105 protein-coding genes and 1 pseudogene (2 of these 106 running past the window's edge) are annotated in these 114083 nt (G+C 61.5%); 43 read left to right on the top strand and 63 right to left on the bottom strand.

Annotated elements, in window-relative coordinates; translation table 11 throughout:
- The 3 genes from mepK to AC1IN8_RS08535 form a co-directional block, all read right to left on the bottom strand.
- Positions 1 to 410, bottom strand: partial view of a peptidoglycan L,D-endopeptidase MepK gene (mepK, locus tag AC1IN8_RS08545; RefSeq protein WP_139436499.1) — the 5' portion only. 136 nt of this gene lie to the left of the window's left edge; the window shows 410 of its 546 coding nt (coding positions 1-410); the start codon lies at positions 408 to 410; its stop codon lies beyond the left edge, outside the window.
- Between the two features lie 148 nt (positions 411 to 558).
- Positions 559 to 2040, bottom strand: a complete 1482-nt coding sequence (locus tag AC1IN8_RS08540; RefSeq protein ID WP_319913176.1) for a L,D-transpeptidase family protein — start codon at positions 2038 to 2040, stop codon at positions 559 to 561.
- Between the two features lie 91 nt (positions 2041 to 2131).
- Complete coding sequence (locus AC1IN8_RS08535; RefSeq protein WP_247627047.1) at positions 2132 to 2899, bottom strand: substrate-binding periplasmic protein; 768 nt, start codon at positions 2897 to 2899, stop codon at positions 2132 to 2134.
- 310 nt (positions 2900 to 3209) lie between these two features.
- Here AC1IN8_RS08535 and AC1IN8_RS08530 point away from each other — a divergent pair, with 310 nt between their 5' ends.
- The 5 genes from AC1IN8_RS08530 to AC1IN8_RS08510 all read left to right on the top strand — a co-directional run bounded on the left by AC1IN8_RS08530 (position 3210) and on the right by AC1IN8_RS08510 (position 8749).
- Positions 3210 to 3755: a hypothetical protein gene (locus tag AC1IN8_RS08530; protein ID WP_025327877.1), complete on the top strand. Its 546-nt coding sequence runs from the start codon at positions 3210 to 3212 to the stop codon at positions 3753 to 3755.
- A 56-nt stretch (positions 3756 to 3811) separates the two neighbouring features.
- Complete coding sequence (locus tag AC1IN8_RS08525; RefSeq protein WP_139436505.1) at positions 3812 to 4849, top strand: glycosyltransferase family 2 protein; 1038 nt, start codon at positions 3812 to 3814, stop codon at positions 4847 to 4849.
- Positions 4846 to 5217, top strand: a complete 372-nt coding sequence (locus tag AC1IN8_RS08520; protein ID WP_005324511.1) for a GtrA family protein — start codon at positions 4846 to 4848, stop codon at positions 5215 to 5217. The genes AC1IN8_RS08525 and AC1IN8_RS08520 overlap by 4 nt, the downstream gene beginning before the upstream one ends.
- Positions 5217 to 6383 carry a hypothetical protein gene (locus tag AC1IN8_RS08515; RefSeq protein ID WP_139436507.1) on the top strand — a complete coding sequence of 389 codons (1167 nt, stop codon included), beginning with the start codon at positions 5217 to 5219 and terminating at the stop codon, positions 6381 to 6383. The genes AC1IN8_RS08520 and AC1IN8_RS08515 overlap by 1 nt, the downstream gene beginning before the upstream one ends.
- 239 nt (positions 6384 to 6622) lie before the next feature.
- Positions 6623 to 8749 carry an alpha-amylase gene (locus tag AC1IN8_RS08510; protein ID WP_479758619.1) on the top strand — a complete coding sequence of 709 codons (2127 nt, stop codon included), beginning with the start codon at positions 6623 to 6625 and terminating at the stop codon, positions 8747 to 8749.
- Positions 8750 to 8822: 73 nt separating this feature from the next.
- Here the strand turns inward: AC1IN8_RS08510 and AC1IN8_RS08505 are convergent, their stop codons facing one another.
- The gene (locus AC1IN8_RS08505; RefSeq protein ID WP_139436510.1) at positions 8823 to 9449 is read right to left on the bottom strand and encodes a glutathione S-transferase; all 627 of its coding nucleotides are present in this window, start codon (positions 9447 to 9449) and stop codon (positions 8823 to 8825) included.
- A 159-nt stretch (positions 9450 to 9608) separates the two neighbouring features.
- On the opposite strand from AC1IN8_RS08505, the gene AC1IN8_RS08500 reads away from it, so the two are divergent.
- From AC1IN8_RS08500 to AC1IN8_RS08485, 4 genes are all read left to right on the top strand, one after another.
- The gene (locus AC1IN8_RS08500) at positions 9609 to 10253 is read left to right on the top strand and encodes a response regulator (RefSeq protein WP_005324525.1); all 645 of its coding nucleotides are present in this window, start codon (positions 9609 to 9611) and stop codon (positions 10251 to 10253) included.
- A 200-nt stretch (positions 10254 to 10453) separates the two neighbouring features.
- On the top strand, positions 10454 to 11035 hold the full coding sequence (locus AC1IN8_RS08495) for a TetR/AcrR family transcriptional regulator (protein WP_139436515.1): 582 nt from the start codon (positions 10454 to 10456) through the stop codon (positions 11033 to 11035).
- Positions 11036 to 11106: 71 nt separating this feature from the next.
- Positions 11107 to 11964 carry an alpha/beta hydrolase gene (locus tag AC1IN8_RS08490; protein ID WP_479758618.1) on the top strand — a complete coding sequence of 286 codons (858 nt, stop codon included), beginning with the start codon at positions 11107 to 11109 and terminating at the stop codon, positions 11962 to 11964.
- A 174-nt stretch (positions 11965 to 12138) separates the two neighbouring features.
- A complete protein-coding gene (locus tag AC1IN8_RS08485; protein ID WP_479758617.1) occupies positions 12139 to 13284 on the top strand; it encodes a patatin-like phospholipase family protein in 1146 nt (381 codons plus the stop codon).
- Positions 13285 to 13349: 65 nt separating this feature from the next.
- Here the strand turns inward: AC1IN8_RS08485 and AC1IN8_RS08480 are convergent, their stop codons facing one another.
- Positions 13350 to 15302: a cation:proton antiporter domain-containing protein gene (locus AC1IN8_RS08480; protein ID WP_479758616.1), complete on the bottom strand. Its 1953-nt coding sequence runs from the start codon at positions 15300 to 15302 to the stop codon at positions 13350 to 13352.
- A 253-nt stretch (positions 15303 to 15555) separates the two neighbouring features.
- On the opposite strand from AC1IN8_RS08480, the gene AC1IN8_RS08475 reads away from it, so the two are divergent.
- Positions 15556 to 16458, top strand: coding sequence for a GGDEF domain-containing protein (locus AC1IN8_RS08475; RefSeq protein ID WP_139436519.1), 903 nt, complete (start codon positions 15556 to 15558; stop codon positions 16456 to 16458).
- Between the two features lie 91 nt (positions 16459 to 16549).
- On the opposite strand, the gene tilS is transcribed toward AC1IN8_RS08475, so the two are convergent.
- Positions 16550 to 17887, bottom strand: a complete 1338-nt coding sequence (gene tilS, locus AC1IN8_RS08470; RefSeq protein ID WP_479758615.1) for a tRNA lysidine(34) synthetase TilS — start codon at positions 17885 to 17887, stop codon at positions 16550 to 16552.
- Between the two features lie 127 nt (positions 17888 to 18014).
- Here tilS and AC1IN8_RS08465 point away from each other — a divergent pair, with 127 nt between their 5' ends.
- From AC1IN8_RS08465 to AC1IN8_RS08450, 4 genes are all read left to right on the top strand, one after another.
- Positions 18015 to 20045: a M13 family metallopeptidase gene (locus AC1IN8_RS08465; protein ID WP_479758614.1), complete on the top strand. Its 2031-nt coding sequence runs from the start codon at positions 18015 to 18017 to the stop codon at positions 20043 to 20045.
- A 114-nt stretch (positions 20046 to 20159) separates the two neighbouring features.
- Positions 20160 to 20597 (top strand): PliI family lysozyme inhibitor of I-type lysozyme, encoded by a 438-nt coding sequence (locus AC1IN8_RS08460; protein ID WP_139436525.1) that lies wholly within the window; start codon positions 20160 to 20162, stop codon positions 20595 to 20597.
- Between the two features lie 365 nt (positions 20598 to 20962).
- Positions 20963 to 22702 carry an ABC-F family ATP-binding cassette domain-containing protein gene (locus AC1IN8_RS08455; RefSeq protein WP_479758613.1) on the top strand — a complete coding sequence of 580 codons (1740 nt, stop codon included), beginning with the start codon at positions 20963 to 20965 and terminating at the stop codon, positions 22700 to 22702.
- Between the two features lie 83 nt (positions 22703 to 22785).
- Positions 22786 to 23322 carry a GNAT family N-acetyltransferase gene (locus tag AC1IN8_RS08450; RefSeq protein ID WP_479758612.1) on the top strand — a complete coding sequence of 179 codons (537 nt, stop codon included), beginning with the start codon at positions 22786 to 22788 and terminating at the stop codon, positions 23320 to 23322.
- Between the two features lie 59 nt (positions 23323 to 23381).
- On the opposite strand, the gene yjeH is transcribed toward AC1IN8_RS08450, so the two are convergent.
- On the bottom strand, positions 23382 to 24659 hold the full coding sequence (gene yjeH, locus AC1IN8_RS08445) for an L-methionine/branched-chain amino acid transporter (RefSeq protein ID WP_479758610.1): 1278 nt from the start codon (positions 24657 to 24659) through the stop codon (positions 23382 to 23384).
- Between the two features lie 135 nt (positions 24660 to 24794).
- Positions 24795 to 26087: an HAAAP family serine/threonine permease gene (locus AC1IN8_RS08440; RefSeq protein WP_247627060.1), complete on the bottom strand. Its 1293-nt coding sequence runs from the start codon at positions 26085 to 26087 to the stop codon at positions 24795 to 24797.
- A gap of 496 nt (positions 26088 to 26583) precedes the next feature.
- Here AC1IN8_RS08440 and AC1IN8_RS08435 point away from each other — a divergent pair, with 496 nt between their 5' ends.
- Complete coding sequence (locus tag AC1IN8_RS08435; RefSeq protein ID WP_139436644.1) at positions 26584 to 27492, top strand: LysR family transcriptional regulator; 909 nt, start codon at positions 26584 to 26586, stop codon at positions 27490 to 27492.
- A gap of 101 nt (positions 27493 to 27593) precedes the next feature.
- Positions 27594 to 29000 carry an MATE family efflux transporter gene (locus AC1IN8_RS08430; protein ID WP_479758608.1) on the top strand — a complete coding sequence of 469 codons (1407 nt, stop codon included), beginning with the start codon at positions 27594 to 27596 and terminating at the stop codon, positions 28998 to 29000.
- Positions 29001 to 29075: 75 nt separating this feature from the next.
- On the opposite strand, the gene accA is transcribed toward AC1IN8_RS08430, so the two are convergent.
- The 17 genes from accA to rpsB all read right to left on the bottom strand — a co-directional run bounded on the left by accA (position 29076) and on the right by rpsB (position 48263).
- Positions 29076 to 30026 (bottom strand): acetyl-CoA carboxylase carboxyl transferase subunit alpha, encoded by a 951-nt coding sequence (accA, locus tag AC1IN8_RS08425; RefSeq protein WP_025327902.1) that lies wholly within the window; start codon positions 30024 to 30026, stop codon positions 29076 to 29078.
- Between the two features lie 16 nt (positions 30027 to 30042).
- The gene (gene dnaE, locus AC1IN8_RS08420; RefSeq protein WP_479758607.1) at positions 30043 to 33522 is read right to left on the bottom strand and encodes a DNA polymerase III subunit alpha; all 3480 of its coding nucleotides are present in this window, start codon (positions 33520 to 33522) and stop codon (positions 30043 to 30045) included.
- Positions 33523 to 34113: a ribonuclease HII gene (gene rnhB, locus AC1IN8_RS08415; RefSeq protein WP_479758606.1), complete on the bottom strand. Its 591-nt coding sequence runs from the start codon at positions 34111 to 34113 to the stop codon at positions 33523 to 33525.
- Positions 34114 to 34193: 80 nt separating this feature from the next.
- On the bottom strand, positions 34194 to 35333 hold the full coding sequence (gene lpxB / locus AC1IN8_RS08410; protein WP_479758604.1) for a lipid-A-disaccharide synthase: 1140 nt from the start codon (positions 35331 to 35333) through the stop codon (positions 34194 to 34196).
- Positions 35326 to 36117, bottom strand: a complete 792-nt coding sequence (lpxA, locus tag AC1IN8_RS08405) for an acyl-ACP--UDP-N-acetylglucosamine O-acyltransferase (protein ID WP_139436541.1) — start codon at positions 36115 to 36117, stop codon at positions 35326 to 35328. Before lpxA ends, lpxB begins: the two co-directional genes overlap by 8 nt.
- Positions 36118 to 36119: 2 nt before the next feature.
- Entirely contained in the window at positions 36120 to 36581 is a 462-nt protein-coding gene (gene fabZ / locus AC1IN8_RS08400; RefSeq protein ID WP_010673414.1) for a 3-hydroxyacyl-ACP dehydratase FabZ, read from the bottom strand.
- 24 nt (positions 36582 to 36605) lie between these two features.
- Positions 36606 to 37625 carry a UDP-3-O-(3-hydroxymyristoyl)glucosamine N-acyltransferase gene (gene lpxD, locus AC1IN8_RS08395; protein WP_139436543.1) on the bottom strand — a complete coding sequence of 340 codons (1020 nt, stop codon included), beginning with the start codon at positions 37623 to 37625 and terminating at the stop codon, positions 36606 to 36608.
- 3 nt (positions 37626 to 37628) lie between these two features.
- Entirely contained in the window at positions 37629 to 38141 is a 513-nt protein-coding gene (locus AC1IN8_RS08390; RefSeq protein WP_139436545.1) for an OmpH/Skp family outer membrane protein, read from the bottom strand.
- Positions 38142 to 38283: 142 nt separating this feature from the next.
- A complete protein-coding gene (bamA, locus tag AC1IN8_RS08385; protein ID WP_139436547.1) occupies positions 38284 to 40707 on the bottom strand; it encodes an outer membrane protein assembly factor BamA in 2424 nt (807 codons plus the stop codon).
- Positions 40708 to 40741: 34 nt separating this feature from the next.
- Positions 40742 to 42094 (bottom strand): sigma E protease regulator RseP, encoded by a 1353-nt coding sequence (rseP, locus tag AC1IN8_RS08380; RefSeq protein ID WP_139436549.1) that lies wholly within the window; start codon positions 42092 to 42094, stop codon positions 40742 to 40744.
- 64 nt (positions 42095 to 42158) lie between these two features.
- Positions 42159 to 43355, bottom strand: coding sequence for a 1-deoxy-D-xylulose-5-phosphate reductoisomerase (gene ispC / locus AC1IN8_RS08375; protein ID WP_479758603.1), 1197 nt, complete (start codon positions 43353 to 43355; stop codon positions 42159 to 42161).
- Complete coding sequence (locus AC1IN8_RS08370) at positions 43355 to 44212, bottom strand: phosphatidate cytidylyltransferase (RefSeq protein WP_041206258.1); 858 nt, start codon at positions 44210 to 44212, stop codon at positions 43355 to 43357. The genes ispC and AC1IN8_RS08370 overlap by 1 nt, the downstream gene beginning before the upstream one ends.
- 27 nt (positions 44213 to 44239) lie before the next feature.
- A complete protein-coding gene (uppS, locus tag AC1IN8_RS08365; RefSeq protein ID WP_139436553.1) occupies positions 44240 to 45016 on the bottom strand; it encodes a polyprenyl diphosphate synthase in 777 nt (258 codons plus the stop codon).
- A gap of 72 nt (positions 45017 to 45088) precedes the next feature.
- Positions 45089 to 45646: a ribosome recycling factor gene (frr, locus tag AC1IN8_RS08360; RefSeq protein ID WP_139436556.1), complete on the bottom strand. Its 558-nt coding sequence runs from the start codon at positions 45644 to 45646 to the stop codon at positions 45089 to 45091.
- A gap of 96 nt (positions 45647 to 45742) precedes the next feature.
- Positions 45743 to 46477 carry a UMP kinase gene (gene pyrH, locus AC1IN8_RS08355; RefSeq protein ID WP_025327915.1) on the bottom strand — a complete coding sequence of 245 codons (735 nt, stop codon included), beginning with the start codon at positions 46475 to 46477 and terminating at the stop codon, positions 45743 to 45745.
- 71 nt (positions 46478 to 46548) lie between these two features.
- Entirely contained in the window at positions 46549 to 47430 is an 882-nt protein-coding gene (tsf, locus tag AC1IN8_RS08350; RefSeq protein ID WP_139436558.1) for a translation elongation factor Ts, read from the bottom strand.
- A 104-nt stretch (positions 47431 to 47534) separates the two neighbouring features.
- Positions 47535 to 48263 carry a 30S ribosomal protein S2 gene (gene rpsB, locus AC1IN8_RS08345; protein WP_025327917.1) on the bottom strand — a complete coding sequence of 243 codons (729 nt, stop codon included), beginning with the start codon at positions 48261 to 48263 and terminating at the stop codon, positions 47535 to 47537.
- 358 nt (positions 48264 to 48621) lie between these two features.
- Between rpsB and map the strand changes: the two genes are divergently transcribed.
- The 4 genes from map to AC1IN8_RS08325 all read left to right on the top strand — a co-directional run bounded on the left by map (position 48622) and on the right by AC1IN8_RS08325 (position 53742).
- Positions 48622 to 49410 (top strand): type I methionyl aminopeptidase, encoded by a 789-nt coding sequence (gene map / locus AC1IN8_RS08340; protein ID WP_139436560.1) that lies wholly within the window; start codon positions 48622 to 48624, stop codon positions 49408 to 49410.
- An 86-nt stretch (positions 49411 to 49496) separates the two neighbouring features.
- Positions 49497 to 52142 (top strand): bifunctional uridylyltransferase/uridylyl-removing protein GlnD, encoded by a 2646-nt coding sequence (gene glnD, locus AC1IN8_RS08335; RefSeq protein WP_139436562.1) that lies wholly within the window; start codon positions 49497 to 49499, stop codon positions 52140 to 52142.
- A gap of 176 nt (positions 52143 to 52318) precedes the next feature.
- Positions 52319 to 53146: a 2,3,4,5-tetrahydropyridine-2,6-dicarboxylate N-succinyltransferase gene (gene dapD, locus AC1IN8_RS08330; protein ID WP_005330795.1), complete on the top strand. Its 828-nt coding sequence runs from the start codon at positions 52319 to 52321 to the stop codon at positions 53144 to 53146.
- 212 nt (positions 53147 to 53358) lie between these two features.
- Complete coding sequence (locus AC1IN8_RS08325; RefSeq protein WP_479758602.1) at positions 53359 to 53742, top strand: DUF3461 family protein; 384 nt, start codon at positions 53359 to 53361, stop codon at positions 53740 to 53742.
- A 175-nt stretch (positions 53743 to 53917) separates the two neighbouring features.
- On the opposite strand, the gene ptsG is transcribed toward AC1IN8_RS08325, so the two are convergent.
- The 3 genes from ptsG to AC1IN8_RS08310 all read right to left on the bottom strand — a co-directional run bounded on the left by ptsG (position 53918) and on the right by AC1IN8_RS08310 (position 58180).
- Positions 53918 to 55348, bottom strand: coding sequence for a PTS glucose transporter subunit IIBC (ptsG, locus tag AC1IN8_RS08320; protein ID WP_139436569.1), 1431 nt, complete (start codon positions 55346 to 55348; stop codon positions 53918 to 53920).
- 429 nt (positions 55349 to 55777) lie between these two features.
- Positions 55778 to 56752 carry a MalM family protein gene (locus tag AC1IN8_RS08315; protein WP_265436257.1) on the bottom strand — a complete coding sequence of 325 codons (975 nt, stop codon included), beginning with the start codon at positions 56750 to 56752 and terminating at the stop codon, positions 55778 to 55780.
- A gap of 90 nt (positions 56753 to 56842) precedes the next feature.
- Positions 56843 to 58180: a maltoporin gene (locus AC1IN8_RS08310; RefSeq protein ID WP_025327924.1), complete on the bottom strand. Its 1338-nt coding sequence runs from the start codon at positions 58178 to 58180 to the stop codon at positions 56843 to 56845.
- Here AC1IN8_RS08310 and AC1IN8_RS08305 point away from each other — a divergent pair.
- Positions 58100 to 58303: a hypothetical protein gene (locus tag AC1IN8_RS08305; protein ID WP_479758766.1), complete on the top strand. Its 204-nt coding sequence runs from the start codon at positions 58100 to 58102 to the stop codon at positions 58301 to 58303. The genes AC1IN8_RS08310 and AC1IN8_RS08305 overlap by 81 nt on opposite strands.
- A 396-nt stretch (positions 58304 to 58699) precedes the next feature.
- Here AC1IN8_RS08305 and AC1IN8_RS08300 read toward each other — a convergent pair whose 3' ends face one another.
- From AC1IN8_RS08300 to AC1IN8_RS08290, 3 genes are all read right to left on the bottom strand, one after another.
- Positions 58700 to 59140: a flavodoxin gene (locus AC1IN8_RS08300; protein WP_139436573.1), complete on the bottom strand. Its 441-nt coding sequence runs from the start codon at positions 59138 to 59140 to the stop codon at positions 58700 to 58702.
- Positions 59141 to 59325: 185 nt separating this feature from the next.
- On the bottom strand, positions 59326 to 60072 hold the full coding sequence (gene truC, locus AC1IN8_RS08295) for a tRNA pseudouridine(65) synthase TruC (RefSeq protein ID WP_139436575.1): 747 nt from the start codon (positions 60070 to 60072) through the stop codon (positions 59326 to 59328).
- Positions 60073 to 60142: 70 nt separating this feature from the next.
- Entirely contained in the window at positions 60143 to 60478 is a 336-nt protein-coding gene (locus tag AC1IN8_RS08290; protein ID WP_139436577.1) for a YqcC family protein, read from the bottom strand.
- Between the two features lie 212 nt (positions 60479 to 60690).
- On the opposite strand from AC1IN8_RS08290, the gene AC1IN8_RS08285 reads away from it, so the two are divergent.
- The 5 genes from AC1IN8_RS08285 (at position 60691) to AC1IN8_RS08265 (ending at position 63675) form a co-directional block, all read left to right on the top strand.
- Positions 60691 to 61719 carry a DUF3549 family protein gene (locus AC1IN8_RS08285; protein WP_247627068.1) on the top strand — a complete coding sequence of 343 codons (1029 nt, stop codon included), beginning with the start codon at positions 60691 to 60693 and terminating at the stop codon, positions 61717 to 61719.
- A gap of 71 nt (positions 61720 to 61790) precedes the next feature.
- Positions 61791 to 62087 carry a DUF3301 domain-containing protein gene (locus AC1IN8_RS08280; protein WP_025327929.1) on the top strand — a complete coding sequence of 99 codons (297 nt, stop codon included), beginning with the start codon at positions 61791 to 61793 and terminating at the stop codon, positions 62085 to 62087.
- A gap of 65 nt (positions 62088 to 62152) precedes the next feature.
- A complete protein-coding gene (locus AC1IN8_RS08275; protein ID WP_025327930.1) occupies positions 62153 to 62389 on the top strand; it encodes a DUF2789 domain-containing protein in 237 nt (78 codons plus the stop codon).
- A gap of 194 nt (positions 62390 to 62583) precedes the next feature.
- Positions 62584 to 62880, top strand: coding sequence for a hypothetical protein (locus AC1IN8_RS08270; protein ID WP_041207059.1), 297 nt, complete (start codon positions 62584 to 62586; stop codon positions 62878 to 62880).
- 9 nt (positions 62881 to 62889) lie between these two features.
- Complete coding sequence (locus AC1IN8_RS08265; protein ID WP_479758600.1) at positions 62890 to 63675, top strand: Zn-ribbon-containing protein; 786 nt, start codon at positions 62890 to 62892, stop codon at positions 63673 to 63675.
- Positions 63676 to 63765: 90 nt separating this feature from the next.
- Here the strand turns inward: AC1IN8_RS08265 and syd are convergent, their stop codons facing one another.
- The gene (syd, locus tag AC1IN8_RS08260; protein ID WP_479758599.1) at positions 63766 to 64314 is read right to left on the bottom strand and encodes a SecY-interacting protein; all 549 of its coding nucleotides are present in this window, start codon (positions 64312 to 64314) and stop codon (positions 63766 to 63768) included.
- Positions 64315 to 64419: 105 nt separating this feature from the next.
- Between syd and queF the strand changes: the two genes are divergently transcribed.
- The 7 genes from queF (at position 64420) to AC1IN8_RS08225 (ending at position 73503) form a co-directional block, all read left to right on the top strand.
- A complete protein-coding gene (queF, locus tag AC1IN8_RS08255) occupies positions 64420 to 65268 on the top strand; it encodes an NADPH-dependent 7-cyano-7-deazaguanine reductase QueF (protein ID WP_479758598.1) in 849 nt (282 codons plus the stop codon).
- 114 nt (positions 65269 to 65382) lie between these two features.
- On the top strand, positions 65383 to 67653 hold the full coding sequence (locus tag AC1IN8_RS08250) for a hypothetical protein (protein ID WP_247627072.1): 2271 nt from the start codon (positions 65383 to 65385) through the stop codon (positions 67651 to 67653).
- Positions 67654 to 67738: 85 nt separating this feature from the next.
- A complete protein-coding gene (locus AC1IN8_RS08245) occupies positions 67739 to 69334 on the top strand; it encodes a GGDEF domain-containing protein (protein WP_479758597.1) in 1596 nt (531 codons plus the stop codon).
- Between the two features lie 158 nt (positions 69335 to 69492).
- Positions 69493 to 70848, top strand: a complete 1356-nt coding sequence (gene ppnN, locus AC1IN8_RS08240; RefSeq protein ID WP_041206266.1) for a nucleotide 5'-monophosphate nucleosidase PpnN — start codon at positions 69493 to 69495, stop codon at positions 70846 to 70848.
- Between the two features lie 132 nt (positions 70849 to 70980).
- Entirely contained in the window at positions 70981 to 71790 is an 810-nt protein-coding gene (gene xni, locus AC1IN8_RS08235; protein WP_479758595.1) for a flap endonuclease Xni, read from the top strand.
- Positions 71791 to 71932: 142 nt separating this feature from the next.
- Positions 71933 to 72940 carry an isocitrate dehydrogenase gene (locus AC1IN8_RS08230; RefSeq protein ID WP_319913156.1) on the top strand — a complete coding sequence of 336 codons (1008 nt, stop codon included), beginning with the start codon at positions 71933 to 71935 and terminating at the stop codon, positions 72938 to 72940.
- Between the two features lie 119 nt (positions 72941 to 73059).
- Positions 73060 to 73503 carry a hypothetical protein gene (locus tag AC1IN8_RS08225; protein ID WP_479758594.1) on the top strand — a complete coding sequence of 148 codons (444 nt, stop codon included), beginning with the start codon at positions 73060 to 73062 and terminating at the stop codon, positions 73501 to 73503.
- Between the two features lie 82 nt (positions 73504 to 73585).
- Here the strand turns inward: AC1IN8_RS08225 and rlmM are convergent, their stop codons facing one another.
- From rlmM to dinB, 6 genes are all read right to left on the bottom strand, one after another.
- On the bottom strand, positions 73586 to 74680 hold the full coding sequence (rlmM, locus tag AC1IN8_RS08220) for a 23S rRNA (cytidine(2498)-2'-O)-methyltransferase RlmM (protein WP_025327941.1): 1095 nt from the start codon (positions 74678 to 74680) through the stop codon (positions 73586 to 73588).
- The gene (locus tag AC1IN8_RS08215) at positions 74673 to 75059 is read right to left on the bottom strand and encodes a DUF423 domain-containing protein (RefSeq protein ID WP_043130931.1); all 387 of its coding nucleotides are present in this window, start codon (positions 75057 to 75059) and stop codon (positions 74673 to 74675) included. The genes rlmM and AC1IN8_RS08215 overlap by 8 nt, the downstream gene beginning before the upstream one ends.
- 34 nt (positions 75060 to 75093) lie before the next feature.
- Entirely contained in the window at positions 75094 to 75732 is a 639-nt protein-coding gene (locus AC1IN8_RS08210) for an alpha/beta family hydrolase (protein WP_404836980.1), read from the bottom strand.
- A gap of 4 nt (positions 75733 to 75736) precedes the next feature.
- Entirely contained in the window at positions 75737 to 76657 is a 921-nt protein-coding gene (locus AC1IN8_RS08205) for a transcriptional regulator GcvA (protein WP_042649544.1), read from the bottom strand.
- 282 nt (positions 76658 to 76939) lie between these two features.
- Positions 76940 to 79075, bottom strand: coding sequence for a methyl-accepting chemotaxis protein (locus AC1IN8_RS08200; protein WP_479758593.1), 2136 nt, complete (start codon positions 79073 to 79075; stop codon positions 76940 to 76942).
- A gap of 66 nt (positions 79076 to 79141) precedes the next feature.
- Complete coding sequence (gene dinB / locus AC1IN8_RS08195; protein ID WP_139436603.1) at positions 79142 to 80194, bottom strand: DNA polymerase IV; 1053 nt, start codon at positions 80192 to 80194, stop codon at positions 79142 to 79144.
- 200 nt (positions 80195 to 80394) lie between these two features.
- Here dinB and AC1IN8_RS08190 point away from each other — a divergent pair, with 200 nt between their 5' ends.
- Entirely contained in the window at positions 80395 to 80607 is a 213-nt protein-coding gene (locus tag AC1IN8_RS08190; protein WP_139436605.1) for a hypothetical protein, read from the top strand.
- A gap of 73 nt (positions 80608 to 80680) precedes the next feature.
- On the opposite strand, the gene nqrM is transcribed toward AC1IN8_RS08190, so the two are convergent.
- The 9 genes from nqrM to AC1IN8_RS08145 form a co-directional block, all read right to left on the bottom strand.
- Complete coding sequence (gene nqrM, locus AC1IN8_RS08185) at positions 80681 to 80905, bottom strand: (Na+)-NQR maturation NqrM (RefSeq protein WP_005330718.1); 225 nt, start codon at positions 80903 to 80905, stop codon at positions 80681 to 80683.
- A gap of 94 nt (positions 80906 to 80999) precedes the next feature.
- Positions 81000 to 82043 (bottom strand): FAD:protein FMN transferase, encoded by a 1044-nt coding sequence (locus AC1IN8_RS08180; RefSeq protein WP_139436607.1) that lies wholly within the window; start codon positions 82041 to 82043, stop codon positions 81000 to 81002.
- Between the two features lie 3 nt (positions 82044 to 82046).
- Positions 82047 to 83270, bottom strand: a complete 1224-nt coding sequence (gene nqrF, locus AC1IN8_RS08175; RefSeq protein ID WP_202046956.1) for an NADH:ubiquinone reductase (Na(+)-transporting) subunit F — start codon at positions 83268 to 83270, stop codon at positions 82047 to 82049.
- A 17-nt stretch (positions 83271 to 83287) separates the two neighbouring features.
- Positions 83288 to 83884, bottom strand: a complete 597-nt coding sequence (gene nqrE, locus AC1IN8_RS08170; RefSeq protein ID WP_005330713.1) for an NADH:ubiquinone reductase (Na(+)-transporting) subunit E — start codon at positions 83882 to 83884, stop codon at positions 83288 to 83290.
- A 3-nt stretch (positions 83885 to 83887) separates the two neighbouring features.
- Positions 83888 to 84520 carry an NADH:ubiquinone reductase (Na(+)-transporting) subunit D gene (locus AC1IN8_RS08165; RefSeq protein ID WP_005303545.1) on the bottom strand — a complete coding sequence of 211 codons (633 nt, stop codon included), beginning with the start codon at positions 84518 to 84520 and terminating at the stop codon, positions 83888 to 83890.
- Positions 84513 to 85301, bottom strand: coding sequence for a Na(+)-translocating NADH-quinone reductase subunit C (locus AC1IN8_RS08160; protein ID WP_202046957.1), 789 nt, complete (start codon positions 85299 to 85301; stop codon positions 84513 to 84515). The genes AC1IN8_RS08165 and AC1IN8_RS08160 overlap by 8 nt, the downstream gene beginning before the upstream one ends.
- Positions 85291 to 86520 (bottom strand): NADH:ubiquinone reductase (Na(+)-transporting) subunit B, encoded by a 1230-nt coding sequence (locus tag AC1IN8_RS08155; protein WP_247627081.1) that lies wholly within the window; start codon positions 86518 to 86520, stop codon positions 85291 to 85293. The genes AC1IN8_RS08160 and AC1IN8_RS08155 overlap by 11 nt, the downstream gene beginning before the upstream one ends.
- A 3-nt stretch (positions 86521 to 86523) precedes the next feature.
- The gene (locus tag AC1IN8_RS08150; RefSeq protein WP_139436612.1) at positions 86524 to 87867 is read right to left on the bottom strand and encodes a Na(+)-translocating NADH-quinone reductase subunit A; all 1344 of its coding nucleotides are present in this window, start codon (positions 87865 to 87867) and stop codon (positions 86524 to 86526) included.
- Positions 87868 to 88305: 438 nt separating this feature from the next.
- Positions 88306 to 88614, bottom strand: a complete 309-nt coding sequence (locus AC1IN8_RS08145) for a BolA family protein (RefSeq protein WP_139436647.1) — start codon at positions 88612 to 88614, stop codon at positions 88306 to 88308.
- Positions 88615 to 88832: 218 nt separating this feature from the next.
- On the opposite strand from AC1IN8_RS08145, the gene AC1IN8_RS08140 reads away from it, so the two are divergent.
- From AC1IN8_RS08140 to AC1IN8_RS08115, 6 genes are all read left to right on the top strand, one after another.
- A complete protein-coding gene (locus AC1IN8_RS08140) occupies positions 88833 to 89966 on the top strand; it encodes a methyltransferase (protein ID WP_479758592.1) in 1134 nt (377 codons plus the stop codon).
- A 29-nt stretch (positions 89967 to 89995) separates the two neighbouring features.
- A complete protein-coding gene (locus tag AC1IN8_RS08135; RefSeq protein WP_139436616.1) occupies positions 89996 to 90568 on the top strand; it encodes a YajG family lipoprotein in 573 nt (190 codons plus the stop codon).
- A gap of 15 nt (positions 90569 to 90583) precedes the next feature.
- The gene (locus tag AC1IN8_RS08130; protein WP_106886050.1) at positions 90584 to 91135 is read left to right on the top strand and encodes a peptidylprolyl isomerase; all 552 of its coding nucleotides are present in this window, start codon (positions 90584 to 90586) and stop codon (positions 91133 to 91135) included.
- Between the two features lie 114 nt (positions 91136 to 91249).
- Positions 91250 to 91579 carry a hypothetical protein gene (locus tag AC1IN8_RS08125; RefSeq protein WP_479758590.1) on the top strand — a complete coding sequence of 110 codons (330 nt, stop codon included), beginning with the start codon at positions 91250 to 91252 and terminating at the stop codon, positions 91577 to 91579.
- 85 nt (positions 91580 to 91664) lie between these two features.
- Positions 91665 to 93068: an AmpG family muropeptide MFS transporter gene (locus tag AC1IN8_RS08120; protein ID WP_139436620.1), complete on the top strand. Its 1404-nt coding sequence runs from the start codon at positions 91665 to 91667 to the stop codon at positions 93066 to 93068.
- A gap of 156 nt (positions 93069 to 93224) precedes the next feature.
- On the top strand, positions 93225 to 94031 hold the full coding sequence (locus AC1IN8_RS08115; RefSeq protein ID WP_005330693.1) for a nucleoside-specific channel-forming Tsx family protein: 807 nt from the start codon (positions 93225 to 93227) through the stop codon (positions 94029 to 94031).
- 103 nt (positions 94032 to 94134) lie between these two features.
- Here the strand turns inward: AC1IN8_RS08115 and AC1IN8_RS08110 are convergent, their stop codons facing one another.
- Positions 94135 to 94617, bottom strand: a complete 483-nt coding sequence (locus AC1IN8_RS08110) for a YajQ family cyclic di-GMP-binding protein (RefSeq protein ID WP_139436622.1) — start codon at positions 94615 to 94617, stop codon at positions 94135 to 94137.
- 214 nt (positions 94618 to 94831) lie between these two features.
- On the opposite strand from AC1IN8_RS08110, the gene AC1IN8_RS08105 reads away from it, so the two are divergent.
- Positions 94832 to 95779: a ketopantoate reductase family protein gene (locus AC1IN8_RS08105; protein WP_247627085.1), complete on the top strand. Its 948-nt coding sequence runs from the start codon at positions 94832 to 94834 to the stop codon at positions 95777 to 95779.
- Between the two features lie 32 nt (positions 95780 to 95811).
- Complete coding sequence (locus AC1IN8_RS08100; RefSeq protein WP_479758589.1) at positions 95812 to 96372, top strand: DJ-1 family glyoxalase III; 561 nt, start codon at positions 95812 to 95814, stop codon at positions 96370 to 96372.
- A gap of 231 nt (positions 96373 to 96603) precedes the next feature.
- Here the strand turns inward: AC1IN8_RS08100 and AC1IN8_RS08095 are convergent, their stop codons facing one another.
- From AC1IN8_RS08095 to AC1IN8_RS08035, 13 genes and pseudogenes are all read right to left on the bottom strand, one after another.
- Positions 96604 to 97302: a DUF2931 family protein gene (locus tag AC1IN8_RS08095; RefSeq protein WP_319917151.1), complete on the bottom strand. Its 699-nt coding sequence runs from the start codon at positions 97300 to 97302 to the stop codon at positions 96604 to 96606.
- Positions 97299 to 99305: a T6SS phospholipase effector Tle1-like catalytic domain-containing protein gene (locus AC1IN8_RS08090; protein WP_479758587.1), complete on the bottom strand. Its 2007-nt coding sequence runs from the start codon at positions 99303 to 99305 to the stop codon at positions 97299 to 97301. The genes AC1IN8_RS08095 and AC1IN8_RS08090 overlap by 4 nt, the downstream gene beginning before the upstream one ends.
- Positions 99305 to 100105 (bottom strand): DUF4123 domain-containing protein, encoded by an 801-nt coding sequence (locus AC1IN8_RS08085; protein ID WP_319917149.1) that lies wholly within the window; start codon positions 100103 to 100105, stop codon positions 99305 to 99307. Before AC1IN8_RS08085 ends, AC1IN8_RS08090 begins: the two co-directional genes overlap by 1 nt.
- Positions 100102 to 100896: an ADP-ribosyltransferase gene (locus AC1IN8_RS08080; RefSeq protein ID WP_319917216.1), complete on the bottom strand. Its 795-nt coding sequence runs from the start codon at positions 100894 to 100896 to the stop codon at positions 100102 to 100104. Before AC1IN8_RS08080 ends, AC1IN8_RS08085 begins: the two co-directional genes overlap by 4 nt.
- A gap of 81 nt (positions 100897 to 100977) precedes the next feature.
- A pseudogene (locus tag AC1IN8_RS08075) lies at positions 100978 to 102888 on the bottom strand (type VI secretion system Vgr family protein); the annotation flags it as partial.
- A 411-nt stretch (positions 102889 to 103299) separates the two neighbouring features.
- Complete coding sequence (gene hcp1, locus AC1IN8_RS08070; RefSeq protein WP_025327970.1) at positions 103300 to 103818, bottom strand: type VI secretion system effector Hcp1; 519 nt, start codon at positions 103816 to 103818, stop codon at positions 103300 to 103302.
- A 231-nt stretch (positions 103819 to 104049) separates the two neighbouring features.
- On the bottom strand, positions 104050 to 104817 hold the full coding sequence (locus AC1IN8_RS08065) for a LuxR family transcriptional regulator (protein ID WP_479758586.1): 768 nt from the start codon (positions 104815 to 104817) through the stop codon (positions 104050 to 104052).
- A gap of 619 nt (positions 104818 to 105436) precedes the next feature.
- Complete coding sequence (gene arsB / locus AC1IN8_RS08060; RefSeq protein WP_479758585.1) at positions 105437 to 106507, bottom strand: ACR3 family arsenite efflux transporter; 1071 nt, start codon at positions 106505 to 106507, stop codon at positions 105437 to 105439.
- Positions 106507 to 107745, bottom strand: a complete 1239-nt coding sequence (gene arsJ / locus AC1IN8_RS08055) for an organoarsenical effux MFS transporter ArsJ (RefSeq protein ID WP_479758584.1) — start codon at positions 107743 to 107745, stop codon at positions 106507 to 106509. The genes arsB and arsJ overlap by 1 nt, the downstream gene beginning before the upstream one ends.
- A 6-nt stretch (positions 107746 to 107751) precedes the next feature.
- A complete protein-coding gene (locus AC1IN8_RS08050; RefSeq protein ID WP_479758583.1) occupies positions 107752 to 108768 on the bottom strand; it encodes an ArsJ-associated glyceraldehyde-3-phosphate dehydrogenase in 1017 nt (338 codons plus the stop codon).
- A 10-nt stretch (positions 108769 to 108778) separates the two neighbouring features.
- On the bottom strand, positions 108779 to 109276 hold the full coding sequence (locus AC1IN8_RS08045) for a phosphatase domain-containing protein (protein WP_479758582.1): 498 nt from the start codon (positions 109274 to 109276) through the stop codon (positions 108779 to 108781).
- Positions 109277 to 109353: 77 nt separating this feature from the next.
- The gene (locus tag AC1IN8_RS08040; protein ID WP_404836998.1) at positions 109354 to 109722 is read right to left on the bottom strand and encodes an ArsR/SmtB family transcription factor; all 369 of its coding nucleotides are present in this window, start codon (positions 109720 to 109722) and stop codon (positions 109354 to 109356) included.
- Between the two features lie 87 nt (positions 109723 to 109809).
- Complete coding sequence (locus tag AC1IN8_RS08035) at positions 109810 to 110106, bottom strand: ArsR/SmtB family transcription factor (protein WP_265435744.1); 297 nt, start codon at positions 110104 to 110106, stop codon at positions 109810 to 109812.
- Positions 110107 to 110213: 107 nt separating this feature from the next.
- On the opposite strand from AC1IN8_RS08035, the gene AC1IN8_RS08030 reads away from it, so the two are divergent.
- Positions 110214 to 111296, top strand: coding sequence for a permease (locus AC1IN8_RS08030; protein ID WP_479758757.1), 1083 nt, complete (start codon positions 110214 to 110216; stop codon positions 111294 to 111296).
- Positions 111297 to 111511: 215 nt separating this feature from the next.
- Here the strand turns inward: AC1IN8_RS08030 and AC1IN8_RS08025 are convergent, their stop codons facing one another.
- Together AC1IN8_RS08025 and AC1IN8_RS08020 are read right to left on the bottom strand one after the other, a co-directional pair.
- The gene (locus AC1IN8_RS08025; RefSeq protein WP_139434217.1) at positions 111512 to 112729 is read right to left on the bottom strand and encodes a beta-barrel domain-containing protein; all 1218 of its coding nucleotides are present in this window, start codon (positions 112727 to 112729) and stop codon (positions 111512 to 111514) included.
- Positions 112719 to 114083 carry the 3' portion of an ATP-binding cassette domain-containing protein gene (locus AC1IN8_RS08020; RefSeq protein WP_479758580.1) on the bottom strand. It continues 618 nt past the right edge of the window, so only the last 1365 of its 1983 coding nucleotides appear in the window; its start codon lies off the right edge, out of view — the gene reads right to left on this strand; the stop codon is at positions 112719 to 112721. The genes AC1IN8_RS08025 and AC1IN8_RS08020 overlap by 11 nt, the downstream gene beginning before the upstream one ends.

The following is a 114083-nucleotide window of genomic DNA, read 5'->3' as shown; positions in this document are numbered from 1 at the left end:
GCCTGCCCCAGGGTGTGGTAGCTGTGCTTGGCGACACCACGGCTGCGCTGGCGCTTCTGGCGATTGGTGGCCGGGGAGCGATACCCAGAGATGAGCTGAATTTCCCCCTTGCGGCCCAGCTTGTGCTGCAGCAGGAACAGCTGATCGAACAGCTTCCTGTCGATGTTGAACACCTCGTTGCGGCGATAGTCGCGGAAGATATGGTTGAGCTCCGCCAGGCCATCGTTCAGATAACGGCCATTCTCCCAATAGCTGGCGTTGACTCGCTCGCCGGTATTGAGGTTGAAGAAGCTGAGTTCACGTCCCGTCGTGCTGCGGCTCGCCACGGCCGGGAACGACAGCAGGCTGGCCCCCATCAGGCAACCGGCCCCCAGCAGCAGACGGCGTCGGCTTATCTCTTGGTCCAGCATCCGTTGTCCGTCCATTCCAGAGTGAAGTAACAGTGGTGAATGAATATGATACAGAGGCCGAAACTACCCGCCCGTAAAAGTCATGTCAAACCGCAAAGGCCCATGAAAAAGCCCGGCAGGAGCCGGGCGCTTCACTCTGTGGCGGGGATCACAGCAAGCGGCTCTGGAAGCTCACTCGATCGAATCCGTAAATGTCATTGCGCAGTTGCTGGCGCCCCTCTTCGTCGATCCAGCTGCTCCAGTAGACGGTGAAGACAGGGATAGGGGTGGTCAACGGCAGCCACTTGGTCTGGGTCTCTTTCAGTATGCTGGCCACCTTGTCCGGCTGATAGCGGGAGTCGGCGAGCAGCAGCTCGGCCAGATCGTCTGCGTGCTCGACCCGGATACAACCGGAGCTGAAGGCTCGCGCCCCCTGCTCGAACAGGGCCTTGCGCGGCGTCGAATGCAGATAGATGGCGTCGTTGTTCGGCAGGTAGAACTTGTAGCGCCCCAGGGCATTGTGATCCCCCGGCTTTTGCCGCAACCGGTAAGGGAAACCCGACGCCAGCGCATGGTGCCAGCCATCCTCGCTGAACTGCACCGGATTGCCCTCGCCGTCGATCACCTCGAACTGCTCGCGGTCCAGATAGGCGGGATCCCGACCCAGCTTGGGCAGAATGTCCTTGCTCAGGATGGAGCGCGGCACGTGCCAGGCGGGGTTGAGCACGATGGAGCGGATCTCGCTCGCGAGGATGGGGGTGGCCCGCTGCTCCTTGCCGACGATGACCCGGCTGGTGAAGACCTCGCTGCCGGACTCCACCACGCTCAGGCGGTAATCCGGGATGTTGACCAGCACGTAGCGACCGGCGAGGTGATCCACCAGATCCCGGCGCCACAGGTTGCGCAGCAGCAGGCTGGCACGCACTTGCGGCCCGGTATTGAGCCAGGAGCGGGTCTGGCGACCTATGATGCCGTCGGCGGTCAGGCCGTGGCGGCGCTGGAACTGCTTGATGGCCTGCTCGGTGTCCGCGTCGTAGAGGCTGTCCTGATGGGTGGGGGCACCGTCTCCCAATTCGTTGAGGATGGAGCGGATCTGCCCAAGCTCGGTGGCGCTCTCCCCGGCCCGCAGGGTCGGCATGTCCAGGGTCGGCCAGTGCTTGGCCATCGGCATGGCCAGCAGCTTGCGCACTTCGTCGCGCACGGCCTCGTATTCGGCGACCTGGGGCCTGAGCTGTTTGACCTGATCCAGCAGGTTGTCACCCAGGGGCTCGTGGGCCAGGGGCTTGGTCAGATCGAGCTTGAGGGTCTGCATCTGCTCGCGGGCGACCAGATCCATGGCACGCCAGGCCTGCTGGAAACGCGCCAGCTTGCCGAAGGCTTCGTCGTAGAGGGCGCCGCGCCTGTCGGCCGGGGTCTTCTGCAACTGCTGCCAGAGCCGGTAGAAATCCGGGTGCAGCTGGGCAAGCACCGCCTCCTGCAGCTGCAGTTCCAGCTCATGGCGCGCCTGCTCTGCGGTGCTGTTCTGATACCAGTCATGCTGGATGCTGGGACTGGCCACCACCATCTGTTCTGCGCTGGCCTGGACCATTCCCGCCGGCCAGCAGCCCAGCCAGATAAGGTTTGCCAATGCCAACCAATACTTCTTACCCATGCTTCTTACCACGCTTACCTCATATCGGTTCACTTCGGCCTGTCAGGCGCCACGGTCAGGTGCCCATGATGCGTGAATGCTGGCGACTTTGCTAGCGGGCGGGCACGTAACGGCGCCAGATGAGCGCATGCTCCCCGCTCTTGCCAACGGCCTCGAGCGCCTGGTTGAAACGCTGCACAAACGCCTCCGACAAGGTCTTCTTGCTCAGCATGAAGAAGGTCGGCGTCTCATAGACCCCCATGATATGGGGGACTATCTCCTCTGCCAGTCCCTCTCTCTTCAGACCCCAGGGGGTGGCCAGAATATCCCCAAGAAATCCGTCTATCCGTCCCAGTTGCAGCTTGCGATAGTTTTGCACGTCATTGACCTCGCTCACCTGGGCACGGTAGCGCTGCAGCAGACGGGCTATCTCGGGGCCATAGTTGTAGTCCCTGGTCACCCCCAGCCTGTTGCCCCTGGCCAGCCAGCTCGCCAGATCCTGCTCCCCCTTGTCACCGGACTTGCGCACCCAGAGTGCCGTGCGCCCCGGGTTGTAGGCGGTGGAGAACCAGGCATAGCGCGTCCTCTCTTCAACGAAATAGGCTTCCATGGCGATGTCCAGCCGACCCAGTTCCAGATCGTGCAACCCCCGCTTCCAGGGACGCTCCAGATAGACGAGGCGGCAGCCCAGCCTGGCAGAGACGGCGTTGAGATACTCGACCGCGAAGCCGCGCAGCTCACGGCGGCCGTTCTCCTGCTGGTAATAGTGATAAGGGGGCCAGTCGTCGAAACCGACGCGCAGGGGAGAAGTACAGAGCGGTTGGGCCAACAGCGAGTGAAGGGGCAGGCAGCAGAGCAGGCACAGGGCTAGCAGTCTCATGAGTCATCCTTGACGGCGGGACGGCTCATCTTAATTCTGCCAAAGGGAAATGGCGACAGATCCTGCCACAGCAATGCGCAATATCAGCCATTTGCCTGATGCGGCCATGGGCGGGACAGGGCCCCAGGCCGCGCTGCAAGCCCGCCGCGAAGGCAGGATGCGCACGACCCCAAAGTCCCTTGGTCTGCAGGGGGATTGGGGGTTAATATGTGAGCAAATTTATTTTTGTGATCCACTATGCTTTTTTTGCAATTGGATTAGCATATGCGCGAATCCAGCCTACCTATCCGTCGGGCATCGAGTGAGTAATATGACCTACAAAAAGTTCGGTTTTCTGGCTGCCATACTGGCATTGAGCGGTTTTTACCTTTACACCCTCTACCTGGCCGCTCACCCCAACGTGAGCCTGGCTTACAAGCTCTATTACCTGGAAGGCAAGACCCGCTTCTGGGAGCACAACTCCAGCATGACTTACCAGCCGGGCAACGAGCTCAACCTGACCAAACCGAGCCGCTTCCTCTCTAGCGAAGGCTGGGCCAAGAAGCCCAGTGCCGAGGGTACCCAGCTCAGTGGCAAGGGAGGCCTCTATTTCGTGCTGCCCAAGCAGCAGGCCCAACCTGAGCAGCTCACCATCCAGGCCAGGATCAACAGCCCGGAAGCAGGCACCCTGCTCAAGGTGGCCCTGGGTCATGATTTCACCACCACGGTCAAGCTGGCCAAGGCGGGCATCAACGAGATCCGGCTCAACCTGCCGGGCGACTCCCTGACGGCCGATCCCAAGCATCCCAACTTCCTGGCGCTCTCCGCTCCGACACCGCTCAACGTCCAGTCGGTACGTCTGACCGTCGCTCAGTGAAGCTGAAGATCCCGGTAGTAGTCTTATAAAATAATTCTTTCAATAAGGAAGTTTCCATGTCCCGTGCCGATTTTCGACTCTCTCTGGTCGTGCCCGTTTACAACGAGGAAGAGAGCATAGACGCCTTCATCAGCGCGATAGATGCCGAACTGGCCCCCCTCAAAGACCGGCTTGAAATCGTGTTCGTCAACGACGGCAGCCGCGACCGCACCCGCGAAGTGGTCGAGCAGGCCATCGCCCGCGACCCGCGCGTGACCCTGGTCAACCTGGCCCGCAACTTCGGCAAGGAAGCGGCCATGACCGCGGGCCTGCATCAGGCCAAGGGCGATGCCATGGTCCCCATGGACGTGGATCTGCAAGATCCCCCCTCCCTCATCCTGGAGTTCGTCAAGCTGTGGCAGACCGGTGACTACGACACCGTTTACGGCATCCGGGTCGATCGCAGCGCCGACACCCCGATGAAACGGCTCACCGCAGGCGGCTTCTACCGCTTCTTCAACGCCCTCTCCACCAGCACCAAGCTGCCGGAGAACGCCGGTGACTTCCGACTCATCGATCGCAAGGTGGTCGAGGCTCTCAAGCAACTGCCCGAGCGCAACCGCTTCATGAAGGGGCTGTTCGCCTGGGCCGGTTTCCGTGCCGTCGGCGTTCCCTACGAGCGTCCCGCCCGCCACGCCGGCGAGACCAAGTTCAACTACTGGAAGCTGTGGAACTTCGCCCTCGACGGCCTCATGAGCTTCTCCAGCTGGCCGCTGCGGGTGTGGAGCTACGTGGGGGTCGGCGTCTCCTTCATCGCCTTCCTCTATATCCTCAAGATCATCACTCAGGTGCTCTTCTTCGGCATAGACGTGCCGGGTTACGCCTCCCTGATGTCGGTGATGCTGTTCCTCGGCGGCATTCAGCTGCTGTCGCTCGGCATCATAGGCGAGTACATAGGCCGCATGTTCGTGGAAGTGAAGCAGCGCCCCGTCTACCTCATCGAGGGCGTCTACGGCCAGTATGCCCGGCAGGATGCGGGCAAGCAGCCGGATGCGGCGGCAACCCAGAGTGAGAAGGCGCAGGATGCGGACAAGCAGGAGCCGGCGTCCCAATGATCTCCCGCGAGGAATTCTGGCGGCTGGTTCGCTTCGGTTTCGTCGGCGGGGGGGCCACCCTCGTCGATCTGGGCACCTCCATCGCCCTGTTCCACACCTGGCCCGCCATCTCGGAGCATCTGGTCACGACCCTGGCCTTTGCCATCGCGTTCTGGTTCTCGTTTTTCGGCCATCGCTACATCACCTTCCAGAAGCAAGGTGCCGCCAGCAAGTTTCTGCTGGTGGCCCTCTTCTCCCTGGCGGTGCGTAACCTCATCCTGAGCGGCCTGCTGTTTGCGGGCCTCTCCGGACTGCTGCCGGTGGTGATTGCCACCCTGACCGTTACCGTACTCACCTACATACTCTCTCGCGTCTGGGTTTTTGCCTGATGAATGACATGACCAATACTCCTCCCCTCGCCGGGGATGCACTCCCCTATCGCCCGTCACTGCGCATCAGCAGCCGCGACTGGCTGATGATCATCGCCGCCTTCGTGCTGAGCCGGGTGGCCCTGTACGGCATGGGCTATTTCGGTGTCCAGCTCTACGGCGCCCCCGACATAGGCCCGTTGCAAGCCTATTGCCAGTTCGACTGCGTCTGGTTCCAGCGCATCATAGAGAACGGCTACGACCTCTACCCGCGCTGGCTGAGCAAGGGCAACGCGGCGAACTGGGCCTTCATGCCGCTCTACCCCATGCTCGCCGGCGGGCTCTCCAGCCTGCTCAACATGGAGAGCCTGATCGGCCTGATGCTGGTGGCCAACATCGCCTTCTTCATCAGCCTGCCGCTGATGCTGCTGGTGCTGCGCCAGCTCAAGCTGGGGGACGAGACCGCCCGTTTCGGGGTCTGGCTACTGGCCTTCTCCCCCTTCTCCGCCTACTTCGTCTCCGGTTATACCGAGTCCATGTTCATGGCGCTGATGCTGGGGATGTTCCTGTTCGCCTACCGCGAGCAGTGGCTGATGGTCGCCTTCCTCGGCATCTTCATCTCCGGGACCCGCAACCTGGGGGTCATGATGGTGTTCCCCGTGCTGATCCTGGCGCTGCAGGCCTATGGCTGGCGCGAGTTCTTCCGCTTCACCGAGCGGGCCTTCAAGGTGGTGTTCACCCTCTGGCTCATCCCCCTCGGCCTCTTCTCCTACATGGTCTACCTCTATCACCTGACCGGGGATGCGCTCGCCTTCAAGCACATCCAGGTCGCCTGGGGTCGCTACATGGACAGCCCCCTGGACTGGTGGCTGAGCGGCTTCGAGCTGGGCGGTCGCAAGGCCTACCTCTCCATCATGGTGATCTTCGGCTGGTGCCTGAACGGCTACCTGTTCAGCCAGAAGCGCTGGGCCGAGGCGACCCTGATGTTCATCTGCTGCACCATACCGCTGATGACAGGGCTCAACGCCATGCCGCGCTACATGTTCGGCCTCTACCCGACCCTGCTGGCCATCATCTTGCTGGCCCATCGCTGGCCCTCCATCCGCCCTGCGGTGCTCTGCATCAGCGGCATGGTCGCCTCCTTCATCGCGGTGGCCTTCGTCAACTTCAAGTTCTTTACCGTCTGACGAGCGCTCGCCCGCAGGCGAACAGCCCCACCTGAACATGCCGGTCCATCGACCGGCATTTTTTATGGCGCCGCGCTTCGGGCAGCAGGGCGGCCATCACACTTTGCCGGGCTTGAAAACGTAACCATTTGAACTGACCTCACAAATCGGCATTTTGCCGGTCCAAGCCCACCCGCTGGGCCCCTAGAATGAGTGCCTCAACGGAACCCGATCTCCTCACTCAGCTCAAGGAATGGCCTATGCGTCCCTCGCCTCGTTTCGATCTCCGCCCATCCTCCCTGTGGCTCGCCCTGCTGGCCACGCCGCTGTTCGTCGGTCAGGCGCTGGCCGCCCCCGAGGTGCATCTCCACGTGGATGGCAAACCGGTGGCCGAGGCGCTGACGCTGGACAAGGGCACAGTCACCCTGACCCACAGGCTGGACAAGGGGAGCCACCAGATCCGCATCAGCGATGCGGGCAACAGCTGTGGCACCAGCTTCGGGCCGACCGAGGCCAGGCCCCTCCCCTTCGGCACAGCCCAGCCCATGGACAAGTGCAGCAAGGGGGCGAGTTTCACCCTGAGGGTGATGCTGGCCGGTGACTACGAGTTCACCTTCAACCCGGATACCCCCAGCCTCAAGGTGCTGCGGGCGACCAAGAAGAGCGAGTTCAAGCGCCAACCCCCCACGGAGCCCTGCATCAGCTGGGATGGCGGCCCGGTGAGGGTGTCGCTGAAGGGGGTCTGGCCCGACGGCACCCGGCTGCGGGATGCCTACTCGAAACAAGAAGCCGTGGTCACACAGGGCAAGCTGACCCTGACCCCATCCAAGGAGAGCGGCGGCCTGCTGCTGCTAGAGCCGGTCGAGGCGACCAAGGCGGCCCCCTTCAGCTGGGATCAGGCGAGCGTCTATTTCCTGCTGACCGACCGCTTCCACAACGGCGACCCGGCCAACGATCACAGCTTCGGCCGCCAGAAGGATGGTCAGGACGAAGTGGCCACCTGGCATGGCGGCGACTTCAAGGGGCTGACCGAGAAGCTCGACTACATCAAGAGCCTCGGCATGAACGCCATCTGGATCACCCCCATGGTGGAGCAGGTGCACGGCTTCATCGGCGGTGGCGAACAGGGGAATTTCCCCTTCTACGCCTACCACGGCTACTGGGCGCTCGACTTCACCAGGATTGACCCCAACTACGGCGACGAGGAGAGCCTGAAAACCCTGGTGGACGAAGCCCACAAGCGTGGCATGAGGATCATCCTGGACGTGGTGATGAACCACGCAGGCTACGCCACCCTCGCCGACTTGCAGGATCTGGGGCTCACCGATCTCACCCAGAACACCGGCAAGCTGCCGAGTCGCTGGAACGAATGGCGCCCGAGCGGCGGCCTCAACTGGCATGGCTACAACCAGTTCATCGACTATCAATCGAGCGATTGGAGCAGCCAATGGTGGGGCCCTGACTGGGTGCGCGCCGGTCTGCCCGGCTACCCCCAACCCGGCACCGACGACGTCACCGGCTCGGTGGCGGGGCTGCCGGACTTCCTGACCGAATCCAGCAAGCCGGTGGGCCTGCCGCCACTGCTGGCGGCGAAACAAGACACCCGCGCCAAGACCCTGCCCGACGCCACGGTGAGCGACTACCTCATCGCCTGGCACACCGACTGGGTGCGCCGTTTCGGCATCGACGGCTTCCGGGCCGACACCGTCAAGCACCTGGAGCCAGCGGTCTGGGCCAAACTCAAGCAGGCGGGCACGGCGGCGCTCAAGGAGTGGAAGGCCGCCAACCCGGACAAGGCCCTCGACAACCTCCCCTTCTACATGGTGGGCGAGGTGTGGGATCACGGGGTCGCCAAGGATTTCTGGTACCAGAACGGCTTCGATTCCCTGATCAACTTCGACTATCAGCGGGAGTTCGCCCTGCCCCAGGCCCAGTGCATGGCGGGCGCCGAGCCCACCTATGCCAGCTACGCCAGCCGCATCAACCAGGATCCCGAGTTCAACGTGTTGAGCTACATCAGCTCCCACGACACCAAGCTGTTCTTCGGCGACTATCAGGACGTGCCGCTGCAACGACGGGTAGCCAACAGCTTTATGCTGCTGCCGGGGGGCATCCAGCTCTACTACGGGGACGAGTCCGGCCGCGGGCTCGCCAAGGATGGCGGCGTGTTCGATCAGAGCGTGCGATCCGACATGAACTGGCAGGAGCTGGGGAGTGGCGACAAGGCCGAGCTGGTCAAGCACTGGCAGCAACTCGGCCAGTTCCGCGCCGCCCACCCGGCGGTGGCGGCAGGCAGCCACAAGAAGCTGTCCGATGCCCCCTACGCCTTCGTGCGGGAGAAGGGGGAGGACAAGGTGGTGGTGGTGTTCGCCGGCCGGCAGCCATAATCGGGCCCGTATCGGACAAACGATGAGGGGAGCCAGTGGCTCCCCTCTCTATCATTGCGCAGGCCCGGTCACCTCATGCCGGCTGGCGGGCGATGGCCGGCCACTGCAGCCGCGCCTTGACCAGGGTCTCCTGCCACAGGGGCCAGGCCAGCAAGGCTTGCTGATAGGCCCCCGCCTGACCGGGCAGCGAAATGCCATAGCTCGCCAGCCGATAGGCCATCACCCCGTAGAAGGCATCCAGGATCCCCGCCTCCTCAAAGTAGAAGGGCCCCCGAGCCTGTGACCAGAGCGTCTGCAGCCGGGCCAGCTCCCCCAGGGTCTCCACCGGGGGCTCGCTCTGGGTCGGTGCGCCGAGGAAGAAGGGCAGACGGCTGCGGATCTGGCCAAAGCCCGAGTGCAACTCGGCGCAGAGGCTGCGGGCCAATGCCCGCTCGGCACGGTCCAGGGGGTAGAGGTGGCGCGACGGGCACAGCTCGTGGAGATACTCGGCGATGGCGAGGGAGTCGTGGATCCGCAACTCGCCGTCGTCCAGCCAGGGCACCAGCCCGGCCGGCGCCGTGCGCTTGAGCCGCGCCAACGCCTTGGCATCCTCCAGATCGAACACCTGCTCCTGCCACTCCAGCCCGCTCATGGCGAGTACCAGCGACGCCCGCATCGCCCAGGTGGAACCTGTGCCTACCGTCAATACCAGGGATCCCATGGATTGCCTCCTGCGTTGGGTTGTTCATGACCATCCCGTCGGCCCCGCTGGCACGACATCCGACGGTCGCCTCACATTTGCGCACCCGCGGGTTTGACCCCCTTGGGGAGCAGTGCTAGTTTGATTTTTCAAAACAATCAGTTAGCAAAAATGTGAGCAATGGACAGCCAATTTACCATCGTCATCGCAGATGACCACCCCCTGTTTCGGGGCGCCCTCTATCAAGCGGTGCACATGGCCATCGACGAGGCCAGGCTGCTGGAGGCCGACTCCATCGACAGCCTGACCCACCTGCTCGCGGAGCACCCGGAAGTCGATCTGCTGCTGCTCGATCTCAAGATGCCCGGCGCCAACGGCTTCGAGGGGCTGGCCTATCTGCGTGGCCAGTACCCGGATCTCCCCATCGTCGTGGTCTCCGCCTCGGAAGATGCCGCCATCATCCAGCAGGTGCTGCGACTCGGCGCGCTCGGCTTCATTCCCAAGTCGGTGCCCATGAAGGAGCTGGTCAGCGCCCTCAATACGGTGATCGGGGGGGACAACTGGGTGCCGGAAGGGATCTCCCTCCACCCCGAGTCCGAGGATGGCCCCGATTTCGCCAGCAAGCTGGCCAGCCTCACCCCCCAGCAATACAAGGTGCTGATCATGCTGCGGGACGGCAGCCTCAACAAGCAGATCGCCTGGGAACTCAACGTCTCCGAAGCCACCATCAAGGCACATATCACCGCCATCTTCCGCAAGCTCGGGGTCAAGAACCGCACCCAGGCGGTCATCGCCCTGCAGCAGATGGATATCAAGGACAGCTGAGCCCCTTGCCGCCCTCAGGGCCCATATCACGCCTATACTCCGCAAGCTCGGGGTCAAGAACCGCACCCAGGCGGTCATCGCCCTGCAGCAGATGGATATCAAGGAGAGCTGAGCCCCTTGGCTCCACCACAATGGGCGTTGGTTGCTCGACAATTAGCACGATCGTACTTTATGCTGCAGAACCCAGAGAGGAGAGTGCGATGAGCAAGGGCCGCCTGACCCGCGACACCATTTTGCAGACAGCCTTCGAGCAGGCGAGCCAGCAAGGGCTGGAGAGCCTGACCATAGGCTCCCTGGCCAGTGCGTGCGAGATGTCCAAGAGCGGCCTGTTTGCCCATTTCCAGTCTCGCGACAACCTGCAGATCGCCGTGCTCACCCATTCCGCCGAGGTGTTCAGGGAGCGGGTGATCCAGCCGGTGCGCCAGCAGCAGCACGGCACCCAGCAGGAGAAACTGCTGGCCCTGCTGCAGGCCTGGCTGGCCTGGAACCAGAGCTTTGCCGGACGCTGCATGTTCCTCGATGCCTGGACCTCGGCCCAGGAGGGGGAGGTGCAACAGGCGGCCCGCCAGCTGGTGCGCTTCTGGCTCGACTACCTGGCTCGCCAGGTGGTGCAGGGCCAGGAGAAGGGAGAGTGGCGCAGGGATCTGGATCCCTGGCGCGCCGTCTACCGGCTCTATGGCCTCTATCTGGGAGATCAGGTGTTCAATGCCCTGGACTTGTGTCAGGATCCGGCCCGCCACTTCTGGCCCGAGGTGGAAGATCTGCTGACCAGCTGGCGCTGAGGTTCTGGCCCTTCTTTTTAAAAACAGACAAAAAAGCACGACCGTTCGCACATAAAAACCACAGGATGACCATGAGCAGCAAGATCTATTTCAACACCCGCCGCGTCAGCCCGAGCAAGTTGCTGCTGGGGCTTGGCACCCGTCTGCACCACGCGCTGGCCCCGGCCCACGCCAAACGCACCGCCAGCAAGTTGCTGCTCACCCCCCAGCGCCCCACCCGTGAGGTTGCCGCCCCCGCCGGGCTGGTGCAGCAGGCCATCCACACCGGCGAGGGCACCCTGATGAGCTACCGGCTCGGCCAGGGGCCGGTCTGGCTGCTGATGCACGGCTGGTCCGGCAGTGCCAGCCAGTTCTACCCGCTGATGAGCCACATCGCGGCCCAGGGCTTCACGGCGCTGGCCTATGATCACCCCGCCCACGGCCAGAGCGAGGGCAGCACTGGGCACCTGCCTCGCTTCGTGCGCGCCTTCGACGAGATCCTCGCGCGCCTCGGCCCGGTCCAGGGAGTCATCACCCACAGCATGGGGGGCGCCGTCACCCTCAGCAGCCACCACCCCGCCCTCGACGCGCTGCCGCTGCTGCTCATCTCGCCCGTGCTCGACTACGTGCCCCAGCTCTATGGCATGGTGGCCCGCTCCGGCTACTCCATCCGGCTGTTCGATGCTGTGGTCAAGGAGATCGAGCACGAATACCAGCATCCCCTGAACACTGTCGATCCCCTGGGTCGCCTCGCCCGTCGCCAGGGGACGGCCCTTATCGTTCACGACGAGGAGGACAGGTTCGCCCCCCATAAGGACTCGTTGCGGGCGGTAGAGGATGGCCGCACCCGGCTGGTCAGCACCCGTGGGCTAGGCCATGGTCGCATCCTGGCGAGCCCGCCCGTCTTCGCCGCCTTCGATCAGCTGACCCAGCCCGGAGGCACGGCCTGATCCCGGCGCACCGGTCGCCTCAAAAAATGATGAGGCGGCCCATTTTTATCCGGGATACAACGTCTTATAGTTAAATTGCGCGGTGGCAACCCGCCCTTGCAATCACAATAAGGCGCAGCATCATGGCCGACCTATTTATATCAGCCGTGGCGCTATCACAATAAGGACAGCAGCATGGCCAAACCCAATACAGCTCTCCTGTTGACCGGTGGTGGTGCTCGCGCCGCCTATCAGGTCGGCGTCCTCAAGGCGGTGGCCGAGCTCTACCCCCGCAACCTCGGCATCCCCTTCCCCATTTTGTGCGGCACCTCGGCGGGGGCCCTCAACATCACGGCACTGGCCTGCTACGCCTCCTGTTTTCACCTGGGGGTACGCAAGCTGGAGTGGGTCTGGCGCCGCTTCGAGACCCATCACATCTTCGACTTCCATCCCTGCCAGCTGCTGTGGCGCACCCTCTATCAGGGCTCGGCCGGTCTCATCAGCCCCCAGAGCAACCGCGCCTTCCACCTGTTCGACAACGCCCCCTTGCGCCGCCTGCTGGATCAGCTCATCGACTATCACCGCATCGATGACAACATCCTTTACGGCAGTCTGGAGGCCATCGCCATCACCGCCTCCGACTATGACGACGGCCTCTCCACCACCTTCTTCCAGGGGCGGGCCGAGCATCAGCCCTGGGAGCGGGCCAGGCGGCGCGGCCTGCGCACCCTGCTCACCTCGGATCATCTGCTGGCCTCATCGGCCCTGCCCTTCGTTTTTCCGGCCACCCCCATCGGCGAGCGCTTCTACGGTGACGGCTCCATCCACCAGCTGAGCCCGCTGAGCCCCGCCATTCACCTGGGGGCGGAGCGGATCCTGCTGGTGACCCTGGACTCCCCCCGTCAGGAGAGCACGACCCCCCGTCAGAGCCACCTGACCAGCTCCAACATCGCCAGCCACCTGCTCAACACCGTCTTCTCCGACACCCTCAATTCGGATCTGGAGCGGCTGGGGCGCATCAACCAGACCCTCTCCCTCATCCCGGCGCGGGAGCGCAACCGTCTGAAGCTGCGCCAGGTGGAGACCTGCGTCATCAGGCCGAGCCAGGATCTGGATCTCATCGCCCTCGACTACCTGCCCAGGCTGCCGACCCAGTTGCGTCGCCTGCTGCGGGTGCTGGGGGTGAACGGCCAGGAGAGCAGCAGCCTGGCCAGCTTCCTGATGTTTCACCCGGGGTACTGCCAGCAGCTGATAAGTCTGGGGTATCAGGATGCGCTGGATCAGCGCCAGCACATCGAGTCCTTCCTCGACATTGAAGAGCGGATCCGCGAGGAGGCCTGAACAGGCTACGTCACCAGGGATAGCCGCCACCTGGGCTCGGGCCCTCAAGCCTGTTGAGGGCAGAGCTAGTGCCCCTCCAGCAGACGCTGCTCCGCCTGCTCCATGGCCACGGCTGTTCCAAACAGTACCAGCCGATCCCCCGCCACCAGCCTCAGATCGGCCTTAGGCTCCAGGCTGCGCTCCCCGCGATGCACCGCCTTGATGCGCACCTCCCCCAGGGACAGCTCCCGCACCCGGCGCCCCACAGCCCAGGCCTGATCGTGCAGCAGCACGGGGTGCAGCCGCTCCAGCAACTGATCCGTCTCCAGGTTGCCCGCACTCTGATCGCCCCAGTAGAAGCCGTGCAGGAAACGGTACTGGCTGCTGCGCTCGTGCTCCATGCGCCTGATCACCCGGCCTAGGGGGACGTCGCAGTTGACCAGCAGGTGGGAGACCAGCATCAGGGCCCCCTCCTGGGACTCAGGTATCACCTCGAAGGCCCCGGCCTGCTTGTAGTGCTCGAGGAAGCTGTCGTCCCGGGTGCGCACCAGCACCTTGAGATCCCCCGCCAGCGCCCGGATCTGCATCAGCATGGCATCGACCCGCTTGCGGTCGTCGAAGGTGATGATCACCAGTCGGGCCCGCATCAGACCGGCCGCCAGCAGGATGTCGCGCCGGCTGGCATCACCGAATGCCACCTGCTCCCCCGCCAGCTTGGCCTCGCTCACCCGCTCGGGATCGAGATCCAGCGCGAGAAAGGGGATCTCCTCGAGCTTGAGGAAGCGGGCGCAGGTCTGCCCGGTGCGCCCGAAGCCGGCGATGATGACGTGCTGGTGCTTGCTGAGCCCAGACTGGGCGACCCCGGCACGGGAAAGCAGGGCCGCGTCGGTGAGGGAGTGGGCCAGCCCCAGGGCCCGCTGCACCAGCCAGGGGGTGAGAGAAATGGTGATGACGCCGACGCCGATGAGCAGGGAGACCATCTCGTGGCCGAGCAGGCCATGGTGGCTCGCCAGCGCCAGCAGCACAAAGCCGAACTCGCCGACCTGGCTCAGCATGATGCCGGCCGCCATGGCATCGCGCTTGCGCTCCCCCATCAGCCGGCCCGCCAGCAGCACCAGCAGCGACTTGCACAGGATGAGCCCGAGTACGCAGAGCAGCACCTGCCACCAGGCGTTCGCCACCAGTGTCCACTCCATGGTCATGCCGATGGTGATGAAGAAGAGCCCCAGCAGCACGTCCCGAAACGGCTTGATGTCCACCTCCAGCTGATGGCGGTAGTGGGACTCCCCCAGCATCATGCCGGCCAGGAAGGCCCCGAGTGCCATGGAGAGCCCCATCCACTGGGTGAGGGAGGCCGCCAGCAGAGCCACCAGCAGGGTGCTGAGCACGAACAGCTCGTCGGAGCGCGCCCGCGCCACCTCGTGAAACACCATGGGCAGCAACCACTTTCCCACCGCGAGCAAGACTGACAGGGCGAACAGCCCCTTGAGGGAGGCCCAGGCCACCTCCGCCAGCAGGGCACTGCCCTGCACCTCGGGTTGGGCCAGGATGGGGATCATCACCAGGAGCGGCACCACCGCCAGATCCTGAAACAGCAGGACACTCACCCCGAGCTGGGCCCGCCGGGTATGGAGTTGCTGCAACTCCCCGAGCTGCTTGATCACCACGGCGGTGGAGGAGAGGGCCAGGGTGCCGGACACCACCAGCGCCTGGGGGAGGCTCAGGCCCCACCACCAGCCGAGCCAGAAGAACAGCAATGAGGTGAGCAGCACCTGCAGGCCGCCGACCCCCAGCACCAGCTTGCGCATGGCGAGCAGGCGCGGCAGCGAGAACTCGAGGCCGAGGGAGAACATCAGGAAGACGATGCCGAGCTCCCCTATGGTCTGCATCATGGCCTGCCCGGTGACGATGGCCGCGCCGTGGGGGCCGAGCAGCATGCCGACGAACAGATAGGCGAGGATCACCGGCTGGCCGAGGCGTCGGAAGATGGCCACCAACAGGACGGCAGAGAGCAGCAGGATCAACACATCGGCGTACACACATCCCTCCCTCTTATCTGTCCCCATGGCCCGAAGATGCGGCGCCTCTGACCCCTGGCCCCTCCTGCCATCATCGCTGCCGGGCAGGATCCCGACCTGGCTGCGGGCGCTCGGCCAGCGGCGCACAGGGGTTATTTCCCCTCCCGTTTCATGTTGCTAAGCCTAGCCAGCCCCCTTGTTTTCCATCGAACATATTTTGGGCACGGGGATTGCAAGAAACCGGTCAATGAGTGGAGAGGTGTAAGGCTGCAACGTGGAAAACACATCGTCTTTGAACGGCTTCGGACATGGCATAGAGCAGTGGGTTCAGCAGATGGAGCGGCTCACGCCGCTGACCGGGCAGGATACTTATCAGCAGCTTCAGGAGCTGCTGAGGCAACGGGATCTTGACGCCCTGCTGGCAATCTTTGCCGAGCGGGTGGCAAAGATTGTCCGGATCCACACGCTCCACCTCGACTGCGGTCAGCCCCACAGCCTCATCGCCCACGCCCCCCAGGCCCGGCAGGTGCTGCATAGCTATCGCTTCGAGCTGCGCGGCCAGCACGAGCAGTTGCTCGGACAGCTGCAATACGAGCTGGAGCAGCCCCTGAGCGACAGCCAGCGGCGGCAGCTGGGGCAATATCACCAGCTGTTCTGCCTGCCCCTGCCGCTCTATCTGCGGCTGAGCCGGCTGGAGCAGCAGGTGCGGCTCGATCACCTGACCGGGCTTGGCAACCGCTCCTATTTCGACGAGGCCATAGGCCGGGCGGTGGAGCAACACTGCCGGGAGCCCCACGGTCTGGTGCTGGTGCTGCTGGATCTCGATCGCTTCAAACAGGTCAACGACACCTGGGGTCATCCGGTGGGGGATCTGGTGCTGAGCCGCTTCGCCCAGCTGCTGCAGGGCTGCATCCGTGGCACGGATCAGGCGTTTCGCCTCGGTGGCGACGAGTTCGCCCTGCTGCTGCAGCCCGCCGATCCCGAGGCCTGGCGCCCGGTCTGGCTGCGGCTGCAACATGTGCTGCACAGCCACAAGGAGCTCAGCGCCTTCTCGGTGGGCTGCAGCCTGGGAGCCGCCAGCTGGCACTCGGGCATGGACGTGCAGCGCCTCTATGCCACGGCGGATGCCCACCTCTACGCCCGCAAGAAGGCCGGGGTAAACGGCCCGTCCGAATAGGGCGGCCTCACGCCACCTCAGCGGCGTTCAGTCAAGGCCCGGGGTAAACGGCCCGTCCGAATAGGGCGGCCTCACGCCATCGCAGCGGTCATCAATCAAGCTCCGAGGCGACGACTCGCCGCCACTCCCCCTTGATGCCCCCCCCAAACGCCAGAAATCCGTCGCAGACGAAGAGTCCGGCCACCTGCGCCACCTGCTCCCCGTAATAGAGGATGGGGATGCGCCCCCGTTGCCAGGAGGGCACCCCGTACTCTTGCAGCAACTTCTTCAAGCGCCGGCTGCCCACCCGCCCCACCGGCTTGAGCATGGCGCCTGGCGCCACCTGGAAGCGCACCGACAGGGGCTCGTCCGCCCGTGGCGGGCGCAGCCCTTCTGCCCCATCCGATGACAGCAGCCTGAAGGTCCCCAGCCCGTCCGGCAGGCAGAGCGTCTCCCCCACCCGGATGGGCAGCACCTCCTCACGGGGGACAAGGCCGGGCGGTACCAGATGGAGTCGCCCCTGAAAGCGGCGGCACTCCAGTCCCTGCAGGCTAAGCCTGGGGTTGGCGTCTTCGCGCGCCAGCGCCACCTCCTGCCACAGCAGCCCCAGCAGCTCCCGGGACGGCATCTCCCCCCCCAGGCGGCGGATCCAGTGGCGCAGCAGGTTGTTGCGCCGCACCGGAGAGAGCGGCCGCAGCGCCTCGATGCGCAGCGCATCGCGCTCCCCGGCCTGTTGCCAGTCCGCCTCCGCCAGCTCGTTGATCAGGGCCTCCTGCTCGGCGCACAGGGCCATGCTGCGCGCCGCCGTCTGGGCCATGGCAGGCCAGCGCGCCTTGAGCTGGGGAATGAGCTGCTGGCGCAGGAAGTTGCGATCGTAGCTCACATCCTGGTTGCTCTCATCCTCTACCCAGCCATAGGGCAGGGTCTCGGCCAGCACCGCCAGCTCGGCCCGGCTCACCTCGAGTAGCGGGCGCAGCAAGCGGCCGCCGGCGAAGGGCTGGTCCGGCACCATGCCCGCCAGCCCCCGCAGTCCGGCGCCGCGCTTGAGCGCCAGCAGCAGTGTCTCCAGCTGATCGTCCTGATGATGGGCGGTGAGCAGCCACTCCCCCTCCCCCAGGCATGCGGCGAGACGCTGGTAGCGGGCCTCCCGCGCCTGGGCCTCCAGGCTGTCGCCGCTGCCCCGCTGCAGTTGCACCCGCTCGACCATGAGGGGCACCGCCAGTTGCCGGCACACCCCTTCACAATGGGCCACCCAGTGATCGGCGTGCGGGCTCAGGCCGTGGTGGACGTGCAGGGCACGCAGGGCAAGGCCCTGCTCCCGGGCAAAACGCGCCGCCAGCACCAGCAGCACAGTGGAGTCGAGCCCGCCACTGAAGGCCACCAGCAGGCCCCGGGAACCTTCCGGCGCGGGCAGAGTCTGACAAAAACGAGAATAAATACGAGAAATCATAGGCTTCCCCAATACGACCAGGCCGATCTTAGCAGACTCGGGCTTATCAAGCGCTAACCCGACTGCTAGAGTGAGTCTCCTCCCGACCTGGGCCGGGACGCTGAGTAACCCGAATTGGAATCAGACAATGAACAATAAGAAAAGCATACTTGCCGGCCTCATCGGGCTGGCCTTGCTGGCCGGTTGCAGTCAGGGACCGGACCAGGCAGACAAGCACTCCGGCCTCGCGCTGGCCAACATGGACACCAGGGTCAAGCCCGGTGACGACTTCTTCCGTTACGTGAACGGCCACTGGCTGGCCACCGCCAAGATCCCGGACGACAGGCCCGCCGACGGTGCCTTCTACCTGCTGCGGGACAAGTCCCTGGCAGACGTGCGGGTGCTGGTGGAGGGGCTGGACGGCAAGGCCGCCACCGGCACCCCGGCCCAGCAGATCCACGACCTCTACCAAAGCTATCTGGATCAGGCCACCCGCAACGCCAGGGGCACCACGCCCCTGCTGCCCCTGCTCGGCGACATCGATCAGATCCATGACAAGCAGGGCCTGGCCCAGGCCTTCGCCCGCGCCGGCAAGCTGGGGGGCAGCGCTCCCTTCGGCTTCTGGATAGACGCGGACGCCAAGGCGCCGGACAGCTATGCGGTCTACCTCTATCAATCCGGGCTCGGCCTGCCGGACCGGGACTACTACCTCAAGCAGGATGCCGCCAGCCAGGCGCTGCGCCAGAAATACGAGCAGCACATCGCCGGCATGCTCGGCCGTTTCGGCGAGGCGGATGCCGCCGCCAAGGCCAAGCGCATCCTGGCCCTGGAGACCCGGCTCGCCCAGATCCAGTGGGACAACGTCGCCCTGCGGGATCGGCAGAAGAACTACAACAAGGCCCCCGTCGGCGAGCTTAAGCGCCTCGCCCCCAGCATCGACTGGAACAACTATCTGGATCAGGCCGGCTTGAGCGGCCAGCAGAGCCTCATCATAGGCCAGCCGAGCTACCTCTCGGCCCTGGACGAGGTGATGAAGCAGACCCCCATGGGCGACTGGCAGGCCTACCTCAAGTGGCAGCTCATCACCGACTTCGCCCCCTACCTCGACAGCCAGACCGATGCCCAGAACTTCGCCTTCTTCGGTACCACCTTGAGCGGCACCCCCAAGCAGCGCGCCCCCTGGGAGCGTGCCCTCAGCGTACTGGACAACAACCTGGGGGAGGCGGTGGGCAAGCTCTATGTGGAGCGCTACTTCCCGCCAGAAGCCAAGGCCCGCATGGAGCAGCTGGTGGAGAACCTGCGCACCGCCTACGGCCAGAGCATCCAGGAGCTGGACTGGATGTCGCCGGCCACCAAGACCCAGGCCCTGGAGAAACTCGCCAAGTTCAGGCCCAAGATAGGCTACCCGGACAAGTGGAAGGACTACAGCGCCATCGAGATCCGTGCCGATGATCTGGTGGGCAACCTGCAGCGTGCCCGCGCCTTCGAATATGCCGACAGCCTGGCTCGCCTCGGCAAGCCGGTGGACAGGGACGAGTGGCACATGTCGCCCCAGACGGTGAACGCCTACTACAACGCGAGCAACAACGAGATCGTCTTCCCGGCCGCCATACTGCAACCCCCCTTCTTCGACATGAGCGCGGACGACGCCGTGAACTACGGCGCCATCGGCGGGGTCATCGGCCACGAGATGGGCCACGGTTTCGACGATCAGGGGGCCAGGTCCGACGGTGACGGCGTGATGCGCGACTGGTGGACACCCCAGGATCTCAAGGAGTTCCGCTTCCGCACCAGCCGGCTGGTGGCCCAGTACAACCGCTTCGAGCCCATCAAGGGGCAGTACGTCAACGGCCAGTTCACCCTGGGGGAGAACATCGGCGATCTCGGCGGCCTCACCATAGCCCACAAGGCCTACCTGCTGTCGCTGGATGGCAAGGAGGCCCCTGTGCTGGACGGCTTCACCGGGGAGCAGCGCTTCTTCCTCGGCTGGGCCCAGGTGTGGAAGGGCATGTATCGCCCCGAGCTGATGCAGATGCTGCTCGCCTCGGATCCCCACTCGCCGCCGGAATACAGGGTCAACGGCGTGGTGCCGAACATCCCCGCCTTCTACGAGGCGTTCAACATCCAGCCGGGTGACAAGCTCTATCTGGACCCGGCCAAACGGGTCAAGATATGGTAAACACGAGGTTGACAGGGGCTGGCCGAGCGCCGGCCCCGGGTCGGCCACAGACAGGGCGGGGCCAGGCCCCTGCCCACTGATACCGCAAGACAAGCAGCAACAAGGGTCACATCCATGAAAGCCTTACTCATTACTCTCGGCCTGCTCAGCCTGCCCCTGACTACCCAGGCGGCGGAGGGATTCTTCCAGCAGCTGACGCTGCCAACGGGCCAGGTGCTCACCGTCGGCGAGGGGCGCGGCGAGCCCGCCTCCACCGGCAGCTACGACGTGCGCCTCTACTCAGGCGCCAACCCCGAGTTCCCGCTGGATCAGTTCATCGACGGCAAGGTGATGCCACGCGATGGCAGCATCAAGGCGCTCAAGCTGCTGGATCTCAACGGTGACAAGCAGCCCGAACTCATCGTCCTGGTGGAGAGCGCCGGCAGCGGCAGCTACCAGAGCGCCGACGCCTTCACCATCAATGGGCAGGAGGGGCTGGAGAGCTTCAACCACGTGGAGGGACTGGCCCCCAATGAAGATGTGATCCAGGCGCTCAAGACACCCCGCGACTGATCCGCCACCGCCAGCACAACGCCCCGCCCCGCGGGGCGTTTTGCTGTTGCCGCCCCTCTTTTCACCGGATCCCCCCAGCTATCCTGAGGCTGGCCCTCCGATAGACGGCTGTTTTTTATGCGCTTATAATCGCCTCACCCAGCCATCACTAAACACAAGGAGGTAAAAAATGGTTATCCAAGCGTGTCCGATGTTCTCGGCTCGCCTGTTCGGCACATTCGTCCGCTCTTGCCTGCATACCATCGCGCTGCGATAGCGGGTTCGAGCAAAGCCGACTCCTTCCACACCGAGACCTTTCTCGACCGTTGTCGCCAGCGCTCCTGATGACAGGGATTTCCGATCCCGCCATTTAAGAGAGCAAGAGCATGACGACACTGATGAGTACCCACTCCCTGCAGATGACTGCGGGACACCTCCCCTTGTTTGACCACCTCGATCTCGGCATCCAGAGCGGCGATCGCCTGGGCCTGATTGGCGCCAATGGCTGCGGCAAGAGCACACTGCTCGCCCTGCTGGCTGGTGAGCTGCAACCCCATGACGGACGGGTGCAGCAGGCCGCCCCCTGCCGCTGCGAGTTCGTGGCCCAGCACCTGCCCCCAAGGCTGCAAGGGCTCGGCACCCGCGCCGTGCTGCAGGATGCCCTGGGGGGTGACCCTGCCGCCGACTGGCAGGTGGACAAGATGCTGACCGAGCTGCAGCTCGAAGAGCAGGCCGAGCTCCCCGCCAGCGCCCTGAGCGGCGGCCAGCACACCCGGTTGCAGATAGGCCGCGCCCTGCTGCGCCAGCCGAACCTGCTGCTGCTCGATGAACCCAGCAACCACCTGGACCTGCCCGCCCTGCTCTGGCTGGAGCAGTTCCTCCTGGGCTGGCGGGGCGCCCTGGTGCTGGTCTCCCACGATGCCCGCCTGCTCGATCGGGTGACCCGCGAGACCCTGATCCTGCGGGAGGGGCGACTCCATCGCTTCGCCCTGCCCTGCAGTCAGGCCAGGGTGGCGCTGGCCGAAGAGGACGAGCAGGCCCGCCTGCGCCGGGCCGACGAGCAGAAGGAGATTGACCGCCTGAGTGCCAGCAGCAAGCGCCTCGCCATCTGGGGACGGGAGCATGACAACGAGAAGCTGGTGCGCCAGGCCAAGTCCATGGAAAAACGCATCAGCCGCCTGCAGGAGGAGCAGAGCCAGGTCGCGGCGCCGGCCCCCTGGCGCCTCGAGCTGCACGGGCAGGCACTGCCCGCCGATGCCCTGCTGCGACTGGAAACCCTCGAGGTGCGCCCCGCCCCCGGCTTGCCGCCCCTGCTGCGGGCCGAGGATCTCTGGTTGCGGGCCGGCGACAGGGTCGCCCTGCTCGGCGCCAACGGCACCGGCAAGTCCTCCCTGCTGCGCCAGTGCTGGCGCGAGGTATGCGATCAAGGGCCGGGTGAGGGCTGGTATCACCACCCAGGCGCCAGCATCGCCTACTACGATCAGTCCCTGCAGCAGCTGGATGGCGACGCCACCCTGAGCGACGCCCTCTATCCCCTGGCGCCCTTGCCGGAGGTGACACGGCGCCAGGCGCTGATCCGTGCGGGCTTCCCCTACTCCCGCCATGGCCAGCGGGTGCACGCCTTGAGCGGGGGGGAGCGGGCCAGGCTGCTGTTCCTCGCCCTCTCCCTGGCGAGCCACCATCTGCTCTGGCTCGATGAACCCACCAACCACCTGGATCTGGCGGGCAAGGAGGAGCTGGCCGAGGCCTTGAACGCCTTCCCCGGGGGCGTCTTGCTGGTCTCCCACGACCGGGATCTGATCGAGCGCAGCTGCAACCGCTTCTGGCTGATCAGAGACGGGCGCATCCAGGAGGCCCACAGTGCCAAGCGGGCCTATGCCGAGCTGCTCGGCGATGCGCCCTCGTTGGCTGCAGACAAGGCAAGCCTGGCCGCCTCCGCAATGGTGCAGGCGCCGGCCGGCCCGGCGGATAACGAAGAGGCGCTGCTGGCCCGCTGGTATGAGCTCGATGCCCTGCTGGCCGCCGATCTCGCCCGCAAGCCCAGGCACCAGACGCCGCGGCTGCAGCAAGAGTGGCGCCATGAGCTGGCAAGGCTGGCCAGCCTGCTCGGGCTGGTCGAATCATGAACGCAGCCATAAACCACCTTGGCCATCCACCCCTGTTTGACTCAACACAAGCGGCCAGCCACGGCTGGCCGCAAGGAGCCCTCATGACTTCAACTTCACCACCGGAGATCAGGCTGGATCCCGTCACCGAGGCCGACCTGCCCCACATCTATCGCGGCCTGTCGGATCCGCGAGTCGTCGCCTGCTACGGCGTCAGCTACGACAGCCTGACGGCATGCCAGGCCCAGATGGATTGGTACGCCGAGTTGATCCGCACGGGCCGCGGTGCCTGGCACCTGATTCGCAATCCGCACACCAAAGAGCCGCTGGGGGCCATCGGCTACAACGATGCCGACCTTCAGCACCGGCGGGCCGAGCTGGGCTACTGGCTCTATCCCGAACACTGGGGCAAGGGGATGATGAGCGCGGCGCTGCGGCTGTGGCTCCCGCTCACTTACCGCACCACCGAGCTGCACCGGCTGCTGGCGGTGGTAGAGGAGCCCAACCTCCCCTCCGCCCGCCTGCTGGAGCGGGCCGGCTTTCGCTACGAGGGCACGGCGCGGGAGTGTGAGCGCAAGGGGGAAGGCTTCATCTCCCTTCGCCACTACGCCCTGTTGCGCAGCGACCTGCCAGACCTTTAAGCACCACCACTTCTGATAGCCAGTAAAAAGCCCCGCACTGCGGGGCTTTTTTTGGGCGGCTACTTGATGGCGCAGACGTCGCCTGACGCCGGGCGACGGCGCCTGCGCCGCCACAGGGAGAAGCAGCCATACCCCAGGCTCAGCACCACCGCATAGAGCACCTGGGAGGCGAGCGCCACCAGCACGGCCGCGCAGAGCAAGACGCTCACCCCCGCCAACCCCTTGCCCGTGCCGCCGAGCAGGCGCCAGCCCGCCGCCATGCAGAGCAGATAGACCAGCACGAAGTTGCCGTTGGCGTAGCGGATAAGCTCATCGAGCGGCAGCTTGAGCCAGAGGATCAGGGTGATGGAGACCAGGCAGATGGCGAGCACCCAGCACAGGGCATTGAGGGGTGCCCCCCGGGCCGAGAGCCGGGAGAGGGAGACGGGCAGTTTGCCTTCCCGCGCCATGCTCCAGATAAGGCGCGCAAACCCCTGCAAGTAGATGTTGATGCTGGCGAAGCAGGAGAGATAGCCGAGCACCGCCACCAGCCACTTGGCGGTGGGGCCGAACAGCAGGGAGAGCAGGGCCGGAATGGCGGTGGCATTGGTCGCCTCGTCCCCATAGAGACCGTATTTGAGCACCACCAGGGAGTGGACCCAGTAGATGAGCCCCGCCAGCAGCACGCCGCCGAGCAGGGCCAGGGGATAGTCCCGCTCTGGCCGCTTGAACTCCTCCCCCATGTGGGCGAAGGCTTCCAGCCCGACGAAACACCAGAACATCACCGCCAGCGCCGTGCCCATGGCGGGCCACTCGGCGGCCGTCGGCAGCGGCTGGGCCGCGTCGCGCCAGCTCAGATCCCCCTTGAACCAGATGAGCAGGGTCAGCCCCAATATGGCCAGGGCAATCAGCAGTTGCAGGTTACCGGAGGAGCGCGCCCCCCTCAGCCCCAGCAGGAAGACCCCGAGCAGGGTCAGCAGCTGGATGGCCCACAGGGTCCACTCCCCCATGTCGAACAGGGCGTGCCAGAAACCGGCGGCTATGGTGAGGGCGGCGGGCAGCCCCACCGGCAGCACCGCCAGAAACAGGAAGGCGGAGAAGCGCTCGGCGCCGTTGCCAAAGGCGAGCCCGATGAGGTGCGGCGCCCCGCCCGCATGGGGGTAACGGCGCCCGAGCCGGGCGAAGGTGAAGGCGATGGGCAGCACCAGTACGATGAGCAGCACCCAGGCCCAGAGCGAGGCCCCTCCCGCCAGCGAGGCCGCGGTGGCCGGCACCACGAAGATCCCGGTGCCGAGCAATGAGGTAGCGAGCAGCCCCATCCCCTGCCAGAGCCCGAGATCCTTTTTCAACCCAGACATATCCTTTTGTCCTGTCTAGAAAAACATCCCGCCATGTTAGGCCGCTGCCACGGCTTTGTTAAGCACTCTGCGCCGCAAATAAAAAAGCCGCCTCTTGGGAGGCGGCTTCTTCATTCAACGGCGTAACCGGAATTATCAGGCAATCAGCTTGTAGATGATGCCGGACATGGCGATCAGGCCAATCAGGGTCACGAAGCCGTTGCTGATGTTGCCGGCGTATTTGCGCATGGCCGGGATCTTGGCGATGGCGTACATCGGCATCAGGAACAGCAGCATGGCGATGATGGGGCCGCCCAGGTCTTCGATCATGCCGAGGATGCTCGGGTTGATGGTGGCGATGGCCCAGGTGGTCAGGATCATGAAGAGCGCGGTCACCTTGTTCAGCTGCTTGATCTCGACCTTCTTGCCCTTCTCGCGCAGCGCCTTGGCCATCAGGCCGTTCATGCCTTCCTGCGCACCCAGGTAGTGACCCAGGAAGGATTTGCTGATGGCAACCAGGGCGATCAGCGGTGCCACTGTGGCGATCACCGGGTTGTCGAAGTGGTTGGCCAGGTAGGAGAGGATGGAGATGTTCTGCTCCTTCGCCGCCGCCAGATCAGCCGGGGAGAGGCTCAGTACGCAGCTGAATACGAAGAACATCACTGTCATCACCATCATGACGTGGGCGCCCAGCAGTATGTTGCTGCACTTCTTCTCGGCACCTTCACCGTAACGACCCTTGTTGTCCACCGCGAAGGAGGAGATGATCGGGGAGTGGTTGAAGGAGAACACCATGACAGGGATGGCCAGCCACAGGGTCTTGATGAAGTCACCGTTGAAGGCCTCGGACAGCGCAGGCGCTTCGGTCACAATGGCACCGTTCCAGTGCGGGACCAGGTAGAGCGCCAGGCCCATCAGGGTGATCACGAAGGGGAACACCAGCACGCTCATCGCCTTGACGATCACCTGGCCGCCGAGGCGAACGATCGCCATCAGACCCAGGATCAGCACCAGGGAGAGGATGGCACGGGGAGGCGCCGTCATGCCCAGCTGGTGAACCATCAGGCTCTCGACTGTGTTGGTGATGGCCACCGAGTACATCAGCAGGATGGGGTAGATGGCAAAGAAGTAGAGCAGGGTGATGAACTTGCCTGCGGTCTTGCCGAAGTGCTCTTCTACTACTTCAGTGATGTCGCCATCACGGGTAGAGCCGGACAGCACGAAGCGGGTCAGGCCGCGGTGGGCGAAGAAGGTCAGCGGCAGGGCCAGCACCAGCATGGCCACCAGCGGCCAGAGGCCACCGACGCCGGCATTGATCGGCAGGAAGAGGACACCGGCACCGATGGCGGTACCGTACAGGCCCAGCATCCAGACCAGATCGGCCTTGTTGATGCCACGGGAGGAGGCTTTGCTCAAGCTGCCTTCAACTGCAATATTCATGTCAGACATAGGGATGTTCCTGTCATCAAGGAAAGTGGATTCTTACTAGTCGGTGGGCATGGGCCCGGTTCCCTCTCCCTGGAACACCTGCTGTTCGTCCTTTTTTATTCTCATGCCCCGGCTATCCGGCCATCACTCCATGTGACAACCAAATTGCAACAAACGAAGGCATGAGATCGTGATACTGAGGGTGTCGCTCGCGCCATTTAACAAATTGGCAACGGCCACCTCATCCGATGGGCTGACTCTAGTTAAAAGCCCCTATTAATCACAGCGTTTTTTTGAATTAATCAACCAAAGTTTGATTCCAGTCGCCTTTCAAACGAGCAAGATCACATTACGTACGCCATGTTGCGAAATTTTTTTAACAAATCAAAAATGGGTGGTGATTTTTGCCCCCCCTGAAAGAGCAACAAAGCCGTTACAACTCCCGCGACAGCGTGCCGATTGTCTCCCGCCCGCCCTTGGCGTACCCTTGGTTTTCCCCCACTGCCCCTTGCTGAACATGACCATCACCCGCACCGATCTTGCCGAACTGGCGGTATTTGCCGCCGTCGCCCGCCACCGCAGTTTCAGCAGGGCCGCCCTCGAACTCGGGGTCTCGGCCTCGGCCCTGAGCCACTCCCTCAAGGGGCTGGAGAGTCGTCTGGGAGTCAGGCTGCTCAATCGCAGCACCCGGGCCGTGGTGCCGACCGAGGCGGGGGAACGCCTGCTGACGCAGCTGCTGCCGACCCTGGGTCAGCTGGAGGAGGCGCTGGAGGAGTTGACGCGCCACGGGGATGAGCCGGTCGGCAGGCTGAAGATCTGTGCGCCCAGGGCCGCCATTCAGGAGGTGCTGGCCCCTGTGCTTATCGACTATCTGGTGCGCTATCCGCGCATGCAGGTGGAGGTGGTGGAGCAGGAGCTGATGCCCCGTCTCATCGAGGATGGCTATGACGCCGCCCTCTTCTACGGCGATCTGCTGCCCCAGGAGATGATAGCCGTGCCCCTGGGTCCGTTGCAGCGCTATCTGGTGGTGGGCTCCCCCGACTACCTGGCAAGGCGTGGCATCCCCCTGCACCCCTCCGAACTCAGCCAGCACGACTGCATCGGTTACCGCCTGACCCCCCATCACCACTATCGCTGGGCCTTTGCCGCCGACGGCGCTCTGCTGGAGATAGAGGTGAGCGGACCGCTGACCACCAGCACCCCCGCCCTCTATCTGGGGGCGGCCGAGGCGGGTCTGGGGCTGGCCTACTGCTACGAGGAGGAGGTGAGCGACGCCCTGGCGGCGGGTCGGCTGGTGAGCGTGCTGAGCGCCTGGAGCCCCACCTTTGCCGGCTTCCATCTCTTCTACCCCAGCCGCCACCAGCTGGGCCACGGCCTGCGGGCCCTGATAGACATGTTGAAGGCCCACCATAGCCCGCGAGACTAATGAGCATCACTCATCAATCCATCAAATAAACACTGGATTATCAATGGAAAGATAAGAATCTACACTGTGGCTTCGATCCCCGACCCGGCAGAAGCACAGATATGTCAGCCTATTTCATTCGCCGCCAGCGGGCCATGACCCGCCGTTTCTGGGGCTATGCCCTCCCCTCCATCATGGCCATGCTGGTCTCCGGCGCCTATTACCTGGTGGATGGCATCTTCGTCGGCCACTATGTGGGGGCCGCCGGTCTCGCCGGGATCAATCTGGTCTACCCGGTCATCATGGTGCTGATCGGCCTCGCCGCCATGATCGCCATGGGGGCGGCGACCGCCATCTCCCTCCAGCAGGGGGCCAGAAACGTCGCCCTGGCCCGCCAGGCCCTGGTCAATGCGCTCTGGCTGCTGGGGCTGCTGGGGGCCTTGGCGCCGCTGCTGCTGCACCACTGGCACATCGACATCCTGTTGGCCCTGGGCATCACACCGGATACCGAGACCTGGCAACAGGCCAGCGACTACCTCACCTGGATCGGGGGCGGCACCCTGCTGCTGGCCAGCAACCTGGCGGTGCCCTATCTGCTGCGCAACGACGGTCGACCCCGCCTCGCCATGGTGCTGGTGAGCGGCGGTGCCCTGCTCAACATACTGCTCAACTACATCATGGTCGGCCGCCTGGGGCTGGGGCTGGTGGGCACGGCCCAGGCCACCCTCATCTCGGAAGGGGTGGTCAGCCTGCTTGGCCTTGGCTATTTCTTTACCTCCCGCGCCAGATTGCGGCTGGAATGGCGCCAGCTGGTACCCAGCTTCCCGGCCATGCCCAGGCTGATGTTCACCGGGCTGCCGAGCCTGATCGCCCAGTTCAACCTGGGGTTGTTGCTGCTGCTGCACAACAGCCAGCTGATGGTGCACGGCTCGGTCAAGGATCTGGCGGGCTTCACGGTGGCGGGTTACACGGAGGCGGTGTTCATCGTGATCCTGCAGGGGCTGGCCTTCGGCATACAGCCGCTGATCAGCCAGGCCACCGGGGCCGGGCGCCAGCGGGATCTCAGATTCCTGATGGCCATGGGGCTCAAGATCACGTTCATCTACGGTCTGGCGGTCTGGCTGCTGATCCAGCTGCTGCCCCGCCAGGTCGCCATGCTCTACACCGGGGATCAGGATGCCGAGCTGCTGGCCGCCGCCATCAGCAGCCTGACCCTCAACCTCGCCGCCATACCGCTGGAGGGGATCATCATGTTTGGCATAGTGCTGCTGCAGTCCATGGCGCGCACCCGCCAGGCCCTGGTCATCTCGGCCGCCAAGACGGCGCTGCTGCTGCCCCTCATCTTCCTGCTGCCGCTCTGGTGGGGGCGCGACGGCGTGCTGCTGGCCCAGCCCGCGACCGTGCTGCTGCTGACCCCGCCGCTCTGCTGGCTGTTGTGGCGGGAGTGGCGTCGCCTCGCGCAGGCCAAGGCCCCCCGCCACCCGCTCCGCCCCCTGGTACAGGTGAGGGAGGAGGTGATGACGAGATGAGATCCCAGGTTTTCTGCCGCCCATAAAAAAGTCCCCGCAATGCGGGGACTTTTCACAAGAGATGATCGCCGGGCATCAGCAGTAGCCGTAACCCAGCAGGCGCTGGTAGCGCTGCTCCAGCAACTGGTCGCTGTCCAGCGGGCGCAAGGCCGCCAGGTCTTGCTTGATGCGATCCTTCAGGCGCTGGGCCATCAGCTCCACATTGCGGTGGGCGCCGCCGAGGGGCTCTTCGACGATGCTGTCGATGAGCTTCAGCTCCTTCAGGCGCTGGGCGGTGATGCCCATGGCATCGGCGGCCACAGGCGCCTTGTCGGCGCTCTTCCACAGGATGGAGGCGCAACCTTCCGGCGAGATGACGGAGTAGGTGGAGTACTGCAGCATGTTGACGCGATCGCCGACGCCGATGGCGAGGGCACCGCCTGAGCCGCCTTCACCTATCACGGTGCAGACCACGGGCACGGTCAGACCGGCCATGACTTTCAGGTTGCGGGCAATGGCCTCGGACTGGCCACGCTCCTCGGCACCCACGCCGGGGTAGGCGCCCGGGGTGTCGATGAAGGTGATGATCGGCATCTTGAAGCGCTCGGCCATCTGCATCAGGCGCAGGGCCTTGCGGTACCCTTCCGGGCGCGGCATGCCGAAGTTGCGACGGATCTTCTCCTTGGTCTCGCGACCCTTCTGCTGACCAATCACCATGACGGGCTCGCCGTCCAGGCGGGCGATGCCGCCGACGATGGCCTTGTCATCGGCGTAGGCGCGATCACCGGCCAGCTCGTCGAAGTCGGTGAAGATCTGCTCGATGTAGTCGAGGGTGTAGGGGCGCTGGGGATGACGCGCCATCTGGGACACCTGCCAGGCACCCAGATCGCCGAAGATCTTCTTGGTCAGCTCTTCGTTTTTCTTCTCCAGCCGACGGATATCTTCGCTGAGATCCACGGCACTGTTGTGCTCGCTCACATGGCGAAGTTCATCGATCTGAGCCTGCAATTCGGCGATCGGCTGTTCAAAATCCAGAAAAAGACTCATAGGGACAATAGATCCTCTAATCAAAAACCAATTCAACCCGCTCTCGTCCAAGCAGGACTCGCAAGTCATCTATCAGTTGATCGGTGGGCGTCACCCGCCACTCGGTACCGAGCGTCAATCGCGCCCGGGAGCCGGGCCGACGATAGTTTACCTGAACCGGACAGACTCCGGCACGGGCGGGCTCCAAAATCTCGCACAAACGCGGGAAAAAGCGTTCGTCAATGCGTTGTTCATCGAGGGAAATGCGGATCGCCCTGGCGAAACGCTCCCTCGCATCGTTGATATCCAGCAATTCGCGGGCCGACATTTTAAGGCCACCGGAGAAGTCATCAAAGCTGACCTGTCCAGAAACCACTAAAATACGGTCTTTTTGCATCAATTCTTCGTATTTTTCCAGCGCTTCACTGAAAAGGGTCACATCCAGACGGCCGGATCTGTCGTCCAGGGTGAAGATCCCCATCTTGTTGCCGCGCTTGGTCACCATGCTGCGCGCCGCGATCACCAGCCCAGCCGCCGTGGTCACCGTATCCCGGGAGGTGGGATGCAGATCGCACAGCCGGCCCGAGGTGTAGCGACGCAGCTCGCCGCTGTACTGGTTGATGGGGTGGCCGGTCAGGTAGAGCCCGAGGGTCTCCCGCTCCCCTTCCAGCCACACCTTGTCCGGCCAGTGCGGCACGTTGGCGAACGCCTTCTTGACGTCGTCTATCTCCTCGGTGAGCACGCCGAACATGTCGACCTGCCCCACCGCCTGGGCCTTGGCGTGCTGTTCGGCGGCGCGCATCGCCTCCTCCAGCGTCGCCATCAGGGCGGCGCGGTGGGGGCCGAGCCGGTCCATGGCGCCGGAGAGGATGAGTTTTTCCATCACCCGCTTGTTGAGCTTCTTGATGTCGACCCGGTTGCAGAAGTCGAACAGATCCCGGAAGGGGCCGTCCTGATCCCGCGCGCTGAGAATCGCATCTATGGGGCCCTCGCCGACCCCTTTCACCGCGCCGATACCGTAGACGATGTGGCCATCTTCGTTGACCGAGAAGCGATAGCGGCCGGTGTTCACGTCAGGGGGTATGACGGTCAGCCCCATCCGCTGGCACTCGTCCACCAGCGTCACTATCTTGTCGGTGTTGTCCATGTCGGCGGTCATCACCGCCGCCATGAACTCGGCCGGGAAGTGGGTCTTGAGCCAGAGGGTCTGGTAGGAGACCAGCGCATAGGCGGCGGAGTGGGACTTGTTGAAGCCGTAGCCCGCAAACTTCTCCACCAGATCGAAGATCTTCATCGCCAGTTCGCCGTCGACGCCGTTCTTGATGGCGCCCTCCTCGAAACCGGCCCGCTGCTTGGCCATCTCCTCGGGTTTCTTCTTGCCCATGGCCCGGCGCAGCATGTCCGCCCCGCCCAGCGTGTAACCCGCCAGGGTCTGGGCTATCTGCATCACCTGCTCCTGGTAGAGGATGATGCCGTAGGTGGGCTCGAGTATGGGCTTGAGGCTCTCGTGCTGCCACTTCTCGTCCGGGTAGGAGATGGCCTCCTTGCCGTGCTTGCGCTCGATGAAGTTGTCCACCATGCCGGACTGCAGCGGGCCCGGACGGAACAGGGCCACCAGGGCTATCATGTCTTCGAAGCAGTCGGGCTGCAGCCGCTTGATGAGATCCTTCATGCCGCGGGATTCGAGCTGGAATACCGCCGTGGTCTCGAAGCGCTGCAACAGCGCGAACGACTTCTTGTCGTCGATGGGGATGGCGGCGATGTCGACCGGCGGCTTGCCCTCCTTGGCCAGGCGCGGGTTGATCATGCCGAGGGCCCAGTCGATGATGGTGAGGGTCCGCAGTCCCAGGAAGTCGAACTTCACCAGGCCGGCGTACTCCACGTCGTTCTTGTCGAACTGGGTCACCGGGTGGTGGCCGGAATCGTCGCAGTAGAGCGGCGCGAAGTCGGTGATTTTGGTGGGGGCTATCACCACACCACCGGCGTGTTTGCCGGCGTTGCGCACCACACCTTCCAGTCGGCGCGCCATGTCGATGAGGTCCTTGACCTCCTCGTCCTGCTCGTAGAGCTCCGGCAGCTTGGGCTCGGCCTCGAACGCCTTGGCGAGCGTCATGCCCGGATCCGGCGGAATGAGCTTGGAGATGCGATCCACGAAGCCATAGGCGTGGCCCAGCACCCGGCCCACGTCCCGCACCACCGCCTTGGCCGCCATGCTGCCGAAGGTGATGATCTGGGAGACCGCCTCCCGGCCATACATCTCGGAGACGTGGTCGATCACCTCGTCCCGTCTGTCCATGCAGAAATCGACGTCGAAGTCGGGCATGGAGACCCGCTCGGGGTTCAGGAAACGTTCGAACAGCAGATCAAACTCGAGCGGATCCAGGTCGGTGATCTTGAGGGCGTAGGCCACCAGGGAACCCGCCCCCGAACCCCGGCCCGGGCCGACCGGGATGCCGTTGTCCTTGGACCACTGGATAAACTCCATCACGATGAGGAAGTAACCCGGGAAGCCCATCTGGTTGATCACCTTGAGCTCGATGTCGAGGCGCTCGTCGTACTCGCCACGCTTGACGGCGCGTACCTCGGGATCCGGGAACAGGAAGGCCAGACGGTCCTCCAGCCCCTCCTTGGACTTCATCACCAGGAAATCTTCGGTGGTCATGTCGCCGGTCGGGAAGTTCGGCAGGAAGTACTCCCCCAGACGCACCGTCACGTTGCAGCGCTTGGCGATCTCCACCGTGTTTTCCAGCGCCTCCGGGATGTCGGCAAACAGCTCGCACATTTCTTCCTGACTGCGCAGGTACTGCTGCGGGCTGTAACGGCGCGGACGGCGCTTGTCCATCAGGGTGTAGCCGTCGTGGATGGCGACCCGGATCTCGTGGGCATCGAAGTCGTCGGCCCCGAGGAACACCACCTCGTTGGTGGCCACTACCGGCAACTCGAACTCGGCGGCGATGGCCACCGCCATGTGCAGGTAGACCTCCTCGTCTGGGCGGCCGGTACGCAGCAGCTCCAGATAGTAGGCATCCGGGAAGTGAGTCCGGTAGAAGGCGAGGCTCTGCTCCACCATCTGGCGGTTGCCCTTGAGCAGGAACTTGCCGAGATCCCCCTCGCGACCACCGGAGAGCACTATCACCCCCTTGGCGTGCTCGACCAACCAGCCCTTGTCGATGACAGGCCGCCCCTGCACGTGGCCGCGCTGGTAGCCGCGGGAGATGAGCAGGGTGATGTTCTGATAGCCGTCATTGTCCATGGCGAGCAGGGTGAGGCGGAACTGCTCGTCGCCGAGCTCCTCGCTCTGCACCCAGAAATCCGCCCCGACGATGGGTTTGATCCCCTTGCCGTGGGCCGAGCCATAGAAGCGCACCAGGCCGCACATGTTCATCTGGTCGGTCAGGGCCAGGGCCGGCATGTTGTTGGCCGCGGCCGCCGAGACGATGGGGCCGATTTTCTGCAGGCCATCGACCATGGAGAAGTCGGAGTGGACCCGCAGGTGGACGAAGCGAGGATCGGCCATCTATTTGATCCCCAGCGCCCGGCGCACCGGTTTGAAGCTCTGCCGATATTCGGGCAGGGGGCCGCGCTCGGCCAATATGGCGAGGTGTTCGGCAGTGGGATAGCCCTTGTGGCGGGCGAAGCCGTACTCGGGATGACGGCCGTCAAGCTCGGTCATCTCGGCGTCGCGGGTCACCTTGGCGAGGATGGAGGCGGCGCTGATGGCGGCCACCAGGCTGTCCCCCTTGACCACGGCACGGGCCTCCATCGGCAAACTTGGACAGCGGTTGCCGTCGATAAAGACCAGCTCGGGAGTGATGGACAAGCCCGCCACGGCGCGCTGCATGGCCAGCATGGTGGCGTGCAGTATGTTGAGCTCGTCGATCTCCTTCGGGGTGGCACGGCCGATGGACCAGGCCAGGGCCTTTGCCTTGATTTCATCAAACAGCGCGAGGCGCTTCTTCTCGGAGAGCTTCTTGGAGTCGGCGAGGCCAAGGATGGGATTGGCGGGATCCAGGATCACCGCGGCGGTGACCACGTCACCCACCAGGGGGCCACGACCCACCTCGTCAACCCCGGCAACCCGCTTGTCTTGTGGAATATCGATCGTCATATCACAGGCCTTGAATCAAAACCGGCCCCGCAGGGCCAGTGTCAGCACAACATAACGCCAACAGCGCGCCGCCAGCCACCCTAACTGTCGAGCAGCTCGGCCACCGCCTCGGCGGCCTGCACGTCGGCGTTGCAGCGGATCTTCTGGTGCAACTTGGTGAAGGTGGCGATGAGCTCGCTGTTGTCGTGCTCCAGCAACTTGCTGACCTCTTCCACCAGATTGGCCGCAGTGCACTCATGCTGGATGAGCTCGGGCACCAACATCCTGTCTGCCAGCAGATTCGGCAGGGAGACGTACTCCGTCTTCACCAGCCACTGGGCCAGCCAGTAGCTCAGCGGCTTGAGCTTGTAACCCACCACCATGGGCCGCTTCACCAGCATGGCCTCCAGCGCGGCCGTGCCGGACGCCAGCATCACCACGTCGGCGGCAATCATGGCCTCACGGCCCTGACCGTCCAGCAGCACCATGTCGAGATCCGGCGCCACCTCGGCCTTGATGGCGAGGAACTGCTCGCGCCGCTTCTCGTTCACCAGCGGCACGATGAAGCCAAGATCCGGGCAGTGCACCGTCAGGTGCTTGCACGCCTCGAGGAAGACGGGGGACATGAAGCCGACCTCGGCGCTGCGGCTGCCCGGCAACACCGCCAGCCAGCGGCGGCCCGGCTCGAGGCCGAGGGTCTCGCGCATCTCCTGCCGATCCGGCACCAGGGGAATGTCGTCCGCCATGGTGTGCCCGACGAAGCGGCAGGGGGCATCGAAGCGGTCGTAGAAGGCTTTCTCGAACGGCAGGAAGGCGAGCACCATGTCGGTGGCGGCCTTGATCTTGTGAATGCGGCCCTGACGCCAGGCCCAGACCGAGGGGCTGACGTAGTGGACCGTCTTGATACCGGCGCGGCGCAGTTTCAGCTCCACCCCGATATTGAAATCCGGTGCATCCACCCCGACGAAGATGTCCGGGGGATTGGCAATGAAGTGGCGCAGCAACTCGCGGCGCACCTGGAGGATCCGGGGCAGACGTCCCAGCACCTCGCTGATGCCCATGACGGAAAGCTCTTCCATCTCGAACAGAGCCTTGACGCCCAGGGCCTGCATGCGCGGCCCGGCGATCCCTTCGAACTGGGCATAGGGATAACGAACCAGCAGCTCGCGCACCAGACCGGCAGCCAGGATGTCGCCGGAGGTCTCTCCGGCGACTATGCCGATGCGGATGGGCTTAGGCACGGATGATCCCGCGCTCGTTGCCCTTGAGGAAATCCACATAGAGCTGGACGGCCGGCTCGGTGGCCGCCATCTCGCTCAGTACCGGCAGCACCTCTTCGATGGTCTTGCCGGAGCGGAAGATCTCCTTGTAGGCACGCTTGACGGCCGAGATGGCTTCGGGCGTGAAGCCGCGACGACGCAGGCCTTCGGAGTTGACCCCGAACGGCTTGGCGTAGTTGCCGGCGGCCATCACGTAGGGCGGCACGTCCTTGTTCAGGGCGGCGCAGCCACCGACGAAGGCGTGGGAGCCGACGCGGCCGAACTGGTGAATGGCAGACAGACCGCCGAAGATCACGAAGTCACCGATGTGAACGTGGCCAGCCAGGGTCGCGTTGTTGGCGAAGATGCAGTTGTCACCGATCATGCAGTCATGGGCCACGTGCACGTTGACCATGAAGAGGTTGCCGCTGCCGACCCGGGTCAGGCTCTGATCCTGGGTGGTGCCACGGTGCACGGTGCAGTTCTCGCGAAACACGTTGTTGTCGCCGATCTCGAGGAAGGTGCGCTCGCCGGCGTACTTCTTGTCCTGGCAATCCTCACCGATGGAGGTGTGCTGGAAGATCTTGTTGCCACGGCCGATCCTGGTCGGGCCCTTGATCACCACGTGGGAACCCACCCAGGTGTCGTCACCTATCTCCACCTCGGCACCGATGACGGTAAAGGGGCCGATTTCCACCCCTTTGCCGATCACGGCAGACTCATGGACGATGGCGGTATCGTGGATGATGGCAGTCTGGTCAATCACGGTTACACCTCGCGTTTGGCGCACATCAGTTCGGCGGTACAGACCACTTCACCGTCGACTGTGGCAACGCCAGTGAACTTGGCGATGCCGCGACGCTCCTTCAGAAACTCTACGTCGAGCACCAGCTGATCGCCAGGGCCGACCGGACGCTTGAAGCGGGCGTTGTCGATGGAGGCAAAGTAATAGAGCTCGTTGGGGGACGGCTTGCCCACCATGGTAAAGGCCAGGATACCGGTGGCCTGGGCCATGGCTTCCAGGATCAGCACGCCGGGGAACACCGGCTTGGCCGGGAAGTGCCCCTGGAAGATCGGCTCGTTGAACGAGACGTTCTTGATGGCGCGCAGGGTCTTGCGCTCATCGCTGATCTCGTAATTTTCCACCTTGTCCACCATCAGGAACGGATAACGGTGGGGCAGCAGATCCATGATTTCCTGGATCCCCAGGCTTTTCTTTTCAGTAGTCAAAACAGTACCCTATACCAATCGTGATTATTCTTGATCCAGCTTTTTCTCAAGTCGGCTCAACCGCTTGTGCATCTCTTCGATACGCATCACCCGGGCGGCGGTCTTGCGCCACTCTTTATTGGTTTGCAGGGGGATGCCTGAAGAGTAGATTCCGGGCTCGGTAATGGGTCGCATCACCATGGCCATACCGGTGACGGTGGCCTGGTCGCAGATCTCCATGTGCCCGTTAAAGACGGAAGCGCCGCCAATGATACAGTATTTGCCGACCTTGAGACTACCGGCCATCACGGTCGAGCCCGCCACGGCGGTGCCGTAGCCAATCTCGACGTTGTGGGCGATCTGGCACTGGTTGTCGATGATGACGTTGTCCGCGATGCGGGTGTCTTCCAGGGCACCGCGGTCTATGGTGGTGCAGGCACCGATTTCCACCCGGTTGCCTATGGTCACGCCGCCGAGCTGGGGGATCTTGATCCACTCGCCACGCTCGTTGGCATAACCGAAACCGTCGGCCCCGATCACGGTGCCGGCTTGCACCAGACAATCCGTGCCCAGGGTCACGTTATGATACAGGGTGACGTTGGCCCACAACCGGGAGCGTGCTCCCAGTCGGGTATCCTTGCCAACGAAACAGCCCGGGCCGATGCGGACATCATCCCCCAGCACGACGCCGGATTCGATGACCGCATTGGCGCCGATGGCCACTCTCTCGCCCAGTTGCACATCCGCCGCGATGACGGCACTCGGATGGATATCCGTGGCCGGCTGCGGTGTGGTGTCCAGCAGTTGGGCTACCCGGGCAAAGCCCACATAGGGGTCTTTGAGCACCAGGGCATTGGTGGGGCAAAACGGCAGGTCCGCCTCAGTGATGAGCACGGCAGTCGCCTTGCTCTGCTCCAGGAAATGCCGGTACTTCTTGTTGGACAGGAAGGCAATCTCCCCCTCCCCGGCTTTTTCCAGTGTCGCTACCTTGCGGATTTCCCGGGTCCCATCCCCATGGACCTCGGCCCCCAGTTGCTGGGCCAGCTGTGCGAGAGTGAATGCCATCAATTAGTTGCTCTTGCTTACCTGAGAGATAACCTGGCTGGAGATGTCCAGCTTGCTGGCGGCATAGGGAGCAGCATTGCGCTCCAGCACCAGATCGTAACCATTGCTCTTGGCGATGGCGTCGATGGCAGCCTGTACCTTGGTCAGGATCTTGTTGCGCTCTTCAGCCTGACGACGGCCGTTGTCCTGCTCGAACGCCTGACGCTTCTGGTTGAACTCCATCTGCAGCTTGGCCAGCTTCTCCTGGTTCTGCTTCTTCTGCTCGTTGCTCATGAAGGCTTCGTCCTTCTTGAACTTCTCGACCAGAGCCTGACCGTCGGATTCCAGCTTCTGCAGCTCGCGCATGCGCGGCTCGAACTCGCCCTTCAGTTTCTTGGCCACGGCTTCACGCTGGGGCAGCTTTTGGAAGACTTCGCCCATGTCGACCACGGCGATCTTGGTCTCAGCCCAGGCGGAGCCCATACCGGCAGCCATCAGTGCAAAACTCAAACCAGCTACTTTCAACGCTTTATTCACACTTACTCCTTGGTCCCTCGGTCGAGGGCTACCTGATTTACCTGATTGTGCAAGCGATCTCTGGGACCGGCTTGTTACCTGGTGAGGCACGCAAGCTGCGCGTCCCATCATTGAATACCCCCTGGTGGGGGCGGGCCCGCCTTTAGAAGGTACGGCCGATGTTGAAGGAGAAGACTTCGGTATCGTCCCCTTCGTATTTCTTGAGCGGCTGCGCCAGCACGAACACCAGGGGGCCCATGGGGGAGAGCCACTGCAGTGACAGACCCGCCGACATCCGGATATTGGTGGGGTCAGAATAGTCCATCAGATAGTTACAGCCACTGAAGCAACGGTTCTGGTACTGACCATATTCGAAGGTGGTATCCCACACGGTACCGGCATCGATGAAGAAGCTGGTCCGCAGCTGGGGCTGGTAGCTTTCAGACGCGAACGGCGTCGGCACTATCATCTCGAGGGAGGCCACCGCCAGGGCATTGCCCCCCACAGAGCTGTCGGTACCCTGGATCACGTCGTTACCGCCCAGGTTGTAGTAGTAGAGCGCCTTCGGACCGACGGTGTTGCTCTTGAAGCCGCGCAGGGTGTCGAAGCCACCGGCGTAGTAGTTCTCGAAGAAGGGCAGCACGTGGTCGTAGTCACCGTTGCTGCCGTAGCCATTGCCGTAAGAGGCGCGGGCCTTGGCCAGCATGACCCACTGGTGGTCGGCATCAAACGGGAAGTAATGGGAGTCTTCGGCGTTGAGCTTGAAGTACTGCAGATCCATGCCAGGCACGGTCACCTTGGCGTTCACCCGCTGACGGTCACCGGCGGTCGGGAACTGACCCTTGTTGAGGGTGGAGCGAGTCCAGCCGGCGGTGACGTCCACGGTGTTGAACACCATGCGGTTGTCGCCGTCCAGGTTGGCCTGGTAGACCTTCCAGAACTCATCCACCTGCACATAGGGGTTGGGCTGGGAGAGCTTGTTGTTCTCGTAGCCGAGGCTGAAGTCGAGACGGTTGTTCTCGTTGACCGGGAAACCGCTGGAGAGACGGAAGCCTATGGTGGTGTTTTCGTAGTCGACGATGTTGGCATCGGCCGCACTGAACTTGTTGTAGTAGAGGCGGCCGCCCAGGCTGACCCCATCGACGGTGAAGTAGGGATCGTTGTAGCTGAGATCGATGTTCTTCGAGTAGTCGTTGGTGCTGGCATTGATGCCGATCTTCTTGCCGGTCCCCATGAAGTTGTCTTGCTGCAGGCCCGCCTGCAGGCTCAGACCAGACTCGGTACCGTAGCCGATGCCGGCGTTGATGGAGCCTGCCGGCTGCTCCTTGACCTTGAAGTCCAGATCGACCTGATCGTCGCTGCCTGCCACCCGCTTGGTGTCCACTTCCGCGGTCTCGAAGAAGCCGAGGCGGTTGAGACGGGTCTTGGACTGCTCGACGTTGTCGGAGGAGAGCCAGGTGCCTTCCATCTGACGCATCTCGCGACGCAGCACTTCGTCCTTGGTGGTGACGTTGCCGCTGAAGTTGATGTTGCGCACATAGACCCGGGGACCCGGCTCTATGTTGACGATCAGCTCCACTTCCTTGGTCTGGTCATTGACCTGGGGGAAGGTGACCACTTTGGGATAGGCGTAGCCATAACGGCCGAGGAACTTGGAGAGCACCTCTTCGGTGTGGGTCACCTGGCTGGCGGAGTAGACGCTGCCCGCCTCTATGGGGATGAGCCCCTTCATATCGCCGCCACGGTCGATGAGATCGCCCTTGAGCTGCACGCCGGAGACCTTGTACTGATCCCCTTCTTTGATGTTCAGGGTGACGTAGACGCCCTTCTTGTCCGGGGTCATGGAGACCTGGGTGGACTCCTGGGCGAAACGGATGTAGCCGCGGTCCATGTAGTAGGAGCGCAGCACTTCGATGTCACCGGCCAGCTTCTGCTTCTGATAGCGCTGATCGCCGGTGAAGTTCCACCAGGGCACATCGTCCTTCAAGGAGAGCTGGGCCAGCAGTTTCTCTTCCGGGAACACCTGGTTGCCGACTATGTTGATCTGCTGGATCTTGGCCGCTTCCCCTTCCACGAAGGTGAACTTGAGGTCGACCCGGTTGCGCGGCAGCGGGGTGACGATGGCCTTGACCTTGGCGGAATACTTGCCCACGCCGTAGTAGAAATCTTCCAGTCCCTTCTCGAGGGAGCTCAGCACGGTGCGATCCAGGGGATCACCGACGCGGATGCCGGAGGACTCCAGGCTCTGGGTCAGCTGCTCCTCCTTGATGTCCTTGTTGCCGGAAAACTCGATGCTGGAGATGGTCGGGCGTTCCTTCACCACAACTTGCAGCACCTGGCCGTCACGATAGACCTTGACGTCCTCGAAGTTGCCGGAGGCATAGAGCTTCTTGATGGCGTTGGCCAGGGCCACCGAGTCCACGGAGTCACCGACCCGGACCGGCAGATTCAACAGGGCGGCGCCCAGGGTCACCCGCTGCAGACCCTCGACCTGAATGTCTTGCACCACAAAAGAGGCAGGGGCCGCCTGAGCCAGGAAGCTGGCTCCCAGCAGGCAACTCAACACCAATGCTTTTTTAACAGCCATTTTGTTCTTATGTGTCCTTGTTGATGCTCTAGCCTCAGAGGCGAGCGAAATCATTAAACAGCGCAATGCCCATCAGTAACATCAGAATGGCGGCGCCTATCCTGAACCCAATTTCCTGAATTTTTTCTGGTACCGGCTTGCCGGTGACTGCCTCGATGAGGAAGTAGACCAAATGGCCCCCATCCAGCACCGGCAGGGGGAACAGATTGATGATCCCCAGGTTGACGCTGATGAGCGCCAAGAAACCGAGGAAATAGACCAACCCGTAATCTGCGCTGCTGCCAGCCCCCTTGGCGATGGAGATGGGGCCGCTCAGGTTGTCCAGGGAGACGATGCCACCGATCAGCTTGCCGATCATGTCGAAGGTCAGCGTGATCAGGCTCCAGGTCTTCTGGACCCCATGCCACAGGGCTTGCAAAGGCCCATACTGTAACAGAACTCGATACTCATCCGGTAATGGAACCAGTTGCGGCGACAGGCCGACGAAACCGACCAGCTGGCCCCGTACTTTTTTCACATCCGGGGTCAGGGTCAGGGTCAGATCGCTGCCCTCGCGCTCCACCGTCACCTGCAGTGGCTGCTCCGGTGATTGCTGCACCCTCTCAACAAACTCGGTCCATTCGGTGATCGCCTGATCACCCACGCCCTTGATGCGATCGCCCACCTGCAGACCCGCCTTCTCGCTGGCGCTCGAGGGCACTATGGCCTGCACCACGGGCAGCACCTTGCCGCCGAGGGGGACTATCCCCAGGCTGCCGATGGGGGACTCCTTGTCCGGATCGAAGCTCCAGCTATCCAGCATCAGCGTCTTGTCGACGGCGTAGCTGGCGCCAGGCGCCTTCAGCTTGAGCTGTACCGACTTGTCACCCAGGTGGCTGATGAGGGCATAGGTCACGCTCTCCCAGTCTCCGGTGGCCTCGTCGCCGACGCCGACGATCTCCATGCCAGGCTCTATGCCGGCCTGGGCCACGATGGACGCAGGGCGCACCTCGCCGACCACCGGCTTGACGCTCGGCACCCCTATCATGAACATCAGCCAGAAGGCGAACAGGGCGAACACGAAGTTCGCCATGGGGCCGGCCGCGACTATGGCCATCCGCGCCCAGACACTCTTGTGGTTGAAGGCCTGTGCCTCCTCCCCCGGCTTGAGTTCATCGACCCGGCCGTCCAGCATCTTGACGTAGCCGCCGAGCGGGATCAGGGCCAGCACATACTCGGTGCCATCCTTGCCGATGCGGCGCCAGATCGCCTTGCCAAAGCCGATGGAGAAACGCTCGACCTTGACGCCGCAGCGGCGGGCTACCCAGAAGTGGCCAAATTCATGCACCGCCACCAGCAACCCCAGGGCCACGATGAAGGCGCCTATGTTCCACAACACGCCGCCCATCAGAGCTTCACCTCGACATCATTCCCGAAGGCGTAGAGAGAGGCCGCTGGCCACCACAGTCCGTTCATCGAGCAAGTTCCTCTATCAGTTGCTGGGCACGGGCACGGGCCCTGCCATCCAGCGCAATCAGATCCTCCAGCGAACCTGCGGCACTGGTGCCCAGTGTCGTCATGATGGATTCGTTGACTCTGGCAATATCCATAAATCCAATGCGCTCTGCAAGAAAAGCCGCGACGGCCTCCTCGTTGGCGGCATTGAGAGAGGTGGTCGCCGCCTGCCCTTGCTGGCAGGCCGCCATGGCCAGTGCCAGGCAGGGATAACGGGCGTAATCGGGGCGGATAAAGCTGAACTCTCCGACACTGAAGAAATCCAAAGGTTCCACGCCGGACTCAATCCTGGCCGGGTAGGCCAGGGCGTGGGCGATGGGGGTACACATGTCCGGGTTGCCGAGCTGGGCCAGCACTGAACCGTCCTTGTACTGCACCATGGAGTGGATCACCGACTGGGGGTGGATCACCACCTGGATCTGCTCCGGGAGGGCGTTGAACAGCCAGCGCGCCTCTATGTATTCCAACCCCTTGTTGATCATGGTGGCGGAGTCCACCGAGATCTTGGCCCCCATGGACCAGTTGGGGTGCGCCACCGCCTGGGCCGGCGTGACCCTGGCCAGCTCGTCGATGTCGGTATAGCGGAAGGGGCCGCCTGAGCCGGTCAGCAGTATCTTGCTGATGCCAGCCCCTGCCAGATCGCAGAAGCCAGGCTCGCGCTGGATCGCCTCGGGCAGGCACTGGAAGATCGCATTGTGTTCGCTGTCGATGGGCAACAGCTCGGCGCCGTGATGGCGCACCGCCTCCATGAAGAAGGCGCCGGACATCACCAGTGCCTCCTTGTTGGCCAGCAGGATCCGCTTGCCTGCACGCACGGCGGCCATGGTGGGAGCCAGACCCGCCGCACCGACGATGGCTGCCATGACGCTGTGGGTATCAGGGTGAGCGGCCACTTCGCACAGGGCAGCCTGGCCACAGAGCACCCGGGTGGGGCAGCCGTGGGTCTTGAGCCGGCCAGCCAGATCGCTGGCGGCCTTCTCATCCACCATGACGGCGAAACGGGGGGAGAATTCGAGACAGTCCCGCACCATGGCGTCCACGCTGCGAGCCGCGGTCAGCGCCAGCACCTGCCAGCGCCCCGGATTCTGCCGCAGCACTTTCAGGGTGCTCTGACCGATGGAGCCCGAGGCTCCCAGAATGACCAGATTGCGCATCAGAACTCCTGACCGAGCAGCAGATAGCTGAGCAGGAAGACGGGCAGCGCCGCCGTCAGGCTGTCGATGCGATCGAGGATGCCGCCGTGGCCCGGCAGCAGGGTACCGGAATCCTTGATGCCGGCCTCCCGCTTGAACATGCTTTCCGTCAAGTCGCCGAGCACGGACGCCAGCACCGCCAGCAGGGAGCAGAGCAGCACGACTCCCATCTTGGCCGGCACGAAGCCCATGAACCAGGTCACGCCTATGGCCAGCACGCTGGCGGTAAAGAGGCCGCCCAGCATGCCCTCTATGGTTTTACCCGGGCTGACGGCCGGGGCCAGCTTGTGCTTGCCGAACGCCTTGCCGAAAAAATACGCGCCAGAATCTGCCGCCCAGACCAGGCCCATCACGAACAGCAGGATCCAGGCCCCCATCATGGGGTCGTGATAGAAGTTGTACCCACGGATGGCCACCAGGGACCAGAAGAAGGGCACCAGGGTCACCAGACCGAACAGGGACTTGAGCCAGACGGATTCCTTCCACAGCCTGGCGCTCCTGGGGTAACGCAGCACCAGCAGCAATCCGAGCAGCCACCAGCTGATGGCGGTCCAGAGCACCCCCATCACCAGCGGATGCAGCTGGGGGATCCAGAGTTGTTCTACGGGCACCCAGAACAGGCTGGCACCGAGCAACAGGCAGAACACCAGCGGCAACCATTGTTGCGGCTGGGCAGAGACGAAGGCGCTCCACTCACGGCTGGCCAGCAGAAAGACCAGGGCAGCGAGCAGGGCAAAGAATTTCAATGGCAGGAAAAACAGTGCCCCCAACACCAGGGGTACTAACAGTAATGCGGTAATAATTCGTTGTTTTAGCAAAAGAAACCTCTCTCTTGGGAGCGGGGTTTAGCCGGTCTGTTGCGCGGCGATCAATTCCCGTATCTGTTCACCCGTACACCCGAAGCGACGCTCGCGAGCAACGAAGGAGGCAACTGCCCCGCTGAACTCGGCCTCGTCAAAGTCGGGCCACAAGACCGGGGTAAAATAGAGCTCGGCATAAGCAAGCTGCCATAACACAAAATTGCTGATGCGATGATCCCCGCCGGTGCGGATCAGCAGATCCACCGGAGGCAGGTCGGCCATGCAGACCTGACGTGCCAGTGCCTCTTCATCGACCGCCTCTGCATCCAGCTCGCCCGCTGCCACGGCGCGAGCCAGCTTGCGGGCCGCCTGGGCTATGTCCCACTGACCGCCATAGTTGGCGGCGATGTTGAGGGTCAGTCCCTGGTTGCCGGCGGTCAGGGCCTCGGCCTTGGCGATCTTGGCCTGCAGCCGTTCACTGAAACGGGCGGTATCGCCGATCACCTTGAGCCGGATGCCATTGCTGTGCAACTTGTTCACCTCGCGGCCAAGCACCGTCATGAACAGCTCCATCAGGGCATTGACCTCCCCTTCCGGGCGGCGCCAGTTCTCACTGGAGAACGCGAACAGGGTCAGCGCCTCCATCTTGGCACGGGCGGCAAAGGCCACGGCCTCACGCACGGATTTCACGCCCGCCTTGTGGCCAGAGACCCGCATCTTGCCACGGTTCTGAGCCCAGCGACCATTGCCATCCATGATGATGGCGACGTGACGAGGCAAGGACGAGCTGGCGCTATCGCCTAGCGCTGCCAAAAGCGACATTCATTTCTCCCACAAAGACAAAAGCGCCGTGCAGGGGCACTACACGGCGCTCGTAATATACCTGTCGGAGGCTTAGATTTCCATTAGCTCCTTTTCCTTCGCGGCCAGGGCTTCATCCACCAGCTTGACGAAGGCGTCGGTCAGTTTCTGGATCTCTTCCTGGGCACGACGGTCGTCATCCTCGGAGATCTCCTTGTCCTTCAGCAGCGCCTTCAGGTCTGCGTTGGCATCGCGACGGATGTTGCGCACGGCAACCCGGGCGCCTTCGGCCTCGGCACGGACGATCTTGGTCAGATCGCGGCGACGCTCTTCGGTCAGCGGGGGCAGCGGCACACGCAGGGTCTGGCCGTTGCTGGACGGGTTCAGGCCCAGATCGGAGGTCAGGATGGCTTTTTCCACCGCCTGGATCATGGAGCGATCGAAGATGGAGATGGACAGGGTGCGGGCATCTTCTGCCACTACGTTAGCCAACTGTTTCAGAGGAGTGGCGGCACCGTAATACTCCACCTGGATACCGTCGAGCAGGCTCGGGTGAGCGCGGCCGGTACGGATCTTGGACATCTGGGTCTTGAGCGATTCTACGCTCTTGGCCATGCGGTCCTTGGCGTCGTTTTTAATCTCGTTGATCACAGTGGTTTTCCTTTTGGCGAACGAGCCGGCATGCGGCCCGTATCTATCTTGTTTACTGGCGTAATGGACAAGCGCGCCAGGCGGCTCAGGCTTGTCTTACTTGCTGACGTGGTGGATCAGGGTACCTTCCGGCTCACCCATGATAACCCGACGCAAGGCGCCCGGTTTGTTCATGTTGAACACCCGGATCGGCAGATCGTGGTCGCGGGCCAGGGTAAAAGCAGCAAGATCCATCACTTTGAGTTCTTTTTCAAGGACTTCATCATAACTCAGTTCTTGATAGAGCACTGCATCCGGGTTCTTGACCGGATCATCGGTGAACACACCATCGACCTTGGTAGCCTTGAGCACCACGTCGGCTTCGATCTCAATGCCGCGCAGGCAGGCTGCGGAGTCGGTGGTGAAGAAGGGGTTGCCGGTACCGGCGGAGAAGATCACCACCTTGCCGGCGCGCAGCTGGCTGATGGCCTCGGCCCAGCTGTAGGAATCGCAGACACCCTGCAGGGAGATGGCAGACATCAGACGGGCGTTCACATAAGCACGATGCAGGGCATCACGCATGGCCAGGCCGTTCATGACGGTCGCCAGCATGCCCATGTGGTCACCCACCACGCGGTTCATGCCCGCCTTGGCAAGACCGGCACCACGGAACAGGTTGCCGCCGCCAATGACCAGACCGACCTGAACACCCAGCTCAACCAGCTCTTTGATCTCTTGGGCCATCCGCTCCAGCACCGCTGGATCAATGCCAAAACCCTCGGATCCTTGCAGGGCTTCACCACTCAACTTCAGAAGAACACGTCTGTATGCAGGCTTGGGATTGGTACTCATGTCACTGATTCCTGGTCATATAAAGACCGCGACATAAGTCGCGGTCTGGGGAAACGGAAAAACCGGTTCGATTAGGCCTTCTGAGCGGCCGCGATCTGGGCTGCAACTTCAGCCGCGAAATCGGTCTCTTGCTTCTCGATGCCTTCGCCCACTTCGAAACGGGTGAAGGAGACAACGTCAGCGCCTTCTTTCTTCAGCAGCTCGGCCACGGTGATGGACGGGTCCTTCACGAAGGGTTGACCAGTCAGGGAAACCTCACCGGTGAACTTCTTCATGCGGCCTTCAACCATCTTCTCGGCGATCTCTTTCGGCTTGCCGGAGTTGATGGCGATGTCGATCTGGATTTCGCGCTCTTTGGCAACGACTTCAGCAGACACATCTTCAGGCTTGACGAACTGCGGGCTGTTGGCAGCGACGTGCATGGCCAGATCTTTGGCCAGGTCGGCAGTACCGCCGGTCAGCTTGGTGATAACACCGATACGGGAACCGTGTACGTAGGTACCCAGGTTATCACCTTCAACCAGCATCACGCGACGCAGGTTCATGTTCTCACCGATCTTGGCGATCAGGTTGGTGATGGTCAGCTCAACGGACTCACCGTTACCGAAATCGGCGGCCTTCAGGGCGTCGATGTCGGCAATTTTCTGGGTCGCGGCGATGTCGGCGATCTTCTGGCCCATGGCCATGAAGCTGGCGTCTTTGGCGACGAAGTCGGTTTCGCTGTTCAGCTCGATCATGACGGCAACGTTGCCTTCGGTGCGAGCAAAGATCACGCCTTCAGCGGCGATACGGCCCGCTTTCTTGGCGGCCTTGGCCTGACCGGATTTGCGCATGTTCTCAATTGCCAGCTCGATGTCGCCAGCGGCTTCTTCCAGTGCTTTTTTGCAATCCATCATGCCAGCGGCGGTGCGCTCGCGCAGTTCTTTTACCAGGGCGGCAGTAACGTTAGCCATGTCCAGTATCCTCGGTCTTGAATTGACAAGAAACAGGGGCCACAAGGGCCCCTGCTAACCAATTACATCAGCTTGGTTAATAAGGGCTTTACAGTCCTTATCAATTACTCAGCTTCAACGAAGCCATCTTGTTCGGCTTGAACAACGATGTCCTGAGCGCGAGCTTCCAGTACGGTGTCAGCAGCAGCATTCAGGTACAGCTGTACGGCACGGATAGCGTCGTCGTTACCCGGGATGACATAGTCAACGCCGTCCGGGTTGGAGTTGGTATCAACGATGGAAACTACCGGGATACCCAGGTTATTGGCTTCTTTGATAGCGATGTGCTCGTGGTCGGCATCGACAACGAACAGAACGTCAGGCAGGCCGCCCATGTTCTTGATACCACCCAGGCTCTTCTCCAGCTTGTCCATTTCGCGAGTACGCATCAGCGCCTCTTTCTTGGTCAGCTTGTCGAAGGTACCGTCCTGGCTCTGGGTTTCCAGATCTTTCAGGCGCTTGATGGACTGACGAACGGTTTTCCAGTTGGTCAGCATGCCGCCCAGCCAGCGGTGGTTAACATAGAACTGGTCGCAACGCTCAGCGGCTTCTTTTACGGCTTCAGACGCGGCACGCTTGGTACCTACAAACAGGACCTTGCCCTTCTTGGCAGCTACGGAGCTGATGAAGTTCATGGCATCGTCAAACATCGGAACGGTTTTTTCCAGGTTGATGATGTGAACCTTGCTGCGGGCGCCGAAGATGTAGGACTTCATTTTCGGGTTCCAGTAACGAGTCTGGTGACCGAAGTGAACGCCGGCTTGCAGCATGTCGCGCATAGAAACTTTAGCCATTTTATACCTCTGTATTGGGGTTAGGCCTCCACACATCCCATGTAACCGACCCCAAAGGGGCACCCCGGTACAGGTGTCGATGTGTGTGTGTTATTGAGTAAGGGTGATGGAAGGGGGCACAAGTTCCCCATTCCGGCGCGCTTTATACCATAACTTTGGTCAGGACACCACCAGCTGGGGCGCTAAAAATGGATCCCGGCGAGGGCTGCGACCGCTGGATGACGTTGCGATGACGATCACACTGGAAGTAAACGGGGGTTGGGGATAAAATTTTGCCCTGATTGCAAACGCATCTATTTTTCATTACCTGATTGTTGGGCATCGGCAGGATGCGCAGTCAGGCCCCAAGAGAGATCCCATGTCCATTAAAATCAAGACACCGGAAGAGATTGAAAAGATGCGCATTGCCGGCCAGCTGGCCGCCGATGTGCTGGTCATGATCGCCCCCCATGTCAAGGCCGGCGTCACCACTGACGAGCTGAACACCCTGTGCCACAACCATATCGTCGAGGTACAGCAGGCCATCCCCGCCCCGCTCAACTATCACGGCTTCCCCAAGTCCATCTGCACCTCGGTCAATGATGTGATCTGCCACGGCATCCCCAATCACAAGAAGCTGCGGGAAGGGGACATCATCAACCTGGACATCACCGTCATCAAGGATGGCTACCACGGCGACACCTCCGCCATGTTCATCGTGGGCCAGACCACGCCCCTGCGTCGCCAGCTGTGCAAGGTGGCGCAAGAGAGCCTGTACGCCGCCATCAAGCGGGTGCGTCCCGGCATGTGCATCACCGAGATCGGCGCCGTGATCCAGCCCATCGTCGAGCAGGCCGGCTTCTCCGTGGTACGTGACTACTGCGGCCACGGCATCGGCAGCGAGTTCCACGAAGAGCCGCAGATCCTCCACTACCGCAATGGCGGCAAGCTGGAGCTCAAGCCGGGCATGTGCTTCACCATAGAGCCCATGGTCAACAGCAAGAAGTACCACTGCCGCATCAACCCCAAGGATGGCTGGACTGTCACCACCAAGGATGGCGGCGACTCCGCCCAGTGGGAACACACCCTGCTGGTCACCGAGGATGGCTGCGAGGTGCTCACCCTGCGCCCCGACGACACTATCGACCGCGTCATCAAACACAGCTAACATCGAACCCCGGCCCTGACCTCAAAAGCGCCGGGGTTTTTACTGCCCGTTCCAGCCGTTTGCCTGCCACTTGTGTGTGAGATGCCATGGATGCCAGTCTGCTTTCCCCCCACCTGTTACCCGACGACCAGCTCACCCGTGACAACTGCAAGGAGTATCTGAGCCGCTTCCTTGTCTGGCTGCACGAGCGCTTCGATGCCGGTGACAACATCATCGAACTGGTGGCCACCCGCTCCGAGTACATGGACGCGCTGCTGACCAGGCTCTGGCACAAGTTCGGCTTCGACAAGACCAGCCTGACCCTGATCGCGGTGGGGGGCTATGGCCGGGGCGAACTGCACCCCCACTCCGACATCGACCTGCTCATCCTCTATGAAGGGGACGAGCTGGACGAGGTGCTGGGGCTGCGCATCGGCGAGTTCATCACCCTCTTGTGGGATCTCAAGCTGGAGGTCGGGCAATCGGTGCGCAACGTGAGCGAGTGCATCGAGCAGGGCCGCAGCGACATCACTGTCGCCACCAACCTCATCGAGGCGCGCTACATCACCGGGCGCCAGGCGGGATTCGAACAGCTGCAGGCCGCCACCCAGCCCCAGCACTTCTGGCCGAGCGAGGCCTTCTTTCGCGCCAAGCGCGAGGAGCAGAGCCTGCGCCACCAGCAGTTTCTCGGCACCGCCTACAAGCTGGAGCCGGATCTCAAGAACAATCCCGGGGGCCTTCGCGACATCCAGACCCTGGCCTGGGTCGCCCGCCGCCACTTCGGCGCCACTACCCTGTTCGAGATGACCAGCCACGGTTTCCTCAACCGGGCCGAGTACCGCGAGCTGCTCGACTGTCAGAACTTCCTGTGGAAGGTGCGCTTCGCCCTGCACATGGCCATCAACAAGGGGGACAACCGCCTCTTGTTCGACCGCCAGCGCACCGTGGCCCAGATGCTGGGCTTCGAGGGGGAAGGCAACGGCCCGGTCGAGCAGATGATGAAACGCTTCTATCAGACGGTCAGACGGGTGGCCGAGCTCAACGAGATGCTGCTGCAGCTGTTTGACGAGGCCATCCTCGGCAACACCGCCATGGATGTCCGCCGCATCAGCGACGAGTTCCAGCTCCGTGGCCGCCTCATCGATGCGGTGGATTCCGAGCTGTTTGGCCGCGACCCCGCCGCCATACTGCGGCTCTTCTACCAGATAGCCCAGCACCCGGACATCGCCGGCATCCACTCCGCCACCCTGCGCCAGTTGCGGGAGGCCAGACGCACCCTCAGCTGCTGGCTGCAGGACCTGCCCGAATGCCGTCGCCTCTTCATGGCGTTGCTGCGCCACCCCAACGGCATCGGCCAGCCCCTCACCCTGATGCATAAGTACGGGATCCTCGCGGCCTATCTGCCCCAGTGGAACCTCATCGTCGGCCAGATGCAGTTCGACATGTTCCACGCCTACACGGTGGATGAGCACACCCATCGCCTACTCCAGAACATCCATCGCTTCCCGAACCCGGCCAGCCGCCAGACCCACCCGCTCTGCCACGAGGTGTTCGCCCAGCTGCGCAAGCCGGAGTTGCTCAGCATCGCCGCCCTGTTCCACGACATCGCCAAGGGACGGCGGGGAGATCACTCCGAACTCGGCGCCGTCGATGCGCTGGAGTTCTGCCAGTTGCACGGGCTGGATCGCTACGAGAGCCGCCTGGTGGCCTGGCTGGTGCGCCACCATCTGCTGATGTCGGTCACCGCCCAGCGCCGCGACATCTACGATCCCGAAGTGGTCACCGACTTCGCCCACAAGGTGCGCGACGAACTGCACCTGGATCTGCTCTATTGCCTGACCGTGGCCGATATCTGCGCCACCAACGACACCCTGTGGAACGACTGGAAGGGCACCCTGCTGCGGGAGCTCTACTTCGCCACCCAGAAGGCGCTGCGCCAGGGGCTGGAAAACCCGCCGGACATGCGGCTCAAGATCCGCGAGAACCAGCGTCAGGCCAGGCAGATCCTGGCCCAGCGCGAGGTGCCGGAGGAGGCCGTCAGCGCCCTCTGGAACGACTTCAAGGCCGACTATTTCCTGCGCCACAGCCCGGAGCAGATCGCCTGGCACTGCCGCAAGATCATCGCCCACGGCGACAATCCGGCCCCCCTGGTGCTCATCGGCAAGCACCCCATCCGGGGCGGCAGCGAGGTGTTCATCTATTGCCGCGACACCCCGAATCTGTTCGCCACCGTGGCCTCTGCGCTGGATCAGAAGAACCTCAACATCCACGACGCCCAGATCATGAATTCGCGCAACGACTACGTGCTGGACACCTTCATCGTGCTCGAACCCAATGGCGAACCCATCAGCCCCAACCGCACCGCCACCATCAAGAAGGCGCTGGAGAAGGCGTTGCAGGAGCCGGGCAAGCTGGTGCTGCGCAACAAGCCCCTGTCCAGGCGCCACCGCCAGTTCAGCGTGCCGACCCGGGTGGTCTTCTTGCCCCACAAGGGGGAGAGCCGCCACACCCTGCTGGAGCTGACCGCCCTGGATACCCCGGGCCTGCTGGCCCGCATCGGTGCCGTCTTCCAGCAGTGCGGCATCGAATTGCATGCCGCCAAGATCACCACCATAGGCGAGCGGGTGGAAGACTTCTTCAGCCTCACCACCCTGGCCGGCGAGCCGCTGAACCAGGCCGAACAGCAGGCGCTGGAGGAGCGGCTGGTCAATCAGCTCAACCCGCAGGAGCAGGGGGATGAAGAGGGGCGATAAGGCCCGGGCAAGGCTTCACAAGACACCGTTTACCGTTCTGATTTATCAATCAGAACAAGTGGTTGGGCCACTTAAGTACAATAAATCGCCTTTCTTTTGAAGAAATCGGCCAGAGCCCTTAAAAACGATTGGAAAAGTGTGATACAACAAACAGAATTTTTTAAAGGAAACCTGTCATGACCCAGTTGCAACAGACCATCGAAGCGGCCTTCGAGCGCCGTGATTCCATCACCCCCGGCTCCGTCGATGCCGCCACCAAGGCCGCCATCCTGGAGGCCATCGATCTGCTGGACTCCGGCAAGGCCCGGGTAGCCGAGAAGATTGCCGGTGAGTGGGTCGTCCACCAGTGGCTGAAGAAGGCCGTGCTGCTCTACTTCCGCATCAATGACAACGGCATCATCAAGGGCGACGACGCCCAGTACTACGACAAGGTTCCCCTCAAATTCTCCGACTACACCGCCGAGCAGTTCAAGGCGGCGGGCGTGCGCGTAGTGCCGCCGGCCACCGCTCGCAAGGGCTCCTTCATCGCCCCCAATACCGTGCTGATGCCCTCCTATGTCAACATCGGCGCCTTCGTCGATGAAGGCACCATGGTCGATACCTGGGCCACCGTGGGCTCCTGCGCCCAGATAGGCAAGAACGTGCATCTCTCCGGCGGCGTCGGCATCGGCGGCGTACTGGAGCCGCTGCAGGCCAACCCGACCATCATCGAGGACAACTGCTTCATCGGTGCCCGCTCCGAAGTGGTTGAAGGGGTGATCGTCGAGGAGGGCTCCGTCATCTCCATGGGCGTCTTCATCGGCCAGTCCACCCGCATCTACGACCGCGAAACCGGCGAGATCCACTATGGTCGCGTGCCAGCCGGTTCGGTGGTGGTCTCCGGCTCCCTGCCCTCCAAGTGCGGCAAGTACAGCCTGTATGCTGCCGTCATCGTCAAGAAGGTGGATGCCAAGACCCGCGCCAAGGTCGGTATCAACGCCCTGCTGCGTTCCATCGACGAGTAATCCGCGTTGCTGTGCATAAAAGGGCGCCTTATGGCGCCCTTTTTGATGGTGGTGAGCCAGCCACACTATTTTGGGTGGTCCTCATGCACGACCGAGCAGCGAAAAAAGGGATCTTTTGGGGCCCTGGTGATTTTGGCGCTCCTGTCACAGGCAAGCCACTGTGACTCGGTTAAGATAGATGGGTCAGGATCGTTTCAAACCGAGGAAGCCCGATGTACGAGAATCTGAAGAGCCTGGGGATCCAGGAGCCCACCTCAGTGGACAGCTATACCCTGCGCCAGGAGGCCAACCACGACATCCTCAAGATCTATTTCAAGAAGCAGAAGGGGGAGTTTTTCGCCAAGAGCGTCAAGTTCAAGTATCCCCGTCAGCGCAAGACCATGCTGATAGACTCGGGCACCCATGAGTACAAGGATGTCACCGAGATCAACGCCAACCTCAAGTACGTGGTGGATGAGCTGGATAACCTGACTCAGGGCGTACAGGTCGAGATCGATCAGGACATCAAGCAGAAAATCCTGCGCGACCTGCGCCATCTGGAAAAAGTGGTGCAGAACAAGATAAACGAGATAGAGCGGGATCTGGAAAAACTCTAGGCAGTTTCCCATCCTGCACAAGGCGCCATCAGGCGCCTTTTTTAATGCCGATCCACAGGGAAGCTGCCAACCCCCTCCCCCGGATCTGCTCAGCCCCGACCTGCAGGCTGACAAGCGCCCAGCAAAAAGGGAGGCTTGCGCCTCCCTTTTCGGAACTCTCGATGTCAGGCAACCATTAGTTGCTCTTCATCCAGATGTCCATCTCGGTTTTCAGGTTGTCGGACTTGGTACCGAAGATGGCCTGTACGCCGGAGCCAGCAACCACCACACCGGCGGCGCCCAGCTTCTTCAGACCAGCCTGGTCAACCTTGGCCACATCCTTCACGCCGACACGCAGACGTGTGATGCAGGCATCCAGGGAGGCGATGTTCTCTTTACCACCGAAGGCAGACACCAGGGCAGCAGACATCTCGTCTTTGCTTTGACCAACGGTCTCTTCGGCAGCTTCGTCTTCGCGACCCGGGGTTTTCAGGTTCATGGCACGGATCACCACGGTGAAGACCACGTAGTAGATGACGGCGTAGACCAGACCCAGACCGACCAGCAGCAGCATGTTGTCGGCACGGGGCGATTGCACCACGAAGTCGATGAAGCCGTTGGAGAAGGTGTGACCGTGTACGACACCCAGGGAGTTGGTCAGCACATAGGCCAGACCAGCCAGCAGGGCGTGAATCGCATACAGCACAGGCGCGACGAACAGGAAGGAGAACTCGATAGGCTCGGTGATACCGGTCAGGAAGGAGGTCAGGGCAGCGGAGGCCATGATACCAACAATCTTGGCACGGTTTTCCGGCTTGGCTGAGTGAGCGATGGCAAACGCGGCAGCAGGCAGACCGAACATCTTGAACAGGTAACCACCGGCCAGTTGACCGAAGCCGTTACCGGCAGCACGGGAAGCGTCATCAGCAGTCAGGAAGCAGGTCATGATGCCGTGTACGGTTTCGCCAGCGGCGTTGACACAGGTACCCGCCTGATAGAAGAAGGGAACGTTCCAGATGTGGTGCAGACCGAACGGGATCAGGGAGCGCTCAACCACGCCGTAGATACCGAAGGCCAGTACCGGGTTCTGGTTGGCAGCCCAGTCGGAGAAGGCACCGATGGCACCACCGATCGGCGGCCAGATGAAGGAGAGCACAACACCCAGGCCGATGGAGACGAAGCCGGTGATGATGGGCACGGCACGCTTACCGGCGAAGAAGCCAAGGTACTCGGGCAGCTGGATCTTGTAGAAACGGTTGAACGCCCAGGCAGCGACACCACCGGCGAGGATACCCCCCAGCACACCGGTATCTATGCTCTCGACGCCCATCACAGGTGCCATGACCTTCAGGGTCGCGACCATGATGCCGTAGCCGACGATGGCGGACAGACCGGATACACCGTCGTTATTGGTAAAGCCAAGTGCCACGCCGACGGCGAACAGCAGGGCCATCTGACCAAACACTGAACCACCGGCCTGCTCCATCAGCTGGGAGACAATTTCCGGCAACCAGCTGAAGTGAGCAGCGCCCACCCCCAGCAGAATACCTGCAACGGGCAAGACCGATACGGGCAGCATCAGCGCCTTACCGACCTTTTGCAGATTAGAGAAAGCATTTTTTAACATGTGTGCGCTCCTGAATGGATTTTTTTCCGTCAACGACTCAGTGCAGCTATAGATGACGACCTTCTTCATCTGACGTTGTACTGGATGCGTTTCCCGGGTTGCTTATTTTGACCAACAGAATATAACCCAGCAGCTTTTAAAATGCCTGCGCCGCACCCAAGGGAATAATAAATTTGGAGGAGAGATCACAAGATAATTAAATAAGGGGAAGGGAGGGAATCTTGAATATTATTTCGTATTGTTATAGTCGCGCGGCAAAAAGAAAAAAATTACTTCAAAATAAATCACCGAGAAACAATATAATACCCAAGGAAACCCATTGTAACTTAATGTAACGCATTGATGTTTTATATTATCCAGTCTACCGATTAAAAAGGCCTCCAACAAGGGAGGCCTGAAATAAATATAAGTCTACATAAATTCAGTCATTCAGTTTTTTTGTGAACGTTTCACCGCATCAATAAAGACGGATTTCGCCTTGGTTGAACCGGCCCGCTCGGCTTCACTCACGAGCTGCATCGCCTTGTCGATATCCCCGGCCTTGACCGCCTTCTCGATCTGGCTGTTGTAGAAGGTCTCGGTCTCGCTCAGCATGGCGGGAGCCGGTGTGCTGGGAGTTGCGGCAACAACGGCAGTGGTCGCCGCCGTCGCAGCCACGGCCGTCGTGGCGGGCTTGGCCTGACTCATCGCAACCTTGTCCGAATACTCGGGCTTGAACACGGCTTCCAGGCCCTGCCCCTTGGCCATGTCGACGACCTCGAGTTGCAGCAGGCCCCAGGGGGAATGGGGGATGACAGGATCCTTGATGTCCGGCTCAACAGTGCCATTGGCACGGGCGAACGCCTTGGCGGGGTGCAATATGGTGGTGCTGCCGGACAGCTCGTCGGCCGGGGCGTAGATCACCATGTAGGTTTCGGTCGCGGGGTTGCCCGGCATGCTGCGGTCCACGAACACCTTGCCCTCGATCCTGTCATTGTCGAGCAGGTGGGCTGGCTGATACGTGAAGACAGACTCACCCAGCACGCGGGTCACCTTGAACTGGGCATCCAGCATGATCACCTTGGGCACGAGTACCGTCTTGCTCACCTGGGAGGCCAGGGTGATGGCCAGGTTGCCGGTATTGGCCGGCAGACGATAGGCGGCAAAGTAGCTCATCCCCTCGTCAAACTGATAACTGGGTTGCTTGCCATCCAGGGTCAACAGCGTGTCCCCCTCCGGCAGAGCCACATAATTGAATTCGTTGAATGCCTTGCAGCAGCTCGTCGTCTGAGCGAGCGCCTGCTTGGCCTGATCGGCATTACTCAGGATGGAGGCGTGCTCCTGTACGGGCACCACCATGCTACCGGAACAACCGGCCAACAGCGCGGTAACCACGGCCGCGATAGACATCTTTACCAGTTTCATTCTTCTTATCTCCATAACCCGGTTGCCAAATCCTGCTAAACAAAACTGCCCCCATCAGGGGGCAGTGACTAACTTAACCGAAGATATTGCTTACCACCAGGCTTCTGCCTGGACGCCAACTTGCCAGGTGTCATCAGAGGTGCCACTTTCGAAGCTGTTCTTGCTACCGGAGCCATCGGCTTCGGTATCAGCCAGATAGGAAGCGAACACACGGATTTCCGGACGGGCCCAGAAGCTGGAGCCGGCAGACCAGGCCTGCGCCAGGGTCAGCTTGTAACCGCCATCCTTGTCGCTGCCACCACTGGTGTAGCTGGTCTTGTCCTTGAAGATACCGCCTTCGAAGATGGTCTTGTTGAAGTCATCCCACTTGTACATCGGACGAACAACGGCGGAGAAGGTTTGAGTCTCGTCGTGACCACTCCACATCTCGTTGCCTACACCGTAGACCAGCTGGTGACCCATCTCCCAGGAGTTGCCCATCGGGATGACGCCCCAGTTGATGATACGGTAGCCGTCGGCACCGCCCTTGGCTTCGGCACCGTACCAGGAGCCGTCACCGTAGTAGGCCATGGTCTTGGAGTAACCTTCGGTGCCGTACTGCAGCACTGTCTTGTTGAAGCCGCCAAAGATGCCCTGGGTCAGTTCGGCAGTCAGCATGACGCCGTCTTTCATGTTGTCGTTTTTCAGATCTTTCTGGGCTTCGGTCTCGTTGACGATGGCATAGTCAACGCCCAGTTCCAGAGAGCCGTCTTGCCACAGCGGGATACCGGCATAACGCAGGTCCAGAGTGTTGACGTTCAGATCTTCGTTCTTCTGATAAGTCGGATCACCGTTGGCATCTACACCGGTCTGGGTGTACTGACCGAACACATCGGCCGCGCTGCGGTCGTTGCGAACCCAGGCGAAGGAGACCTTGCCAGGACCAGCCTGGATGCCTTCGATACCGGCGCCGGCACCGGAGATGTTCCAGTAGTAGAAGTCGGAGATGTGGATGTCGTGACGTTGATAGTAACGCTTACCGGCCCAGAGGGTGGCTTCAGGTGCAAAGCCCAGCAGGCCCTTGGCTTGTACGTTGAACTGACGCAGTGCGAAATCGGAGTCGCCGTTGCACTGTTTGGCGTCGAAGTTACAGACGGTACCGGTGCCTTCCCAGTCATTGGAACCGTTGGATGCCATGGCAAACATGGAATCTACATAGAAAGTCTTGCCATCTTTGTTGAAGACTTCCTGACCCAGTTGCACTTCGCCGTAGGTATCATTTTCGTTACCCAGACGGCCAACCTTGTTGACGTTGTATTTAACCATGTCCCCGTCACCGGAAACACCGACACCTGAACGGAAGTAGCCGTGGAAATCAACGGCGAAGGCGGCTTGGGAAGCCAGGGCAGCGGTTACTGCTGCTGCAATCGGGAGCCACTTTGCTTTCATTTTCATTTTCCTTATTCCCGCTGGGAGTGTGATCCTGATATTCAAGTTCTTATCACTGAAAAACGTTTCAGCGATAACCGGGGTCGATTATATGTAGCCAATTTCGCGACAAACATGAGCTGATTCACAAAACGGTGACAAATCGCGCGCTCTCACCCCGGAGGACGTATACCAATGCAAAAAAGGCAAAAACAAGCAACAACAGACCAACAAATAACAACTCAAAGCAAAAATACACCAAAGAAAGCGCTTTCAAGTATTAATTTGCGATGAGGATTAAGTGATTAACCAGTCATCCCGTGACGAAAACATGATTGAAATCGCTTTCAGTGCGGAACTTTTAATTTTCTGATGTGTCGCCGTTCTGATGAATATGGGTCTGAGGAATCCGATCTGGCGGGGGAAAATAACCCGATAAAGTGCGGGATATATTTCAAGGAAGATTAAGTGAATCCCAAAATAACACGCCCCTGTGAGCATGCTCACGGGGGCGAAATTTAAAATACGAAGGCAATCCGGCTACAGCCTATTTTCCCAGCTTTTCAACCAGGCCAGCGCCGCAACCTCAGGCTCATCTTCCAGTGTCGCGTCTATCTCCAGACGCGGCACCAGGGCGTCGGCAGCCAGCTCCTGCAGCAGCTCATCGAGCCTGCGTCCGGCACCGCAGAAATGCTCATAGCTGCTGTCCCCCATGGCGATGAGGGCATAACGCCATCCCTTCATATAAGGAGCGCGATCGGCCAGGGCCGTGGCGAAGGGTTGCAGATTGGGAGGAATATCCCCCTGCCCCGTGGTGGCGCTGACGATCAGCAAGAAGCGGGACGCGTCTATGTCAGTCAGCTCGGCTTCGTCGAAGAGCTGGCAGACATGTCCCTGGGCCTGCAGGTGATCCCGCAGTGTCTCGGCCACCAGCATGGCCGAGCCGTAGACGGTGCCGACCAGGATATCGATCTCGGCCATCAGCGACTCCTCGAGCGAAGGAGTGGGCCCGACTCTGGCACTGCGCCCGGAGTCTTGGCCCCGGACAGGGTCTGGGTGCGCGGGGTTGCTAGCGGGGTATCTCGTTGAGCCATAAGTGGTTCCTCTGACAGACGTGGCCTACAGCATGCCACAGCCCGGTCAGAGGTCACAAATGATGACGGGTATCAGGCGCCGTAGTCGCTCTCGCTGGCGGGCCACCCCAGCCTGGCGAACAGGCCCAGCACTTCAGGGCCGAGTGGTGCCTGGATCCGCATCGGCACCTTGAGCACAGGATGCTCGAAGCTCAAGCGGTGGGCGACCAGCAGCAGCCGCTCGCAACCATAGTGCTCGCGAAAGAAGCGATTATGGCGGCCATCACCATGGGTGGTGTCACCGACTATGGGGTGGAACAGGTGATCCAGATGACGACGCAACTGATGCTTGCGACCCGTCTTGGGGAAGAGCCGAACCAGGCTGTAGCGGCTGGTGGGATGCTTCTTGGAGACGGCGTGGGGCAGCTCGACCCGATGCAGACGACGAAACGCCGTCACCGCCTCCTGGGCGGGGCGATCGGGGTCGCTCATGGCATCGGCTATCTTGTCCAGCTGCTCCTTGAGGGGGTAGTCGATCAGCCCCTGCTCCGGGGCCCAGCCCCGCACCAGGGCCAGGTACTCCTTGTGCACCCGACGGGCGGCAAACGCCTCGGTCAGGGTCCGGGCCACCGCCGGATCCAGCGCAAACAGCAACACCCCGGAGGTGGGCCTGTCCAGCCGGTGCACGGGGTAGACATGACGCCCCCCGATGAGATCCCGGGTCATCTGCATGGCGAAACGGGTCTCGGCCTTGTCGAGCCAGCTGCGATGCACCAGCAGGCCCGACGGCTTGTTGACCGCCACCAGCCAGTCATCCTGATAGAGCAGGGTCAGTTTCATGCCGTCACCCGGGTATCGCCAATGCAGCGCGCCGCAGCCAGGGCCCGTGGCTGGGCAGGCAGGGTATTGATCATTGATCCACCACTTTTCCGGTCAGCAGCAGATCGAAACGACCGATGAGGCGCAACAGGCCGGCCACCTCGGCCAGCTCGTCCTTGTAGGCTTCGCTCGCCATGGGATAGAGGGATACGCTGGTGGGCAGCGGCGCCTGCAGCAGCACCAGCTGCTCCATGCGCGGTATCAGCACGAACTGCAACCATTGATCGAAGCTCAGGGTATCGACGCAAAACGGCAGCTCGCTCGCCAGCGCCTCTGCCCCAGGATGCTCGGCTTGCCAGCGTTCGAGGCGTTGCAACTCGGCGGTGAGTTCACCCAGCAGACCGGCGACCAGCAAATATTGATTCATCTCGTCCTCTTCCTCGTCTCGACGTCCATCCCGCTGCCAGAGGGCAGGGATCCCGTCTTCTTCAAACACGCGTGCCAAAAAGGGGCGTTACTATACACCGCCCCCGGGGTGGCTGCCATGCTGCCATCACTTTCATGGCGCGTACCTGCGCCACTGGCTATCTGATGCAGCCTCCTTATAATCGCCCGCATCACATTTTGCCGGATGCCCTCATGTCTGCCATCAATACCCTGACCGAATTTCTGACCCAGGCCGAGACCCAGTTCCAGCTGTTCGACATGGGCCGCCAGGTGCGCCCGCTGGCGAGCGATCTCTTCGTTCGCATCGAACAACAGCAGGAGCCCTACCCCTGGCCACTGCAACAGCATGCCTGGCTCGGTGTGCACTTCTTCCAGCCAGCCGAATCCAGGCACTACCTCTGGTTCCTCAAGTTTGCCCTCGACGAGCATGGCCTGCTCATCGCCAGCGGCCCCAAGCACTTCATGGATCAGGTGGTCGAGACCCTGGGCTACAAGCTCACCGGCGATCTGGACGAGGAGAAGGCGCAGCGGCTGGCCGACAACCCCTACACCTTCCGGCCGGCCGAGGCCAAGATGGCCAGCCTGCATGCCAAGCTGGCCCGTCAGCTGGAGCAGGCCCCTTCCGCCTACTACGAGGCCCTCTGCCACTACCTGGCTGCGCCAGGGGAAGAGGGGTGGCAGGCCCTGGGGCTGCAAGGCTTCGCCGATCTGGCGGAGCGGCTGCAGGATGAACGCAATCTGGCCCTGGTGTGCAAGGCGCTGCCCAGGCTGCCTCTAGAGCCGCTCTACGCCCTGTGCCAGAGCCTGGAAAACGCCCCCCTGCCGCCGGCGCTGCAGGGTGCCCTGCTCGAGCGCATCGGCAAGGAGCAGGAGTGTGCCGATCCCAATGCCGAGACCCTGGCCTACCTGTGCCGGGCGCTGGCCTCCTGCTCCGGCAATGCCTTGCGCAGCAACAAGCTGCTGACCCTGCTGCACACCCGGCCAAGCCCGGCCCTGCTGCTCGCCATCGCAGGCCGTCTCTGGCCCGATCTGAAAAACCCCGAGCTGCTCGGACTGTTTCTGGAGCAACTCGCCCTGCAGCCCACCCAGTTCTTCAATCAGGTCTTTGCCGAGCTGGTGACACTGCCCGCCCTGCGCAATGATATGCTGGCAAGACTGCGTGACCCCGAGCGCAGCGAGGCCCTCGGCCAGGCCATAGGCCGACTGTTCGCCTCGGTATAACCACTCTCGGTGCGGCCGTGCTTTCCCCGGGAAGCACGGCCCAGGCCATACATCACAGAAGGAACCCGCTGATGGGAGAAATGCTTGGAATCTTGCTGCTTGGCGCCATCGGCTGGGCCTTCTGGCAACAACGCCGCCAGGCGGAGCTGGCCTGGCAATATATGCGGCGCTACTGCCAGCACCACGATCTGCAACTGCTGTCGCTGGCCCGCACCCATCGCGCCCTTGGGCACAAGCCCCTGCGCCTGCTGACCTATTACCAGTTCGAGTTCTCCAGCGACGGGGAGAGCCATTACCAGGGCCAGCTCTGCATGCAGGGCCTGCATGTCGCCGGGGTCGAGCTACCGCCCCATCGCCTCCCCTCCTAGCCCATGGGGCAAGGCCGTGGCGGCTGGCTATAATTCTCGACAATCGCCCTTCAAGGAGACTCGAGATGGAATTGCTGACCCATGACATGCCTGCCCTCTTCGCCCAGCTGGGCCTGGCCAATGACGAGATAAGCCTGCACCGCTTCATCCGCGAGCACCATCTGGACAACCAGACCCTGCTGCCGGAGGCCAGCTTCTGGAGCCCCTCCCAGGCCGTGTTCCTGCGTGACGCGCTCTGGAACGACTCCGACTGGTCCGAAGCCATCGATCAACTGGATGTGATGCTGCGCCAGGCAAACTGAGCCGGCCCGCGTCCCCCGCTTTCCCGAGGGCCGGGGTTTGGAGCTCTGTGCCACCCATCACATCTCAATCCCCCTGGCTTCCCCACCTCAACAAACTGGGCCGACCCCCTTAGCGCCGCTTTCCTGATGGGCAGGCTTTGATTAAGCTCTGTGCCACCATCCGCAAGCAGCAAGAGCGCCGCGCAGGAGCCAAGATGTCAGCCCAAGAGATCATCCAGATAGCCAACGAACTGAGTGCCAGGGGGATCACCCCCTCCACCGCCATGGTCAAGGCCCGCCTCAGTCACCCCGTGCCCATGGCCGAGCTGCTCAAGGTGTTGAGCCAGTGGAAGCAACAACCCCAGTCGGCAGACCCGGCCCCGGCCAGCGCCCCCGCCGTTGCCGCCCCGGCCCAGGCCGTCGATTTGCAACAGCTGGGCGAGCAGCTCAATCGCCTCGAGCAGAAGGTCGATCGCCTGACCGCCCTGCTGCTCAAACAGCAGCAGGATTGATGGCTCCCCATGTATATCCTCGAACTCAATTTTGAATGCTACCGTGACACCTCCCTCGGCGAGGCCGAACCGGCCATCGTCAACTACCTCGACATGCTGCGCTACCAGGGGCAGATCCTGGGGCGGGAGTTTCCCACCAGCATGCAGGATGGTTGCTTCGTCAGCCGGGTGGTCTGCCCGGAGCGGGACAGCCTGCACCCGGACAACCAGAGCGAGCAGGTCGCGCTGGCCGAACAGGGCCTGCACCAGGCGGGGCTGCTGGCCCCCAAGCCCCAGCTGCTCGGCATGGATCTGCTCTCCGACAGCACGGATCCTTGCGGCGAGCAGGGAGAACGGCCGAGCTGGATGCTGCTCTACACCAGCTTTGTACACACTTGCTCCCCCCTGCGCTGCGGCGATCATTTCGCCCCCATTCCGCTCTACCGCCTGCCTGCCATCGCCAACGGCGACCACAAGCAGATCATCAAGTGGCAGGAGGATTGGGAGGCCTGCGATCAGTTGCAGATGAACGGCTCCATCGCCGAGCACGCCGTGCTGCACGAAATCGGCGAGGTGGGCAGCCGCCTGCAGCGCCGGGGCAGCGATCTGGCCAGACGGCTGGAGGGGCTCTGCGGGATCCCGACCTACTACTACCTCTACAGTGTCGGCGGCCTGAGCAAGGCGGCTGAGCTGGCTCGCCCCTGCCCGGGCTGTGGCAACGACTGGGCACTGGCAGCGCCATTGCACGAGATCTTCGACTTCAAGTGCGATCCCTGCCGGCTGGTCTCCAACCTCTCCTGGGACTTCAAGGACTAGCTCCGCCTGCGCCGTTCATCCCATGAAAGAAGGGCCTTGCCGGATGGCAAGGCCCTTCTCTTTAATACGGGGCGAGCGAAAACGGGTCGCTTACTGCGGCAAGGTTTCCAGCCGTGCGAGGAAGGCCGGCAGGGAGGGGGCCAGCACCAGACGGCGACCGGAATCCAGCCACTCCAGCCACACCTGGCCACTCTCGTTGTCGAGCGACACCAGCGTCATCTCGTTGCGGGTGGTGGCGATGAAGAGCGACGGCGTGCGTTTGAGTTTGTGCAGCATCAGCAGGTGGCCGATGAGGTTCTCCTTGAGCAGATCCAGATCGGCCTCGTTCCATGGCAGTATGAGTTCGATGCGCAGCCCCTTGTAGGAGCAGGGGAGCGGGCGGCTGAACCAGTGGCCAAACAGGGCAAGGGCGCTCGGGTGCAGGGTCAGCTCGAGGGCATCGGCCATGGCCGCAAAGTCGGCGGGCACAGGGCGCCGGTGCGGACGCCAGGCCACCCGCCCCTCTCTGGGCTCATCCAGCTCGCAAGGTGAGCGCCAGTCGGCCTCCCACTCGCACAGAGGCAGCCCTCGCCTCGCCTCGCCATCGCGCTGCCAGCGTAAAAAGAACTGCTCCAGGGCAGACAGGACTTGATCCGACATCGATATTCCCCACAATAGCGGCCTCTGATCGCCGCAAGAACCTGACCGAAAAATCCGGGCATTGCACCATCAAACCCTTTATCAGACAAGCGTGAGCAAACAAGCATGAGCAAACAAGAGAGATACGCAGGCGCCAGCGCGTTGCAGGGCCTGAGCCTGGGGCTGCAGTCTGCCTACATCAGCCAGTACACCCCGTCCCTGCTGCAACCCGTGCCACGCAGTCTGAATCGCGACGATCTCGGCCTTGGCGAGACGCTGCCCTTCCAGGGTTGCGACGTCTGGACCCTGTACGAACTCTCCTGGCTCAATGCCAAGGGCAAGCCCGTGGTTGCGCTCGGCGAAGTGGCCGTGCCCGCCACCAGCCCTAACCTCATCGAATCCAAGTCGTTCAAGCTCTACCTCAACTCCTTCAACCAGACCCGCTGCGACTCCCTGGCGGCGGTGCAGGCACTGCTGGCCAAAGATCTGAGCGCCTGTGCCGGGGCAGAGGTGAGCGTCACCCTCTTCCCCCTCGATCAGGCCCCCCACCAGATAGCGCAGCTGCCTGGCGAGTGCATCGACGAGCAGGACATCGAGATCGACAGCTACGAGTTTGACCAGACCCTGCTGCAAGGGGCCGCAGAGGCGGACATAGTGGAAGAGACACTGCACAGCCATCTGCTCAAGTCCAACTGCCTGGTCACCAGCCAGCCGGACTGGGGATCCCTGGTGATCCACTATCGCGGCCCGCGCCTCAATCGGGAGAAGCTGCTGCGCTACCTTATCTCCTTCCGCCAGCACAACGAGTTCCACGAGCAGTGCATAGAGCGCATCTTCATCGATCTCAAGCACTTCTGCGCCCCGCAGCAGCTGACCGTCTATGCCCGCTATACCCGCCGCGGGGGCCTGGACATCAACCCCTTCCGCAGTGACTGGGAGCCTGTGCCCGCCAACCTGCGCCTCATCCGCCAGTAAACCCGGCGCCACAAGCCGGAGGATCAGGCCCATCACCCATGTCAGCAATGAACTCTGGACGGGCGGGGGTGGGCTTGGATAACATGCCTGCACCTCCGTGCCGTTCTTAATCCAATGAATCAACTGTTTTTTCTGGCAATGATGATGTCCTCCCTGTCGGCTCCGGATCTGGATCTGGCCAAGGAGCAGTTGTCTATCGATCTGCAGCAGGCACAGACCCTGGTGCTGACCGATCCCGCCAGATGTGTCCAGATTGCCACCTCCTTCCTCGAACGCACGGCCAATAACCCCAAGCAAATCATCAGCAACCGCCAGGAATACGGCTATCGTGAGCCGATCCTGAGCTATGGCACTGCGACCCAGACCACGGGGGCCTACCTGCTCCAGGGCGAGTGCCTGCAACAACTGGGACAGAGCCAGCCGGCCCAGGACGCCTTCGACAAGGGCATCGCCATGGCCGAGAAGGAGCAGCAGTTCGAGCTGCAGGCCCATGGTCTCTATCTCAAGATCCGCAGCCGGGAGATGCAGGAGCATGCCCCTGGCGCCAGCACGATGGCGCTCGAACAGCTGGACAAGCTGCTGACCAACCCCGGCCTCAAAGAGAGTCAGCTGCAGGTCTACAGCCGCCTGCTGCACGTCAACGCCAGCATGGCGGGGCGGCAGTTCGATCTGGCCAAACGCCAGCTGACCGAGGCGCGTCAATGGGCAGAGCAGGCCAAGAACCCCCTGGCCAGGGCCTGGGTCAGCGCCGTGGGAGGGGATCTCTATCAGGCGCTCGGGCAGCCCCAGCTCGCCCTCGGGGAGTACATCGACGCCCAGCAGCAGGCCAGGAATCTGCAGGATCCCCTCTTCCTCGGCCTGCTGTCGAACCAGATGATCAGCCTCTATCAGGCGGAGCAGGAGCCGCAAAAAGCGCTGCAGTATGCCAACGAGGCGGCCAACTACTTCCATGCCCTCGGCAACCCCTCCCTGCTGAGCGACGCCCTGATCGTGCTCGCCCGGCTCAACCGGGATCAGGGAGAGATGAACATGGCGCTGGTCTACTTCTTCAACGCCCTGGATCTGCTGGACGAGAGCAAGAACCGCACCCGCATCGCCCACCTCAAGTTCGAGATAGGCAAGACCTATCTGCAGACCGGCAACCTGACCCTGGCCCGCAACTACCTCAATGCGGCGCGCCAGTCCCACGAGCTGGGGGACGACAAGGAGTCGCTGATCGATACCCTGTTGCTGCTGGGGGAGTTGCACCTCAAGCAGCAGGAGGCGGGCATTGCCATCCTGCAGCTGGAGAATGCCCTGACCCTGGCCAACCGGATTGGCGACATCCGCCGCCAGTTTGAAATCTTCCGGCTGCTCGCCATCGCCTACGAGCAGAAGGGCTACCTCCAGCAGGCCCTCGAGAGCTACAAGAACTATCACCAGCGCAGCGAGCTGGTCCGCCAGCAGCAGCTCGATCTGGAGCAGGAGGCTGTCCGCGACAACTACGCCCAGGTGGAGCGCGCCCAGCAGGTCAAGGAGCTGGAGCAGCGCCTCGACCAGAGCCAGCATCAGCAGGAGCGCTATCTCTGGACCAGCGTCAGCACTGGCCTGCTGCTGGTCCTGTTCATCTACCTCTTCTTCACCCTCTGGCTCAAGCTGCGGGTCGCCCGCCTCAATGCCAGACAGCTGGGGGAGGCCCTGCTCATCGAGCCGCGCAGCGGCCTGGCCAACTGGCAGCGACTGATGAGCCGCTGGCCGCGCGAGATGGCCAAGCGCCAGCAAAAATCCGATCGCTGGTACCTGAGCGAGCGCCCCACCAGCGAATTTGACGACAAGCTCCACTACCTGCTGTTCCGGGTGCCCTTCCTGGTCAACAGCCTGGAGCAGCATGGATATCAGGTCAGCCGCGAGATTGAGCAGGCCTTCGGCCACTACATCAATCAGCTGACCCCCCAGGATGGCCGCATCTACGATCTGCGCGAGGGACACCTGCTCTATGTGGTGCCCCAACGCCACGTGGCCCAGCTGCACCAGCTGGCACAGGAGCTGCTGGACACCCTGGCCGCCTTCCCCTGCGAATACCCGCTGGACAGGCACATCAGCCTCGGCATCGTCAGCCATCCCTTCCTGCCCAAGGCGGCCATGGCCCTCGATCATCACGGCCTGTTCGACCTCTGTTATCTGGCGCTCTCGGGGGCCATGCAACTCAGTGAAAAATACCAGCAGAGCGTCTGGCTGGAGCTGGCGGCCATCGATTGCCAACAGGCCGCATTTTTTAATGGCGATGTGTGGCAATGCTGCTTGATGGCAATTGACAAGGGACTGGTAAAAGTAAATTCTTCTCATGAAAAGCAATGGGTTAATTGGCTTTTGCTTTCACGGACGAAAGTGCCGGATAACCCATAACAAAAAGGTACTCAACGGGGTCTTTCATTGGCTTACTGTTGCTGGACGACACAAAAACGATAATGACAACAGGGCGACCTGAACAATGAATGATATCGCTGCCGTAACAGGACAACTGGCAAGACTCAGGGAATCCCTTCAGCAAAAACAGCAGGAGCTCGATGGCATGGCCACGTTCTCCGATGCCGAACGCACCCGCAGCATCCAGTTCATCGGCAAGCTGATGCAGGCCTGCCGTGGTCACGATCGTGAACTGGACAGCCGGCTCGCCAAGCTCAAGCAGAAGCTCGATGGCAACCCTCCCCTCTCCTCGCTCGACGCCGATCTCGCCGTCATCGAGAAGCTGTTGCAGCAACATGGCCACGCCATGGAGGAGTCCATCAGTCTGACCCGGGCCGCCATCGAACTGGGCAGCAAGCAGCTCAAGTCCTTGAAGGGCTTTCCGGAAGATACCCGTCGCTCCCTCAAGGAGTTTCTCGCGAGCCCCGAGGGCTATGGCATAGGCGATCACCAGAGGAAGGTGATCCGCTTGCTGGAGTTCTACCAGCAGGCCATCAAGATCCAGCTGCTGCCACGCCAGCCTCTGCTCGCCCCGGAGATGGTCACCGAGCTCTCCAACCCGGTGCCCACCGACTCCTTCGATATCAAGGCCCATGCCCAGATCTCCGATGAGCTGCAGCGGCTCATCACAGAGCTCGACTTTGCCGGCGCCGTGGGGGAAAGCCTGGCGGACATCCGTCGCCAGCTGCTGGGGGGGATCACCCCGCCCCTGCTGGCGGAGATCTGCCTGCAGATCATCGAACTCATCATAGAGGGGACCCGGGAGGAGCGTAAATCCTCCCAGGCCTTCCTCAGCTCCCTCAACGAGAGCCTCTCGGCGGTGCACTTCAACTTCACCGAGTCCCTGGACGAGGGGCGGGCACTGCAAAATGCCGCCCACCTCAGCGGCCAGGCGCTGGAGCGGGAGCTCGCCGCCATCGATCGCACCATGGCGACCCACAACTCCCCGCTGTCCCTCAAGGGAGCCATCTCCAGCCATCTGGACACCATACGCCGCCTGCAGCAGGAGCGGGAGGCCATGGCCAGCCGCGAGCGTCACCTGCTCACCCACCTCTCCAACATGGAAGCCAAGCTGCGACTGATGAAGGAGGAGACGGCCGAGTACAAGAAGCGGCTCACCATCCAGAAGCACAAGCTGTTCCTCGACAGCCTGACCCAGGTGCACAACCGGGCGGCACTCGACGAGCGGCTCGAGCTCGAGTACAAGCGCTGGCTGCGGTACGGCACCCCGCTGTGTCTGGCCATCATCGACATAGACCACTTCAAGAACATCAACGACAACTACGGCCACATGGCCGGGGACAAGGCCTTGAAGGTGGTCGCCAAGGCCCTGCAGAACGCCTTGCGCGACACCGACTTCATCGCCCGCTTCGGTGGGGAGGAGTTCGTGGTATTGCTGCCGAACATCAATCCGGACAAGTACCAGAAACCCCTGGAGAACCTGCGCCAGACGGTCAAGAGCATTCCGTTCAGGTTCAGAGACGCCAGGGTCGAGATCACCATCTCCATCGGCGCCACCCTGTTTCGCGAAGGGGACCACACTACGGACGCATTCGAGCGCGCCGACAAGGCACTCTACAGCTCCAAGAATCTGGGCCGGGATCAGGTCAATCTGGCCTGATCCCGGGTTGAGCTGCGGCTAAAAAACAGGCAAACGCACCGACCCCCTATTCCCCTGCCCCACCCCTTGCCTCTACTATCGAACTCGAGGGATGCCATGGCATCCCGTTTTCTCCCCAGGGAAAGCACAACGATAACAAGCGAGTGAAAGGGGAAATTATGATTACACACATCAATCCCGTGGGCAGCATGGACCTGCTGTCCCAACTTGAGGTGGATCGCCTCAAACAGACCGCCTCCAGCGATATCTATCAACTGTTTCGCAACTGCTCGCTGGCGGTGCTCAACTCCGGCAGCCACACCGACAGCTCCAAAGAGATACTGGAGCGCTTCAAGTCCTTCGATATTCATGTGATCCGGCGCGAGCGCGGGGTCAAACTCGAGTTGTTCAATGCTCCCGAGCACGCCTTCGTCGATGGCGAAATCATCCGCGGCATCCAGGAGCACCTCTTCTCCGTGCTGCGCGACATCCTCTATGTCTCGACCCAGCTGGAGTCCAATCGCCTGGTCAACCTCACCAACTCCACCCACATCTCCAACGTGGTGTTCGCCATACTGCGCAACGCCAAGGCGATCCTGCCGGGGGCGGATCCCAACCTGGTGGTCTGCTGGGGGGGTCACTCCATCAACGAGGTGGAGTACCAGTACACCCGCGCCGTGGGCAGCGAGCTGGGCCTGCGGGAGCTCAACATCTGCACCGGCTGCGGCCCGGGTGCCATGGAGGGCCCCATGAAGGGGGCCGCCGTCGGCCACGCCAAGCAGCGGGTGCGCAACGGCCGCTATATCGGCCTCACCGAGCCCTCCATCATCGCCGCCGAACCGCCGAACCCCATCGTCAACGAGCTGGTGATACTGCCGGACATCGAGAAGCGGCTGGAGGCCTTCGTGCGTCTGGGCCACGGCATCATCATCTTCCCGGGCGGGGTCGGTACCGCCGAGGAGCTGCTCTATCTGCTCGGCATCATGATGCACCCGGCCAACGAGCGGCAGCCCATGCCCATCATACTGACCGGTCCGAAGGAGAGCGCCGACTACTTCCGCGCCATCGACGACTTCGTCAAGGCCACCCTGGGTGAGCCGGCCACCAGCCTCTACCGCATCATCGTCGGGGATGCCCCGGAAGTGGCGCGGGTGATGAAGGAGGCGATGCCGAAGATCCGCGAGTACCGCAAATCCGTGGGGGATGCCTACTCCTTCAACTGGTCCCTGCGCATAGAGCCGGAGTTCCAGCTGCCGTTCGAGCCGGATCACGCCAGCATGGCGAGCCTGGATCTGCACCGCAACCAGCCGCCCCAGCTGCTGGCGGCGAACCTGAGGCGCGCCTTCTCCGGCATCGTCGCCGGCAACGTCAAGGAAGGGGGCATTCGCGCCATCGAGAAGAAGGGCCCCTTCAAGCTGCACGGCGACAAGGAGCTGATGCACCTGATGGACAGGCTGCTGGAGAGCTTCGTCAGGCAGCAGCGGATGAAGCTGCCTGGCAGCCAGTACATTCCCTGCTACGAAATCGTGAAATAAGGGCGCAGCGCCCGTGATGACAGGAGGGGCCCCAGGCCCCTCCTCCACTTCCCGGCCCTGGCGTTCGGGGTTAGCATGACGCCCATCCCTTGTTACAATGGGCCGTCCCGACCGCCAAGAGTGCTCCCTGCCATGCAACACCTCAGGCCACACCTGCTCATCATCGATGCCCTCAACCTCATCCGCCGCCTGCACGCGGTACAAGCCCAGCAGGCGCTGACCCCGGCCCAGGCCCTGCTCGCCACCCGCGCCAACCTCATCAATACCTGCAAGAAACTGCTGGCCGGCAGCGAGCCGACCCACGTCATCGCCGTGTTTGACGGCGAGGTGCACAGCTGGCGCAAGGAGATCTATCCGGCCTACAAGGAGGGGCGCACCCCCATGCCACAGGAGCTGAGGGAGGGGCTGGCCGACTTGCAGGACGCCTTCTGGGAGTGCGGTGTGGATGCCCTGCTCTCCCAGACCGACGAGGCGGACGATCTTATCGCCACGTTAGCCAGTGGAATTGCCCAGCATGGGGCCAGGGCCACCATCATCTCCACCGACAAGGGCTTCTGTCAGCTCATCAACCCGCAGATCCGGGTGCGGGATTACTTCAACAAGCGCTGGCTGGATGAGGCCTTCGTCCGGCAGCAATATGGCGTCGCCCCGGCGCAGTTGGTGGACTTCTGGGCCCTGACCGGCATCGGCGGCTCCAACATCAAGGGAGTGCCGGGCATAGGGCCAAAGACGGCGACCCAGCTGTTGCAGCAATACGGCGATCTGGCCGCCATGCTGGATGCCTGCTTGCAAGAAGACGCGGGCAAGCCTCTGCTCAAGCTGCGCCAGCACAAGGAGGAGGCCCTGCTGGCCCAGCGGCTGGTGCGGCTGCAGCGGGACATCCCCCTCGGTTTCAACCTGAGGGAGATCCGCTACCCGCCCGAGCCCGACTCGGGGGCGTGATCCCCGGCACACTATTCCCCAAAACAGGCCGTACCTGTTGACATAAATGGGAAAAATGTAAAGAAACATGGAGGAAGTGGTGCAAAAATGGTATAAAACCGCCGAATCCTCCCCCTCTGTTCCCTAGAAGTGGATACGTCTCATGTCAAAAAGAAAAATTACCGTCATTCCGGGCGACGGCATAGGCCCCAGCATCATCGAATCCGCCATCCAGATCCTGACCCACGCCGGCTGTGATTTTGACTATGACTACGCCGATGCCGGCCTGGTCGCGCTGGAGAAGCACGGCGAGCTGCTGCCCCAGTCCACCCTCGATTTGATTGAGAAGAACAAGGTCAGCCTCAAGGGCCCCCTCACCACGCCGGTCGGCGGCGGCTTCACCTCCATCAACGTCTCCCTGCGCAAGAAGTTCAACCTCTACGCCAACGTGCGCCCGGTGATCTCCTTCAAGGGCACCAGGAGCCGTTACGACAACATCGACATCATCACGGTGCGTGAAAACACCGAGGGCATGTACTCGGGCGCCGGCCAGAAGCGCAGCGATGACAACCAGAGCGCCGAGGCGATGAGCATCATCACCCGCGACGGTGCCGAACGCATCGTCACCTTCGCCTTCGAGCTGGCGCGCCAGGAAGGGCGCAAGAAGGTCACCATCATCCACAAGGCCAACATCCTCAAGTCCACCTCGGGCCTGTTCCTGGAAGTGGCGCGCGAGGTGGCTGCACGCTATCCGGATATCCAGAACGAAGAGATGATCGTCGACGCCGCCTGCATGAATCTGGTGATGTACCCGGAGCGGTTCGATGTCATGGTCACCACCAACCTGTTCGGCGACATCCTCTCGGATCTCTGCGCCGGCCTGGTGGGGGGCCTAGGCATGGCCCCAGGTGCCAACATAGGTGAGGGCGCCGCCATCTTCGAGGCGGTGCACGGTTCGGCGCCGGACATCGCCGGCAAGAACATCGCCAACCCGACCTCGGTGATCCTCGCCTCCATCCAGATGCTGGAGTACCTGGGCATGCAGGAGAAGGCCGAGCGCATCCGCGAGGCAGTGCGGGCGACCATCGAGTCCGGTGATCGGGTGACCCGGGATCTGGGGGGCACGGCCTCCACCAGCGAATTCACCCAGGCCATCATAGACCGTCTATAAATCATATCTAACTGATTGATTTAAAAAGGGAGCTTCGGCTCCCTTCGTTTTATACCGGATCCCCCTATCTCCCTTGTCAGATGAATACTATGTTCATATGAAGGATAAGGAGATCCATCATGCGTGCTACTTTGATCTTGCTGATCTTCAGCAGCAGTACCATGGCATTAGACAGGCCCATCGATAACGCCTGGTTGACACCGCCTCCTCAGTTCGAGCCGCCGGCCAAGCAGACCTGGCAGTCCACCATAGACACCAACGACCTGCTCAAGAGCCCCAAGCCGCTCTCCCTCGGCGTGGACATCATGACCGACAGCAACGGCACCCAGCGGGTCACGCCCTACCAGAAACTCAATCTGACGGCCGAGAAGAGCGTGAGCCTCTCCTTCGAGAAACACAAACCCAGGATCAAGTTCAACGCCGGTGGCCTCAATACCTCGGTCAAGCTCCGGGGGGACGGCGTCAAGATGCAGTTCAACCCCACCGACAAGACCATTCCGCTCCAGATCGAGCTCAAGATCACCGATGACGAGTCCATGATGCGCGTCGACTACCGCTTCTGATGGCACCCGAAAACAAAAAACCGGACGGGGTCAGCCGTCCGGTTTTTATTTGGCGTCATACCAGATGACGCGGGTGCCCTGCTCAGGACTTGGGTTCGAGTTTGGAGACCCAGAACTTGTTGTAGACGTGCACGGTGATCTCTTCCCGATCGTGGTAGAGCTGCTTGGCCTGGATCACGAACGCATTGTCGATCTCCTTGAGCATCTCCCGCAGCACCTCTATGTTGTGCACCGCCTCGGCATAGCGCTTCTTCATCGGCAGCTTGAGGTTGAACATGGCCTCCTGGCAGTCGTTCTCGCGGAACCAGTCGGCGATCATGTGAACCACCCGCGCCGGCTTGTCCACCATGTCGCACACCAGCCAGTAGGTGTTCTTCTTGCCTGGCCGCCAGACGAAGCCGTCGTCGCGAATGTGCTTGACCTGGCCGGTATCCATCAGGGACTGGGCCATGGAGCCGTTGTCCACTGCGGTCACCATCATGCCACGGCGCACCAGCTGATAGGTCCAGCCGCCCGGGCAGGCACCCAGATCGACGGCCTTCATGCCGGAGGTGAGGCGCAGCTCCCACTCTTCCCGCGGCACGAACACATAGAAGGCCTCTTCCAGCTTGAGGCTGGAGCGGCTCGGGGCGTCCGGCGGGCAGCGCAGGCGCGGAATGCCCATGTGGAATTCGGAGTTGTTGAAGGAGTAGGAGTACCCCAGCAACAGGTGATCATTGGCCATGAAGAAGGCGTGGAATACCGGACGGTGCGGCGTCTCCTTCTTGGTCAGGATCTCGTTGCCACGCAGCGCCTGGCGCAGCGGCACCGTGAACTTGCGGCAGAAGGCAGAGAGCTCCTTTGCCTCGTTGGTGTCGGCCGTTTCCACCCGCAGATCGCCACAGATGGCATAGTCACGGGTCGCCTCTATGATGGGGGAAACCCGATCGGAGAGGTCCAGATCCTTCAGCTCGTGGGTCACCACCAGCATCTGGCGGATGAAGATGAGCTCACGGAACGGCAGCTTGCGGGCCAGCAGATCCGCCTGCTCCTCGTCATACAGCTCGAAAATCACGTAACCGCTGTCGTCCTTGACCCGGGCGAAGCCGTAGCACTGCATGTTGCTGGCTCGTTCGGTGATCTCTGCCGCCGCCTCTTTCTCAAAACCCGGGCGGCAATAAAGCAGCAGATTATTCATTTTTTCCTCCAAGACGACAGCCGGCCCATATCAGAGCCGCCCATCCCAACATAAAACAGAGGCCACCGGCCGGGGTGATGAGCCCCAGCCCCTTGCTGCCAAGCAGCACCATGGCGTAAATACTGCCGGAGAATCCCAGGATCCCCAGCACAAAGGCTGTGCCCGCAAAGGTAATCACCTTGCTGCGCACGCCGCACCACCCCAGCACCAGCAGGGCCAGGGCGTGAAAAAACTGATACTGCACCGCGGTGTTGAACGCCGCCAGCAGTGAAGGGGCTATGCCGGTCGCCGCCAGCCCGTGAGCCCCATAGGCTCCCAGCATGGTGGCCGTCAGGCCGAAACAACCCGCCAGCACCAGCCAATGTCGATGGACTTGCATCCTCTCTCCTCGTTCTCTGCGCGCGGCCATCCCTTCAGACGCAGCGGGACGGGGTCGCCGCGATAAACCCCTTGATCCGCTCCGCAGCCTGTCGCAGGTTCTCCTGCTCGCTCACGCCGCTGGCCTTCCTCGGCTTGAAGCCATGATCCCCATCGGTCAGCCAGTGGACCGATACGGCGGGGGAGAAGGGGAAATCGGCCAGCTCGGCGCGAGAGCCAAAGGTGTCGCGCTCCCCCTGCAGCAGCAGGGTCGGCGTCGTGATCTGCTTGAGCACCTCACCCCGCCAGCGGTCGGGGCTGGCCGGGGGGTGGAAAGGATACCCGAGAATGAGCAATCCTGCAGCATTCATCTCGTCGCCCCCTTCGTGATAGAGCTCGGCCGCCATCCGCCCCCCCATGGACTTGCCCGCCAGAAACAACCTGGGGTGGGCAAACGCACGCACCATCTCGCGCCAGTGGGCGAGCAGCACGGGCTGCCGGTCCGGCGGCCTGCGCTTGCCGTCCAGGGCCCGCTTGCTCATGTAGGGAAAGTTGAAGCGCACCACCTCGATATCCGGCCCCGCCAGCAGTCGCGACAGCTCGGCGAGAAAGGCATGATCCATGCCGGCGCCCGCGCCGTGGGCCAGCAGAATGCGAACGGGGGCGTCGCTCGCCCCCTCTCTTGTCACATCCATCCCCTCAGGCATCGGCGAGACGGGCCCGGCGACGGGCCTCCTCCTGCTCCACCAGCTCCAGCATCCAGTCGCGGAAGGCCACTATCTTGCCCTGATCGGACTGCTGCTCCTGGCACACCAGGTAGAAGGCATTCTTGCTCACCAGCACCTGCTCGAACGGGCAGATGAGGCGGCCCGCCTCGATCTCGGGCTGGGCCAGCACGCTGTGACCGAGCGCCACCCCCTGACCGTGGATCGCCGCCTGGATCACCATGGTGGAGTGGCTGAAGATGGGTCCCTGGTTGACGTTCGGGGCGTCGATGTCGAGCTGGCGGAACCAGGCCTTCCAGTCGCGTCGGGAGGTGTCGTGCAGCAGGGTGTGCCTGGTCAGATCCTCCGGGGTGCGCAGGGGCTTGGGGCCGGTCAGCAGCAGGGGGGAACAGACCGGGATCAGGTACTCGGTGTGCAACTTGTCCGAACGCAGCCCGGGCCAGTTGCCACGGCCGTAGTAGATGGCCACGTCCACGTCGTCGGTCAGGGAGCCCTCGTCCATGTCCACCGCCTTGATCCGCACATCGATGTCGGGGTGGCGCTCGCTGAACTTCACCAGCCTGGGCACCAGCCACTGGATGGCGAAACTCGGCTGCAGGGAGACGGTGAGCGCCCCCTTGGCGCTGCGGGCCAGCAGCTTGTCGGTGGCCTCTGAGATGGAGGCGAAGATGTCCTTGATGTCGAGGAAGTAGCTCTGCCCCTCCTCGGTCAGCAGCAGGGAGCGGTTCTTGCGGCGGAACAGCTTGATGCCGAGGTACTCCTCCAGCGCCTTGATCTGGTGACTGATGGCGGCCTGAGTCACAAACAACTCTTCTGCTGCGCGGGTAAAGCTTAAGTGGCGAGCCGCTGCTTCGAATGCTTTCAGGGCATTGAGCGGGGGTAAACGACGAGACATGACACCAGCCGACGATGAGTTTTTCTAATGGGGCGCATTATAAATTGTCGGTTGCGGGTCGACCAGTGAATAAACATAATTCGCCACGCAATCCGTTGCCATATGGCTCACACCTTCTCTTCCATGTTGGTTTACATGTGGTTTTTGTGAGTGGGCCGACAGCGATTGTGGTGTTGTGTTTCTTCCTCTGCGGGAAGAAGGGCTAAATCGATGCGATTTAACCCAGTCTGTCATCTGAATGTGTTTGGCGCCTCCGGTTGGATGGCGCCTTTTTTCTTATCTCTATACCCTGAACTGCCCCACCAGTTGCTGCTGCTTGTCCGCCAGTTGCGACAACTCGCGCCCGTTGTCGGCCGAGGTGGCCGCCTCGGCCCTGATGGTGTGGCTCACGTCGCGGATGTTGCTGACGTTGCGGTTGATCTCGTCCGCCACCCCGCTCTGCTCCTGGGCCGCCCTGGCTATCTGCTCGTTCATCTGATGGATGGTGGCCACCGCATGGATGATCTGCTCCAGCACGCTGACCGACAGCTCCACCTTGCCAAGGGTCACATCCGCCTGGCTGTGGCCCGTCATGATCGCCTTCACCACAGCCTCCGTGCCCGACTGCAGCTCGGTGATCAGCGTCTGGATCTCGACGATGGCATTCTGGGTTCGCCCCGCCAGGTTGCGGACCTCGTCGGCCACCACGGCGAAGCCGCGGCCCTGTTCACCGGCCCGCGCCGCCTCGATGGCGGCATTGAGCGCCAGCAGGTTGGTCTGTTCGGCTATTCCCTGGATGACGATGAGGATGTCGTTGATGTTGTCGCTGTTGGCAGCCAGCCGCTCCACCACGGGCTTGGCGTCGCTGATCACCGCCATCAGCCTGGACATCGCCTGTTGGGTATCGGCGACCACGGACTTGCCCTCCTGGGCCGCCATGTCCGCCTGGTTGGCCGCGCTCACCGCCGAGCTGGCATTGCCCGCGACCTGCAGGGCGGTGGCGCTCAGCTCCTCGAACGCCGTGGCCACCAGATCCACCTCCTGATACTGGGACTGCATGCCGGCACTGGTGCGCTCGGCCCCTTGCGCCGCCAGCGCCGCGCTGGCCCGGGTGCCGGCCACGGTATCGATCACCTGGCTGATGGTGGACTGCAGCTTGTCCAGGAAGTTGTTGAACCACTTCGCCAACTCGCCGATCTCGTCATCGCGACGCAGGTCGATGCGCTGGGTCAGATCCCCCTCGCCGCTGGCGATGTCCTTGAGGCGGGCCACCACGGTGCGGATGGGGGCGACGATGCGCTGGGCCATCAGCCAGATGCAGAGCAGGGCAAGGGCTGAGATGGCCCCGCCGATCAGCAACTGGGTGGCGACGCTGCGCTGGGACTGGCCCTCCAGCTCATCCTGCAGTTTCAGGGCGGAGGCGAGCACCACGGCACGGGGCAGTTCGATGTAGATGCCCCACTTGCGATCCGTCCCGCGCATGCTGACCGGCACGAAGGTCTGCAGCAGGGCGCCATCCGGGCTCCAGCGCGTGACCACCTCCCCCTTGGCGAGCCAGCCGTTGAGATCCGCCGACAGCCCCTGCTGCTCCAGGGTCTCCCCAAGGGCGACCTTGAACCCTTCGGCCCCGGCCACCCGCCCCTCGTGACTGAGCAGCAGCACCTTGCCCTGCCCGTCATAGAGCGTCTTGTCCATCTCCTCCACCAGGCTCTGCAAGGTGGCCAGCGAGATGTCGACCCCCACCATGCCGAGCAGATTGCCCTCTTCCAGCAGGGGGGCCGTCACCGAGGTCATCAGCACCTGACGGGTGCCCACCTCGTCCACATAGGGATCGAGCAGACAGAGGGCCTTGCTGCGAATGCTGCAACTGTACCAGTCATTCTCCAGGCCACCGTGCCCGGAGGGCTTGTCGTCGGCCAGCAGCGCCTCGTCCATCACCTCCAGGGTCACCTTGCCATCGACTCTGGCCCAGTAGCTGGAGAAGCGCCCCTTGTCGTTGGCCCCGAGCGCGGTCGAGCCCTGATAGTTGTCGTCTTCACCGTCGAGCTGGTTGGGTTCGAATACCGCATAGACCCCGAGCAGATTGGCCGACGACTCCGCCGCGTCCTGCAACTGCTGGTTCACGGCATTGCGCAGCGCCTCGGAGTGAACGAAGTTGTCCGCCGCGTTCTTGCGCTGGAACAGTATGCCTTCCGCCAGCAGGGTGGCCCTGAAATAGGCCTCGTCGAGGTAGCTGGTCACTCTGGCCGCCTGGGTTGACCCCATGGCCTTCATCCAGTTTTCTGCCGCGTGCTGCCCCTCCAGGGTGGTGGAGGTGAGCACCTGCTCCTGCATGCGGGCCGCGTTGAAGAGGGAAGAGGCGACCAGTGCGGCGGCACTGGCCAACAGACAGCAACCGGCGATCAGGGTGATCCGTCCCTGAACAGAAAGAGAACTCATGCCACATTTCCTAACGTCTACAGATGTGAACACTGTATCGGTTTTGGACACAAAAACTTAACTAAATCAGCTGAGATCCAGGCTCAATTGGTTGATCTCCCCCGCCCCTGGCAGACCGACCACCAGACCGAGCAGGCGAATGGGTTTTCCTTGAGACCGTTGCAACCCCTCGTGCAACAGATCGTGGAAACGGCTCGCCTGGTAGCTCCCCTTGCGATAGACGGTGGTCTGGTGGAAATCGGCAAACTTCAGCTTGATCCCCTGCCCCATCAGCGCCTCCGCAGGGCAAGCCCTGGCAAAGCGCAGCTCCAGCTCGGGAATGAGCCGGCCGAGCACCTCCCGGCAGGCGGCTTCATCCAGCACGTCGCTGGCGAGGGTCGTCTCCACCCCTATGCTCTTGCGTATCCGCCGGGCCTGTACCGGCTGATCGTCATGTCCCCAGATGCGGCCGGCCAGCATCTCCCCGAGCTTGCCGAAACGGCTCACCAGCTCCTCGTTGCCGAGCTGGCGGGCATCCTCGCAGGAGTAGAGCCCGAGGGACTCCAGCCGCTCCGCCGTCTTGCGGCCGATGCCGGGCAGCTTGCCGAGGGGCAGCTGGCGCACGAACTCGTCCACCTCCTGGGGGCGGATGACGAACAGGCCGTCCGGCTTGCGCTGCTCGGAGGCAAGCTTGGCCAGAAACTTGTTCGGCGCCACCCCGGCCGAGGCGGTCAACCCCAGTTCGAGGACGATGGCAGCGCGGATCTCGGCCGCCATCAGGGTGGCGCTGCCGCCGCAATGGGGGCTGTCGGTGACATCCAGGTAGGCTTCATCGAGGGAGAGCGGCTCCACCTGCTCCGTGTAGCGCAGGAAGATGGCCTGCAACTGGCGGGAGGTCTCCTTGTAGACGGCCATCCGCCCGGGGATCAGCACCAGCGGCGGGCAGAGCTTCCTGGCCAGGGCGCTCGGCATGGCGGAGCGCACCCCGAAGCGGCGCGCCACATAGTTACAGGTGGAGATGACGCCGCGCCTGTCGGCCGAGCCGCCGATGGCCAGCGGCACCTCCCGCAGGGCCGGGTTGTCCCGCATCTCCACCGCGGCGAAGAAGCAGTCCATGTCGATGTGAATGATCTTGCGCATGCCAGAGTCTGTTGAGCCGTCGGCGCCTGCCGCATGGTTGGGTGCACCTCCGCTGTCGTGACGAGGCGGCGACACCACTGTATGAATAACCAGTCAAGGCCCCATGCTACCCCAGCCCTGTCATTTCTGCCAGCGCGCGGGAGGAGAGGGACGGATAGACTCTCAAGGCACCATCCACATCAGACTCAAGGAGGAGAGAGATGAGAGCAATCTGGCCGGGACTCTGCCTGCTGCTGTTGCCGCTGACGGGCATGACCAAGGACCATCCGACCGCCGAGTGCAGTTGGCTGTTTGAGCGCATAGAGATACTGGAGAAGGCCATCAAGCAGGGGGACGAGCTGGGCACAAGGGAGGAGCTGGCAAAACGAAAGGCGGAGTTTCACAACAAGGCCTGCAGCCAATACGACTACTGAGCGCCATGAAGACGCGAGCCGACCCAGGGTCGGCTCGCGTGCATTCGATGCACCCGCACGCGGGTGCTCGCCCTCAGAGGATGCGGTTGTCCACCAGCATCTTGCGACGGGCCTCTTCCTTGGCCATCTTCTTCTTGCGATTGTCGCAGGGCTCCGGGCAGTCGCACTCCTTCTCGATCCCTATGGTGCCAAGGCCGCCACAGGAGCCGGAGATGGTCTTCTTCTGGAAGATGTAGCCGATGGCCATGGCCACCACCACCACCAGAAACACCCCGAAGGTGATCAGAAAGATCTGCATGGTATTACCCCTTTACTGTTTAACCAGATACGGCTCGACGGCATCCGGCGACAAGATTCCCAGGCGCCGCCGAGTGATGGCGACGCCTTCACGGTTAACCGGGCTGCTTGGCCAGGTAGGGCTTGAAGGCATCCGAGTAAGCCTCCTCGAAGCCCTCGTCCGTCTTGGTGATGACGAAGATGGCCAGACCCCGCTCCTTGGCATAGGCCAGGCTCTTCTGCGTTCCCATGACCGTCAGCGCCGTGGCCAGCCCGTCTGCCGTCATGCAGGAGGGGTGGATCACGGTGACCGACACCATGCGATGGGTGATGGGCTTGCCCGTCAGCGGATCCATGGTGTGGGAGAAGCGCTTGCCATCCAGCTCGTAGTAGTTGCGATAGTCCCCCGAGGTGGCGACGCCGTTGTCCCCTGGCACTATCACCTCCTGCACCGAGCCGGCATTGGCGGTCGGCTTCTCGATGGCGACGCGCCAGGGGTGACCCTTGCCGTTGACGCCATTGATCCGCAGCTCGCCGCCGATCTCCACCAGGTAGTTGCGCGCCCCCAGGGATTCCAGGTACTCGGCCACCTTGTCCACCCCGAAGCCCTTGGCGATGGCGGAGAGATCCACGTAGAGATCCGGGATGTCCTTTTGCAGGGTGTCGGCGTCGACCGAGGTTACCACATGCAGATTGCCGAGGCCCGTCTTCTGCCGGGTCTGGGCGATCAGCTCGTCGGATGGCACCTTGGTCGGTTTGGCATCCGGCCCAAAGCCCCACAGATTGACCAGGGGGCCCACGGTGACGTCCAGCGCCCCGCGGCTCTCGCGGCCAATGTGAATGGCCTCGGTCACCACCCGGGCTGTGTCACGGGAGACCACCACAGGGGTATTGTCCTTGTGCTGGTTGAAGCGCGACAGCTCGGAATCCGGGCGGTAGGTGGACATCTGATCGTTGACCCGCTCCAGCAGGACATCCACCTCGGCCTGCAGCTTGGCGGCATCCGTGACGGCGGCATCCGCCACCTTGATGGAGTAGTAGGTGCCCATGGTGCTGCCGGTGATGTGGATCTCCGGCTTGGATTGGACCGATTCCTGACCGCACCCAGTCAAGAAAAAGGCTAGCCCGAAGGCTAGCCAGGTCTTTACAACACTGTGCATGGATTAACCACCAAAGTCATCCAGGAGGATGTTTTCGTCTTCAACGCCGAGGTTTTTCAGCATGTTGATGACGGCAGCGTTCATCACGGGAGGTCCACACATGTAGAACTCGCAATCTTCCGGCGCCTCGTGGTTCTTGAGGTAGTTCTCGAACAAGACGTTGTGGATGAAGCCGGTGTAGCCATCCCAGTTGTCTTCCGGTTGCGGATCCGACAGGGCGACGTGCCACTGGAAGTTTTCGTTCTCGGCGGCCAGCATGTCGAAGTCCTCGACATAGAACATCTCGCGCTTGGAACGGGCACCGTACCAGAAGCTCATCTTGCGCTTGGACTTCAGGCGACGCAGCTGATCGAAGATGTGGGAACGCATCGGCGCCATGCCGGCACCACCACCGATGAACACCATTTCGGCGTCGGTGTCCTTGGCGAAGAACTCGCCGAACGGACCCGAGATGGTCACCTTGTCCCCAGCCTTCAGGCTGAAGATGTAGGAGGACATCTGGCCGGGAGGGGCAGTCCAGTTGCTCGGCGGCGGGGTCGCGATCCGCACGTTCAGCATGATGATGCCGAACTCTTCCGGATAGTTGGCCATGGAGTAGGCACGGATAATAGGCTCGTTGACCTTGGACTCCAGCTCGAAGATCTTGAAGCGATCCCAGTCCCCGCGATACTCCTCGGGAATGTCGAAGTTCTTGTACTGCACGTGGTGGGCAGGGGCTTCGATCTGGATATAACCACCGGCGCGGAACGGGACGCTCTCGCCATCGGGGATCTGCAGCTTGAGCTCCTTGATGAAGGTGGCCTTGTTGTCATTGGAGATGACGGTACAGTCCCACTTCTTCACGCCGAAGATCTCTTCCGGCAGCTCGATGTCCATGTCGGAACGCACGGTGACCTGGCAGGCCAGACGCTCGCCGTGACGGGCTTCGCCCTTGCTGATGTGATCCAGCTCGGTCGGCAGTATGTCGCCGCCGCCGGCTTTCACCCGCACCTTGCACTGACCACAGGAGCCGCCGCCGCCACAGGCGGAGGAGACGAAGATACCACTGCCGGCGAGCACGCCGAGCAGCTTGCCACCCGCCGGGCTGGTCACAGCCTTGGCCGGGTCGCCGTTGATGCTGATTGTCACGTCACCGGCGGTCACCAGCTTGGACTTGGCGAACAGAATGACTGCCACCAAGGCCAGCAGGATCACGGTGAACATGACCACACCCAGAATAATTTCCATCTATATTTCCTTTCCGATTACAGGGAAATACCAGAGAAGGACATGAAGCCCAGCGCCATCAGACCCGCAGTGATGAAGGTGATGCCGAGGCCACGCAGGCCTTCCGGAACATCGGAATACTTCATCTTCTCGCGGATCCCCGCCATCGCGACTATGGCCAGCATCCAGCCTGCACCCGACCCCACGCCATAGACCACGGACTCCACGAAGTTGTAGTCACGCTGCACCATGAAGGAGACGCCACCGAAGATGGCGCAGTTCACCGTGATGAGCGGCAGGAAGATGCCGAGGGCGTTGTAGAGCGCCGGGAAGTACTTGTCCAGCGCCATCTCCAGGATCTGCACCAGGGCCGCAATCACCCCGATGAAGGTGATGAAGCTCAGGAAGCTGAGATCCAGGCCGGAGACCAGGGCACCGTCTTTGAGCACGTAGTTGTAGATCAGGTTGTTGGCCGGAACGGCAACGGTCTGAACCACGATAACGGCAATGCCGAGGCCCATGGCGGTCTTGACCTTCTTGGACACCGCCAGGAAGGTACACATCCCCAGGAAGAAGGAGAGCGCCAGGTTTTCGATGAAGATCGAACGAATCAACAGACTCAGATAGTGTTCCATACCTTAATCCTTTGCCTCCACCTGCTTGGGATCCTTGGTGCGTACGCCCCAGATGATCAGACCAATGATGAAGAATGCACTCGGCGGCAGCAGCAGCAGGCCGTTGGGCACATACCAGCCACCATTGTTCACCAGCGGCAGCAGTTCGATGCCGAACCAGGTGCCGGACCCCAGGATCTCGCGCACAGTCGCCACGGTCAGCAGCACGGCGCCATAGCCCAGACCGTTGCCGATGCCGTCCAGGAAGGAGGGCAGCGGGGCGCTCTTCATGGCATAGGCTTCGGCACGACCCATCACGATACAGTTGGTGATGATGAGGCCGACGAACACCGACAGTTGCTTGGAGATGTCATAGGCATAGGCCTTGAGCACCTGGTCAACCACGATAACCAGCGAGGCAATCACCGCCATCTGGGCGATGATCCGCACGCTGTTCGGGATCTGGTTGCGGATCAGGGAGATGAACAGGTTGGAGAAGGCGGTGACCGCGGTAACGGCCAGCGTCATCACGAACGCCGTCTTCATCTGGCTGGTAACGGCCAGCGCGGAACAGACACCCAGCACCTGCAGTGCGATGGGGTTGTTGCCGAGCACAGGCGTCAACAGCAATTTTTTCATTTCGCTCTTGTCAGCCATTGTTGATTTCTCCTGCACGTACCTTGGCCAGGAAGGGACCGAAGCCCTTGGGGCCCATCCAGAAGTCGAAGGTGTGCTGTACGCCATTACCGGTCAGGGTTGCGCCAGACAGGCCGTCGATTTCATGCTCGGAACCAGCCGGAGCATGGCCCTTGATCACCCGCAGCGCAGGCTGACCGTCCTGATCGAACAGCTTCTTGCCGACGAACAGTTCGCGCCAGGCCGGGTTCTCGATCTCGCCGCCCAGACCCGGGGTTTCACCGTGGTCATAGTAGGTGATGCCCTTGATGGTCTGGCCATCGGCCGCGACCGCCACGAAGGCATACATGGTGGACCACAGACCCTGGCCGTAGATCGGCAGTATGATGTTGTCGACCTTGCCTTGCGCATCTTTCGCGAAGAACACCGGGATCAGCTTGGAGATCTGACGCAGGCCGGCCTTGTCGTCGGCAGGTGCCAGACGAACACTCTTGGCCGGGTCCTTGGCTGCCAGCTTGGTGTCGAAGTTGTCGGCATCGCCGTCAACGAACTCACCGGTGGCCAGATCCACCAGACGCGCTTCAATCTTGTCGCCGTACAGCTGGGCCAGGTCACGCTTGGCCACAGAGCTGACATCGACACCGGCAACGGACAGTATGTTGCTTTGCTTGTCCAGCGCCTTGTTTTCCAGCTGGGCCGGACGCAGACCCACGGCGGCCACGGAGACCACGATGGAGCAGACCAGACACAGACCGGTCACTACGGCGAGAGTGCCGGTAGTAGAGTCTTTATTAAACGCCACGTGCGATCCTCCGCTTGATGTTCGCCTGCGCCACGAAATGGTCAAACAAGGGGGCAAACAGGTTGGCAAACAGAATGGCCAGCATCATGCCTTCCGGGAACGCGGGGTTCACGACACGGATCAGCACGACCATGACGCCGATGAGGGCGCCGTACCACCACTTGCCCTTGTTGGTAAAGGCGGCGGAGACAGGATCGGTCGCCATGAAGGCCATGCCGAACGCGAAGCCGCCCAGCACCAGATGCCAGTGCCACGGCATGCTGAACATGGGGTTGGTATCGGAACCGATGACATTGAACAGCAGGGAGGTCGCCACCATGCCCACCATGACGCCGGCGATGATGCGCCAGGAGGCGATCCGCATGTAGACGATCATGGCCGCACCGATGAGGATCATCAGGGTGGAGACTTCACCGATGGAGCCCGGCAGATTGCCGAGGAAGGCATCCATCCAGCTGATGGCTTCGCCGGTGGCACCGTTGATCAGCGCCATCTGGCCGCCCTGGGCCCACTGGCTCAGGGCAGTCGCGCCTGAATAGCCGTCAACGGCCACCCAGACCGCATCGCCGGAGATCTGACCCGGGTAGGCGAAGAACAGGAACGCACGACCCGCCAGGGCCGGGTTCAGGAAGTTCTTGCCGGTACCGCCGAACACTTCCTTGGCCAGCACCACGCCGAAGGTGATGCCGAGCGCGGCTTGCCACAGGGGCAGCTCGGGCGGCACTATCAGGGCGAACAGGATGGAGGTCACGAAGAAGCCTTCGTTGATCTCGTGCTTGCGCACCATGGCGAACAGCACTTCCCAGAAACCGCCGACGATGAAGACGGTGATGTAGATCGGGAAGAAGTGCGCCGCACCGATCAGCATCTTGCTGCCGATGCCGGCCACGGCCGGATCCAGCGAGGCACCCAGCAGGGTAGCCAGGGCGTATTGCCAGGTATCGGCACCGGCCGCGCTGCCCAGATGGGCGATGGCGGCGATGGACTGGTTGCCGACGTTGTACATGCCCCAGAACATGGCCGGGAACACGGCCAGCCACACCATGATCATCATGCGCTTCAGATCGATCGCATCACGGACGTGGGCGGCATTGCGGGTCACGGAACCCGGGGTATAAAACAGGGTATACGCCGCCTCGAACAGGGCATAGTACTTGGCGTACTTGCCACCCGGTTCGAAGTGATGTTCCATATTTTCAAGAAGTTGCTTGAAACTCATCGCTTAACCTTCCAGTTCTATCTTGGTCAGGCACTCACGCAAGACTGGGCCGTACTCTGTCTTGCCGGGGCAGACGAAGGTACAGAGCGCCAGATCTTCCTCATCCAGCTCCAGGCAGCCGAGCGCTTGCGCGCTGTCGGTGTCGCCGGAGATCAGATCCCGCAGCAGCAGGGTCGGCAGGATGTCGAGCGGCATCACGCGCTCATAGTTGCCGATAGGCACCATGGAGCGATCACTACCGTTGGTGGTGGTAGTGAAGTTGATGAGTTTGCCCTTCATCAGATGAGAGAGGGTGGTACGGGTGATGGAGAACTTGTCGGCACTGGGGTTGACCCAGCCCAGGAACTCTTTCTCACGACCTTCGCCCAGCACGCTCACCTGATTGTGGTAGCGACCCAGGTAGTCATGAACCCCTTCGGCCTTGGCACCGCTCAGCAGGGAACCGGAGATGATGCGATTCTCGTCCGCACGCAGCTCGTTGTTGGTCAGCTGGCTGATGCAGGCGCCCAGACGGGTGCGCAGCAGGCGCGGCTTGATCACGTTCGGTCCGGCCAGGGCGATCACCTTGTCGGTGAAGATCTGACCTGTGGTGAACAGCTTGCCGTAGGCGATCACATCCTGATAGTTGATGTGCCACTGCACCTTCTTGGCACCGACCGGGTCCAGGAAGTGGATGTGGGTACCGGGCAGGCCGGCAGGGTGCGGGCCGACGAACACGGCTTCCTTGACCTGGGCCAGGGAGGCGTGCGGCAGGCTGGCTTCGCCCTTGCAGACGTGGACAGTGCCATCGGTCAGGCGGCTCAGCACGGCCAGACCATCGAGGAAGGCCTGGGCCTGTTCCTTGATGATGATCTCGGCGTTGGCGGCCAGCGGGTTGGTGTCCATGGCGGTGACGAAGATGGCACGCGGGGCAGAGCCCACTGCCGGCACCTTGCTGAATGGACGGGTACGCAATGCGGTCCATTGGCCTGATGCGACCAGGATCTCCTGCACCTTGCTGCGCTCGAGCTGTGCCAGCTCGGCAGACGCAAAGTGTTCAAAGGTCACCTGTTCGTCAGAACCATCGATGTCGATGACAACGGATTGCAGAACACGCTTGGCACCACGGTTGATCTCAGAAACCACACCGGTGGCAGGGGCCGTGAATTTAACGCCGGGATTCTTCTTATCTTCGAAGAGCTCCTGACCTTTAATGACGCGATCACCTACTTTGACGAACATAGTAGGACGCATCCCCACGAACTCTTCGCCGAGTGTAGCAACACGGGTGATGGCCGGGCCATCGTAGATTACTTGCTCCGGAGCACCCAGCACGGGGATGTCCAGTCCTCTTTTAATTGTAATCATACTCACTTGCACTACCGTTAAGGGAAGACAGGTTGGTTAGCGCCGAGAAATACATCACGACGAGTTGTTGAATGAGCCCGTCAACATCACGGAAAACTGTCGAAGAAACAAACAAATCAGCAACATACAGGATCATTCAAAAGCGCCTGAGTTTACCACCTTAGACAAGTCAGTCGCCACGCCAAATAGGGAAAATCCCCGTCCTATCACAAAATTAACCTCCAATGAATATTTCCCTTCCATCTCTGCAACCCGTGGTTTTAAAGGATTTTTTGATTTACTACCCACATGGAGGTAATTTCACTCGCCCAAGAGGTCGATTAGAAAAAGTAATCATTACCCTGATCCAACGCACGCGGGGCCGGCGGCTGGCGCCCCGGCCCTGTCGTGATGGTTTTGTTAATTGGTCGACAATCGGGTAATGAAAAGGTCAAAGGCTCACGCAAAGGGGGACTTGCTGACACAGCCCGGGGTCTTGGGGGCCTGCTCCCGGACCTGCCACTCCGCCTCGGTATAGGTATGCAGCGCCAGCGCATGGATAGCCCCTGCCAGCTCCTCTGCCAGCACACCGTTGACCTGACGATGGCGCCCCAGCAGGCGCTGCCCCTCGAAGGCCTGGCTCACCACTATGACCTTGAAGTGGCTCTCGGATCCCGGCTCCACCCTGTGCATGTAGCTCTCGTTGATCACTTCCAGATGACTGGGGGACAAGGCGGCGGCCAGTTTGGCCTCTATCTGTTGTTGCATGCTCACGGGCAAGACTCCCTCGTTGGATATCCGGCCATTGTAGCCAGGGTTGCCTGCCGGATGCATCAGGGCCGCTGTAAATAGAAGGAGGCCGGGCACCTCCTCGCTGCGGGCTGGTGAAATTCTCCGTCGCCGCTAGAATAGCGCCACTTTCCCTGCCTGCCGGGCAACACGGTGCGGGCGGGCGTCATCTATCAGCAACCGTTGGACTCATTCTTATGCAAACCCTGCTCGACACTGCCCATTGTCGTCTGACCCTGTATCGCTACCCACGGCAGAGCCAGGATCCCCTGCAGGCCTGGGATGCGGCGGACGAGTACCTGATCAACACCCTGGCCGAGACGCCGCTCGAGCAGGATGGCCCCGTCATCATCATGAACGACGGCTTCGGCGCCCTGGCCGCCTATCTGCACGGCCATGGCCCGGTCTGCGTGAGCGACTCCCATATCAGCGAGCGGGCCACCCTGGCCAATCTGGCGGAGAACGGGCTGGATCCCGCACAGATCACCCTGCAGGATGCCCTGGCCCCGCTGCCCGATGCCCCTGCGCTAGTGGTGATCAAGGTCTCCAAGTACCAGGCGCTGCTGGAGCAGCAACTGCTGGCCCTGCGCGAGGTGGTCACCCCGGCCACCCGCATCCTGGCCGCCGGCAAGGCCAAGGACATCCACAGCTCCACCCTCAAGCTGTTCGAGAAGTATCTGGGGGAGACCCGCACCTCGCTCGCCTGGAAGAAGGCGCGCCTCATTCATTGCACACCATCCGCCGAGCGCCCTGCCCTGGCCAACCCCTTCCCGACCGTCTGGCCGCTGGAGGGCACCGACATGCTCATCCACAACCATGCCAACGTGTTTTCGCGCACCAGCCTGGATATAGGCGCCCGCTTCATGCTGGACAATTTGCCGATCCACAGCGCGCGCAAGGTGATAGACCTTGGCTGCGGCAACGGGGTGCTGGGTCTCTCGCTGCTGGCAAAAGACAGCGAGGTGGAGGTGACCTTCATCGACGAATCCCACATGGCGGTCGCCTCGGCGCACCTCAACGTCGAGCACAACCTGCCGGCTGCCCTGCCGCGGGCCCACTTCATGGTCAACAACTGTCTCGACGGCGTGGCGGTCGGAGCGGCGGACAGGATCCTCTGCAATCCCCCCTTCCATCAGCTGCAGGCGATCACCGATCACATCGCCTGGCAGATGTTCACCGACGCACACCGGGTGTTGCCTCAGGGGGGTGAACTCTGGATAGTAGGCAACCGTCATCTGGACTATCACAACAAACTCAAGCGCTTGTTTGCCAACGCACAAGTCGTTGCGTCGAACAGCAAATTCGTTATTTTGAAAGCCATCAAACGCTGAAAGCCATCAAACGCCAAAGGAAAACCATGATGAAAAAGTCACTCTTGCTGCTGGCCGCCCTGATACTGGGTGGTTGTGCCACCCACTGGCCGGAGACGGCGCTGCTCAATCCGCAAGTCATCCCCTCCAACCAGCAGTACTACTCTGGCAACCGCATCACCATGGAAGGAGTCGACAAGCGCGAGGCCGCCTATGTCTTCTCCATCAAGAAGAAAGAGAAGGCTCCCGTGCTGGTCAACAGCAGCCAGCCCCTCAACAACCTGCTGGCGGAAAAACTGGCGGAAGGGTTGCGCAGCCAGGGCCTCGAAGTGGGCAACAGCGGCACCACCAACCTGACCCTGGCCATCTCCACCGCCGCCGTCACCGTGGAAGAGAAGACTTTCACTTATGTCACCAAGTCCAAGGTCAGCCTGCAGGTGATCGCCGACTTCCAGGGCAACAGGCTGACCAAGCAGTTCAACATGTCTTCCAGCAAGGAAGAGCCGGGTGAGCCGACCATGGCCGATCTGGAGTCCACCCTGAACCAGCAGCTGGGCAGCGTGCTGCAACAGATCATGGCCGACGAGGCGTTGCGCGGTTATCTCAAAGGCCAGCCGAGCTGAGCAAGGAGCATATAAATGAAGAAACTCTGGTTACTGGCCACCCTGATCGCCCCCCTGGCGTTCGCCGGACAAAAAGTCCAGATGGAAACCAACCACGGCAACATAGTGGTGGAGCTGGCCCCCAAGCAGGCGCCGCAGACGGTGAAAAACTTCCTGCGCTACGTGGCGGATGGCAGCTATGACGGCAGCCTGTTCCACCGGGTGATCCAGAACTTCGTGGTACAGGGCGGGGGCTACAATCAGCAGTTCCAGCCGCTGCCGACCTTCGACCCCGTGGTCAACGAGTCCAGGGGCGGCCTGCCCAACAAGCGTGGCAGCATCGCCATGGCCCGCACCCAGGCGGTCGACAGCGCCACCCGTCAGTTCTACTTCAACCTGGTGGACAACGACAACCTCAACGCCAATGCCGGCGCCGGTTATACGGTGTTCGGCCAGGTAGTGCAGGGCATGGAGGTGCTGGACAAGCTGGCTCAGGTCCAAACCGGCTACAGCTCCATACTGCGCGCCAATGACGTGCCGACCAGCCCCATCATCCTGAAAAAAGTGGTGCTGCTGGCGGACAAATAACGGGGGGCGGATCACATTCCGTCACCACCTGGCCCGGGTCACCGGCGCCCCTTTCTATACTCTGGCCTTGTCCTGTGTGTGCGGGACATGGCCAGGCAGAGAGAGGAGGTTCCGGTGACTTGTCACGACTACATTGCCCAACACGCCATTGAGCTGGCTCAGGCGGTTCGTCACTTCCTGGCACGGGAAATCCCCTATCGGCAGCTCGAGGATCTGAGCTGGCAACTCCTCTCCCGCTGGCAGGCACTTCCCGTAATTCCCATGGACAAAGAACCCGCCACCGAGCAGGAGGGGGTGTTCTGGCACCTGCTCCACAGCCTGCACCTGTGGGACGAGCATCAGCTCGTCACCGACACCCGGCTGCGTCAGCAACTGATGGCCTGCGCCACCTTCCTCGTGGCCGGGGGGCCCTGTCCGCACCACTGCATCGGCTCAAGGCCCTGAATCCCGGGCCGCCCCGTTCGGCTTGCCTTGGCTATCCCCCTCGAACCTGACAAAATGACCCCCTTTTCTCTGAGGAGTCAGGCAGTTGAACAATCTCCGCCCGCCCAGCCATACCCCGGACCGCGCCACAAGCTGGCGAGACGCCCTCGCCGTCTATCTGGAAGCGCGGGTACTCACTCTGTTTGCCATGGGCTTCTCCTCCGGCCTGCCCTTGCTGCTGGTCTTCGGCACCCTCTCCTTCTGGCTGCGCGAAGCCGATGTCAGCCTGACCGACATCGGCTACATGAGCTGGGTGGCGCTGGCCTATGGTTTCAAGTGGCTGTGGTCCCCCCTGGTGGATCGACTGCCGCTGCCGCTGCTCTCCCGGCTGCTGGGACGGCGCCGCAGCTGGATGCTGCTCTCCCAGGTGCTGATCGCCCTCTCCCTGGTGGGCATGGCCTATTGCGATCCCAAGACCCAGCTCGCCCAGCTCGCCCTGTTCGCCCTGCTGGTGGCGTTTTGCTCCGCGACCCAGGATATCGTCATCGACGCCTACCGCATCGAGTCGGCCCCCGAGCGCCTGCAGGCGGCCATGGCGGCCTCCTACATGACGGGTTACCGGCTCGCCATGATCATGGCGGGGGCGGGGGCGCTGGCACTGGCGGCCTGGCTTGGCAGCAACGACAGCTACGACTACCGCGGCTGGCAGCTCACCTACCTGCTGATGGCGGGGCTGATGTCCCTCGGCATCCTCACCACACTGCTCAGCCACGAGCCGGATATCGACCTCCATCGCCAGAACGAGCAACAGATGGAGCGCAAGGCGCTGCTGCTCGAGCGGGGCTGGCCCAGGACCCTGGCCGGGCTGGGCGCCTGGACCTATGAAGCCATCTGGTGCCCCTTTGCCGATTTCTTCCGCCGCTACGGCGGCTCGGCCCTGTTGATCCTGGGGCTCATCGCCTGCTATCGCATCTCGGATGTGGTGATGGGGGTGATGTCCAACAGCTTCTATGTAGATCTGCAGTTCAGCAAGACGGAGGTGGCCACCATCACCAAGGTGTATGGCGTCATCATGACGCTGGTGGGGGCGGCCCTGGGGGGCGTGCTGGTGATGCGCTTCGGCACCCTGCGCATCCTGTTTCTCGGCGCCGTGCTCACCGCCAGCACCAATCTGCTGTTCGCCCTGCTCAACGAGGTGGGCCACGATCTGGAGCTGCTGACCCTGATCATCTCCCTGGACAACCTCAGCGCCGGCATTGCGACGGCGGCCTTCGTGACCTATCTGTCGAGCCTGACCAACGTCGCCTTCTCGGCGACCCAGTACGCCCTGTTCAGCTCCATCATGTTGCTGATGCCCAAGCTGCTGGCGGGTTTTTCCGGTCAGGTGGTCGAGCAGATCGGCTACAGCAGCTTCTTCGTCGGCACCAGTCTGCTCGGCATCCCGGTGATGATACTGATCATCATGGTTGCCAAACGAGGCGATGCTTTGTTACCACAAGCGGACAAATAGCAAGCGTTTGCGCCATTTTGGGGGTGATTAGATTCACAAAACCGGACAAAGTTCCCTGGCTCTTGTTTATCCGTTGAATTTATTTGGCTAGAATCCCTTCCGCTCCTTGTGGGCAGGCTACGGAAAACCTCAACTAACGCACAAGAGACCAATAAAATGGCCAAATTTACCAAGACTCTGATCGCTGCCGGTCTGCTGGCTGCATCCGCCACTCCGGCCTTTGCTGCCGATTACAGCGGCGACATCCACAAGAACGACTACAAGTGGTTCCAGTTCAACGTGATGCACACCATCGATCAGCTGCCCTACAGCGAATCTGAAGGTGGTTACAACGATACCTACTTCGAAATGGAGTTTGGTGGCCGCTCTGGTATCTTCGATCTGTACGGTTACGTCGACGTGTTCGACATCTTCCAGAACCGTCACGATGACAAGCACAACCAAGACAACCTGTTCATCAAGTTCGCACCGCGTATCTCCATCGATGCCATGACCGGCAAAGATCTCTCCTTCGGCCCGGTGCAGGAAGTCTACATCGCCAACCTGATCAACGTGGGTGGTCCGGATGGTCTGTTTGAAGCCATGACCGGTCTGGGTGCAGACGTACAAGTGCCCTGGTTCGGCAAGGTTGGCATGAACCTGTATGCCCGTCACGTCAACGAAGGCGGCGGCGAGCAGGGCTGGAACGGCTATCAGTTCTCCATGAACTGGTTCAAGCCTTTCTACACCTTCTCCAACGGCAGCTTCGTAGCCTATCAGGGCTACCTGGATCACCTGTTTGATGCCAAGGACACTTCCACCGACGGTACCGCCATGTTCAACGGCCTGTACTGGCACTCCGACCGCTACGCCGTCGGTTACGGTCTGAAGTACTTCAACGACATCTATGGCATCCAGAACGGTTCCTACGGTCTGAAGACCACTGGTTTCGGCCACTACTTCTCCGTGACCTACAAGTTCTAATCGAACTCGTCACACGGACACAAAAAACCGGAGCAGCTGCTCCGGTTTTTTTATGGCGCTTCCTCGATGAGGGGAGTGGCCAAGGCCCTCCCCCCGTTCATCATCAATCGCGGAAGTTCTGGAACTGCATCGGCTGACCCAGCTCGGCGCCACGCACCAGTGCCATGGTCTCCTGCAGATCGTCACGCTTCTTGCCGGTGACGCGCACCTCGTCACCCTGGATGGCAACCTGCACCTTGATCTTGGAATCCTTGATCAGCTTCACCAGCTTCTTGGCGATCTCTTTCTCGATCCCCTGCTTGAATTTCACCGTCAGGTGGAAACGCTTGCCGGAGTGAACGCTGTCGCCCACTTCCATGGAGCTGTTCTCGATCTGGCGCTTGAGCAGGGCACCGCGCAGGATCTCGACCATCTGCTTGAGCTGGAAATCCGCATCGGCTTCCAGCTTCACCTCTTCCTTGTTCAATTCGAAGCTGGCTTCCACACCACGAAAATCGAAACGGGTCGCCAGTTCACGATTGGCGTTATCGACGGCGTTCAACACCTCGTTCATTTTGACTTCAGAGACAATATCGAATGACGGCATAGCCGGGCTCCTCATGCTGTACTTCAGGTTGTGCTGACAAAGGGGCAAATCTACCAGAAAACCGGCAAATTTGCTGATTTCAATGGGATTGCTCTGCTAGAATCCCCTGCGCACAGGAATGGCGAGACCCGTTAGTGTCCGCCTAGCGACATCTTCACTTATCCCCGGTAGCGGGTTGTTCGGAACGCAGCCACTACCCTGATTGAGCCTCTCCATGCCAAGCGGATTACGCGACAACAACCTGAAAAACAGCCGACACCCCTCCTCCCCTCACTGGTCCTTGCTGGGCTGTGGTGCCCTGGGCGGCGTCTTCGCCTCCTTGCTAACCCAAAGTGGCCAGCCGACCCGTGTGCTGCTGAGCGAGCGGCACCGCGCCACCCTGCACCCCGGCATCGATTTCACCTCCCTCGAGGGTCACACCCAGCTGCTCGCCATCGAGCGGGGTTTCATCGACAAGCCCGGCCCCATCCAGCGACTGCTGGTGATGACCAAGGCGGGTCAGGTGGTGTCGGCCCTGACGCCCCTGGCAGGCAAGCTGGCGGCAGGGGTTCCCATAGTGCTGCTGCACAATGGCATGGGCATAGCCGAACAGGTGGTACAGCTGTTTCCGCATAACCCCGTCATTGCCGGTGTCACCAGCCACGGCGCCATGCAAAATGGCCACTTCGTGTTCCGCCATACCGGCAAAGGCGAGACCTGGCTGGGCCCGGTCAACGACGCGGCCAAAGCCCATGCCCACCTGGCGGATGAACTCGCTCGCGCCCTAGGCCAAGCCGGCTGGGATGAGCAGATCCTGACCCGCCAGTGGCAGAAGCTCGCCATCAACTGCGCCATCAACCCGCTCACGGCGCTTTACAAGCTCAAGAATGGCGAGCTGGCCGGCCCCCGTTTTGCCGATGTGCTGCAACAGATCTGCGTGGAAGTCGCCGACGTGATGCAGGCCGAAGGCCAGCCGACCGGCAGCGACGAGCTGCTGCGCCGGGTGATGACGGTGGTGGAACTCACCGCCGACAATTACTCTTCCATGTATCAGGACATGGAGCAGGGGCGTGAGACCGAGATCGAGTCCATCACCGGCTTCCTGCTCGGCAAGGCCGCCGCCCACGGCATCGCGGTGCCGGTTAATCAGGGCCTCTATCAGGCCGTCAAAGAGAAGCGCTGAGCCCGGGATCGCGGGCGATGGAGGAGTGCAGGATGAGCGTGCTGGTATTGGTAGCCCCTGGGTCGGAAGAGATAGAGACGGTCGCCATCGTCGACACCCTGGTGCGTGGCGGCATAGAGGTAGTGCTGGCATCCTGCTGCCCGGCGGGGCAGCGCCAGATCCGCGCCTCCCGCGGGGTGCAGCTGGTCGCAGATTGCCATCTCGACGAGCTGGCCAGCCGTGACTTCGAAGCCATGGTCGTGCCGGGCGGCCTGCCCGGCAGCGAAGCTATCCGCGACACCCCCCTCGCCATCGACCTGCTGAGGGAGCAGGCCGCACTCGGCCGCTGGCGTGCGGCCATCTGCGCCGCCCCCGCCGTGGTGCTGCACCATCACGGCTTGCTGGGGGATGCCAGCGCCACCTGTCACCCGGCCTTTCAGGCCCGCCTGCCCGCGACGCAATTGAGCACGGCGCGGGTGGTGCGGGATGATGTACATCGCCTGATCACCAGCCAGGGCCCCGGCACCGCCATCGAGTTTGCCCTCGAGATAGTACGGGTGCTGCGCGGTGACGAGGCCGCCCGCGCGGTCGCCGGGCCCATGGTGCTGCTATAAGCTCAGGTTGTCGGGCAACTGAGTATCTTTTAGCCGCTCTTGTGCCAGTCCCAAAAGCTAAAACCCCACCGGCACCACGTCGATGGGGTTTTATAAAACGACAGTCTGCATCTTAAAATCTGCTCTTCCGCTAATACTTCGCTTTTGAGCTATCCATTTCGCAACAAGAACACTGCACTCCAACAGGATATGTTCGCTCTTTATCCATCCTGTCGGCAAACTGTGTCTGTGCTAGTCAACCGGCGCCAAATCTGTCTTGGGCTGCTTGGCACGGTAGGCGTCCATGATAGGAGCCCAATCCATTCCGTTAGGAACTGGGTATTGCTTGAAGAGTTCACCATATTTCTTGTCGAAATCATCCATACCATATTGGCGCGCTATCGGTACTCTCTGGTCATACCAATCATCGGTCACAACTTCGGCAATACCACGAGCAAGCAGAATATCTGGCTTAACATTTAGCCTATCCCCCTTGAGTAACACCTCAAAATAGCCGCCTGGCGCTAGGCCAAAATAGAGCCAGCTACGGCGGTCATAACGACCCTCAACAGAGTAGACCTGGCGCATCTGCTGCTCCAGATTGGCAGGCAAGTCCACCTTTATGCGGTAGCGCTTGCGATCATGGAAGGAAACCATCTCAATCACCGCTTTATCGGGGATGGGAACACCGTCGGTAGGCAGGCCACCACCACCCGCCCAATAGTATCGTTGCGCTTTGATTCGATCAGCAAGTAGACCTCCAGCTCCGCCACCAGCCAAACGGTCGGCATAAACTTGTTTCCCTCCAAGATAGAACTCTGTCTTGGTGTTCTTAGTAAGATCTATATTGCTGCCTGTACCATAATCCCAAGCAAATTTAGGCAGAGATTGGGGTGCCGCACAGGCCATCAATGACAGGCAGAACCCCAACAATGCGACAATATATTTCATCTTTGTGCTTCCTTGTTCCCTATCAGCTTACGTCTCTCCTTGCTGATGCTGGACTCATATTTATTAGTATTGGCCGGATTGGCTATACCCTGGTTGCTGGCACTGTGGTGCAAATAGTCACGACGCAAGGCACGATAAATGTCGGGCGATAATTGATGGGTCAAGTTCTTGGCAACCTTCTGTTCGATAGCGGATAGCGCCCAAAGTTTATCCAATGCCTTCAAATCAGCCTCTGGCCGTTTGATAGAGAGCGGTTCAAGTTGCAATGCCCTATCATCCGGCATCCATGGTTTAAACGGCACCCCCACGGCACGGCCCGCCTCAACCATCATATGCAGCGGAATGCGGGAGTATTCCCCCTCAACTACCCTGCTCATCAGCACCTCCACATAGACCGATTTTTTGCCGGGGCCTGTGCCATTTTTCCCCTCCGGACGCCGGAAGGAGTAAGGTTTCAGGCTGATCGCCCCCAGCGGCGGCACGGTGCCACGAGGCAGGTTGGGGTTGATACGAGTGACCCAGCCCAACGTTCGTTTCTCCTCGGCATACGCCTTGGCTTTTTGATAGGCACTGCTCTCGGCATCTGGTCTTGTAACAGTTTCCACACTCATAAAACGCTCCAACTCAATGCACTCGATCAGGGCTGGATCGCTGTTGGGATTACTCAAGCTCCAGCGGCTATAGTAACCACCACCTATGTCAGAGTGAGCCCCCGGTAGCGCCAGCTCAGTAAAGTGCGCAGGAGGACTGGTGCCTGCAGCATCTTCTGTAATGCGTGATAGCGGGAAGTATTTGCGAACTTCATCCAACGCGGTGAGATGTACCACCCGCTCTGCACAATCCGCTTTGAGTTGAATATTGACACTGCTGTTGTAAGAGGAAACAACGGTATCGAATAGCCCCACAAAGGTGAAGCGCACATCGTCACGGCTAGCCCAGTCAAAACCTGCCTTTAGGGGAATATTCGGGCTATTCGCCATAGCTTGCACCAAGGGGTGATCAGCTTTTTGGTCTATCACATTTACAAAGTGGCGGGCAGCAGCAGCCCCTCTGCTAAACCCAAACACATCAAACTCGATACGATGGATACAATCCACATCAACTAAAATCTCGCCCAAATCCCGATTGATCGAGCGAACTATGTTCTGCTGACATGCTACTTCTACCTTTCCGATAATAGAGGTGTTCTCCCCACCAAAGTCGAGATCCAATCCTTGGGTTAGGGTATCGTCCGAGCGATATTCAGGACCATTGTCTCCCGCAATTGGATCACGAGTCCCAATACCACTGATATAACTGTGAGCCACCAACGGGCCTGCTGCGATGTCATATTGCTCGAATAGCTTGCCCACATTGGTCACATCATTGGCCGAGCTTCCTTCAACCGGGCTTTGTCCCATCTGGCAGCCCCTTAGCTCTTTCTCTCGCTGCGCTGAGTCTGAACAGGTTTCCAGCAACCACTTCTCAACCTTTTGTAATCCAGCTTGGGCATTGCGGGTATTGTTCCCAGTACCATCGAAGAACACCCCGATCCGCAGAGTGTTGATTTGATAACCTTTCACCTCAATGACATAGGAATGCTTGGTAAAAAAGCGGGCATTGCCAGCCTTGCCCTTCTGGTGAGCCTCAGGCAGCGGGGTTGGCGGTTCACTCTGGCTGAGGTCCCCCGTGGTGACCTTGATATGCTCCCGTTTGGAATTCTCATATCCAGGCAGATTGTCGGAATAAGCAGGTATTCCGCTCTGTTCTCCTTCTTTGAGCTTTTCGCGGGATTGCGCCGCCTTGAGCCAGGGCTGAGTCTCAATCTTCACGTCCACGGGACCAACCGCAAAACCGCGCACCAGAGTTGGTCCATCTTTCAGTATCACTGTCTCTGACTTGCCTGTCTCATCAGTCAAGATGGCCTTGAGCCCCTTGAACGGTTGATTGTGCTCATCACGAACATCGATCTCTATCCAGTTTTCGTAACGCTCGCAAGGGATGCAATGGGGATCTGCCGCCATCAAGAAACTCCTGTCTTCACTTGATACTTGTGCAACCAGTTGGCCACCTGAGACATATCATCATCGGTCAACATCAAAGGAGCCCGTATGCTGTCAAGAGGCAGACCCACCTGCAGGGTCAGGACGCCAGCCACCACACCGTCAAGCACATCGTCTTGCAGGCATGCCAGGTTAGCCGCTTTGAGCACAGGCAGGATAGCGCCTTTCGGGTCTGGATGAAGCTCCATCATACCTGTCATGCGCTGCCAGAAATGCCGACGCAAGATATAGGCATGACGGTTCTCGTCGTAGAGTCCAGCCAGGTGATGAGGGCGGATATGAAACCAGGGGGTTTGCAATGCAGGCTGGAACCGGGCATGAGGCGTGCGAGCGAAGGCTTTGCCATGGATCCAGAGCCCGGAACAGGGCCCCAGCACACTATCGCGTTCATCAGGGGTCATGGCGCTGAGCATAGGCAGGAAAATGCGTGGGTCAGAGAAACGAAACCAGACTGCTTCTCCCTCGCGTATTGCTTCTATCAGGCTCTGCCAATGGCGGCGGATCAGCTCCACTGATTGGTCGCTGATCAGGTAGAAGCCGCTCAGGGTGGGGTTGACCATCATGAACTCAGTGGAAGGCGCAGGCAGCAACCAGGGCCCCAACGCAGACTGTTCATCGAAAGCTGTACCGGCAAAAAGTGGATTGGCATTCTCTCCATCATAGGTATAGAAATCCGCCACAGCTGACTCTGCCTGGGCTCCATCGATGACGGCATACGTTTTACCCACTTGCTCGCCAGCGAGCCAATCAGATAACGTCATAATATGGATACCTCGATCAGTCGCTTGATCCTGCTGCGGTTATCCGATGCATTGTCAGAGGTTGGAATCGTATTGAGCAAGGTGTCGAAATCGCCGCTCATGGAGGAAACCACCCGATCGACCCTTAGCCTGGTCTGGGTCGGAAACAGCATCTCAGCTTCCCCCTTGAAGTGCGCAGCGTCTCCCAGTAGACGGCCACCATGGCCGGCAGGCAGGCGGATCCTCAACAAGGTATCGTTGACCCAGGCCTTGTCCGGTGAGGTACTCATGAATCCTGGCTCAACAACGATATTGCCCACCCCTGTGAACTGCTCTTTCAGGGCTGCAAGTTCCGGCTTGTCCAGCGCCAACCCCCGGTAGACGAAAGACAAACCGGGTGAGGCCGGCAATTTCGCCAGACCAGCCTCCACATCGGCAACATAGGCCTTCATTGCCTGGTCAAACTCACTCGCGGATGTCGGCTCATCATTCAAATAGCTGCGACTAAGCAGGGTATCGATGGCCTCTCGCTGCTTGTAGGGGCGATCCCGCAAATAGTTATTGAGCAGCGTGTATCCCTGCGCCGAATAGTATCTGAGCGCTTCATCCGCTTTGGATATCTCTACCGTCGCCCACTTCTTTGCTGGCTTTTTGCTCTCCCCTTTGGCCGCAACGGGTGGCGGCGGCGGTGGTATCGATGGCCCTCCGGCAAGCTGGGGTGGGGCGGGTGGTGGCACTGGTGGTCCCCCGGCAAACTGGGGTGGGGCAGGTGGTGGTGGCGCGAGCGGACAAGGCTTGGCCAGCGGCGCCATGGACTCCATGCTCTTGTGAATGGCCGGAGCAGGCAAGGTTGCCGGAGGTGGTGCTGGCACCTCAACATTGCCCGGCAGGATGGGGACCTTGCCATCCCAGCCGGAGCCAGAACTCGGGCTGCCACCTGAGTTCATCTTGATGGATCCGCCACTGAGGGTAACGCCGCTCGGATCGATTTTGACGAAGCTGCCGCCCACCTTGAGGGTCAACTCGGCACCGGCCTCCATCACGATTTTCATGCCCGCCTTGTGGTGCACTTCACTGGCCGCCTCCACCAGCAGGGACTGGCCAAGCTTCTGATGCAGGCTGGCATCCACGGTGAGCGAATAGTCCCCCTTGATCTGGTCCCGCTTCTCCCCCGCCACCGTCAGGTGGTCATTGGCCTTGATGCGGGTCACCCGCTCGTTGTCGATGTCCCTGTGCTCGTCGTGCTTGATGTGCCAGGCCGCATCGTTCTCGATAAGCAGGTTCAGGTCTTTCTGACCGTGGATGTAGATCTCTTCCTGCCCCGCCTGGTCTTCGAAGCGCAGCTCGTTGAACCCCTCCCCCTGGTGGGTCTCGGTGCGCAGCACGGTACGGGTCTTGTTGGCTGGCAACTCGTAGGGGGGCCTGTTGGTGGCGTGGAAGGTGCGACCGGTGACAATGGGCTGGTCGGGGTCACCTTCCAAAAATGAGACGATAACTTCGTGGCCGATGCGGGGGATGGTCATCATGCCGTACTGACCACCCGCCCAGCCTTGGCTGACTCGCACCCAGCAGGAGCTCTGGTCGTTGGAGCTGCCGTATCTGTCCCAGGGGAATTGCAGCTTCACCCGACCGTGCTCGTCGCAGTAAATCTCCTCCCCCTCCGGGCCCACCACCATGGCGATTTGCGGGCCGTCGACCATGGGCCTGGCCGGCGCTTCCGGGCTGCCAATACGGGCCCGCCAGGTAGTGCTCGCTTTTACCACCCCGAATTCGTTGTGATAGACGGTAGGGCCGCTGCCCCCCTCCTCTTCCAGCGCCTGGGGTTGCGAGCCGGTGTGGCTGATGCGCACCACTTGCCAGTCGGCATTGAGCGCCCCGTTCGGGTGCTCGGTGAGGGAAAACGTCTGACCCGGCAGCAGAGCCGCGCAGTTGGACCTGCCCTGACCGGTCACGGCGTCATTGCGCAGGGCATCCAGTCGGTGCTGGGCAAAGGCCTTGCCGCTCGGGTCCAGCTTGTAGCGGCCCGGGAAATCGAAGTGCTGGTAGGTATCCCGTTGATGCTCGAGCTCTGCGCCCTGCTTTTTGTGGGAGAGGCCATAAGCCGGGGTCTTGAAGCTGTAGTCCTTGAGCTCCACATCCGACGGGCGCACCGCCTCCCGGTAGTGGAACTGACGCACATAGGGCCCTTGTTCCAGCGAACGGTTGCCCAGATTGAAGAAAAGCTCGGGGCCGGCGGTCAGGGCGGCTGCGTCGTCGGCAAACACGATGCGATGCTTGCCCTGCTCGAACTCGTGGAAGTAAAACAGCCCCTCTTCGGCGGCGAGGCGATTGACGAAGTCGAGGTCAGTCTCACGATACTGGACGCAGTATTCCCGCTTGGCGTGTTCGTTCTTGAGCGCAAAGGCGTAGTCGGTGATGCCGTGCTCTTGCAGCAGGATGGAGAGGATTTCATCGGGCTTCTGTGCCTGGAAGATGCGGGAGTTCTGGCGAAGGGAGAGCCGCCACAGGGCCGGTTGCACCAGCAGCTGGTAGCGGGTGCGGCGAAAACCGCTGTCCCCTTGAGCAAAGTCACTCACCACCCCGCACACCCGGCGCTGCAGCTCGCCGTTGTACCACACCAAGAGCTCGCAGGGCTGGTCCAGCACGGCGCCGAAATCCACGTCGGACTCGGGGCTTGCCAGCTCGAGGCGCAGGCGAAATGGCTGGTTGAGCCCCTCTTCCAGGGCAAACTCCGCCACCACGAAGGTGCTCTCGGGCAGGGCCCCCACCTTGACGGTAAATTGTAATCCTGTGCTGTCTGCCATCAGTGACTCCTTATCCTGCCTGTCCGCTGCTTGCGCCTATCACCATTCAACCGCTGGCGAAGCTCCCACTGCGACCGGCTTGTCGTGGGGGACAGCGGATCCTCCTGCCGGGCCACGGGCTTGCTATCGAAGAACAGATCCGGACTGGCGACAACTAGCCGAGAGGGGGAAATGCTTAGTGGTCGGCCCCCATGTCACCGAGCAATGCCATGGTGGGATACATCAAGACCGGCCTCTGTTGTGTTTTGCCATCAAGCCGCCTTGCAGCCATATGGCAAAACACAAAAGCTCCGACCACATCCGGTTGAACGGGTCGGAGAAAGCTTGCACGGGTCTGGCGACCGCTGACACTGAAGGCGCCAGAACCCTGGGGTGCACTACAAAGGAATAACGTTGCTAGAGAATCGAGGCTTATGCCTCGATGGGAGCACGCCAGTCATCGGCGCCAGAGGTGCCAGCCACTGTGTGTTCCCAGTCGATCTTGCGATAAGCCATGGAGACCTGGATCAGCTGGGTGAAGTCAGACTTCGCCGGATCCTGGCAGTGAGGCATCTGGCAGTCGATGTCGACTATGGTGGCGTCGGTCAGCACGGTAGAGAAGAAGTGCTCCTGCTTGCCTTCCACCGAGGTGCGGTACCACTTCAGGGTCACTTTCGGCAGCATCTCGCCGGAGGCCAGGGAGTTGTACATCAGCGGTACGGCCTTGTTCAGGGCCACGGTGAACTTGAACGGCTTGTGGACACGCTGGCCCGCAGGCTGACCGGATTGCGGATCGGTCGGGACTGTGACGATGTGCTGGAACTCTTGTACCAGCATCTCGTCTTCATGACCCTGCACGAAGATGTTGCCGACGGAGTCGGAGGTGAAGGCACCAGCGGTGATGTTGCCCTGGGTTTTACCTTCGATGCTGATATAACATGGAGTTGGCATGAGTTTGCTCCTGATGGGTTGAACGGTAATGACACTCGACCGAAACCATTAGCAGTGACCATGCCATTCTTTTTAATTGAGCAATTTCAATAAGTTAACATCTCATCACGACAATGCCGCAGCATGTACGGCGCAACAACTTGTGTTTTTCAATGTTTTCATCCACCAATCATTGCCTGACCAGTTCAATATTCCGTTTTTTGAGCAACACATTGCGCCATGCGGACGAGATCACTGCTGTTCATCCACATTGGCAACGGACGCCAGCTCCACATTCAAGCGGACGACCCCCTGCTTGAGTGCCCAGGAGATGGCCTGGCACTTGCTGCTCGCCCCCAGCTTGATCACCACATTGTTCAGATGAAATGTCACCGTACGGGAGGTGATCCCCAGGATCTGGGCAATATCGCTCACCTGCTTGCCCTCCGCTGCCCAACGGCATACTTCCAGTTCACGCAGGCTCAGGGCATCGTGAGGTGACGACCCCACCAGACAGATCCGTACCACGGCCTCGAAGATATGCATGGACAACCAGGTCAGTGAAGGCACGACCGCCAGCCACTCCTGCTCGCTGCGAGGTTCACGGGTGATCAGGGAGAGCAGACCCACATGCCCGTTGGCGCCATGCCAGGGGAAGGTGATGCCGTCACGCAACCCAGCCTCCTGCGCCAGCGTCATGACTGCCAGGCTCTGCTCATCACATGCCCCCTGCGCCATGAGCTCGGCCCACAGAATGGGCGTGCTCTGCACCATGCCACGCTGCACCACGGGATCGATGGCAAAGAAATTTGCCTGGGTATACGCATCCACCCAGTCTTGGGGGCAACCATTGAAGATGATGACATCCGGGCGTTGTATGGTGCTGGGAAACAGCAGAGCCAACCGGAAATAGTCAAAGCCTGCCTGTACCGTCAACTGGCGCAGCAACGCCACTATGGTGCGTTCATCGCTGGCCTGCTCGAACCGGGCGATGAGGTCTAATGCGTAGGTTGTATTCATGTGATCAAGTTGCTTATAAACGGTGACCATATTGTTCAGCATGAATCCCAATAGGGGCTGAATCACATGCCAACAAGTGGAAATGACACGCTACCGAGGCCTGAAGTGTGGGCGACCCGGAAGAGGCAGCGACATGGCAAGCCCCAGCAGAACAGGGTTAACCAATAGAGAAAAATGCTACCAATGGTAAACAGGCAGCATCTAATATGTGAAACTATATTAATTACATATGATTAATATAATGATTGCACTAAAAACAAGCCTTTTTCGCTTAAAACAGAGATCGTGATCACCACAGTGCCTGCGCCTCCCAGGCAACCTTTTCGCAAAAACCTTGCACTTTCCTGCCGCCCCCCTGGCTGCCAGCATGCTCCCCTACGCCTGATTTGCGCTCTGGCCTGACCCTGACGCCGTCCCGACTCCCTGTTCTTATCGGCCCGCGCGTTGCCCCTGACCCATATCGGCAATGAGAGCCCCAGAGTCTCGCGGCTCGGCTGTAATTCCAGACAGTGAATGATGGCGGCCTCACACCCGGAGTTGCGGATCGGCGCCAGCGAGTTGCGCCAAGTGCCGCACGCCGGGTTGTGGCAGATGGTGCCCAGGGGGCCGCCATACATGCTCAAACCTCGGCGTTGCCATAGTTGCGCTTCATGCGCAGGGCCACATTGACCAGGGCGATCAGCACGGGTACCTCTACCAAGGGGCCAATTACGCCGGCGAAGGCCTGATCCGAACTCAAGCCAAACACGGCGATGGAGACCGCGATGGCCAGCTCGAAGTTGTTGCCGGTGGCAGTGAAAGCGATGGAGGCGTTCTTGTCATAGGGAATGCCCAGCTTCTTGCCCACCAGGAAGCTGGTGAAGAACATGAGCACGAAATAGACCACCAGAGGCAAGGCGACCCGCAGCACATCCATGGGCAGCTCGACGATCATCTCGCCCTTGAGGCTGAACATCAGCACGATTGTGGCCAGCAAGGCGATCAGCGTGATGGGGGAGATGGCCGGAATGAAGCGCTCGCTGTACCACTTATCCCCTTTCGCCTTGACCAGATAGTGACGGCTCAGAAAGCCTGCCAGGAAGGGAATGCCGAGATAGATCAGCACACTTTCGGCGATATCCAGCATGGTGATATCCACCGCGAAGCCCTGCAGGCCGAACAGCGGCGGCAGCACTGTGATGAACAGCCAGGCCATGAAGCTGTAGGTGAGGATCTGAAACGCGCTGTTGAGGGCCACCAGGCCAGCACCGTACTCCTTGCTGCCACCACCGAGATCGTTCCACACCAGCACCATGGCGATGCAGCGCGCCAGGCCGATCAGGATGAGACCCACCATGTAGCCTGGCTCGTCATGCAAAAACACCAGGGCGATGACGAACATCAATATGGGGCCCACCAACCAGTTCATCACCAGTGAGAGGGTAATGGCCTGACGGTCACGGGTCATGGTGCCCATGGTGGCGTAGTTCACCTTGGCGAGCGGCGGATACATCATCAGGATGAGACCGATGGCAAGCGGCACATTGGTGGTGCCAACCGACATCGCCTCATTCCACTGGGCCACCTGAGGGAACAGATAGCCAATGCCCACCCCGATGGCCATGGCGACGAAGATCCAGAGGGTGAGGTTGCGGTCGAGAAAGCACATTTTTTTGCTGACGGGCAGGTCAGTGCAGGCGGTTGTACTCATCAAGAGACTCCCTGAGAGGATGAAACGGGCGGCTGATGGCGGGGCAAACCGACAGAGATGAGCGCCGCCAACAGAATAAAGAGGGTGGAGATCCAGAGGCAGGCCTCCAGACCGTAGAGCTGGAATACCAGCCCGGAGAGCAGGGTGCCGAGCAGGCGCCCCAGGGCATTGGCCATGTAGTAGAAGCCCACATCCAGCGATACCCCGTCAGACCCGGCATAGCTGACGATGAGGTAGCTGTGCAGGGAGGAGTTGATGGCAAACAGGGCGCCAAACACCATCAAGCCACCTACCAGGCTGATGGCCGGATGCACCTCATAGTGGAGCGACAGGGCAATCAGGGCAGGGATCAGGGCCAGCACCAGTGCCCAGCCCATGGCGGCCTTGCCATCGGGTACCCGACCCTCTCGCTTGCCGGTAAAGCGGGGGGCCTGGGTCTGAACCACACCGTAGGCGATGATCCAGAGCGCCAGGAAGCCCCCCACATACCAGTGATCCCAGCCAAAGCTGGAGGCGAGGTAGACAGGCAGCGCCACCACAAACCAGACATCGCGGGCACCGAACAGGAACAGGCGGGCGGCGGACAGATAGTTGATGGCGCGGCTCTTGGAGAAGATCTCCCTGAACTTGGGCTTGTTCTTGGCTTTGCCGAGATCCCGTTTCAGGGTCAGCATGCTGACGCACCACACCAGCGCCAACGCCAGTGCCATGACCAGCACGGCACCCTGAAACCCGAGCAGGCTCAGCAGGGCGCCACCAAGGAAAAAGCCCATCCCTTTCAGGGCATTCTTCGAGCCGGTCAAGAGTGCTACCCACTGGTAGAGCTGACCCTGTGCCTCTCCCGGCACCAGCAACTTGATGGAGCTCTTGGCACTCATCTTGTTGAGATCTTTGGCCACTCCCGAGAGCGCCTGCGCCCCCATCACCCAGGGCACCATCAGCCAGAGCGGCGGCACCAGCAACATGCCGAGCGCCAGCACCTGGAGGGCGAGGCCGATATTCATGGTGCGGTTGAGCCCGAGGCGAGCACCAAGCCAGCCCCCCACCAGATTGGTGATCACCCCGAAGATCTCGTAGAAGAGAAAGAGGGAGGCGATGGCCAATGGGCTGTAACCGAGCCCATGAAAGTAGAGCGCCACCAACATGCGCAGAGCGCCATCGGTCAGGGTAAAAGCCCAGTAGTTGCCGGTCACCAGCAGATACTGGCGAGCCTCGGGGGAGAGTCGGGTCAGTGCCATGGCGGGTTATCCTTGCGCCTTGTCCATTTGACCGACCATGCGCATCAGCTCGGCGGTGCGGTTGGCATAGCCCCACTCGTTGTCATACCAGGCGTAGATCTTCACCTGGGTGTCGCCCACCACCATGGTGGAGAGCGCATCAATGGTGCAGGAGCGCGGATCCGTCTTGTAATCCACCGACACCAGCGGGCGCTCTTCATAGCCCATGATCCCCTTGAGCTCGTTCATCGCAGCAGCCTTGAGCAGGCCATTGACCTCGGCTTCGGTAGTGGGACGGCTCACCTCGAACACGCAGTCGGTGAGGGAGGCGTTGGCCAGCGGCACCCGCACCGCATGGCCGTTCAGCTTGCCCTTGAGCTCGGGGAAGATGTGGGTGATGGCGGTGGCAGACCCCGTGGTGGTGGGGATCAGGCTCAGGCCGCAAGCGCGGGCACGGCGCAGATCCGCATGGGGGGCATCCAGAATGGTTTGGGTGTTGGTGATGTCATGAATGGTGGTCATGGAACCGTGCCTGATGCCCAGTTGTTCGTGGATCACCTTCACCACGGGCGCCAGACAGTTGGTGGTACAGGAGGCAGCCGTCACGATAGGGTGCTGCGCCTTGTCATAGAGATGGTGGTTGACCCCCATGACGACATTGAGGACACCTTCTTCCTTCACTGGGGCGGTGACCACGACGCGCTTCACCCCTTGCTCCAGATAGGCACCCAGCAGGGCCTTGGTTTTCATCTTGCCAGAGGCCTCGATCACCACATCACAACCAGACCAGTCTGTCTGACCGATCTCTTTGTTGCGAGTGCAGAGGATGCGATGGTTACCGATCACCATCTCGTCTCCCTCGGCGCTGGCTTCATGATGCCAGCGGCCATGGACCGAATCGAAGGTGATGAGGTGTGCCAGGGTGGCGGCATCCCCAGCCGGGTCATTGATTCGCACAAACTCCACATCCGCCCAGTCAAAGGCGGCGCGAAATGAGAGACGGCCCATACGGCCAAACCCGTTGATACCAACTTTAATCGTCATGTTGTTTTCCTTAACCGGCGAATGAGTAGTGTTTATTGAGGTAATTGACATGGGGCTCTAGGGTCAGAGCCTTGGGGCGCAGCCCTTGTACCAGCAACTTGACCTGTGCCGGGGCGTAGCCTGCCTCCAGCAGCAGGATGGCCGCCATCAGTCCGGTACGTCCCGAACCGCCACGGCAATGGATGGCCAGGGTCTGACCCGCTGCCAGACGTGCCAGCAGATCCGTCTTGTGGTTGGCAAAGGCTTCGGCAAACGGTGTTTCGGGGGCGCAATCGTCCTCTACCGGTAGCTGGAACCAGGCCAAATCTATCGCCTCGCACTCGGCGGGCAAGGCATCGGCCTTGAACTTCGTCAGCTCGGTATTCGGCATCAGGGTGATCACGGCATCCGCTCCGGCGGCTTGCAGGGTCTTGAGGGAGTCCTGCAGGGAAGCCTCCCTGGTGCCGGGACAGGGAGTGAAGATAAGGCGGGCGCCATTATCCAGATTCAGGATGTCAAAGGGGTGCATGATAAGCAGTGGCTCCATGTCTCGTCAGGATGGGAGGGGGAATGTGGGGCTCGGCATGCGGCGATGCCGGGCGGGCGTCAGCACGACTCGTCGCAACAGGGCGAACGCGGCTGACCATTGGCGCCCTGGGGATGGATCTCCGCCAGACCGCAGGCCTCCGGATGACCGGCGCAGCACTCCTCGGTGAGGTAGCCGATAAGGCTCAGCATCAGGGGAATGTTGGCGCGATAGCGCAAGAAACGTCCCTCCTGCTCCACCGAGAGCAGGCCCGCGTGCAGCATGGCCTTGAGGTGAAACGACAGGGTGTTGGGAGCTATGTCGAGCTCGCTGGCCAGCTGGCCGGCAACCTGACCCTCCAGTCCGGCCTTGACCAGCAGGCGCCACACATCGAGGCGAATGCCGGATGCGAGAGACTCGAATACCTTGGTGGCTATCTCTTTGTTCATGGGACTTTCCCTTAATTCATTTCATAGCTTCAACTATACAAGAATTATTGAAATGATCAACATGACCACAACTCATTGTCGATCCCGTCAATCCCTCTTGTCGTTCACACAGCACTCCTCGCGGAAAAACGCGATGATCTCTTCCAGCACCTCATATTGAGAGACGCACAGCAGGGTACGGCTCTCCCGGTTCTGCTTGACCAGGCCGACAGAGACCAGGGCCGCAATATGATGGCTCAGGGTCGAGGCGGGAATGGCCAGCTGCTTTTGCAAGTCTCCCACGGGCAGGCCTTGCTCCCCGGCCTTGACCAGGTGCTTGAAAATGAACAAGCGAGTCGGATGACCCAACTCTTTCAATGCCTTGGCGACCTCTTCCAACTCCATGATCCAGCCCTCTTCACAGATGACATTTCGATAATACCAGAAATATCTTGACCACTCACATATTTCGATTATTTTGGAAATATGGTAAAGCCAAAGAGGATATGAAGATGAATGACTGGTTAACCATGCTGACGGATGCATCTCGGATGTTTGTATTCCTGGCCGTCGAGCTCTCCGCGCTGTTCCTGGTGATCAGTGCCGCAGTCAGCCTGATCCGCCAGAAGATCCCCGATGCCAAAATCCAGGCCATGCTGGGGGCACGAAAAGGCAGAGGCTATTTGATTTCGGCGGTACTGGGGGCATTAACTCCTTTTTGCAGCTGCTCAACCATTCCGATGCTGCGCGGACTCTTGTCTGCCAAAGCCGGTTTTGGGCCAACCCTGACCTTCCTGTTCGTCTCGCCACTGCTCAACCCGATCATCGTCGGCCTGATGTGGGCCACCTTTGGCTGGAAAGTGACGGTGTTGTATGCCGTGATCGCCGCCAGCGTCTCGGTGCTGGCGAGCATGCTGCTGGACATGCTGGGGTTCGAGCGTCATGTCATTGACGCCAAAGAGACCAAGCAAGGCTGCAGTGGCACAGCTTGTGGCGCCACGACGAGTGAAACTGCCAGCGTGAGTGCAACCCCTTGCTGCTCAGGCAAGGCTATCAAGTCCGTCACACCGCTAAAGGCTCAGGCATCCTGCTGTACAGCCCAACCTGAGGCCGCGCCAACTATCTCTTGCTGCACAGATGGCACTGTGGCACTGACTCGGGCCCCAGTCATCCCCACGGCCTTCGCCAAGGCGCGTGCCGATGCATGGCAACAATTCAAAGAAGTGCTGCCTTACTTGTTGCTGGGGGTACTCGTCGGGTCATTTATCTACGGCTTTATTCCTGCCGAGTGGATAGCCGCCCACGCCGGGGCTGACAACCCGCTAGCCATTCCATTCAGCGCAGTTGTGGGTATTCCGCTCTATATCCGGGCAGAAGCCGTTATCCCTCTGGCATCTGTATTGCTGGGCAAAGGGATGGGTATGGGTGCTGTGATGGCACTCATCATCGGCAGTGCGGGGGCCAGTCTGACCGAGGTGATCCTGCTCAAGTCGATGTTCAGAACCCCTATGGTTGTGGCATTCCTCACCGTGATCCTAGGAATGGCCATCCTGATGGGTTACTTGGCACAAGGAGTGTTTGCAACCCCGGTCTGAGATCGACCGCACCGACGCAGTGAAATAAAAGAAGAGAATGGCGTGGACAAAGGGATGGGAAATGAAAACTCGCGGATACAAAAAAGCCCACCTCATTCAATGAGATGGGCCGTATAGATGGCGGAGGAGGTGGGATTTGAACCCACGGATGGTCGCCCATCGCCGGTTTTCAAGACCGGTGCATTCAGCCGCTCTGCCACCCCTCTCCTCGCAGATCAGCGCTCCCCGAACGACTCGCTCAAGGTCTTGCGCAGGGGCTTGAGCAGGTAGTCCATCAGGGTACGATCGCCAGTGCGGATATCCACCTGGGCCGTCATGCCTGGCAGCACGTCAATCACTCTGCCCGTCGTGGAGGTCACGGGGTAGCTGGCGGGCTTGATCCGCACGCGATAATAGATATCCATGCCGCGACTGGTCTCTTCCTTGAGGCTGTCGGCACTCACATACGCCACCTCTCCTTTCACGCCACCAAAGATGGTGTAGTCGAAGGTATCGAAACGAATCGTCGCTTCCAGACCCGGCACCACACGGGCAATGTCGGCGGTACTGACCTTGGCCTCGATCATCAGGTCGTCATCGACCGGGATGATCTGCATCAGCTCCTCCCCAGGCCTGAGCACCCCGCCCACAGTGGTGACACGGATATTCTTGACGATGCCAGGCACCATGGCGGTAAACATGCTGTCCTGTTGCTCCTGCTTGCGCAGGGTCAGGGTCTGCCTGCCCTGCGCTATGTCATCCTCTGCCTTGGCCAGCTCCAGCCTGGCCTCTTCAAGAAACTGGTTGCGCCGATTCACCAGTCGGGCCTCCGCTTCGTTGAGTCCGCGCTGCACTCGCAGCAGCTCGGAGCCGCTGGCATCACCATCGGCATAGAGTTGCTCCACCAGACGCAGCTCCTTCTGGGCCAGTGACACCGCCACCCGCATGGTCCTCAGCTCTTCGCCAAGACCGGTCTGACGCTGCTTGAACAGCGCCTCCTCGACACGGGCCGTCTCGGGAGAGCGCGCCAGCAGGTCCGACGGGAAGGCTAGTCGTTGTTCGCCGATGACTTCCGCCCGCAACCGGGTCGCCCTCGCCTCAAGCGCAAACAGGCGCGCCTCCACTTCCCCGACCGACGCCCCCACTCTCGTCTGCTCCAGACGGGCGAGCAACTGACCGGGAGCGACCCGGTCCCCCTCCTTGACCAGCAGCTGTTCCAGTACACCACCATCCACCGACTGGATGATCTGTACCCGACTGCTGGCAATGACCTCCCCGGTGGCGCGGGCGACTTCGTCAATACGAAACCATGAGGCCCACACGGCAAAGGTAACCACAGTCACGAGTGAGGCCATCAACAACCAGCCCTGGTGGCCCCGGTGAGAGTTCTGCAACTTGCGGATCCGCGCCTGGGTACGCGCGTCATCGTCTTGCAGGAAACGATCAGACCACATCGAGCCTTCCTCCTTTGCCAATCTGTGAGGATGCCACCGGACGGGCGAGCATCTGTGTCAGCACCCGGTCCGGCGTACCGTCTTTTACCACCTGCCCCTGCTGCATGACGATGACCCGGGTTGCCAATCGAGCGGCAGCCATGGGCCTGTGGGTCGCCACGATCAAGATATCCTCGGGTTGCACCGCCGCTTGCAGGGCCGCCCAGACACGCTGTTCGGATTCGCTGTCGAGGGCCGCGGTCGGCTCGTCCAGCAGCCAGACCCTTGGCTGGTTGATCAGCACCCGAGCGAGGGCAACCAGCTGCCTCTGGCCGCCAGACAACCCCTCTCCCCCCTCGCTGATGGAGAGATCCATGCCCTGAGGGCTGGATGCCGCAATCCCGTCGATACCGAGCTCGCGGGTGATCTGCAGCAGGCGAGAGTCGCTGGTCACGCCGGTCAAGGCCAGGTTGCTGCGCAGCGTGCCCTTGAACAGCTGTACGGCTTGCGGCAGATAGCCCACCTGGCTGGCCACCAGCTGGGGATCGATTTCCCACAGGTCGGCATCCCCCAGGCGGACACGGCCCTCGCCGGGGCAATAGAGTCCAGCCAGCACTTTCAGCAGCGTCGACTTGCCGCAGCCGATCGGTCCCACCAGCAAGATGCGCTCACCGGACTTGAACTGCAGGCGCTCGATGTCGATCTGACAGATGGGCGATTCGGGATAGGCGAAACGCACGCGCTCCAACGCCACCTCTGTGGGTAGGGTATCCGGCAGCAGCAGTTGCTGATCAGCACGACGATCCCGTGCCAGCGACAAGACCTGGTGCACCATCTGCAACGCCTGCCTGACGTGTTGCCACTGTGCAAGGTACTGGACGCTCTGGGCGATGGGTGCAATCACCCTGCCGCCCAGGATGCTGCACGCGATCAGCCCCCCCATCGTCAAGAGGCCGGCCTCTATCTGCCACACCCCCACGACCACGGCGGCGACATAGGCCAGGGTCGACAAGCTGCTGGTGCTCACGCTGGAAAAACTGCTGACGGCTCTCTGCTGGATGCTGTAGCCATCGATGCTCGCCGTCACGTTCTGCCACTCCTGTGCAAAACGCCAACCGGCATTGTTGGCGCGGATGGACTCGGCACCTCTGATCGTGTCCACCAGCAGTCCCTGCCGCTCGTTGCTGCGCAGCATCTGCTGTGCCAGCAGGGCGCGAAGACGCCACTGGGTAACATAGCCCAGCAACAGGGCCACGGGCAGCAACAGGGCATACACCCAGCCGACCGCGCCTCCAATGATGGCGATAAACGCCAGAAACAGGATGGCAAAGGGCAGGTCCACCAGTGCGAACACCACGCCGGCACTGAAGAACTG

This window comes from Aeromonas sp. 130281 (assembly GCF_056642115.1).
This window is presented reverse-complemented; position numbering and strand designations above follow the sequence as displayed.

Coding starts and splice junctions, on each gene's coding strand:
- AC1IN8_RS08540 (WP_319913176.1), bottom strand. CDS start 2,040: ATGGGTAAGAAGTATTGGTTGGCATTGGCAAACCTTATCTGGCTGGGC.
- AC1IN8_RS08535 (WP_247627047.1), bottom strand. CDS start 2,899: ATGAGACTGCTAGCCCTGTGCCTGCTCTGCTGCCTGCCCCTTCACTCG.
- AC1IN8_RS08530 (WP_025327877.1), top strand. CDS start 3,210: ATGACCTACAAAAAGTTCGGTTTTCTGGCTGCCATACTGGCATTGAGC.
- AC1IN8_RS08525 (WP_139436505.1), top strand. CDS start 3,812: ATGTCCCGTGCCGATTTTCGACTCTCTCTGGTCGTGCCCGTTTACAAC.
- AC1IN8_RS08520 (WP_005324511.1), top strand. CDS start 4,846: ATGATCTCCCGCGAGGAATTCTGGCGGCTGGTTCGCTTCGGTTTCGTC.
- AC1IN8_RS08515 (WP_139436507.1), top strand. CDS start 5,217: ATGAATGACATGACCAATACTCCTCCCCTCGCCGGGGATGCACTCCCC.
- AC1IN8_RS08510 (WP_479758619.1), top strand. CDS start 6,623: ATGCGTCCCTCGCCTCGTTTCGATCTCCGCCCATCCTCCCTGTGGCTC.
- AC1IN8_RS08505 (WP_139436510.1), bottom strand. CDS start 9,449: ATGGGATCCCTGGTATTGACGGTAGGCACAGGTTCCACCTGGGCGATG.
- AC1IN8_RS08500 (WP_005324525.1), top strand. CDS start 9,609: ATGGACAGCCAATTTACCATCGTCATCGCAGATGACCACCCCCTGTTT.
- AC1IN8_RS08495 (WP_139436515.1), top strand. CDS start 10,454: ATGAGCAAGGGCCGCCTGACCCGCGACACCATTTTGCAGACAGCCTTC.
- AC1IN8_RS08490 (WP_479758618.1), top strand. CDS start 11,107: ATGAGCAGCAAGATCTATTTCAACACCCGCCGCGTCAGCCCGAGCAAG.
- AC1IN8_RS08485 (WP_479758617.1), top strand. CDS start 12,139: ATGGCCAAACCCAATACAGCTCTCCTGTTGACCGGTGGTGGTGCTCGC.
- tilS (WP_479758615.1), bottom strand. CDS start 17,887: ATGATTTCTCGTATTTATTCTCGTTTTTGTCAGACTCTGCCCGCGCCG.
- AC1IN8_RS08465 (WP_479758614.1), top strand. CDS start 18,015: ATGAACAATAAGAAAAGCATACTTGCCGGCCTCATCGGGCTGGCCTTG.
- AC1IN8_RS08460 (WP_139436525.1), top strand. CDS start 20,160: ATGAAAGCCTTACTCATTACTCTCGGCCTGCTCAGCCTGCCCCTGACT.
- AC1IN8_RS08455 (WP_479758613.1), top strand. CDS start 20,963: ATGACGACACTGATGAGTACCCACTCCCTGCAGATGACTGCGGGACAC.
- AC1IN8_RS08450 (WP_479758612.1), top strand. CDS start 22,786: ATGACTTCAACTTCACCACCGGAGATCAGGCTGGATCCCGTCACCGAG.
- yjeH (WP_479758610.1), bottom strand. CDS start 24,659: ATGTCTGGGTTGAAAAAGGATCTCGGGCTCTGGCAGGGGATGGGGCTG.
- AC1IN8_RS08440 (WP_247627060.1), bottom strand. CDS start 26,087: ATGTCTGACATGAATATTGCAGTTGAAGGCAGCTTGAGCAAAGCCTCC.
- AC1IN8_RS08435 (WP_139436644.1), top strand. CDS start 26,584: ATGACCATCACCCGCACCGATCTTGCCGAACTGGCGGTATTTGCCGCC.
- AC1IN8_RS08430 (WP_479758608.1), top strand. CDS start 27,594: ATGTCAGCCTATTTCATTCGCCGCCAGCGGGCCATGACCCGCCGTTTC.
- accA (WP_025327902.1), bottom strand. CDS start 30,026: ATGAGTCTTTTTCTGGATTTTGAACAGCCGATCGCCGAATTGCAGGCT.
- dnaE (WP_479758607.1), bottom strand. CDS start 33,522: ATGGCCGATCCTCGCTTCGTCCACCTGCGGGTCCACTCCGACTTCTCC.
- rnhB (WP_479758606.1), bottom strand. CDS start 34,113: ATGACGATCGATATTCCACAAGACAAGCGGGTTGCCGGGGTTGACGAG.
- lpxD (WP_139436543.1), bottom strand. CDS start 37,625: ATGGCATTCACTCTCGCACAGCTGGCCCAGCAACTGGGGGCCGAGGTC.
- bamA (WP_139436547.1), bottom strand. CDS start 40,707: ATGGCTGTTAAAAAAGCATTGGTGTTGAGTTGCCTGCTGGGAGCCAGC.
- rseP (WP_139436549.1), bottom strand. CDS start 42,094: ATGGGCGGCGTGTTGTGGAACATAGGCGCCTTCATCGTGGCCCTGGGG.
- ispC (WP_479758603.1), bottom strand. CDS start 43,355: ATGCGCAATCTGGTCATTCTGGGAGCCTCGGGCTCCATCGGTCAGAGC.
- uppS (WP_139436553.1), bottom strand. CDS start 45,016: ATGTCGCTTTTGGCAGCGCTAGGCGATAGCGCCAGCTCGTCCTTGCCT.
- pyrH (WP_025327915.1), bottom strand. CDS start 46,477: ATGAGTACCAATCCCAAGCCTGCATACAGACGTGTTCTTCTGAAGTTG.
- tsf (WP_139436558.1), bottom strand. CDS start 47,430: ATGGCTAACGTTACTGCCGCCCTGGTAAAAGAACTGCGCGAGCGCACC.
- rpsB (WP_025327917.1), bottom strand. CDS start 48,263: ATGGCTAAAGTTTCTATGCGCGACATGCTGCAAGCCGGCGTTCACTTC.
- map (WP_139436560.1), top strand. CDS start 48,622: ATGTCCATTAAAATCAAGACACCGGAAGAGATTGAAAAGATGCGCATT.
- glnD (WP_139436562.1), top strand. CDS start 49,497: ATGGATGCCAGTCTGCTTTCCCCCCACCTGTTACCCGACGACCAGCTC.
- dapD (WP_005330795.1), top strand. CDS start 52,319: ATGACCCAGTTGCAACAGACCATCGAAGCGGCCTTCGAGCGCCGTGAT.
- AC1IN8_RS08325 (WP_479758602.1), top strand. CDS start 53,359: ATGTACGAGAATCTGAAGAGCCTGGGGATCCAGGAGCCCACCTCAGTG.
- ptsG (WP_139436569.1), bottom strand. CDS start 55,348: ATGTTAAAAAATGCTTTCTCTAATCTGCAAAAGGTCGGTAAGGCGCTG.
- AC1IN8_RS08315 (WP_265436257.1), bottom strand. CDS start 56,752: ATGAAACTGGTAAAGATGTCTATCGCGGCCGTGGTTACCGCGCTGTTG.
- AC1IN8_RS08310 (WP_025327924.1), bottom strand. CDS start 58,180: ATGAAAGCAAAGTGGCTCCCGATTGCAGCAGCAGTAACCGCTGCCCTG.
- AC1IN8_RS08300 (WP_139436573.1), bottom strand. CDS start 59,140: ATGGCCGAGATCGATATCCTGGTCGGCACCGTCTACGGCTCGGCCATG.
- truC (WP_139436575.1), bottom strand. CDS start 60,072: ATGAAACTGACCCTGCTCTATCAGGATGACTGGCTGGTGGCGGTCAAC.
- AC1IN8_RS08290 (WP_139436577.1), bottom strand. CDS start 60,478: ATGAATCAATATTTGCTGGTCGCCGGTCTGCTGGGTGAACTCACCGCC.
- AC1IN8_RS08285 (WP_247627068.1), top strand. CDS start 60,691: ATGTCTGCCATCAATACCCTGACCGAATTTCTGACCCAGGCCGAGACC.
- AC1IN8_RS08280 (WP_025327929.1), top strand. CDS start 61,791: ATGGGAGAAATGCTTGGAATCTTGCTGCTTGGCGCCATCGGCTGGGCC.
- AC1IN8_RS08275 (WP_025327930.1), top strand. CDS start 62,153: ATGGAATTGCTGACCCATGACATGCCTGCCCTCTTCGCCCAGCTGGGC.
- AC1IN8_RS08270 (WP_041207059.1), top strand. CDS start 62,584: ATGTCAGCCCAAGAGATCATCCAGATAGCCAACGAACTGAGTGCCAGG.
- AC1IN8_RS08265 (WP_479758600.1), top strand. CDS start 62,890: ATGTATATCCTCGAACTCAATTTTGAATGCTACCGTGACACCTCCCTC.
- syd (WP_479758599.1), bottom strand. CDS start 64,314: ATGTCGGATCAAGTCCTGTCTGCCCTGGAGCAGTTCTTTTTACGCTGG.
- queF (WP_479758598.1), top strand. CDS start 64,420: ATGAGCAAACAAGAGAGATACGCAGGCGCCAGCGCGTTGCAGGGCCTG.
- AC1IN8_RS08250 (WP_247627072.1), top strand. CDS start 65,383: ATGAATCAACTGTTTTTTCTGGCAATGATGATGTCCTCCCTGTCGGCT.
- AC1IN8_RS08245 (WP_479758597.1), top strand. CDS start 67,739: ATGAATGATATCGCTGCCGTAACAGGACAACTGGCAAGACTCAGGGAA.
- ppnN (WP_041206266.1), top strand. CDS start 69,493: ATGATTACACACATCAATCCCGTGGGCAGCATGGACCTGCTGTCCCAA.
- xni (WP_479758595.1), top strand. CDS start 70,981: ATGCAACACCTCAGGCCACACCTGCTCATCATCGATGCCCTCAACCTC.
- AC1IN8_RS08230 (WP_319913156.1), top strand. CDS start 71,933: ATGTCAAAAAGAAAAATTACCGTCATTCCGGGCGACGGCATAGGCCCC.
- AC1IN8_RS08225 (WP_479758594.1), top strand. CDS start 73,060: ATGCGTGCTACTTTGATCTTGCTGATCTTCAGCAGCAGTACCATGGCA.
- rlmM (WP_025327941.1), bottom strand. CDS start 74,680: ATGAATAATCTGCTGCTTTATTGCCGCCCGGGTTTTGAGAAAGAGGCG.
- AC1IN8_RS08215 (WP_043130931.1), bottom strand. CDS start 75,059: ATGCAAGTCCATCGACATTGGCTGGTGCTGGCGGGTTGTTTCGGCCTG.
- AC1IN8_RS08210 (WP_404836980.1), bottom strand. CDS start 75,732: ATGGATGTGACAAGAGAGGGGGCGAGCGACGCCCCCGTTCGCATTCTG.
- AC1IN8_RS08205 (WP_042649544.1), bottom strand. CDS start 76,657: ATGTCTCGTCGTTTACCCCCGCTCAATGCCCTGAAAGCATTCGAAGCA.
- AC1IN8_RS08200 (WP_479758593.1), bottom strand. CDS start 79,075: ATGAGTTCTCTTTCTGTTCAGGGACGGATCACCCTGATCGCCGGTTGC.
- dinB (WP_139436603.1), bottom strand. CDS start 80,194: ATGCGCAAGATCATTCACATCGACATGGACTGCTTCTTCGCCGCGGTG.
- AC1IN8_RS08190 (WP_139436605.1), top strand. CDS start 80,395: ATGAGAGCAATCTGGCCGGGACTCTGCCTGCTGCTGTTGCCGCTGACG.
- nqrM (WP_005330718.1), bottom strand. CDS start 80,905: ATGCAGATCTTTCTGATCACCTTCGGGGTGTTTCTGGTGGTGGTGGTG.
- AC1IN8_RS08180 (WP_139436607.1), bottom strand. CDS start 82,043: ATGCACAGTGTTGTAAAGACCTGGCTAGCCTTCGGGCTAGCCTTTTTC.
- nqrF (WP_202046956.1), bottom strand. CDS start 83,270: ATGGAAATTATTCTGGGTGTGGTCATGTTCACCGTGATCCTGCTGGCC.
- nqrE (WP_005330713.1), bottom strand. CDS start 83,884: ATGGAACACTATCTGAGTCTGTTGATTCGTTCGATCTTCATCGAAAAC.
- AC1IN8_RS08165 (WP_005303545.1), bottom strand. CDS start 84,520: ATGGCTGACAAGAGCGAAATGAAAAAATTGCTGTTGACGCCTGTGCTC.
- AC1IN8_RS08155 (WP_247627081.1), bottom strand. CDS start 86,520: ATGAGTTTCAAGCAACTTCTTGAAAATATGGAACATCACTTCGAACCG.
- AC1IN8_RS08150 (WP_139436612.1), bottom strand. CDS start 87,867: ATGATTACAATTAAAAGAGGACTGGACATCCCCGTGCTGGGTGCTCCG.
- AC1IN8_RS08145 (WP_139436647.1), bottom strand. CDS start 88,614: ATGCAACAACAGATAGAGGCCAAACTGGCCGCCGCCTTGTCCCCCAGT.
- AC1IN8_RS08140 (WP_479758592.1), top strand. CDS start 88,833: ATGCAAACCCTGCTCGACACTGCCCATTGTCGTCTGACCCTGTATCGC.
- AC1IN8_RS08135 (WP_139436616.1), top strand. CDS start 89,996: ATGAAAAAGTCACTCTTGCTGCTGGCCGCCCTGATACTGGGTGGTTGT.
- AC1IN8_RS08130 (WP_106886050.1), top strand. CDS start 90,584: ATGAAGAAACTCTGGTTACTGGCCACCCTGATCGCCCCCCTGGCGTTC.
- AC1IN8_RS08115 (WP_005330693.1), top strand. CDS start 93,225: ATGGCCAAATTTACCAAGACTCTGATCGCTGCCGGTCTGCTGGCTGCA.
- AC1IN8_RS08110 (WP_139436622.1), bottom strand. CDS start 94,617: ATGCCGTCATTCGATATTGTCTCTGAAGTCAAAATGAACGAGGTGTTG.
- AC1IN8_RS08105 (WP_247627085.1), top strand. CDS start 94,832: ATGCCAAGCGGATTACGCGACAACAACCTGAAAAACAGCCGACACCCC.
- AC1IN8_RS08100 (WP_479758589.1), top strand. CDS start 95,812: ATGAGCGTGCTGGTATTGGTAGCCCCTGGGTCGGAAGAGATAGAGACG.
- AC1IN8_RS08095 (WP_319917151.1), bottom strand. CDS start 97,302: ATGAAATATATTGTCGCATTGTTGGGGTTCTGCCTGTCATTGATGGCC.
- AC1IN8_RS08090 (WP_479758587.1), bottom strand. CDS start 99,305: ATGGCGGCAGATCCCCATTGCATCCCTTGCGAGCGTTACGAAAACTGG.
- AC1IN8_RS08085 (WP_319917149.1), bottom strand. CDS start 100,105: ATGACGTTATCTGATTGGCTCGCTGGCGAGCAAGTGGGTAAAACGTAT.
- AC1IN8_RS08080 (WP_319917216.1), bottom strand. CDS start 100,896: ATGGCGCCGCTGGCCAAGCCTTGTCCGCTCGCGCCACCACCACCTGCC.
- hcp1 (WP_025327970.1), bottom strand. CDS start 103,818: ATGCCAACTCCATGTTATATCAGCATCGAAGGTAAAACCCAGGGCAAC.
- AC1IN8_RS08065 (WP_479758586.1), bottom strand. CDS start 104,817: ATGAATACAACCTACGCATTAGACCTCATCGCCCGGTTCGAGCAGGCC.
- arsB (WP_479758585.1), bottom strand. CDS start 106,507: ATGAGTACAACCGCCTGCACTGACCTGCCCGTCAGCAAAAAAATGTGC.
- arsJ (WP_479758584.1), bottom strand. CDS start 107,745: ATGGCACTGACCCGACTCTCCCCCGAGGCTCGCCAGTATCTGCTGGTG.
- AC1IN8_RS08050 (WP_479758583.1), bottom strand. CDS start 108,768: ATGACGATTAAAGTTGGTATCAACGGGTTTGGCCGTATGGGCCGTCTC.
- AC1IN8_RS08045 (WP_479758582.1), bottom strand. CDS start 109,276: ATGCACCCCTTTGACATCCTGAATCTGGATAATGGCGCCCGCCTTATC.
- AC1IN8_RS08040 (WP_404836998.1), bottom strand. CDS start 109,722: ATGAACAAAGAGATAGCCACCAAGGTATTCGAGTCTCTCGCATCCGGC.
- AC1IN8_RS08035 (WP_265435744.1), bottom strand. CDS start 110,106: ATGGAGTTGGAAGAGGTCGCCAAGGCATTGAAAGAGTTGGGTCATCCG.
- AC1IN8_RS08030 (WP_479758757.1), top strand. CDS start 110,214: ATGAATGACTGGTTAACCATGCTGACGGATGCATCTCGGATGTTTGTA.
- AC1IN8_RS08025 (WP_139434217.1), bottom strand. CDS start 112,729: ATGTGGTCTGATCGTTTCCTGCAAGACGATGACGCGCGTACCCAGGCG.